At 69.7% G+C, this 111,114-nt stretch carries 110 protein-coding genes and 3 tRNA genes (2 of these 113 only partly in view); 46 read left to right on the top strand and 67 right to left on the bottom strand.

Features of this window, described 5'->3' with window-relative positions; genetic code table 11:
- Positions 1-795: the 3' portion of an acyl-CoA dehydrogenase family protein gene (locus WA675_RS13040; RefSeq protein ID WP_336084504.1), read on the top strand. Its footprint begins 387 nt before the window's first position; the window shows 795 of its 1,182 coding nt (coding positions 388-1,182); its start codon lies beyond the left edge, outside the window; it ends in the stop codon at positions 793-795.
- Positions 796-816: 21 nt separating this feature from the next.
- On the opposite strand, the gene WA675_RS13035 is transcribed toward WA675_RS13040, so the two are convergent.
- The 4 genes from WA675_RS13035 to WA675_RS13020 form a co-directional block, all read right to left on the bottom strand.
- Complete coding sequence (locus WA675_RS13035) at positions 817-1,146, bottom strand: hypothetical protein (protein ID WP_336084503.1); 330 nt, start codon at positions 1,144-1,146, stop codon at positions 817-819.
- Positions 1,147-1,378: 232 nt separating this feature from the next.
- Positions 1,379-2,665: an NtaA/DmoA family FMN-dependent monooxygenase gene (locus WA675_RS13030; RefSeq protein ID WP_336084502.1), complete on the bottom strand. Its 1,287-nt coding sequence runs from the start codon at positions 2,663-2,665 to the stop codon at positions 1,379-1,381.
- Between the two features lie 240 nt (positions 2,666-2,905).
- Positions 2,906-4,105 carry an FAD-dependent oxidoreductase gene (locus tag WA675_RS13025; protein WP_336084501.1) on the bottom strand — a complete coding sequence of 400 codons (1,200 nt, stop codon included), beginning with the start codon at positions 4,103-4,105 and terminating at the stop codon, positions 2,906-2,908.
- Complete coding sequence (locus WA675_RS13020) at positions 4,105-4,752, bottom strand: TetR/AcrR family transcriptional regulator (RefSeq protein ID WP_336084500.1); 648 nt, start codon at positions 4,750-4,752, stop codon at positions 4,105-4,107. Before WA675_RS13020 ends, WA675_RS13025 begins: the two co-directional genes overlap by 1 nt.
- A gap of 192 nt (positions 4,753-4,944) precedes the next feature.
- On the opposite strand from WA675_RS13020, the gene WA675_RS13015 reads away from it, so the two are divergent.
- Positions 4,945-5,733, top strand: coding sequence for a mechanosensitive ion channel family protein (locus WA675_RS13015; RefSeq protein WP_336084499.1), 789 nt, complete (start codon positions 4,945-4,947; stop codon positions 5,731-5,733).
- Between the two features lie 53 nt (positions 5,734-5,786).
- Here the strand turns inward: WA675_RS13015 and WA675_RS13010 are convergent, their stop codons facing one another.
- From WA675_RS13010 to WA675_RS13000, 3 genes are read right to left on the bottom strand one after another with little or no spacing between them, the layout of a single operon-like run.
- Positions 5,787-6,116: a DUF6401 family natural product biosynthesis protein gene (locus tag WA675_RS13010; RefSeq protein ID WP_336084498.1), complete on the bottom strand. Its 330-nt coding sequence runs from the start codon at positions 6,114-6,116 to the stop codon at positions 5,787-5,789.
- 60 nt (positions 6,117-6,176) lie between these two features.
- Positions 6,177-6,596, bottom strand: coding sequence for a DNA-binding protein (locus WA675_RS13005; protein ID WP_336084497.1), 420 nt, complete (start codon positions 6,594-6,596; stop codon positions 6,177-6,179).
- Positions 6,593-6,859 carry a hypothetical protein gene (locus tag WA675_RS13000; protein ID WP_336084496.1) on the bottom strand — a complete coding sequence of 89 codons (267 nt, stop codon included), beginning with the start codon at positions 6,857-6,859 and terminating at the stop codon, positions 6,593-6,595. Before WA675_RS13000 ends, WA675_RS13005 begins: the two co-directional genes overlap by 4 nt.
- Before the next feature lie 135 nt (positions 6,860-6,994).
- On the opposite strand from WA675_RS13000, the gene WA675_RS12995 reads away from it, so the two are divergent.
- Positions 6,995-7,297 (top strand): nucleotidyltransferase family protein, encoded by a 303-nt coding sequence (locus WA675_RS12995; protein WP_336084495.1) that lies wholly within the window; start codon positions 6,995-6,997, stop codon positions 7,295-7,297.
- Between the two features lie 651 nt (positions 7,298-7,948).
- Here the strand turns inward: WA675_RS12995 and WA675_RS12990 are convergent.
- Entirely contained in the window at positions 7,949-9,328 is a 1,380-nt protein-coding gene (locus WA675_RS12990) for a cystathionine beta-synthase (RefSeq protein ID WP_336084494.1), read from the bottom strand.
- Between the two features lie 124 nt (positions 9,329-9,452).
- On the opposite strand from WA675_RS12990, the gene WA675_RS12985 reads away from it, so the two are divergent.
- Together WA675_RS12985 and WA675_RS12980 are read left to right on the top strand one after the other, a co-directional pair.
- The gene (locus WA675_RS12985; RefSeq protein WP_336084493.1) at positions 9,453-10,313 is read left to right on the top strand and encodes an SGNH/GDSL hydrolase family protein; all 861 of its coding nucleotides are present in this window, start codon (positions 9,453-9,455) and stop codon (positions 10,311-10,313) included.
- 58 nt (positions 10,314-10,371) lie between these two features.
- A complete protein-coding gene (locus tag WA675_RS12980; RefSeq protein ID WP_336084492.1) occupies positions 10,372-11,592 on the top strand; it encodes an acetyl-CoA C-acetyltransferase in 1,221 nt (406 codons plus the stop codon).
- 56 nt (positions 11,593-11,648) lie between these two features.
- Here WA675_RS12980 and WA675_RS12975 read toward each other — a convergent pair whose 3' ends face one another.
- Positions 11,649-12,521 carry a Bax inhibitor-1/YccA family protein gene (locus WA675_RS12975; RefSeq protein WP_336084491.1) on the bottom strand — a complete coding sequence of 291 codons (873 nt, stop codon included), beginning with the start codon at positions 12,519-12,521 and terminating at the stop codon, positions 11,649-11,651.
- A 150-nt stretch (positions 12,522-12,671) separates the two neighbouring features.
- Positions 12,672-13,820, bottom strand: coding sequence for a class I SAM-dependent methyltransferase (locus WA675_RS12970; RefSeq protein ID WP_336084490.1), 1,149 nt, complete (start codon positions 13,818-13,820; stop codon positions 12,672-12,674).
- Between the two features lie 401 nt (positions 13,821-14,221).
- Here WA675_RS12970 and WA675_RS12965 point away from each other — a divergent pair, with 401 nt between their 5' ends.
- The 7 genes from WA675_RS12965 (at position 14,222) to WA675_RS12935 (ending at position 19,214) form a co-directional block, all read left to right on the top strand.
- Complete coding sequence (locus WA675_RS12965; RefSeq protein WP_336084489.1) at positions 14,222-14,800, top strand: AMIN-like domain-containing (lipo)protein; 579 nt, start codon at positions 14,222-14,224, stop codon at positions 14,798-14,800.
- 62 nt (positions 14,801-14,862) lie between these two features.
- A complete protein-coding gene (locus WA675_RS12960; RefSeq protein ID WP_336084488.1) occupies positions 14,863-15,270 on the top strand; it encodes a DUF6153 family protein in 408 nt (135 codons plus the stop codon).
- A 65-nt stretch (positions 15,271-15,335) separates the two neighbouring features.
- On the top strand, positions 15,336-15,944 hold the full coding sequence (locus tag WA675_RS12955) for a DUF305 domain-containing protein (protein ID WP_336084487.1): 609 nt from the start codon (positions 15,336-15,338) through the stop codon (positions 15,942-15,944).
- Between the two features lie 136 nt (positions 15,945-16,080).
- Positions 16,081-16,620: a hypothetical protein gene (locus tag WA675_RS12950; protein ID WP_336084486.1), complete on the top strand. Its 540-nt coding sequence runs from the start codon at positions 16,081-16,083 to the stop codon at positions 16,618-16,620.
- A gap of 64 nt (positions 16,621-16,684) precedes the next feature.
- Complete coding sequence (locus WA675_RS12945; protein ID WP_336084485.1) at positions 16,685-17,992, top strand: serine hydrolase domain-containing protein; 1,308 nt, start codon at positions 16,685-16,687, stop codon at positions 17,990-17,992.
- A gap of 95 nt (positions 17,993-18,087) precedes the next feature.
- Positions 18,088-18,825 (top strand): GntR family transcriptional regulator, encoded by a 738-nt coding sequence (locus WA675_RS12940; protein WP_336084484.1) that lies wholly within the window; start codon positions 18,088-18,090, stop codon positions 18,823-18,825.
- Between the two features lie 86 nt (positions 18,826-18,911).
- The gene (locus WA675_RS12935) at positions 18,912-19,214 is read left to right on the top strand and encodes a hypothetical protein (protein ID WP_336084483.1); all 303 of its coding nucleotides are present in this window, start codon (positions 18,912-18,914) and stop codon (positions 19,212-19,214) included.
- Between the two features lie 38 nt (positions 19,215-19,252).
- On the opposite strand, the gene WA675_RS12930 is transcribed toward WA675_RS12935, so the two are convergent.
- The 3 genes from WA675_RS12930 to WA675_RS12920 are packed head-to-tail and all read right to left on the bottom strand — an operon-like array spanning position 19,253 to position 23,006.
- Complete coding sequence (locus tag WA675_RS12930; RefSeq protein WP_336084482.1) at positions 19,253-20,848, bottom strand: GMC oxidoreductase; 1,596 nt, start codon at positions 20,846-20,848, stop codon at positions 19,253-19,255.
- Between the two features lie 35 nt (positions 20,849-20,883).
- Positions 20,884-21,480, bottom strand: coding sequence for a DUF305 domain-containing protein (locus WA675_RS12925; RefSeq protein WP_336084481.1), 597 nt, complete (start codon positions 21,478-21,480; stop codon positions 20,884-20,886).
- Entirely contained in the window at positions 21,477-23,006 is a 1,530-nt protein-coding gene (locus tag WA675_RS12920) for an LVIVD repeat-containing protein (RefSeq protein ID WP_336084480.1), read from the bottom strand. Before WA675_RS12920 ends, WA675_RS12925 begins: the two co-directional genes overlap by 4 nt.
- A gap of 95 nt (positions 23,007-23,101) precedes the next feature.
- Here WA675_RS12920 and WA675_RS12915 point away from each other — a divergent pair, with 95 nt between their 5' ends.
- Entirely contained in the window at positions 23,102-23,689 is a 588-nt protein-coding gene (locus WA675_RS12915; protein ID WP_336084479.1) for a TetR family transcriptional regulator, read from the top strand.
- A gap of 86 nt (positions 23,690-23,775) precedes the next feature.
- Here WA675_RS12915 and WA675_RS12910 read toward each other — a convergent pair whose 3' ends face one another.
- Positions 23,776-24,222: an SRPBCC family protein gene (locus WA675_RS12910; protein WP_336084478.1), complete on the bottom strand. Its 447-nt coding sequence runs from the start codon at positions 24,220-24,222 to the stop codon at positions 23,776-23,778.
- A gap of 151 nt (positions 24,223-24,373) precedes the next feature.
- Between WA675_RS12910 and WA675_RS12905 the strand changes: the two genes are divergently transcribed.
- The 4 genes from WA675_RS12905 (at position 24,374) to WA675_RS12890 (ending at position 28,053) form a co-directional block, all read left to right on the top strand.
- On the top strand, positions 24,374-25,861 hold the full coding sequence (locus WA675_RS12905) for a peptide MFS transporter (protein ID WP_336084477.1): 1,488 nt from the start codon (positions 24,374-24,376) through the stop codon (positions 25,859-25,861).
- Between the two features lie 50 nt (positions 25,862-25,911).
- The gene (locus WA675_RS12900) at positions 25,912-27,423 is read left to right on the top strand and encodes an APC family permease (protein ID WP_336084476.1); all 1,512 of its coding nucleotides are present in this window, start codon (positions 25,912-25,914) and stop codon (positions 27,421-27,423) included.
- Positions 27,424-27,539: 116 nt separating this feature from the next.
- Positions 27,540-27,613: transfer RNA gene (locus WA675_RS12895), tRNA-Leu, on the top strand.
- A gap of 110 nt (positions 27,614-27,723) precedes the next feature.
- Positions 27,724-28,053, top strand: a complete 330-nt coding sequence (locus tag WA675_RS12890) for a hypothetical protein (RefSeq protein ID WP_336084475.1) — start codon at positions 27,724-27,726, stop codon at positions 28,051-28,053.
- A gap of 108 nt (positions 28,054-28,161) precedes the next feature.
- On the opposite strand, the gene WA675_RS12885 is transcribed toward WA675_RS12890, so the two are convergent.
- The 3 genes from WA675_RS12885 to WA675_RS12875 form a co-directional block, all read right to left on the bottom strand.
- The gene (locus tag WA675_RS12885) at positions 28,162-28,371 is read right to left on the bottom strand and encodes a hypothetical protein (RefSeq protein ID WP_336084474.1); all 210 of its coding nucleotides are present in this window, start codon (positions 28,369-28,371) and stop codon (positions 28,162-28,164) included.
- Between the two features lie 36 nt (positions 28,372-28,407).
- A complete protein-coding gene (locus WA675_RS12880) occupies positions 28,408-28,563 on the bottom strand; it encodes a DUF6131 family protein (protein ID WP_336084473.1) in 156 nt (51 codons plus the stop codon).
- Positions 28,564-28,683: 120 nt separating this feature from the next.
- A complete protein-coding gene (locus tag WA675_RS12875) occupies positions 28,684-29,910 on the bottom strand; it encodes an acyl-CoA dehydrogenase family protein (protein ID WP_336084472.1) in 1,227 nt (408 codons plus the stop codon).
- Positions 29,911-30,114: 204 nt separating this feature from the next.
- Between WA675_RS12875 and WA675_RS12870 the strand changes: the two genes are divergently transcribed.
- The gene (locus WA675_RS12870; protein WP_336084471.1) at positions 30,115-30,384 is read left to right on the top strand and encodes a YdeI/OmpD-associated family protein; all 270 of its coding nucleotides are present in this window, start codon (positions 30,115-30,117) and stop codon (positions 30,382-30,384) included.
- A gap of 3 nt (positions 30,385-30,387) precedes the next feature.
- On the opposite strand, the gene WA675_RS12865 is transcribed toward WA675_RS12870, so the two are convergent.
- Together WA675_RS12865 and WA675_RS12860 are read right to left on the bottom strand one after the other, a co-directional pair.
- Positions 30,388-30,957, bottom strand: a complete 570-nt coding sequence (locus tag WA675_RS12865) for a TetR/AcrR family transcriptional regulator (protein ID WP_336084470.1) — start codon at positions 30,955-30,957, stop codon at positions 30,388-30,390.
- 56 nt (positions 30,958-31,013) lie between these two features.
- Positions 31,014-32,228: a cytochrome P450 gene (locus tag WA675_RS12860; RefSeq protein WP_442945616.1), complete on the bottom strand. Its 1,215-nt coding sequence runs from the start codon at positions 32,226-32,228 to the stop codon at positions 31,014-31,016.
- Between the two features lie 101 nt (positions 32,229-32,329).
- Here WA675_RS12860 and WA675_RS12855 point away from each other — a divergent pair, with 101 nt between their 5' ends.
- Positions 32,330-32,545 (top strand): type II toxin-antitoxin system CcdA family antitoxin, encoded by a 216-nt coding sequence (locus tag WA675_RS12855; RefSeq protein WP_336084468.1) that lies wholly within the window; start codon positions 32,330-32,332, stop codon positions 32,543-32,545.
- Positions 32,542-32,970 (top strand): type II toxin-antitoxin system VapC family toxin, encoded by a 429-nt coding sequence (locus WA675_RS12850; RefSeq protein WP_336084467.1) that lies wholly within the window; start codon positions 32,542-32,544, stop codon positions 32,968-32,970. Before WA675_RS12855 ends, WA675_RS12850 begins: the two co-directional genes overlap by 4 nt.
- An 8-nt stretch (positions 32,971-32,978) precedes the next feature.
- On the opposite strand, the gene WA675_RS12845 is transcribed toward WA675_RS12850, so the two are convergent.
- The 9 genes from WA675_RS12845 to WA675_RS12805 all read right to left on the bottom strand — a co-directional run bounded on the left by WA675_RS12845 (position 32,979) and on the right by WA675_RS12805 (position 43,885).
- On the bottom strand, positions 32,979-33,929 hold the full coding sequence (locus WA675_RS12845) for a Ppx/GppA phosphatase family protein (RefSeq protein WP_336084466.1): 951 nt from the start codon (positions 33,927-33,929) through the stop codon (positions 32,979-32,981).
- Positions 33,930-34,153: 224 nt separating this feature from the next.
- The gene (locus WA675_RS12840) at positions 34,154-34,675 is read right to left on the bottom strand and encodes a DUF501 domain-containing protein (RefSeq protein WP_336084465.1); all 522 of its coding nucleotides are present in this window, start codon (positions 34,673-34,675) and stop codon (positions 34,154-34,156) included.
- Positions 34,672-35,256, bottom strand: coding sequence for an FtsB family cell division protein (locus WA675_RS12835; RefSeq protein WP_336084464.1), 585 nt, complete (start codon positions 35,254-35,256; stop codon positions 34,672-34,674). Before WA675_RS12835 ends, WA675_RS12840 begins: the two co-directional genes overlap by 4 nt.
- Before the next feature lie 23 nt (positions 35,257-35,279).
- Complete coding sequence (gene eno, locus WA675_RS12830) at positions 35,280-36,566, bottom strand: phosphopyruvate hydratase (RefSeq protein ID WP_336084463.1); 1,287 nt, start codon at positions 36,564-36,566, stop codon at positions 35,280-35,282.
- A gap of 115 nt (positions 36,567-36,681) precedes the next feature.
- On the bottom strand, positions 36,682-37,398 hold the full coding sequence (locus WA675_RS12825) for a lytic transglycosylase domain-containing protein (protein WP_442945615.1): 717 nt from the start codon (positions 37,396-37,398) through the stop codon (positions 36,682-36,684).
- Positions 37,399-37,450: 52 nt separating this feature from the next.
- Complete coding sequence (locus tag WA675_RS12820; protein ID WP_336084462.1) at positions 37,451-38,416, bottom strand: hypothetical protein; 966 nt, start codon at positions 38,414-38,416, stop codon at positions 37,451-37,453.
- A 380-nt stretch (positions 38,417-38,796) separates the two neighbouring features.
- Positions 38,797-41,445: an ABC transporter ATP-binding protein/permease gene (locus WA675_RS12815; protein ID WP_336084461.1), complete on the bottom strand. Its 2,649-nt coding sequence runs from the start codon at positions 41,443-41,445 to the stop codon at positions 38,797-38,799.
- Positions 41,442-42,380, bottom strand: a complete 939-nt coding sequence (locus tag WA675_RS12810) for an ABC transporter permease (protein ID WP_336084460.1) — start codon at positions 42,378-42,380, stop codon at positions 41,442-41,444. Before WA675_RS12810 ends, WA675_RS12815 begins: the two co-directional genes overlap by 4 nt.
- Complete coding sequence (locus tag WA675_RS12805) at positions 42,377-43,885, bottom strand: ABC transporter substrate-binding protein (RefSeq protein WP_336084459.1); 1,509 nt, start codon at positions 43,883-43,885, stop codon at positions 42,377-42,379. Before WA675_RS12805 ends, WA675_RS12810 begins: the two co-directional genes overlap by 4 nt.
- A 301-nt stretch (positions 43,886-44,186) precedes the next feature.
- Here WA675_RS12805 and WA675_RS12800 point away from each other — a divergent pair, with 301 nt between their 5' ends.
- From WA675_RS12800 to WA675_RS12780, 5 genes are read left to right on the top strand one after another with little or no spacing between them, the layout of a single operon-like run.
- Positions 44,187-45,302 (top strand): TauD/TfdA family dioxygenase, encoded by a 1,116-nt coding sequence (locus WA675_RS12800; RefSeq protein ID WP_336084458.1) that lies wholly within the window; start codon positions 44,187-44,189, stop codon positions 45,300-45,302.
- On the top strand, positions 45,274-46,284 hold the full coding sequence (locus WA675_RS12795) for an ornithine cyclodeaminase family protein (protein WP_336084457.1): 1,011 nt from the start codon (positions 45,274-45,276) through the stop codon (positions 46,282-46,284). The genes WA675_RS12800 and WA675_RS12795 overlap by 29 nt, the downstream gene beginning before the upstream one ends.
- Complete coding sequence (locus tag WA675_RS12790; protein ID WP_336084456.1) at positions 46,275-47,651, top strand: alanine racemase; 1,377 nt, start codon at positions 46,275-46,277, stop codon at positions 47,649-47,651. Before WA675_RS12795 ends, WA675_RS12790 begins: the two co-directional genes overlap by 10 nt.
- 34 nt (positions 47,652-47,685) lie before the next feature.
- Positions 47,686-48,720: a PLP-dependent cysteine synthase family protein gene (locus WA675_RS12785; protein ID WP_336084455.1), complete on the top strand. Its 1,035-nt coding sequence runs from the start codon at positions 47,686-47,688 to the stop codon at positions 48,718-48,720.
- A 43-nt stretch (positions 48,721-48,763) separates the two neighbouring features.
- Positions 48,764-50,164 (top strand): MATE family efflux transporter, encoded by a 1,401-nt coding sequence (locus WA675_RS12780; RefSeq protein WP_336084454.1) that lies wholly within the window; start codon positions 48,764-48,766, stop codon positions 50,162-50,164.
- 176 nt (positions 50,165-50,340) lie between these two features.
- Here the strand turns inward: WA675_RS12780 and WA675_RS12775 are convergent, their stop codons facing one another.
- The 4 genes from WA675_RS12775 to mfd all read right to left on the bottom strand — a co-directional run bounded on the left by WA675_RS12775 (position 50,341) and on the right by mfd (position 55,916).
- Complete coding sequence (locus WA675_RS12775; RefSeq protein WP_336084453.1) at positions 50,341-50,916, bottom strand: TerD family protein; 576 nt, start codon at positions 50,914-50,916, stop codon at positions 50,341-50,343.
- Positions 50,917-50,955: 39 nt separating this feature from the next.
- Complete coding sequence (locus tag WA675_RS12770) at positions 50,956-51,426, bottom strand: hypothetical protein (protein WP_336084452.1); 471 nt, start codon at positions 51,424-51,426, stop codon at positions 50,956-50,958.
- Positions 51,427-51,612: 186 nt separating this feature from the next.
- The gene (locus tag WA675_RS12765) at positions 51,613-52,308 is read right to left on the bottom strand and encodes a MazG family protein (protein ID WP_336084451.1); all 696 of its coding nucleotides are present in this window, start codon (positions 52,306-52,308) and stop codon (positions 51,613-51,615) included.
- Entirely contained in the window at positions 52,305-55,916 is a 3,612-nt protein-coding gene (gene mfd / locus WA675_RS12760; protein ID WP_336084450.1) for a transcription-repair coupling factor, read from the bottom strand. The genes WA675_RS12765 and mfd overlap by 4 nt, the downstream gene beginning before the upstream one ends.
- Before the next feature lie 127 nt (positions 55,917-56,043).
- Between mfd and WA675_RS12755 the strand changes: the two genes are divergently transcribed.
- Complete coding sequence (locus WA675_RS12755; RefSeq protein WP_336084449.1) at positions 56,044-56,667, top strand: TIGR03085 family metal-binding protein; 624 nt, start codon at positions 56,044-56,046, stop codon at positions 56,665-56,667.
- Here WA675_RS12755 and WA675_RS12750 read toward each other — a convergent pair whose 3' ends face one another.
- Positions 56,668-57,315 (bottom strand): TetR/AcrR family transcriptional regulator, encoded by a 648-nt coding sequence (locus tag WA675_RS12750; RefSeq protein WP_336084448.1) that lies wholly within the window; start codon positions 57,313-57,315, stop codon positions 56,668-56,670.
- Positions 57,316-57,485: 170 nt separating this feature from the next.
- Positions 57,486-58,148, bottom strand: a complete 663-nt coding sequence (locus WA675_RS12745) for a TetR/AcrR family transcriptional regulator (RefSeq protein WP_336084447.1) — start codon at positions 58,146-58,148, stop codon at positions 57,486-57,488.
- Positions 58,149-58,318: 170 nt separating this feature from the next.
- Here WA675_RS12745 and WA675_RS12740 point away from each other — a divergent pair.
- From WA675_RS12740 to WA675_RS12715, 6 genes are all read left to right on the top strand, one after another.
- Positions 58,319-58,389: transfer RNA gene (locus WA675_RS12740), tRNA-Gln, on the top strand.
- A gap of 92 nt (positions 58,390-58,481) precedes the next feature.
- The gene (gene glmU / locus WA675_RS12735) at positions 58,482-59,972 is read left to right on the top strand and encodes a bifunctional UDP-N-acetylglucosamine diphosphorylase/glucosamine-1-phosphate N-acetyltransferase GlmU (RefSeq protein ID WP_336084446.1); all 1,491 of its coding nucleotides are present in this window, start codon (positions 58,482-58,484) and stop codon (positions 59,970-59,972) included.
- Entirely contained in the window at positions 59,969-60,949 is a 981-nt protein-coding gene (locus WA675_RS12730) for a ribose-phosphate diphosphokinase (protein WP_336084445.1), read from the top strand. The genes glmU and WA675_RS12730 overlap by 4 nt, the downstream gene beginning before the upstream one ends.
- Positions 60,950-61,046: 97 nt before the next feature.
- On the top strand, positions 61,047-61,541 hold the full coding sequence (locus WA675_RS12725; RefSeq protein WP_336084444.1) for a hypothetical protein: 495 nt from the start codon (positions 61,047-61,049) through the stop codon (positions 61,539-61,541).
- A gap of 13 nt (positions 61,542-61,554) precedes the next feature.
- Positions 61,555-62,196 (top strand): DUF2461 domain-containing protein, encoded by a 642-nt coding sequence (locus WA675_RS12720; RefSeq protein WP_336084443.1) that lies wholly within the window; start codon positions 61,555-61,557, stop codon positions 62,194-62,196.
- Between the two features lie 51 nt (positions 62,197-62,247).
- Positions 62,248-62,589 carry a hypothetical protein gene (locus WA675_RS12715; RefSeq protein WP_336084442.1) on the top strand — a complete coding sequence of 114 codons (342 nt, stop codon included), beginning with the start codon at positions 62,248-62,250 and terminating at the stop codon, positions 62,587-62,589.
- On the opposite strand, the gene egtD is transcribed toward WA675_RS12715, so the two are convergent.
- The 4 genes from egtD to egtA are packed head-to-tail and all read right to left on the bottom strand — an operon-like array spanning position 62,590 to position 67,209.
- Positions 62,590-63,564 (bottom strand): L-histidine N(alpha)-methyltransferase, encoded by a 975-nt coding sequence (egtD, locus tag WA675_RS12710; RefSeq protein WP_336084441.1) that lies wholly within the window; start codon positions 63,562-63,564, stop codon positions 62,590-62,592.
- Positions 63,561-64,574, bottom strand: a complete 1,014-nt coding sequence (locus tag WA675_RS12705; protein WP_442945614.1) for a class II glutamine amidotransferase — start codon at positions 64,572-64,574, stop codon at positions 63,561-63,563. The genes egtD and WA675_RS12705 overlap by 4 nt, the downstream gene beginning before the upstream one ends.
- Positions 64,574-65,866, bottom strand: coding sequence for an ergothioneine biosynthesis protein EgtB (gene egtB / locus WA675_RS12700; RefSeq protein ID WP_336084539.1), 1,293 nt, complete (start codon positions 65,864-65,866; stop codon positions 64,574-64,576). The genes WA675_RS12705 and egtB overlap by 1 nt, the downstream gene beginning before the upstream one ends.
- Before the next feature lie 38 nt (positions 65,867-65,904).
- Complete coding sequence (gene egtA / locus WA675_RS12695; protein WP_336084439.1) at positions 65,905-67,209, bottom strand: ergothioneine biosynthesis glutamate--cysteine ligase EgtA; 1,305 nt, start codon at positions 67,207-67,209, stop codon at positions 65,905-65,907.
- A 123-nt stretch (positions 67,210-67,332) separates the two neighbouring features.
- On the opposite strand from egtA, the gene WA675_RS12690 reads away from it, so the two are divergent.
- On the top strand, positions 67,333-68,511 hold the full coding sequence (locus WA675_RS12690; RefSeq protein WP_336084438.1) for an aminotransferase class V-fold PLP-dependent enzyme: 1,179 nt from the start codon (positions 67,333-67,335) through the stop codon (positions 68,509-68,511).
- On the opposite strand, the gene WA675_RS12685 is transcribed toward WA675_RS12690, so the two are convergent.
- A complete protein-coding gene (locus WA675_RS12685; protein ID WP_336084437.1) occupies positions 68,501-69,064 on the bottom strand; it encodes a TetR/AcrR family transcriptional regulator in 564 nt (187 codons plus the stop codon). The genes WA675_RS12690 and WA675_RS12685 overlap by 11 nt on opposite strands.
- 96 nt (positions 69,065-69,160) lie before the next feature.
- On the opposite strand from WA675_RS12685, the gene WA675_RS12680 reads away from it, so the two are divergent.
- Positions 69,161-69,850 (top strand): lysophospholipid acyltransferase family protein, encoded by a 690-nt coding sequence (locus WA675_RS12680; RefSeq protein ID WP_336084436.1) that lies wholly within the window; start codon positions 69,161-69,163, stop codon positions 69,848-69,850.
- A gap of 82 nt (positions 69,851-69,932) precedes the next feature.
- Positions 69,933-71,576 carry a fatty acyl-AMP ligase gene (locus WA675_RS12675; protein WP_336084435.1) on the top strand — a complete coding sequence of 548 codons (1,644 nt, stop codon included), beginning with the start codon at positions 69,933-69,935 and terminating at the stop codon, positions 71,574-71,576.
- A gap of 41 nt (positions 71,577-71,617) precedes the next feature.
- On the opposite strand, the gene pth is transcribed toward WA675_RS12675, so the two are convergent.
- Positions 71,618-72,196, bottom strand: a complete 579-nt coding sequence (gene pth, locus WA675_RS12670) for an aminoacyl-tRNA hydrolase (RefSeq protein ID WP_336084434.1) — start codon at positions 72,194-72,196, stop codon at positions 71,618-71,620.
- 21 nt (positions 72,197-72,217) lie between these two features.
- The gene (locus tag WA675_RS12665; protein WP_336084433.1) at positions 72,218-72,841 is read right to left on the bottom strand and encodes a 50S ribosomal protein L25/general stress protein Ctc; all 624 of its coding nucleotides are present in this window, start codon (positions 72,839-72,841) and stop codon (positions 72,218-72,220) included.
- Positions 72,842-73,376: 535 nt separating this feature from the next.
- Here WA675_RS12665 and WA675_RS12660 point away from each other — a divergent pair.
- The gene (locus WA675_RS12660) at positions 73,377-75,011 is read left to right on the top strand and encodes a peptide chain release factor 3 (RefSeq protein ID WP_336084432.1); all 1,635 of its coding nucleotides are present in this window, start codon (positions 73,377-73,379) and stop codon (positions 75,009-75,011) included.
- A gap of 28 nt (positions 75,012-75,039) precedes the next feature.
- On the opposite strand, the gene WA675_RS12655 is transcribed toward WA675_RS12660, so the two are convergent.
- Positions 75,040-75,615, bottom strand: a complete 576-nt coding sequence (locus tag WA675_RS12655; RefSeq protein WP_336084538.1) for a nuclear transport factor 2 family protein — start codon at positions 75,613-75,615, stop codon at positions 75,040-75,042.
- A gap of 241 nt (positions 75,616-75,856) precedes the next feature.
- Positions 75,857-76,729, bottom strand: a complete 873-nt coding sequence (locus tag WA675_RS12650; protein WP_336084431.1) for an Abi-alpha family protein — start codon at positions 76,727-76,729, stop codon at positions 75,857-75,859.
- A 285-nt stretch (positions 76,730-77,014) separates the two neighbouring features.
- On the opposite strand from WA675_RS12650, the gene WA675_RS12645 reads away from it, so the two are divergent.
- On the top strand, positions 77,015-78,382 hold the full coding sequence (locus WA675_RS12645) for a hypothetical protein (RefSeq protein WP_336084430.1): 1,368 nt from the start codon (positions 77,015-77,017) through the stop codon (positions 78,380-78,382).
- On the top strand, positions 78,373-79,209 hold the full coding sequence (locus WA675_RS12640) for an Abi-alpha family protein (RefSeq protein WP_336084429.1): 837 nt from the start codon (positions 78,373-78,375) through the stop codon (positions 79,207-79,209). The genes WA675_RS12645 and WA675_RS12640 overlap by 10 nt, the downstream gene beginning before the upstream one ends.
- Here WA675_RS12640 and WA675_RS12635 read toward each other — a convergent pair.
- Together WA675_RS12635 and WA675_RS12630 are read right to left on the bottom strand one after the other, a co-directional pair.
- The gene (locus tag WA675_RS12635) at positions 79,206-80,996 is read right to left on the bottom strand and encodes an ABC-F family ATP-binding cassette domain-containing protein (RefSeq protein ID WP_336084428.1); all 1,791 of its coding nucleotides are present in this window, start codon (positions 80,994-80,996) and stop codon (positions 79,206-79,208) included. The two genes, WA675_RS12640 and WA675_RS12635, sit on opposite strands and share 4 nt — an antisense overlap.
- A gap of 89 nt (positions 80,997-81,085) precedes the next feature.
- The gene (locus WA675_RS12630) at positions 81,086-82,021 is read right to left on the bottom strand and encodes a 4-(cytidine 5'-diphospho)-2-C-methyl-D-erythritol kinase (RefSeq protein WP_336084427.1); all 936 of its coding nucleotides are present in this window, start codon (positions 82,019-82,021) and stop codon (positions 81,086-81,088) included.
- A gap of 137 nt (positions 82,022-82,158) precedes the next feature.
- On the opposite strand from WA675_RS12630, the gene WA675_RS12625 reads away from it, so the two are divergent.
- A complete protein-coding gene (locus WA675_RS12625; RefSeq protein WP_336084426.1) occupies positions 82,159-82,362 on the top strand; it encodes a heavy-metal-associated domain-containing protein in 204 nt (67 codons plus the stop codon).
- Between the two features lie 365 nt (positions 82,363-82,727).
- On the opposite strand, the gene rsmA is transcribed toward WA675_RS12625, so the two are convergent.
- From rsmA to WA675_RS12605, 4 genes are all read right to left on the bottom strand, one after another.
- Positions 82,728-83,609, bottom strand: coding sequence for a 16S rRNA (adenine(1518)-N(6)/adenine(1519)-N(6))-dimethyltransferase RsmA (gene rsmA / locus WA675_RS12620; protein ID WP_336084425.1), 882 nt, complete (start codon positions 83,607-83,609; stop codon positions 82,728-82,730).
- Positions 83,610-83,643: 34 nt separating this feature from the next.
- Positions 83,644-84,798, bottom strand: a complete 1,155-nt coding sequence (locus WA675_RS12615) for a lipase family protein (RefSeq protein WP_336084424.1) — start codon at positions 84,796-84,798, stop codon at positions 83,644-83,646.
- Between the two features lie 94 nt (positions 84,799-84,892).
- A complete protein-coding gene (locus tag WA675_RS12610; protein ID WP_336084423.1) occupies positions 84,893-86,020 on the bottom strand; it encodes a transglycosylase family protein in 1,128 nt (375 codons plus the stop codon).
- Between the two features lie 160 nt (positions 86,021-86,180).
- Positions 86,181-87,035, bottom strand: coding sequence for a TatD family hydrolase (locus WA675_RS12605; RefSeq protein ID WP_336084422.1), 855 nt, complete (start codon positions 87,033-87,035; stop codon positions 86,181-86,183).
- Between the two features lies 1 nt (position 87,036).
- Between WA675_RS12605 and metG the strand changes: the two genes are divergently transcribed.
- Positions 87,037-88,605, top strand: a complete 1,569-nt coding sequence (gene metG, locus WA675_RS12600) for a methionine--tRNA ligase (RefSeq protein ID WP_336084421.1) — start codon at positions 87,037-87,039, stop codon at positions 88,603-88,605.
- A 59-nt stretch (positions 88,606-88,664) separates the two neighbouring features.
- On the opposite strand, the gene WA675_RS12595 is transcribed toward metG, so the two are convergent.
- The 4 genes from WA675_RS12595 to rsmI all read right to left on the bottom strand — a co-directional run bounded on the left by WA675_RS12595 (position 88,665) and on the right by rsmI (position 91,338).
- The gene (locus tag WA675_RS12595; RefSeq protein WP_336084420.1) at positions 88,665-89,417 is read right to left on the bottom strand and encodes an isocitrate lyase/PEP mutase family protein; all 753 of its coding nucleotides are present in this window, start codon (positions 89,415-89,417) and stop codon (positions 88,665-88,667) included.
- Positions 89,418-89,465: 48 nt separating this feature from the next.
- A complete protein-coding gene (locus WA675_RS12590; protein ID WP_336084419.1) occupies positions 89,466-89,810 on the bottom strand; it encodes a hypothetical protein in 345 nt (114 codons plus the stop codon).
- A gap of 84 nt (positions 89,811-89,894) precedes the next feature.
- On the bottom strand, positions 89,895-90,413 hold the full coding sequence (locus tag WA675_RS12585; protein WP_336084418.1) for a helix-turn-helix domain-containing protein: 519 nt from the start codon (positions 90,411-90,413) through the stop codon (positions 89,895-89,897).
- Between the two features lie 43 nt (positions 90,414-90,456).
- Positions 90,457-91,338, bottom strand: coding sequence for a 16S rRNA (cytidine(1402)-2'-O)-methyltransferase (gene rsmI / locus WA675_RS12580; RefSeq protein ID WP_336084417.1), 882 nt, complete (start codon positions 91,336-91,338; stop codon positions 90,457-90,459).
- A 127-nt stretch (positions 91,339-91,465) separates the two neighbouring features.
- On the opposite strand from rsmI, the gene WA675_RS12575 reads away from it, so the two are divergent.
- The 3 genes from WA675_RS12575 to WA675_RS12565 are packed head-to-tail and all read left to right on the top strand — an operon-like array spanning position 91,466 to position 93,636.
- Positions 91,466-93,058, top strand: coding sequence for a dolichyl-phosphate-mannose--protein mannosyltransferase (locus tag WA675_RS12575; protein ID WP_336084537.1), 1,593 nt, complete (start codon positions 91,466-91,468; stop codon positions 93,056-93,058).
- Between the two features lie 33 nt (positions 93,059-93,091).
- A complete protein-coding gene (locus tag WA675_RS12570; RefSeq protein ID WP_336084416.1) occupies positions 93,092-93,379 on the top strand; it encodes a type II toxin-antitoxin system Phd/YefM family antitoxin in 288 nt (95 codons plus the stop codon).
- The gene (locus WA675_RS12565) at positions 93,376-93,636 is read left to right on the top strand and encodes a Txe/YoeB family addiction module toxin (protein WP_336084415.1); all 261 of its coding nucleotides are present in this window, start codon (positions 93,376-93,378) and stop codon (positions 93,634-93,636) included. The genes WA675_RS12570 and WA675_RS12565 overlap by 4 nt, the downstream gene beginning before the upstream one ends.
- Positions 93,637-93,652: 16 nt before the next feature.
- Here the strand turns inward: WA675_RS12565 and WA675_RS12560 are convergent, their stop codons facing one another.
- Entirely contained in the window at positions 93,653-94,012 is a 360-nt protein-coding gene (locus tag WA675_RS12560; protein ID WP_336084414.1) for a GntR family transcriptional regulator, read from the bottom strand.
- A 5-nt stretch (positions 94,013-94,017) separates the two neighbouring features.
- Positions 94,018-95,259 (bottom strand): arginine deiminase, encoded by a 1,242-nt coding sequence (gene arcA / locus WA675_RS12555; RefSeq protein WP_336084413.1) that lies wholly within the window; start codon positions 95,257-95,259, stop codon positions 94,018-94,020.
- Between the two features lie 133 nt (positions 95,260-95,392).
- On the opposite strand from arcA, the gene soxR reads away from it, so the two are divergent.
- The gene (gene soxR / locus WA675_RS12550) at positions 95,393-95,878 is read left to right on the top strand and encodes a redox-sensitive transcriptional activator SoxR (RefSeq protein ID WP_336084412.1); all 486 of its coding nucleotides are present in this window, start codon (positions 95,393-95,395) and stop codon (positions 95,876-95,878) included.
- Positions 95,879-95,881: 3 nt separating this feature from the next.
- Here the strand turns inward: soxR and WA675_RS12545 are convergent, their stop codons facing one another.
- The 7 genes from WA675_RS12545 to WA675_RS12515 form a co-directional block, all read right to left on the bottom strand.
- Positions 95,882-96,472 (bottom strand): hypothetical protein, encoded by a 591-nt coding sequence (locus WA675_RS12545; RefSeq protein ID WP_336084411.1) that lies wholly within the window; start codon positions 96,470-96,472, stop codon positions 95,882-95,884.
- Complete coding sequence (locus tag WA675_RS12540; protein WP_336084410.1) at positions 96,453-97,424, bottom strand: WXG100 family type VII secretion target; 972 nt, start codon at positions 97,422-97,424, stop codon at positions 96,453-96,455. Before WA675_RS12540 ends, WA675_RS12545 begins: the two co-directional genes overlap by 20 nt.
- Positions 97,425-97,511: 87 nt before the next feature.
- The gene (locus WA675_RS12535) at positions 97,512-98,495 is read right to left on the bottom strand and encodes a GAF domain-containing protein (protein ID WP_336084409.1); all 984 of its coding nucleotides are present in this window, start codon (positions 98,493-98,495) and stop codon (positions 97,512-97,514) included.
- An 8-nt stretch (positions 98,496-98,503) separates the two neighbouring features.
- Positions 98,504-100,321 (bottom strand): putative bifunctional diguanylate cyclase/phosphodiesterase, encoded by a 1,818-nt coding sequence (locus tag WA675_RS12530; protein WP_336084536.1) that lies wholly within the window; start codon positions 100,319-100,321, stop codon positions 98,504-98,506.
- A 68-nt stretch (positions 100,322-100,389) separates the two neighbouring features.
- Positions 100,390-102,540, bottom strand: a complete 2,151-nt coding sequence (locus WA675_RS12525) for an Rv1355c family protein (RefSeq protein WP_336084408.1) — start codon at positions 102,538-102,540, stop codon at positions 100,390-100,392.
- Between the two features lie 310 nt (positions 102,541-102,850).
- Positions 102,851-103,291 carry an AraC family transcriptional regulator gene (locus WA675_RS12520; RefSeq protein WP_336084407.1) on the bottom strand — a complete coding sequence of 147 codons (441 nt, stop codon included), beginning with the start codon at positions 103,289-103,291 and terminating at the stop codon, positions 102,851-102,853.
- Positions 103,288-103,731: a GyrI-like domain-containing protein gene (locus WA675_RS12515; RefSeq protein WP_189025953.1), complete on the bottom strand. Its 444-nt coding sequence runs from the start codon at positions 103,729-103,731 to the stop codon at positions 103,288-103,290. Before WA675_RS12515 ends, WA675_RS12520 begins: the two co-directional genes overlap by 4 nt.
- Before the next feature lie 232 nt (positions 103,732-103,963).
- Between WA675_RS12515 and WA675_RS12510 the strand changes: the two genes are divergently transcribed.
- Positions 103,964-106,126, top strand: a complete 2,163-nt coding sequence (locus WA675_RS12510) for a hypothetical protein (RefSeq protein WP_336084406.1) — start codon at positions 103,964-103,966, stop codon at positions 106,124-106,126.
- 39 nt (positions 106,127-106,165) lie between these two features.
- Here the strand turns inward: WA675_RS12510 and WA675_RS12505 are convergent, their stop codons facing one another.
- Positions 106,166-107,065, bottom strand: a complete 900-nt coding sequence (locus tag WA675_RS12505) for an alpha/beta hydrolase (RefSeq protein WP_336084405.1) — start codon at positions 107,063-107,065, stop codon at positions 106,166-106,168.
- 362 nt (positions 107,066-107,427) lie between these two features.
- On the opposite strand from WA675_RS12505, the gene WA675_RS12500 reads away from it, so the two are divergent.
- The gene (locus WA675_RS12500) at positions 107,428-108,915 is read left to right on the top strand and encodes an MDR family MFS transporter (RefSeq protein ID WP_336084404.1); all 1,488 of its coding nucleotides are present in this window, start codon (positions 107,428-107,430) and stop codon (positions 108,913-108,915) included.
- A gap of 51 nt (positions 108,916-108,966) precedes the next feature.
- On the opposite strand, the gene WA675_RS12495 is transcribed toward WA675_RS12500, so the two are convergent.
- The 4 genes from WA675_RS12495 to WA675_RS12480 all read right to left on the bottom strand — a co-directional run.
- Positions 108,967-109,440, bottom strand: a complete 474-nt coding sequence (locus tag WA675_RS12495; protein WP_336084403.1) for a flavodoxin family protein — start codon at positions 109,438-109,440, stop codon at positions 108,967-108,969.
- Between the two features lie 140 nt (positions 109,441-109,580).
- Positions 109,581-109,653, bottom strand: a tRNA-Ala gene (locus WA675_RS12490).
- 97 nt (positions 109,654-109,750) lie between these two features.
- A complete protein-coding gene (sepX, locus tag WA675_RS12485; protein WP_336084402.1) occupies positions 109,751-110,758 on the bottom strand; it encodes a divisome protein SepX/GlpR in 1,008 nt (335 codons plus the stop codon).
- Positions 110,759-110,894: 136 nt separating this feature from the next.
- Positions 110,895-111,114, bottom strand: partial view of a GNAT family N-acetyltransferase gene (locus WA675_RS12480; RefSeq protein ID WP_278261351.1) — the final stretch only. Its footprint extends 431 nt past the window's final position; only the last 220 of its 651 coding nucleotides appear in the window; its start codon lies off the right edge, out of view — the gene reads right to left on this strand; its stop codon occupies positions 110,895-110,897.

Here is a 111,114-nt window from a genome sequence, read left to right as displayed (position 1 = left end):
GGCTGCTTCGGGCTCACCGAACCCGACTTCGGCTCCAACCCCGGCGGCATGCGCACCCGCGCCCGCCGCGACGGCGACGACTGGATCCTCAACGGCTCCAAGATGTGGATCACCAACGGCTCGGTCGCCGATGTGGCCGTGGTGTGGGCCTATGCCGAGGAGCCCGGCGACGACAAGCCGCGGGTGCGCGGCTTCCTGGTCCCCACGGGCACTCCCGGTTTCACCACCCGCGAGCTGCACCGCAAGCTCTCGCTGCGCGCGTCCCTCACCGCCGCACTGGATTTCGACGACGTACGCCTGCCCGCCGACGCCGTACTGCCCGGCTCGCGCGGCCTGAGCGCCCCGCTGGCCTGTCTGAGCGAGGCCCGCTTCGGCATCGTCTTCGGCGCGCTGGGCGCGGCCCGCGACTGCCTGAGCGCCACCATCGACTACACCCGCACCCGCGAGGTGTTCGACAAGCCGCTGGCCGGATACCAGCTCACCCAGGCCAAGCTCGCCGATATGGCGCTGGAGCTGGGCAAGGGTCAGCTGCTCGCGCTGCACCTGGGCCGGTTGAAGGACCGGCACGAGATCACCGGCGAGCAGATCAGCGCGGGCAAGCTCAACAGCACCCGCGAGGCCATCGCCATCGCCCGGGAATGCCGGACCATCCTGGGCGCCAACGGGATCACGCTGGACTACCCGGTGCTGCGGCACGCGAACAATCTGGAGTCGGTGCTCACCTACGAGGGCACCGCCGAGGTGCATCAGCTGGTCATCGGCAAGGCGCTCACCGGCACCGACGCGTTCCGGTAGGCCCGATCCGCGCCGACCGGTTCACCCGCCGACGAGCAGGGACGGGCGCGGCGCCGAGACGGGCGCGGGCCGGATCAGTCCGCCCGCGAAGGCGGTCGCCAGGCCGAGAACCACGACCGTCAGCACGGTCGCGGCGATGGGAACGGTGATCGCTACCGGGATGCCGAATGCCGTCAGCGACGCCGCCGCACCGCAACCCCACACGATCGCGGCGACGAGTCGGCCCAGCAGTGGCGCGTACGACCATCCACGCAATGACCGGCAGACGCCCTTGCGCGCCAAATACCCTGCGGCAGCGGGGATTACCGGAGTGAAGCCGAGCACCTGGATAGCCGGTTCGGTGATGTGCACTACGGGCCCCTTCACTCGCCGGACGTGTTTGCCGAAAGTTGTCTCGAGTCGGTTATACCCGTTCAGAATCCATCGGACACTCCGTTCGCGCAACCCAGCGCGGCGCGCGTTGCCATCGACCTGCCCGCCGCGCCGCGAGCCCGCCCGCTCGCGATCGAGTTCCGCCGGACGCTGTCCGGACGCGCGCCCGCGACCGGATCGCCGCGCGCCGAGGTGCCGTTCCGAACCGCGCTCAGCCGAGGGCGGGCAGTTCGAGATTCTCCCGGTAGGTTCCGCCCAGGTAGTCGGTGTCGAGCAGGTGGCGGCGGCGCAGTTCGGGCAGCAGACCGTTGACGACGAAGTCGCGGGTGCGGTCGTCGATGAGGCCGCCGACGGCGATCACGTCGAGCACATTGGCCCGGTAACGCTCCTCGATGGCGTCGGCTAGCTGTTCGGGGGTGCCCGCGGCAGCCCAGTGGCCGGTGTCCTTCGCGGCGATGACCAGCTCGCGCAGGGTCGCGCCGGACGCGGCGAGCTTGCCGAAGATCTCCACCCGGCCGCGGCGGCGGTGGACCGAATCCAGCTGCGGCAGCAGTGTTTCCGGGATGGGCTTGTCCAGTGGTAGCTCGGTGAGGTCGATCCGACCGCCGAGCATATCGGCCAATTGCCTGCGGCCAGCGTCGAAGTCGGTGGCCTCAGCGGCCTCGCGGACCAGCCTGCGCGCCTCGGCCTCGGTGGCGCCGTAGGTGGCGTGGAAGGAGCTGAAGATCAGCGGAAGACCCTCGGGCCGACCGAGTTCGGCCACCCGGGCACGAACCTTCTTCGTGTAGGTGATCGCGTCCTCGAGGGTCGGCAACGAGGTGAAGACCACTTCGGCGAAGCGGGCGCCGAGTTCGATGCCGCCCGCGGACTGCCCGGCCTGGAACTGCACCGGCCTGCCCTGCGGCAGCGTCGGGATGTTCAGCGGACCGCGTACCGAGAAGTGCTGTCCCGCAAAGTCGATCGGCCGCACGAGCGAGTCGTCGAGGATCGCGCCACCCTTGCCGTCGGGCTGTAGCGCACCGGGCCGCCAGCTGTCGAACAGTGCGTTGACGACCTCCAGCGATTCGGTGGCGCGGGCGTAACGCTCCTCCGGGCTGGGCAGCTCCTGGTCGCTGTAGTTCTCCTCGCCGAGCGAGGAGGTCACCGCGTTCCAAGCGGCCCGGCCGTTGCTGATGTGGTCGAGCGTGCCGAACAGCCTGGCCAGGTTGTAGGGGTGGTGGAAGGTGGTGGTGACAGTGGCGATCAGGCCGACATGGGTGGTGACGGAGCTCAGCGCGGCCAGCTGGATGAGCGGTTCCTGGGCGCCGATCGCGCCCTGCGCCCCGAAACTGAGCAGATCCGCCGCGAACAGCGCGCCGATCTTGTTGTCCTCGGCGATCCGGGCGATCCGCACCGCCTCGTCGAGGGTGGACCGAGCCGGATCCACCGCGGCGGCATAGACATCCCGCGACCCGCTGACGCCCGTGACGGTCTTCAATTTCCGACGTTCGGTGCCCATGACGGCCAGTCCAGCAGCCCGACCGGGTACAGGCCCATGGTTGCGCTCACCGCAATCCGAAAACGGCGCCGAAGAACCGGAGCCTGTGCTACGGGTACCGCATGGAGCGCGCTCGGCGCCTTCGCCTGGCTGAAGGAGCGGATGGTCGCCGCGACCGGCTGATATCCAGACGCTCAGTACCCCCTCCGGAGGCACTGAGCACCCTCGGCCCGGCTTACCTGGTCGGCAGGCTACGCGCGATCATCGGCCGCTTGCCTCCCCGTCGGGCACCGCGGTGCGGGCACCGGATGCCCGCCGCGCGTCCGTCACCGCCGACGCGGCGGCCGCCAGCGCGCTGTTGATCGAGATCTCGCCGCGCATCCCCGGCGCGGCGACCATGTCACCGGCCAGGTAGACGCCGTCGCCCCGGTCGACGGCCGGGCGGTCGCGCCAGGTGGTGCCGGGCAGATCGAGGGCACCGGTGCGGTTCTTGGCGGTGGCGGTGCGCTGGAAGGTAGTGCGGGAGCGCCAGTCCGGGAGCACGGCGTCGGCGAAGAGTTCCAGTCGCTGGTGGGCGCTGTCGCGAGATTCGCCGTCGCGCACCGGCATCTGGAGCTGGAACAGCGATTCCCCTGCCGGGGCGATGGTGTCGTCCTGGGCGGTGTAGCACTCCGAGAAACCGGCTTCGTCCAAGTCGAAGACCACGAACCGGTCGCGGCGGTCCTTGCGCACCCCGATATCGAGCAGCGCGGCGAAACCACCGGTGCCGCGCAGACTCTCGTCCCCGAGCAGACGCCGCGCCGAATCCAGCTCGGTGGCCACGATGACCGGACCGCCGGTGGGCAGGGTGTCCACCCGGGCGCCGGTCTCGACGACCACGCCGAGTTCGTCCGCCCGCGCGATCATCCGGTCCACCACCTGCTGCCAGCCACCACGCACCCAGCGCACGCCCGGCACCGTGATACCCAGCGCGCGCTGGAACAGATCCCACACGAACGCCGCCGACAGCCGTCCGGTGTCGGCGTCGTAGGTGACCACGCTGATCGCGTTGGCGACCTGGGTGGCCGCCAGCTCACCCCACCGCTCGGTGGCCCAGGTGTGGAAATCGACGTCGACCGGCGCCTGCAACCACTTGCGCGATTGCGCGCGCAGCATGCCCACCGACGGCAGCCGCCGGATCCGCCCATCGATCCGGAAGCCGACCTTCGCGGCGTCGGTGGGACCGGGCCAGCCGAGCCCGGCGACGAAGCCGCGCTTCTTCAACCACGTGTAGTGCGGCCCGTCGGCGTAGAACACGTGCGCGCCCTCGTGCGCCACGTGCGGCGGCGGGGTCGCGCGACCGCGCCCGCCCAGGGTCTGATGTGCCTCGAAAAGCTTGACCGGCACGCCGGTTTCGGCGGCGGCGATCGCCGCCGTCAGCCCGGCCAGTCCGCCCCCGATGACGGTGATGTGCGTGTTCATCAGCTGTCCTCTCCCTCGGTGCCCGCCCGGTCGAGCCGGGCGGCGATCAGTTCCGCGGTGGCCCGCAGATAGCGTTCGGTGTCGACATCGGCCGGATGCCCACCGTCGAAGATGTCGCCCATCATCCAGAGATGGGCCAGCGCGCCGACCAGCACGGCGGCAGCGGCTTCCCAATCCTGTTCGCGGGCAGCGGGTCCGGCCATCTCGACCAGGCCGCGGGTGACCGCCGCCATCACCACCGCGTACTCCTGCTCGCGGAAGACCTCGAGCAGCGGTGCGGGAATCGAGTTGTCCCGCAGCAGAATCCGGGTCACGTCGCGGTCGTGGTCGAGGCGGTCCAGGCCGATCCGGCAGAGCGCGAGCAGCATGCCGACGGTGTCGCCGGGCGGAGCGAACGCCGAGAGCGCCTCGGCCAGCGAGAACTCCGGTGACAGGAACAGATCCCACTCGGCCCGGTCGCGCAGGCGCTCGTCCACCGCCCGCACCAGCAGCTCGTCCTTGGACTTGAAGTGCCGGTACAGCGCGCCGGAGCCACCGGAGAGTCCGGCCGCCTGCTCGATCTGGGCGACCGAGGTCTTGGCGAAACCCTGTTCGCCGAACAGCCGCAGAGCTTCGGCCATGATCCGCTCCCGCGTCGTGGGCGCCACGTCACCTCCGTTGTAAGTAACTGCTTACTTACTGTGACTCGAGCCCGCCGGATGCGCAAGACCCCCGCTCTGACCGGAGCCGAGGCAACGGTATAGCCACGCATTGATTCAGCATCGCTATCACGGGTAGATACTCGAACAGGCGCTTCGGCAAATCGGCCGCGGCGGCCGGGAAGAGCGAAAGGAAGTGCTGTGGATACCTCCGTCGTTGCGATCGATTTCCAGCAGGGCTTGACTGACGCGTGGAGTTCGGTCGCGCAATTCGTTCCCAAGGCGGCAGCCTTCGTCGCCATCCTGATCGTCGGCTGGATCATCGCGAAAATCGTGGCGAGAATCGTCGACGCGGTGCTCGAGCGGGTCGGCTTCGATCGGCTCGTCGAACGCGGGCAGATCCGGAATATGATGTCCCGCAGCAAATACGACGCCTCCGATATCATCGCGAAGATCGCCTATTACGCGATTCTGCTGATCGCGTTGCAGATCGGCTTCGGGGTGTTCGGGCCGAATCCGGTCAGTGATCTGCTCACCAGCATCGTGGCCTGGCTGCCCAAGGCCGCGGTGGCGATCGTGATCGTGGTGATCGCGGCGGCCATCGCGCACGCGGTCAGCGACATGATCACCAATGTGCTCGGCGGGCTGTCCTACGGGCCGATGCTGGGCCGGATCGCCGCGGTGTTCATCTGGGGCATCGGCATCATCGCCGCGCTCAACCAGATCGGCGTCGCCACCACGGTGACCACCCCCATCCTGATCGCGGTGCTGGCCACCCTCGGCGGCATCCTGGTCGTCGGCGTGGGCGGTGGCCTGGTGCGGCCGATGGAGCAGCGCTGGAACCGGGTGCTCGGCGGCCTGGAGTCGGAGATGCCCGCCATGAAGGGCCACGCCGAGGCCTACCAGCGTGGCAAGGAGGACGCCACCCGGGCGGGCGAACGGGTCAGCACCACCCAGGAATGGGTCGAGACCCGCGAGACGAATATCTGACCGACTAACGCGATCGGCGCCCCGTCACCGCGACGGGGCGCCGTTTCGCCGTGTCAGAGCCCGGCGTACAAACAGACCGCGGCGACCCGCAACGACAGCCAGTCCGCCTCGCGCCACTCCAGCGGCGGGAAAACCGGATACTCGGTGTGCTCGATCAGCCCCCGCACATACCCGGCGAGCAGGATCGTCACCGGAATCCGCCCGGAATCCTCGACCCCGATATCCAGAATGTCGCGCACCGCCGCCGCATGCTGATCCAGCTCCGCCGAGAGCGCGGGCACCTCCACCGCCGCCGCGACCGCGGGCACCCCGAATTCGCTATTCAACTGCTGCAGATGGCGTCGAGCCGAGAATTCGAGCAACGCGGGACCGGGCGAGAACATTACTGAATGGTATCAATCCCATAGCAACCCGATGACCCCCAGTGGCGAACATCTCGCCCCTCACACGCCCTGGACGACCACCCGCACGTCGACCAACCGGGCGAGATCATCGACATCGGACGTGTACACCGTGACCTCCCCCGGCTGGGCGTTGGCCACCACCGCGAGGACCGCGTCGATCGCATACTTGTGCCCGTGCAGGCCCGCCGACGCCAGCAATCGCCGAGCCGCGCGCGCCTGCTCCTTGCCCAGGTCGGCGACCACCAGCCGGGACAGGACCCAATCCCATCGGTGCTCCGACGTCCGGCCGTCGTGCGCCTCGACCACCGTCATCGGCGATGTCATCACCACAGCGTCGAGTTCGGCGGCCACCGCGATCCGGGCGATCATCGCGCGATCACCGCGCACCGCCTTCGACAGGGCCTCCGAGTCGAGGACGTGCACCCTCGGTACCGCGGTCTGCGGCCGCTTCCTGCTCACGCCGAACGTCGCTGCGCGGGCTTGCGTCGCGCATGTTCGGCATCCACGGCCGCGAGTTCGGCCAGCGCCGCTGCCCGCTCGTCGTCGGTGACCGGCCCGTGTTCGTCCTGTAGCCACTGCGCCAGTTCGAGCAACCGATCCCGCTCCAGCTTGGCCCGCAAGGCCTCGGCGATATAGGCGGACAGTCCGCGCTCACTCGCCTCCGCGCGGATCTCGTCGAGCAGATCCTCGGGGACCGTGACGGTGAGCTTCCTGGTGGCCATACAACCAACCATACTCGCCGTATTACAGGAACGATATCGGTACGGATATGCTTGCCACGGAGTCGGCGCGCTGCACGACTACTGTTCGATCGGTTCGCCCCTTCAAGCAGCCCGCGAACTTGGCATGATGGACGTGTGACGCGCGATGAGCTGCTTCAACGCCTTCCCGCAATCGAGGCGCTGTGCACCGAGTACGGCGTCTCGGAGCTGACCTTGTTCGGGTCGGTAGCCCGAGGCGAGGCCACGCAGACCAGCGACGTCGACCTGCTGTATGTGCGTGGCCCTGACGCAGTCCGCGGCCTCGCCTTCTTCAGGTTCGTCGAAGAACTCGAAAAGCTGCTGGGCACCCACGTCGACCTGGTGCCGAAACAAGGCCTGAACAGACTGATCCGCGATGACGTCCTGGCAGATGCCGAGGTCCTGTATGCCGCCGCGTGAGCGACGCGCCGACGCCCTCTACCTGGCCGACATCGTGATCGCGGCTCGTGATTCGCTGGATCGAAGCCCGCGCGTAGAGATCGCGCTCGGCCGCGCGGTGTTCAAGCGACGCACAGCACTCGGCATGTCGCAGACCGAACTGGCGCCGAGCGCAGACGACCCAGCCCGCCGTGTCCCGGCTGGAGGCCGGTGGAGGGGGCGTGCCGACACTCGCCGTTCTCGACCGCCTCGGGCGCGCGCTGGGCGTGCGGTTCTCCCTCACCGTCGGTGCCGATTCGGACACCGCCGACGAGATCCTCGGACTCACTGCCTGATGTCGACTCGAGACTCCAAGTTGACGTCTGGCCTCACGAGGGTGTTCATCGGGGTGGCTGGAACTCCCACTGCACCGTGCGCATGAACTGATGGACGTATCCGCAGTACACGCATATCGCCCCCACTGCCGTCCTGTTCAGCCAGTCCCAACCCAGGAAAGTCATGCCAGGCGTGTTCATGCTGATATCGCGTCGCTCGAATCGATCCGCACCACACACCACACAGCGCAGGATGATGTGACCGGCGACCAGCACACGGCCACCAGGGACTTTGTTCATATGATCTCGCCCCCGAAATAGACTCCAACGGATCTCAGCGTTCGGTGGCCGCTCGGGTTCAGTGGCCGGTGCTGAGGAAGCCAAGGAGGTCGTGGCGGGTGATGACGCCGACCGGCTTGCCGTCTTCGACGACCATGAGGGCGTCGGTGTCGGAGAGGGCCTTGGTGGCGGTGGAGATGGGTTCGCCGGAGCCGATGAGGGGGAAAGAGGGGCTCATGTGCTGGGCGACGGAGTCGGTGAGGTGGGCGCGGCCTTCGAAGACGGCGGAGAGCAGGTCGCGTTCGGTGACGCTGCCCGCGACCTCACCGGCCATGACCGGGGGTTCGGCGCCGACCACGGGCATCTGGGAGACGCCGTATTCGCGCAGGATCTCGATGGCGTCGCGCAGGGTTTCGGAGGGGTGGGTGTGCACCAGGTCGGGCAGTTCGCCGGACTTGCCGCGCAGCACGTCGCCGACCAGCGGTTCGGGGCCGGTCTCGAGGGGGGTGCGCAGGAAGCCGTAGGAGCTCATCCACTTGTCGTTGAAGATCTTCGACAGGTAGCCGCGGCCACCGTCGGGCAGCAGCACCACGACGACGGCGTCGGGGTCGCGCCGGGCCACCTCGATGGCGGCGACCACGGCCATCCCGCAGGAACCACCGACCAGCAGGCCCTCCTCGCGGGCCAGGCGGCGGGTCATCTCGAAGGAGTCGGCGTCGGAGACGGCGATGATCTCGTCGGGGATGGACGGGTCATAGGCCGAGGGCCAGAAGTCCTCGCCGACGCCCTCGACCAGGTACGGACGGCCGGTGCCGCCGGAGTAGACCGAACCCTCCGGGTCGGCGCCGATGATCTTCACCTTGCCGCCGGAGACCTCCTTGAGGTAGCGGCCGGTGCCGGTGATGGTGCCGCCGGTGCCGACACCGGCGACGAAGTGGGTCACCTTGCCGTCGGTGTCGCGCCAGATCTCCGGACCGGTGGTCTCGTAGTGGCTGTCGGGGCCGCCGGGGTTGGCGTACTGATTGGGCTTCCAGGCGCCGTCGATCTCGCGGACCAGGCGATCGGAGACGTTGTAGTAGCTGTCCGGGTGCTCCGGCGGCACGGCGGTCGGGCAGACCACCACCTCGGCGCCGTAGGCCCGCAGGACATTGCGCTTGTCCTCGCTGACCTTGTCCGGGCAGACGAACACGCACTTGTAGCCACGCTGCTGGGCCACCAGCGCCAGCCCGACACCGGTGTTGCCCGAGGTCGGCTCGACGATCGTGCCACCCGGCTTCAGCAGGCCCTCTTCCTCGGCGGCGTCGATCATCTTGACCGCGATGCGGTCCTTGGAGCTGCCGCCCGGATTGAGGTATTCGATCTTGGCGGCCACCAGCCCCGCGTTGGGCCCGACCACCGAGTTCAGCCGAACCAGGGGGGTGTTGCCGATGAGGTCGACGACGTGATCCGCGATGCGCATACGCCCCATCGTTCCAGAACCCCGGCGCGGGGGCGCGACCTGGTCCGATCGAGTGATCCGGAGCACCGGCGCGCCCCGGCCGCGTGGGCTTGTCCCGGCGCGGATCACCTGATTTCGTTAGGGCATGAGAGTCGGACTGCGCACGGCTGTCGTCACCGGCGCGACCACCGTGCTCGCCGGGTCCGGTGCGGGCACCATCTCCTGGGCCGCCTATCGGTTGCTGATGACGCAGGCCGGTGCCGCGCGGGCGGTGATCGGCCGCGACACCTCCAAGCCGCCGGAGGCCGACGGCGTCTACGCCCCTGGCGCGCCGCGACCCGAACCGTGGCGCACCGGCGTGCCCAGTGACCTGCACCTGATGATCTTCGGCGATTCCACCGCCGCCGGGCTGGGCTGTCTGAGCGCGGCCGACGTGCCGGGGGTGCGGCTGGCGCGCGGGCTGGCCGAGGCGAGCGGGCTGCGGATCCGGTTGAGCACCAAGGCCATCTCGGGTGCCACCTCCAAGGGCCTGGCCGGGCAGGTCGACGCGATGTTCGTCGCCGGGCCGCCGCCGGACGCGGCGGTCATCCTGGTTGGCGCCAACGACATCACCAAGAAGCACTCCATCCGCGCTTCGGCGCGCAGGCTGGCCAGCGCGGTGGCGCGGCTGCGCGCGGCCGACGCGCTGGTGATCGTGGGCACCTGCCCGAATCTGGGCACCGTCACCGCGATCCAGCAGCCGCTGCGCACGGTGGTCGCGAACTGGAGCGTGCGCCTGGCCAAGGCGCAGACGGTGGCGACCACCCTCGCCGACGGGGTCGCGGTGCCGATGGGCTCGCCGCTGGTCGCCTCGGAGTTCCGGGCCCAGCCCGAGATCCTGTTCGCGACCGACGGATTCCATCCCTCCGCGGCGGGCTACGAACTCGCCGCCGCGCAACTGCTTCCGGTCCTGGTCGCGGCGGTACGCGACCGCCCTGGTCTTCCGGTCGCGCACAGCGAGACGTAGATTCGGAATGGACCGGTTAGTACACAGCCGTTCGCCAGCCATGTGAAAAGGAGTCCTCATGCCCGAGGCCGTTATCGTCTCCACCGCCCGCTCCCCGATCGGCCGTGCCGTCAAGGGATCCCTGGCGAGTATGCGTCCGGACGACCTGACCGCGCAGATGGTCCAGGCCGCGCTGGCCAAGGTGCCCGCGCTGGATCCGACGCAGATCGACGACATCATCCTGGGCACCGGCTCGCCCGCCGGTGAGGGTGGCTTCAACCAGGGCCGCATCGTCGCGGTGAAGCTGGGCCTGGACGTGGTGCCCGGCACCACCGTGCACCGCTACTGTGCCTCCTCGCTGCAGTCCACCCGGATGGCCTTCCACGCCATCAAGGCGGGCGAGGGTGACGTGTTCATCTCCGCCGGTGTCGAGACCGTCTCGCGCTACGCGCGCGGCTCGGCCGACAGCTCGCCCGACACCAAGAACCCCGAGTTCGCCGAGGCCGAGGCCCGCACTGCCAAGACCGCCGAGGGCGGCGCGGGCGCGTGGCACGACCCGCGTCAGGACGGCCTGCTGCCCGACGCCTACATCGCGATGGGCCAGACCGCCGAGAACGTCGCCTCGCTGACCGGCATCTCCCGCGAGGACCAGGACCGCTGGGGCGTGCGCTCGCAGAACCGCGCGGAGGAGGCCATCAAGGCCGGTTTCTTCGAGCGCGAGATCAGCCCGGTCACCCTGGCCGACGGCACCGTGGTGAGCAAGGACGACGGCCCGCGCGCCGGTGTCACCTACGAGGCGGTCAGCCAGCTCAAGCCGGTGTTCCGTCCCGACGGCACCGTCACCGCCGGTAACTGCTGCCCGCTCAACGACGGTGCGGCCGCGCTGGTCATCATGAGCGACACCAAGGCCAAGGAGCTGGGCCTGACCCCGCTGGCCCGCATCGTCTCCACCGGTGTGTCCGGCCTGTCGCCGGAGATCATGGGCCTCGGCCCGGTCGAGGCCGTGAAGAAGGCGCTGGCCTTCGCGGGCAAGTCGGTCTCCGACATCGACCTGTTCGAGATCAACGAGGCCTTCGCCGTGCAGGTGCTCGGCTCGGCGCGTGAGCTGAAGATCGACGAGGACAAGCTCAATGTCTCCGGTGGCGCGATCGCGCTGGGTCACCCGTTCGGTATGACCGGTGCCCGCATCACCACCACCCTGCTGAACAACCTGCAGACCTACGACAAGCAGTTCGGCGTGGAGACCATGTGCGTCGGCGGCGGCCAGGGCATGGCGCTGGTCATCGAGCGCCTCAGCTGAGGTAGACCCGAAAAAGCGGCCCACCTCATCGAGGTGGGCCACTTTTCGTTGCCGTATCAGTCGCGCTGGAAGTAGCTCAGCAGGCGCAGGATCTCGATGTAGAGCCAGACCAGGGTGACGGTCAGGCCGAGGGCGACACCCCAGGCGGCCTTCTCCGGCGCCTGGGCGCGGATCAGCTGATCGGCGGCGTCGAAGTCCAGCAGGAAGCTGAACGCGGCGATGGCGATGCAGACCAGGCTGAAGATGATCGCCAGCGCGCCACCGTCGCGCAGGCCGAAGCCGCCGTCGGTGAAGAAGCTCGCGATCAGGTTGCCGACCATCAGCACCAGCACACCGACCATGGCGCCGAGCAGCATGCGGGTGAAGCGCGGGGTGACCCGGATGGCGCCGGTCTTGTAGACCACGAGCATGCCGAAGAACACGCCGAAGGTACCGAGTACCGCCTGGCCGATCAGGGCGCTACCGCCTACGCCGCCGAAGGTCACGTCGGTGAACATCAGCGAGAGGGCACCGAGGAACAGGCCCTCGAACGCCGCGTAGGACAGCACGATGGCCGGGTTGTCCATCTTGCGGCCGAAGGTCGCCACCATGACCAGCACGAAGCCGATCAGGCCGCCACCGATGACGAACAGCGGGGCCAGCGAGGGGTTGGCCGAGGACAGCGCGAACGAGATGATCGCCGTGACGGTCAGCACCGCGAGGGTGATGCCGGTCTTGGTGACCACGTCGTCGATGGTCATCGTGCGGGTGGCGGGGGCCTGCTGGAACTGCTGGCCGTACTGCTGCCCGTATTCGCCGTACTGCTGCTGTCCGTACTGCTGGTTGCCGAACTGGCCTGCGCCGGCTACGCCCGAACCGAAGTTCGCGTAACCGCCGACACCCTCCTGGCGGGGTAAGTTCTTGAACACCGGATTCGATGAGGTACGCACCGTGCGCCTTTCTTGGAGTTTTACGAGTCGCTGTACAGCTCCAACTGCCCTGTTCAACGTGTCGCGATCGGACAAAGTTCCCAGCGGCGCGATTCGTGATCGCGCCACCGCCCGTTCGGACAAATCGGACTCTACCGCGTCGGCGCCGCCCTATCGTTGTACGTCGCGCAGACCACGCACAGACCGCGTCACCGTGAATTTCTGGTTCCGGCCGATCACATCGGTGCGCCCGACCATCCGCTCGACCACGCCGCGATAGTTCAGGTGCGAGTTGTACACCGTCCACAGCTCCCCGCCGGGGCGCAGCACCCGCCCGGTCTCGGCGAACATCTTGATCGCCGAGCCGGTGTGCACGGCGGCGCCCACATGGAACGGCGGATTGCACAGCACCAGGTCGGCGCTGTTGTCGGCGGCCGAGGACATCGCGTCGTCGCGCACCACGGTCACTCGGTCGGCCACGCCATTGGCGGCGGCGGTGGCCCGGGCCGAGGCGACGGCGGCCGCGGACTGATCGGTGCCGACCACCCGGATGTGCGGGCGCGTCTTGGCCAGCGCGACCGCGAGGATGCCGGTGCCGCAGCCCAGGTCGATGGCCTCGCGCGCGTCGGGCTTCATCCGATCCAGGTGCTCGAGCAGGAAGCGGGTCCCGATGTCCAGGCGCGCGCCGGAGAAGGCGGCGCCGTGGGCCACCACGTCACCGTCGATCTCGATGATGTGCTCGCGCACCGGGAACCGGCTCGGCCCGGCCGGGCGCGGCTCGCCGACCACCAGCACCCGCGACTTCTGCCGCCCGCGCCCGGCCCGCACCGTGCCGAAGAACTCACCGAGCACGCCGTTCATGGCCGGAGTCAGGTACTTGTCGCGCCCGCCCGCGAAGACCACCACGTCCTCGGCGGCGTAGCGGGCGATGGCCTCGGCGATCTCGGCCAGGCCGGGCAGCATCCGCGGCAGCCGCAGCAGGACCACGCGCGCGCCCGTGAGCAGCTCGGCGTCCAGGCCGTACGCGGTGTAGCGGTCGGTGAGGCCGAGCGTCTTGGCATTGCCCGCCAGGGCCGCCTCGCCGGTGAGCAGGTCCTGGTGCACGCGCAGGCCGGTGAGATCGTGGCGGGTGGCCGCGCCGAGGGTGAGCGCGCCGTAGGCGTCGCCGATCACCGCAACCTCGCCGCTACCCGCCGCCGCCAGGGCCTGCTCGGCGGTATCGAGGAGCAGGCGGTCGGCGGCGTCGACGGCATAGAGGTTCGGCGCCTCCACGTCGGGAAACCGGCGCAACCGGGTGAATACGTCCTCGACTCTGTCCACCCGACAAGTGTGCTAGATCGTTGCCCCACCGTCACATCCGGCCCTGAAATCGGCCGGTGGGCTTGCTCACAGTGCGGGCGGAGGATGTAATTCGATGAGCACGAACGGGTTCCATCGATTTGCGACGTCCTTGCGGATGGATGCGGATTGCCGAATGTCACGAATCCTGTTGTTCGGCAATGGTTCGGCCGCCGTTCACGATGACACGTCGACGATCCGGACCGGCATTCGGCGAGGTCAGCCGACGGACCGGCCGCGCACGGCCACCCGCCACCCGCCACCACGACCCGCCCCACGCGAGTTCCGCCCCGCCCGGCCGCGCCCAGCAAACTCACCGTAGACCCGGACACACCCCGCCGTCCTCCCCCCACCGGACGGCCCGGCGTGCTTACCATCGGCCCATGCGCAAGGTCGGAGTGTTCGTGCTGGTCGCCGGGATCGCGGCGGCCCTGACCGGTTGCGACACCGAGGACGCCCCCGCCGCGACCCCCGCGGCCACGAGCACCACCAGCACCTTCGTGGAGCGCTCTGGCGAAGTGCCCACCGACAGCACACCCAAGTCCGGCCAGGCCTCCCCCGGCGCCGCGCTGACCGTCACCGATATCCGCGTCGCCGCCGAACAGGGCTTCGACCGGGTGATCTACACCCTCGGTGGCACCGGGACCCCCGGCTGGCAGGTCGCCTACACCGACAGCGCGGTCCAGGACGGCAGCGGGCGACCGGTCGCGGTGACCGGCGAGTCGATCCTCGAGGTCCGCATCCTGGGCTCGGCCTACCCGTTCGACTCGGTGGTGCCGCCGTACGCGGGCCCCGACCCGGTGACCGATCCCGCCGCGCCCGCCGTCACCGGGGTGTACAAGTCGCTGGTCTACGAGGGCGTCACCCAATCGTTCATCGGCCTGGACACGGGGGCCGTGCCGTTCGCGGTGACCGCGCTGGCCGACCCGCCGCGGGTGGTCGTCGATATCGCCACCCGGTAGTCCTACCCCTACCGTGTCGGGGTATTTCCGCACCGTCGACGGCCCTGGTTAGACTGACTGCCGTGAACGAGCGGCGGTCGCACTCGCGGGCTCCTGGCATCGCCAGGGCCCTCGCCGTGCTGGTGCTGCTGGCCGGGATCGTCGCCATGCACTCGGCGGTCTTCGCGACCGCGCACGCCGAGCATCCGACCCCCGCCCACCACAGCGCCGAGGCCGTCACCGACACCGCGCCCACCCCGCCCGCCGACACCGATTGCGGCGCGGGCGGCTGCACCGAGCACGCCGGGATCCACGGCTGCGTCTTCGTGCTCGTCGCGCTCGCGGCGGCACTCACCCTGACGCTGCTCTACCGGCTCGGCGACGGCGCCGCGACCGTGCGTACCGCGCTGCTGATCTGGCGCGGCAGGCGCGAGCGACCACCGCCGTGGACCGTGCTCTCCCTCTCCCAACTGGCGATTCTGCGGATCTGACAGGTCGGCCGCACTCGCGGCCCCCACCTGCCACGACACCACACCGAATCCCCAGGAGGATCCCCATGTCCGTTTTCCGTACCCGCACCCTGGTCCTCGCCGCCACCGCGGCCGCCGCCGCACTGGTCGCCACCGCCTGTGGCGACGACATCGGCGGCAGCACCCCCAGCACGGTCGCGCCGACCACCACCAGCTCGGCCACAGCAGGCGCGCGCACCGATTTCAACGACGCCGATGTCACCTTCCTGCAGATGATGTACCCGCATCACGCGCAGGCCGTCGAGATGGCGCAGCTGGTGCCCAGCCGCACCCAGAACCCGGAGCTGCTGGCACTGGCCACCCAGGTGGAACAGGCCCAGGCCCCGGAGATGGCGCAGATCACCACGCTGCTCACGGCCTTCGGCGAACCGGCGCCGAGCGCGGGCGGCCACGGCGGCCACGACATGCCCGGCATGATGACCGACGCGCAGATGAGCGCGCTCGAGGCCGCCCGCGACGCCGAGTTCGACCGGCAGTGGCTGGAGATGATGATCGACCACCACGAGGGCGCGGTCGACATGGCCAAGACCGAACTCGAGGCGGGCGTGAACCCGGAGTCGCGCCAGCTGGCGACGGCCATCGTGGCTGATCAGGAAGCCGAGATCGCCACCATGCGCGGCATGCTCGGCCAGTGACCCGCCGACGCGGCGCCGGGGCGCGACACCCCGGCGCCGCGTCTCGGTTGCTCATCGAAATGACCCCCGCGCGCTGACGCCACCCGGGTACAGCCAGTACGGTCGAGAGGCACATCCTTGAGGGAGGAGAAGGACCATGCGAGTACTGGAACGAGTGGGCCTCGGCACCGCGCTCGCCGCGACGGCCACCGGCGTCATCCTGATCGGCGCCTGCTCCCAGCAGGTGCCCGGCAACCCGGAGGCGAACGTCACCGAGCTCGCCCAGTACACCTCCGAGGTCGCGGCCTCCTCGGCGGCGGCGTCCTCGTCGAAGGCGGCCCGGATCGAAGCGGCCAACGACACCGCCTGCGACGGCCTGCGCGCGGCCAACAAGAGTTCGGTCACCTCCTTCAACGCCTATATCGACGCCAGCAACAACCGGGCACCCGATACCGACAGCAAGGCCAACGAGGCCGTGACCACCCTGCGCAACAACGCCAAGGACCTCGACCGCAAGATCACCCCCGACGTGATCGCGGAACTGTCGGTGCCGCTGGGCGCCTACCGCGATCAGACCAACACCCTGGCCGACACCCTCGACCGCCGCGCCCCCACCGACGAGCTCAATACGGTGATCGACGCCTTCAACGCGTCCAAGGACGAGGCCATCGAGGTCTGCCAGCCGTACGGCAGCTGATCGCCCGTAACACGAACGTGACCGTTCGCGATAGTGGGGCGTGTACCGCTATCTGAAACATGTTGTGGCGGCAGCGGTTACCACGCTGACGCTCACCTCGGGCGTCCTGCTGCCGATGACCGCCCAGGCCGACCCGGGCGCCGTCGCGCAGTGCGAGGTCAGTTCCGGGCGCACCCCGCAGACGGCCACCGCCGCCGAAGCGGGGCTGGACCCCGACGGTCTCGCCCGGGCGATGGACCTGGCGATCGATCCCACCCGCTTCAATATCCAGCTCTACCGCAACAACTGCCTGATCGCGGGCAGCCCCACCAACCCCGAATCCGGTGGCGTCGCCTGGAATCTGTGGAGCGGCACCAAGAGCGTGGTCGCACTGGTGGCCGGGCTGGCCGTCGACGCGGGCCTGCTGAACATCGACGAGCCGATCGGCACCTACCTGCCCGCCGGTCTCGGTGACGACGCGCACCGCGCGATCACCGTGCGCAATCTGCTCACCGAGTCCTCCGGGATGGAGGTGGCGGTGGCCGCCGAGGGCGCGACCGGGCTGGCCCAGCTCGACCCCAATGTCGTCGCTCAGGCGCTGGCTATGCCGATCGAACGCCCGCAGGGCACCATGTTCCGCTACAGCCAGCGGGCGGTGGACCTGCTGGTCTACGTCATCCAGCAGGCCGTCGGCGAGGACTTCCAGGCCTTCGCCCAGCGCGGACTCTTCGACCCGCTGGGCATTCCGCGCACGGACTACTACTGGGCCCGCGACCGCGCCGGGAACACCTACGGCCACGCGCATCTGGTGCTGCCGCCCGACGATTTCGCCAAACTCGGTCTGCTGGTGGGCAATCGGGGCAGCTGGAACGACCGGCAGGTGATCTCCGCGGACTACATGCGCCAGGCGCTGTCCCCCTCGGCGAGTATGCCCTGCTACGGCTTCCTGTTCGTCATCAACGGCGAACCGTGCCGCCTGGAGTTCCCCGGACTGCCGCTGGACGCGGTGAAGATGTCGGGCATGCTGCGCAACGACAGCTACATCGTGCCCAGCCTCGGCCTGATGCTGAACTGGACCGGCGTGGCCACCCCCGGCTCGTCCTCGACCTACACCCACGATGTGATGCGCGCGCTGGTGACCTCCTTCCGCGACCCGGTGCTGCCGGATCCGGGTGAGTACCGGCCGCGCCCGGATGTGAGCGTCACCGATCCGATGATCGCGCGCCCGGACGCCTTCTTCGGCACCCTGGGCGTGGGCCCGTACGCCTATCCGGGCTGCAATTTCCTGGACTGCCTGGGCGAGACCCCGAAGGCCCCGTTCGCCGACGCGCCGCCGGGATGCCTCATCCTGGGATGTATCGGTACCGATCCGCGCACGCCCGGCATCCGCTGACGGCCCTGGGCCCGCGGCCCCTGGTCGCGTAGTCTGGACCGACCGGACATGACCAGTCGGGACCGGTATGCCGACCAGGGGAAGGAGCCGCCCCCATGCCCGCACCGCTGCGCGACAGCGCGGTGCCCAAGCACGAGCAACTGCGCGCGATCCTGCTGCAGAAATGCACGCGGGAACTCCAGCCGGGCGATCTGATGACCAGCGAGCGCAATCTCATGCAGGACTACGGCGTCAGCCGGATCACGGTGCGTGAGGCGATCGGTCAGCTGGTCAACGAGGGCTATCTGGTGCGGGTGCGCGGCAAGGGCACCTTCGTGGCCCACCGGCCGGTGCAGTCACGGCTGCATCTGGCCTCGTTCACCGAGGAGATGCGCGCGCTCGGGCACCACCCGACCACACTGGTGCTCGTCGCCGAGGAGGACATCGCCCCCGAGGCCACCGCCCGCGCGCTGCGCCTGCCGCAGGGCGCGCGCGCCTATCACGTGCGCAGGTTGCGCCTGGCCGACGAGGACCCGGTCAGCGTGGACGACGCCTGGTTCAATCCCGAACTCGTGCCCGGCCTGATCGCGCACGACCTGACCGGCTCGATCTACCGCACCACCGCCGAGCGCTACGGCAGGCCGATCGAGCGCGCGGTGCAGACTGTCGACGCCCAGGCCGCCGAATCCGGGGTCGCGGAGCTGCTCGGTGTCAAGAAGGGTTCCCCGGTGCTGCATTTCGACCGGGTGTCGTTCAGCGCGGAGGTGCCGATCGAGCACACGCACAGCTGGTACCGGTCGGATCGCTATCGGGTGCAGATGGAAGTGGGGCAGCGCGCGGCCGCGACGACCTAGTCCGACCAGGTCGATTTGGTGTGAAATCCACATATTTCAGTTACCGTCTGGGTGCTATCACAGCGAAGTGCTCGGAGGTATCACCCGTGTCCGTATCCACATCCCTCACCCGCGCGGGCCTGCTGGCCACGCTCGCCGCGGCCACCGTGCTCGCCACCGGCGGCACCGCCAGCGCCATCGGCGGCGCCGACTGGGACCTGCTGCCCTCCGGCTCGGTCGAACTCGGCCCGCCCACCGGCAGCGCGGGCTCCGTCGACGCCGACCTGGGCAGCGGCACCGGCTCCTTCGACGCCGATCTCGGTTCGGGCGCGCCCGCCCCCGGCACCGGGTCCGGCACCGGCTCCGGCCTGCTGCCCTGGTTCCTGCCGATCCCCGGCTCGGCGGGCTGACCGACTCCGGCGCGCCGCTCCCGGCGCGCCGGACCGGCTCAGATGATCGTGCCCACGTCGGTGCGGACCAGATTGTCCAGTGCCCGCTCGGCGACCGCGGCGATGGTCATCGACGGATTACACGCCGCGGTATTGCCCGGCATGAGCGCCCCGTCGAGCACATAGAGCCCCCGCTGCCCGAGCACGCGCCCGTCCAGATCGCACACCGTGCCCATATTCGCCCCACCCAGCGGATGCCAGGTGGACGGGAAGGCGAGATTGGTGTCGAGCAGCGTGGCGCCCGGCCCGGCGATCCGGCGCACCGCCGGGGCGATGTAGCCGTCCTGGATGACCCGGTCACCGTCACCGGGCCAGCGCAGCGTCGCGGTATCGGCGCCCGCGTCGTAGACGAACTCGCCGCGCCCGTCGCTGACGCCGTACCCGACCAGCATGGTCGAGCCCGCGTCCAGCGACAGCGGCGGAATCGAGGCCTGGATGACGGTGAACGCGTGCCGCGGGTCGTCCCAGTTCTTGCTCCCGTAGACCACCGGACCGCCCTGTGCCGCACCGAATCCGGCGGCCGGGTCGTGCCAGACGTAGATCCGGTCGGCATTGGTGCCCCACCCGCGGCCGAGGTCGTCGGGCAGGTCGGTGATCTGTCCCTTGGCCGCCGCGCGCACCAGCAGCCGGGTGGTGTTGAGACTGCCCGCGGCCAGCACCAGCGTGCCGGTGGTGATGATCTTGGTTTCCTGGACGGCGCCGGTGAGGTCGACCCGATCGACGTGCACCACCCAGCGGCCGTCGGCGGCCCGCGCGACCTCGGTGACCTCGTGCAGGGTCTGCACCTCGACCAGTCCGGTCGCCTCGGCGGCGGCCACGTAGGTGACGTCGACGGAGTGCTTGCCGCCGTTGTTCACCCCCATCGCGCCGTCGCCGTTGGTATAGGACGGCGCCATCTCCCCGCGCAGCTCGGCCAGCGCGTAGTTCCAGTCGATGGGCATGGGGATCTTCGCCAGCGGGTAGCCCTCGGCGCGCACCCGGTCCGCGAAAATCCGTGCGGCGGCGTAGTTCTCGGTCTCGATCAGCTCATCGGGCGCGGTGGCCAGACCGAGCATGCGCGCGACGCGCGGGTAGTGCACTCGGTCCATCAGGTCCCAGTCCAGCTCGGCCGGGAAGTGCGCGTCGAACACCTCGCGGGTGGGTTGCAGCGACATCCCCTGATAGATCAGCGAGCCGCCGCCCAGCCCGGCCGCGCACAGCGCGGTCATGCCCTGGCCCGGAACCGCTTCCACCAGACCGGTATACGGCTCGAACAGCATCGGCCGCCCGAACAGCATGGGATCGGACCGGTGCCAGAGAATGCGCTTGTCCGGCTGGGTGGCGTGCGGGAAGGTCTGCGCGTTCGGGCCGGTGGCCCAGCGCTTTCCGCGTTCGAGCAGCAGCACCGGCACCCCGGCCTGGGCCAGCCGCAGCGCGGTGACACCGCCGCCGAAGCCGGAGCCGACCACCACCACGCGGCGGTCCTCGCGGGTGAGCGGAATGCCGCCGGTGCGCGCGGCGATGCCGGGCCGGGCCCCGGCGCGGGGAGCGGCGGCCAGGCCGAGGCCCAGCGCGGCGGCGCCGGTCAGCAGTGACCGGCGGGTGAATGTCGACATGGCACAACAACCTTCATCGGTGAGGGGGTCTTCGATCAGCTCGCGCGCTGGGCGAGCAGCATTCCGAGCAGTCCGGCCTCGCGGCCCTGGCCGGTGAGCATGTCGCGGGCGGCCCGCTTCACCTCGCCGTCGACCAGCAGATCGTCCGCGGCGGTGGCCATGCGCAGCCCGCCGTAGTGGTGGCGCTGCATGAGGCGAAGGAACAGCACCTCGGCCTCGGCACCGCGCGCCGCGGACAGTTCGTCGAGTTCGGCGGTGCTCGCCATCCCCGCGTCGTCGTGCGTGGGCCCGTGGTGGGCGCGCGGCATCCAGGACATGGGTTCGGCATTCGTCACCGGCGCACCGGCCAACCGCAGCCAGCCCAGCAGCATGCCCAGCTCGGTGCGCTGGGCATCGGCGATCTGCCCGGCCAGCGCCAGCACGCCAGGTCCGGCGCCGGGGTCGAGCCGCTGGACCAGCACCAGGGCCTGGCTGTGGTGGGCCACCATGTCCTGGACGAAGCCGATCTCGGTGGCGGTGAGCACCGGGGCTGGCTCGTTCGACGACACCAGCGGCCGCAAAGCGGCACCCATCGTGAGCAGCAGCACCGCCAGCGCGGCCTGCGCCAGCAGCCGGAACGCGCGCGGCGTCATGATCCGGTGGTCGATCGTTGATCGGCCGGTGGCGTGTACACCGCGGGCGCGAGTTCCATGGCGAGGAAACCGTTGTCGGCGCAGGCCGTCCACAGCTGGTTGCCGCGCCATTCCGGCGGCGCGAAACACCAATCGGTGGACAGGTCACCGAAGGCCAGGGTGCCGGTGCGGGAACTGAGCGCCTGGGCGGGATCGAACTGCCCGCTCAGCATCGCCTGGGCCAGTGTCGGCGCCGCGAGCAGTGGCGGGCCGATGATCGAGGCCAGCGCGTGCGGGGAGTTCCACAGCTCGGTGTTCTGGCCCGTCCGCGCGGGTGGGTTGAAGTAGGCGATCTCGTGGATGTCCGCGGGGTCGCGCACGTCGAAGACCCGGATGCCCGAGGAGGTCCAGCTGCACGCGAGCGCGGTGGGGTCGGCCGGGCGGTCGGCGGCGCAGTAGTGCGCGTCGTAGGCGAACAGCGAGCCGCCCGAGGCCGAGGCGACCATGCTGTCCTGGTGCTCGGGCTGGTTGATCGCGAGCTTGATCGAGCGCACCAGCCGCGGCTGACGATCATCGGCGACGTCGATGAGCTTCACCCCACCCGATCCGGCCTCGTCGACGGCGAACACGTGCGGCACGCCGCCGTAGCTGACCGGCACGGCGTGCTGGGTGGCCCAGCCGTCCGTCCACGGCATGTCGGCGAGTTCGTGCACCTGCGGTGATCCGTCCCGGCGCTGCACCGCGCTCACGTCGAGGATCTTCAGCCCGCCCATATTGTTGGCCAGATACATCCGGTTGCCGTCCGGCGCGAAACCGAAACCGTGCATGGACAATCCGGGAATGCCCTGCCAGATCACCCTGGGCTGCGCGGGATCGGTGAGATCCACCGCGCTGAGCAGCCCGGGCGCGACCCCCGAACTCCAGTAGGTGTTCCCGTCCGGCGAGAAGCCGCCCTCGTGCGCGGTGATGGGCAGTGGCAGCGCCAGATCCGAACCGGGGCCCGGGTTGAGCAGGCGCGGGTGCGCGCAGTCGGATACGTCGTAGACCGACAGGAGTCCCGCGCCGGTCAGCGCCGGAACACCCGTGCCCACCAGCAGTTTCCGGGCCGCGTTCACCTTGAGGCTCTCCCAGGTGCCCGCGAGCATGGCCGGTTCGGTGAGGGTCGCGGTGTGCACCGGCGCGGCCGGATCACTGACATCGATCACACGCACCCCCTGGTCCGGACCGAGCAGGTTGCCGGGGAAGAAGGTGCCGATATAGGCGCAGTGGTCGAAGGTCACCGAGGTGATGCCGCCGCCGCGGCCGGGCGAGGAGCCGAGCAGCCGGATATTGCAGTGGTAGCCGTCGCGGCTGCGGCCGCTGTCGCGGTCGGCGGCGGGGACGTCGCCCTGGAGGCCGGGTTCGGGCAGCGAGCCGGGCAGGCAGTCGGCGGTGCCCTGGCGGGGTGGGGCCGCGGCGGTCGGCACGACGGCGGCGAGCGGGATCGTCAGCAGGGCCGCGGCGAGCACGCCCCAGCGGCGGACGGTGCGGAGGTACGAGGAAGTCATGGAGTCGTCCTGTGGATGCGCGGTGCCGGACGCGGCGTGCACCGACCCCATCCAGCGGTAACCGTGTTACCGGTGCGCGACGCTACCATTCACGGGTGAGTAAGGGACCCGATTCGGACGCTTCCGCCAAGATCATCGCGGCGGTCCTGGATCTGCTGGAGTCCGAGGGCTACGAGGCCGTCCAGCTGCGCGCGGTCGCCGCGCGGGCACACGTCTCGCTGGCCAAGATCTACCGGCACTTCCCCACCAGGGACGAGCTCGTCATCGCCGCGCTCGAACAGTGGATGGCGGTGCACACCTACGCCGAGGTGACCGTCCCCGGCCCGGAGGAATCGGTGCGCGATTGCCTGAATCGCTTGCTACGCATCGTCTTCGAGCCCTGGGAACGCAATCCCCGAATGCTCGAGGCCTACCACTACGCGCGCACCGGTCCCGGTGGCGAACGCCTCGACAGCCAGGGCCTGGCCGCGGTGCTGCCCGCCGCGTCGGTCGCGCTGCGCGATCTCGACCCCGGCTACCTGCACGATCTGGGCCTGATCCTGGGCAATATGGTGCTGGCGCTGATCGGCCGCTTCGCCACCGGCTCCCTGCCGAGCACCGAGATCCTGCCCACGCTGGAACGCACCGTCTACCGGCTGACCGCCGACAATGCCGCCGAGGCGGGCCGGGGCACCGCGGGCTGACCCCACCGAAGCCGTTCCAGCACAGCCTTTTCCAGGGTTTGCAGCGCGGATGCCAGATCCGGTTTCGGCCGCGTGCCGCGCGCCGGTCAGGAATCGCGCGCCCGCGCCCTGATCACATTCGCCAGCCGCTCCAGCGATTCCTGATTGCGCGCCGCGAAAACCAGATCCTGGGCCGGTCCCGGCACGAAACGCGCGGGCCCGCGCACCGCCCGCTCGACCATCCGGATGATGGTCTGCCCCGGCACCGCCTCGGTGAGCGTCAGCTCGATCGAGGCCGCGCCGACCGACCACAGCCGCGCCTCCAGTTCGAGCCGGTGCGGCCGGTCGATCGCGCGCACCACCGTGGTGTCGCTGATCAGCACCGGCCACAGCCCGAACCGGTAGTGGATGCGGCTGCCGACAGCGGGCCAGGCCGGGTCCACCTCCCCGATATGCGAGGCCCCGACCACCCAGCTGGCGTAGAGCCAGCCGTCGGCCAGGGCCGCGAAGGCCTGCTCCGGCGGCACCGGCACGGTCACCTCGGCTGTCAGCACGTCTGAATTCCTCGTCCGTCGCGGGAGTCCGGCGTCTCCAGGGTAATTCGTCGCGGCGGCGGGCACCGGGTGAGTTCCGCCCGCGGCACGCCGAATCGCGAAGATGCGGGAAAATTGCTGTACGCCGTTTGGACGTGGGATCGTTTCCCTCATGTCCACGGAAGAAACCCGGCCCGGCGACCAGCCCGGCCCGGTCGGCACGGCTGCCGAACACACCCTGTTCGGGCATCCCATCGGCCTGACCAACCTCTTCGGCGTGGAGCTGTGGGAGCGATTCTCCTTCTACGGCATGCTCACGATCCTGGGCTACTACCTCTACTACTCCAGCACCGACGGCGGCCTCGGCCTGGATCAGGGCACCGCGCTGGGCATCGTCGGCGCCTACGGCGGCCTGGTCTATCTGTCCACCGTGCTCGGCGGCTGGATTGCCGACCGGGTGCTGGGCATGGAGCGCACCGTGTTCTACGGCGGCGTGGTGGTGATGGCCGGGCATATCGCGCTGGCCGTGCTGCCCGGGCTGTCCGGGGTCGGGGTGGGTCTGGTGCTGGTCGCCCTGGGCAGCGGCGCGCTCAAGGCCAACGCGTCCTCGCTGCTGGGCACGCTCTACGCACCCTCGGACGCGCGCGTCGACGGCGGCTTCACACTGTTCTATCTCGGCATCAATATCGGCGCCTTCACCGGCCCGCTGCTGACCGGTCTGCTCCAGCGCGAGTGGGGTTTCCACGCCGGTTTCGGCGCCGCCGCGGTCGGCATGGCCCTTGGCCTGACCCAGTACGTGATCTTCCGCCGCAACCTGGGCACCCACGGTCGCGAGGTGGCCAACCCGATCACCCGCCGGGAGCTGACCCCGGTGCTGATCGCCGTCGCGGTCGCCGCGGTGGCGGTGGTGCTGGCCATCGTGGCCGGGCTGATCACGCTGGACAATCTCTCCGATGTCACCACCGGCGTCATCGTGGTGGCCTCGATCATCTACTTCGCGGTCATGCTGACCAGCGCCAAGGTGACCGGCGTCGAACGCACCCGGGTGCGCGCGTTCATCCCGCTGTTCATCGCCAACGCGGTGTTCTGGTCGCTGTTCCAGCAGATGTTCACCATGCTCGCGGTGTACTCCGACGAGCGCATCGACTGGAACATCTTCGGCTGGGAGGCCCCCGCGAGCTGGATCGGCTCGGTCGAGCCGGTGTGGATCATCGCCCTGTCGCCGCTGTTCGCGCTGATGTGGACCAAGCTGGGCAACCGGGCACCGAGCACCCCGATCAAGTTCGCCCTCGGTGTGATCGGGATGGGCATCGCGTTCTGGCTGTTCGCGCTGCTGTCCGGGTTCGAGGGCAAGACGGTGCCGGTGCTGGCCGTGTTCGCCATTCTGGGCGGCTTCGCGATCTCGGAACTGCTGCTCTCGCCGATCGGGCTGGCCGTCACCACCCACCTCGCGCCGCAGGCGTTCCGGTCGCAGATGATGGCGCTGTACTTCTTCTCGGTCGGTATCGGCACCTCGATGGCGGGCACCCTCGCGCGCTACTACAGCCCCGACAACGAGACCGCGTATTTCGGTATCAGCGGCGCCGCCGCCATCGCGGCGGGCCTGGTCGTCGTGGCCATCGCCCCCTGGATCAAGCGCCACATGCAAGGCGTGCACTGACCCGGCCCGGGTAACCCACGAAGACGTTTCCGCACAGAAGGAGAAGCACCGTGTCGACACCGGAAGCCACCCCAGGGGCGCGCCGACCATCCGGCCGCGGGAGCGGATTGTTCCGCACCAAATCCGTGGAGCAATCCATCCTCGACACCGACGAACCCGATTCGCGGCTGCGCAAGGATCTCACCGCCTGGGACCTCACGATCTTCGGTGTCGCCGTCGTCGTCGGCGCGGGCATCTTCACCCTCACCGCCCGCACCGCGGGCAATGTGGCCGGGCCGTCGGTGTCGCTGGCCTTCGTCTTCGCCGCGATCGCCTGCGGTCTCACCGCAGTCTGTTACGCCGAGTTCGCCTCGACGGTGCCGGTGGCGGGCAGCGCCTACACCTACTCCTACGCCACCTTCGGTGAGCTGGTGGCCTGGATCATCGGCTGGGACCTCATCCTGGAGTTCGCGCTGGCCGCCTCGGTCGTCGCCAAGGGCTGGTCGCAGTATCTGGGCACGGTCTTCGGCTTCGAATCCGCGACCGTGCAGTGGGGTTCGGTGACCTTCGACTGGGGTGCGGTGACGCTGCTGGTCGTGCTCGGCGTGCTGCTGGCCGTCGGCACCAAGGTGTCCTCGCGGGTCTCGGCCATCGCGGTGGCGATCAAGCTCGGCGTCATCGCGCTGGTGCTCGTCCTCGGTGCCACCTACTTCAAGGCGTCCAACCTGAGCCCCTACATCCCGCCGTCGCAGCCCGCCGAGGAGGGCGCCAGCGGGCTGCACCAGTCGCTGTTCTCCTTCGTCACCGGCGCGGGCAACAGCAACTTCGGCTGGTACGGCCTGCTCGCCGCGGCCAGCCTGGTGTTCTTCGCCTTCATCGGCTTCGACGTGGTCGCCACCGCGGCCGAGGAGACCAAGAACCCGCAGAAGGCGGTGCCGCGCGGCATCCTGGGCTCGCTGCTCATCGTCACCGTGCTCTACGTGGCCGTCACCCTGGTGCTCACCGGCATGGTGCCCTACACCGACCTCGCCGGTGACAACGCCACCCTGGCCACCGCCTTCGCCATCCACGGCGTGGACTGGGCCAAGAACGTCATCTCGATCGGCGCGCTGGCGGGCCTGACCACCGTGGTCATGGTGCTGTTCCTCGGCCAGACCCGCGTGCTGTTCGCCATGGCCCGCGACGGCCTGCTGCCGCGCTGGCTGGCCCACACCGGTTCGCGCGGCACGCCGGTGCGCCTGACCGTCATCGTCGGCGTGATCTGCTGCGTGCTGGCCGGTTTCGTCGACTTCGGCACCCTGGAGGAGATGGTGAACATCGGCACCCTGTTCGCCTTCGTGCTGGTCTCGGTGGGCGTCATCGTGCTGCGCCGCACCCGCCCCGACCTGCCCCGCGGCTTCCGCGTCCCCTGGGTTCCGTTCGTCCCGATCCTGGCGGTGCTGTCGTGCCTGTGGCTGATGGTCAACCTCTCGGTCGACACCTGGCTGCGCTTCATCGTCTGGATGATCCTCGGCTTCGTGATCTACTTCGCCTACGGCCGACGCCACTCCATCCTCGGCCGCACCACCCCCACCCCCGACTGACCAGCACCTTCGGACAGCCCCGGCCGCCCGGCGTGCTCCCCCGCGACACGCCGGTCCGACCGAGAAAACCGACACGATTCCGGTACACCCGTACGAGTCGCTAGGCTGTCCCGGACGCCCCTATAGCCCAATTGGCAGAGGCAGCGGACTTAAAATCCGCCAAGTCAGGGTTCGAGTCCCTGTGGGGGCACTCAATCACCGCAGGTCGATGACCTACCGGGCTGCCTGGTGCACAATGTTCGAAAGCCGAAAGGCCAAGGCCTGGAATACGTTCGGCTTTGACATCGAACGGAGTATCACATGGACGGCTCCGCCGCCGGCGCCATCTTCTTCGCGGTGCTGTTCTTCGGCATCACCTTCGGGAGCGTCAGCCTGGCCATCGCCGAGCGGAAGCGCCGCAGTCCCGGCGGCTTCTTCCTGGTGGGTTTCCTCCTGGGCCCGCTCGGCGTCCTGGCAGCAGTGGTGGCAGCGCCCGGCGCACCGGCCCCGCCGCCCGGCATGCGCGCGGTGATCTGCCGTCGGTGCAACGCGCGCCAGAACATCGCCAGAGACCAGGCCGACTACGAGTGCTGGCAGTGCAAACTGGTCAACCCGTCCCCACCCACCAACCCCGCGCGATACCTCACCTGAGCCGAGCTATCGCAGAGATCAGGGCGGGCCCCTTCGCTGGCGAGCCCGAGGTTCGTGGCGGTCTCCCGATCGACGGACCGGGAGACCACGGCAGCCGGGGTTCAGGGACTACTCGCTGGGAGTAGGTAGCTCACAGTTGTCGACCTTCGGGTTGACGCCCAGGTAGTTGAGCGGCCCCGCGACGGTGGTGACGGCCAGGGTGCCCAGGGTGGCGCAGGTCTGGTCGCGGTCGGTGAAATAGCCGCGCTGAGCTGCGGCGACGACGCCGATGAGCAGCCAGACCAGGACGATGAGCGACAGGATGCGGGTGATCGGCATGGTGTCCTCCTCCTCGGTGATGTCGATCGGCGGCGGTCAGTAGTAGTGCCGTCTGCCGCCGACGGGTCGGCCGACCGTGCCCGCGAGGGCGAGGACGACGCCGATCACCAGCAGCACCACTCCGATGGTGCTGAGCAGCGAGATGCCGAAGACGAGGCCTGCGATGAGGAGTATCGCACCGAGAAGAATCATGGAACTCACCTGTTCGGTAACAACTTCCGGGACGCGCCGGACAGCACGCCCCCGTGTGGGGGCGTATGCCCGGTCGCGCCGATCGCAAACAGTTCGCGGAGGGAATTCCGGGTCCGGATCTCAGCCCGCGGTGAGGCCCTTGGCGATATGGGTCACCTGGATCTCATTGCTGCCCGCGTAGATCATCAGCGACTTGGCGTCGCGGGCGAGCTGCTCGACCTTGTACTCGGCCATGTACCCGTTGCCGCCGAAGAGCTGCACGGCCTCCATCGCGACCTCGGTGGCCGCGCGGGAGGAGTAGAGCTTCATGGCCGAGGCCTCGGCGAGGGTCACCTTGTCGCCCGCGGCGGTGCGCTCGATGGCGTTGAACACCATGTTCTGCACATTGATTCGCGCGATCTCCATCTCGGCGAGCTTGAGCTGGATGAGCTGGAATTGCGCGATCTCCTTGCCCCACAGCGTGCGCGACTTGGCGTAATCGACACACAGGCGGTGACATTCGTTGATGATGCCCAGCGCCAACGAGGCGATGCCGATGCGCTCGACGACGAAAGACTCCTTGGCACTGTCCTTTCCGTCGCCCTTGGCGGCGTTCTCGCTCTCACCGAGCAGCCGGTCGGGGGTGATGCGGACGTTCTCGAAGAACAGTTCGCCGGTGGGCGAGGAGTTCATGCCCATCTTCTTGAACGGCGGGCTCTGCACGAAACCGGGCATGCCCTTGTCCAGCACGAAGGCGAGCACCTTGCGGTCGCGGCGGTCGGTGCCGTCCTGTTCGTCGAGCTTGGCGTAGACGATGGTGACGTCGGCGTAGGGGCCGTTGGTGATGAAGGTCTTGCGGCCGTTGAGGATGTAGTCCTCGCCGTCGCGGCGCACATAGGACTTCATGCCGCCGAAGGCGTCGGACCCGGAATCCGGTTCGGTGATGGCCCACGCGCCGACCTTGGCCATGGTGACCAGGTCAGGCAGCCAGCGCTTCTTCTGCGCGAGCGTCCCCCGGCTGCGAATGGTCCCCGCCGCCAGCCCGAGACTCACCCCCATCGAGGCCACCAGCCCCAAACTCACGCCCGCCAGCTCACTGTTGAGCACCACCCCCATGCTCCCCGCCCCACTGAGCCCTCCACCCGACTTCCCCGCCCCACCGTCCCCGGCCTCCTCCCGCGCCAGCGCCTTCTCCAGCCCGTCCCGCGTCATCTCGTCGATCCCGAAGGTGGCGAACATCTTGCGAATGATGTCGAACGGCGGCAGCGCCCCGCTCTCCAGCTGGTCGACATGCGGGGTGATCTCCTTGGCGATGAACCCGCGCACGGCCTCACGGAACATCAGGTCTTCGTCGGACCACTGGTACATCTCTTGACTCCCTGGGGGATCGCCGGAACTTTTCCCTCAAATATAGAACACGTTCTAATTACCCAAGCGCTCTTGCGGCCGGCTCAGAGCATCGAAGAGCCAGCCCTGGGCATGACCGATCGTCGCGGCGGCGCCGGCGAGCCGCCCAGGTTACGCATCGGAGGGAGGTTTCCGCAGGTCCGTAGGGCTATTACCGTGGGGGTTATGAGTAGTCGGCGAGTGCCGGGCGGGGTGGTGCACGAGCTGCCCGCTGATCTGCGGGCGGCATTGAGTGGGAATGCGGTGGCGTTGGCCGCGTGGCGGGATATCACGCCGTTGGCGCGGAACGAGTTCATCTGCTGGGTGGAGGACGCCAAGCAGGCCGCCACGCGGGAGCGGCGGATTCGGCGGACGCAGGAGGAGCTGGAAGAGGGGATGCGGCGGCCGTGTTGCTGGCCGGGGTGTGCGCACCGGGAGCGGACCGGGCGGGCCTGAGTGCTAGGGGTGCGGGGCGCGGGTGAGCACGGGGGCGACGAATTCCTCGAGCATCAGGCGTTCGTCGGCGGCGTCGCGGCCGGGGGTGATCAGCAGCGACACGATGACGCGGGTCAGCCAGCGTGACAGGCGGCCACGTTCGGGGTCGCTCAGGTCCGTTCCGGCGAACATCGAGGCGGCCAGCGACTCGATGACATCGGACTCCTGGCTGATGCTGCCCGCGGGCCCCGCGTCGCCGCGGAACCAGGCGATGAGCAGCGGGTCGGCGCGGACCTGCTCGACCGCGCCGAGCATGGCGGCGATGACACGCTCGGCGGGGTCGTCGATGTCGCGGACCTGCTCGGCGAGCCGGGCGACGATCCGCCGGGTCTCCCGGTGGACGAAGGCGACCCGGACCGCCTGCCGGTTGTCGAAGTAGCGGTACAGGGTGGCGCGCGAGCAACCCGCCGCCTTGGCGATATCGGCCATGCCGACCGTGGTCACACCCTGCTCGGCGAAGAGTTCGGCGGCCGCGTCGAGAATGCGTTCGGCGGCCAGGTCGGCCCGGTCGGTGGCCAGCCAGTCTCCGCTCACACTGCCCCTCCTGCCGGGTCCGGACGCCAGCCGAGCCTACCCACTTCGCTCACCCGTCACGAGCCCGCGTGGAACGGGACCGAGATCGGCCAGCGCACATAGTTCCCGTGCGACCACCGCACCCCGTCGAGGTCGACGGTGAACTCGGGACAGCGGGCCAGCAGTTCCTCCAGCGCGACGCGCGCCTGCATGCGGGCGGCCGCGGCGCCGAGGCAGTGGTGGTGGCCGTGGCTGAAGGTGAGGATGCGCTTGGGGTTACGCCGTACATCGAGTTCGCCTGCGGTGGGGCCGAATTCGCGTTCGTCGCGGTTGGCCGATCCGTAGAGCAGCAGCACGCGGCGCCCGGCGGGGATGGTGGTGTCGTGCAGGGTGATGTCGCTGGTGGTGGTGCGGGCCAGGCCCTGCACCGGTGAGGTCATCCGGAGGAATTCCTCGACGGCGTCGGGGATGAGCGACGGGTCCTCGACGAGCAGCCTGCGCTGGTCCGGGGACGCGCTGAGCAACTGGACGGCGCCGCCCAGGTTGCCGGTGGTGGTGTCGTTACCACCGGTGATCATGGTGAAGGCGAAACCGAGCACGGCGATCAGGCCGTCGTTGTCGCCGTCGGCGCCGAGGCCCGAAGCCAGCAGGTGGGAGATGGTGTCGTCGCCCGGTTCCACGCGGCGGCGGGCGATCAGCTCGGAGAAGTAGCCCACCAGTTCGCCGACGGCGGTGAAGGCGTGCTGGTCACCGGCGGCCAGCCCGGCCCCCGCGACCGCGCCGCCGACGATGTTCTCGGTCCACTCGTCGAACTTGCCGTGATCGCGTTCCGGCACACCGAGATAGTGCGCGACCACCATGGTCGGCAGCGGTTTGAACAGCTCGGCAACGATGTCACCCGAACCCGCGGCCCGCAGCCGCTCGATCCGCTCGACCACGAACCGGCGCACTGCGGGTTCCACCGAATTCACCTGGCGCGGAGTGAATCCCGGGGCGACGCGGCGCCGGAAATCGGTGTGCTCGGGCGGGTCCATGAACACGAACGGCTTGACACCACCGAATCCGGCGGCCACCAGATCGACGTAGTCGACCGTCAATCCTCCTGCCGAGGAGAAGGTTTCGGGATCACGCGCCGCCGCCCATACCTCGGCGTGCCGGGACAACACATAGAAGTCGCGATCGTCCCGCCCGTCCGGCACGACCCGGTGCACGGGGTCGTGGTCCCGCAGCGCGGCGTACATCGGCCAGGGGTCACGCCAGGTCTCCCCGGACCGAAGCTCGAACCTCACCATGCGAGACATTTTAGCGATGAACGACTCGAACATAAGACAAAATACCCAATATGCCTCGCATGACGACTGGATATACACACATCAGTGTGTTCACTGGGCTGATGGCGAGACTCAACGTGTATGTACCCGATGACCTGGCCGAACGCGCCCGGACAGCCGGGGTCAACGTCTCGGCACTCACCCAGGCGGCCATCATCGCCGCGCTCGAGGAGAACGCGACCTCCACCTGGCTGGCCGAACTCACCGACCGGCCGAACGTGCCGCACGACCGAGCACTGTCCGCGATCGACGCGGCACGAGACGAGTTCGACCGATGAGCGAGCCCGAACAGATCGTCGTCGACGCCAGTGCCATGGTCGATCTGCTCGTCGACAACGACCGGACGGCCGCTGTCACCAAACGGATCTCCGCGGCGGTCTTGCACGTCCCCGCCCACTTCGATGTCGAGGTGCTGTCCGCCCTCGGCCGCCTGAATCGGGCCGGGCTACTGACCGACGACCAGGTCGAGACCGCGCTCGGGCGGCTCGCCCGCGCCCCGCTGACCCGCCACCACATCGTGAATCGCACGATGGGCGCGTGGAATCGCCGGGCCGCGATCCGGCTGGCCGACGCACTCTACGTGGAGCTGGCCGAACAACTCGAAATACCGCTGGTCACCACCGACGGTCGCCTGGCCCGCACCTACCCGGGAGCCGATCATGTCGGCGACGAGGCCGCGGGGCCGGACGCGGACTCCGCCTGAGCGCGACGTCAGCGCAGAAGAGACATGGCGATCCCGTCGAGGATGTCGTGTTCGCTGACGACGAGTTCGGAAACTCCGGCGCGGGTGGACAATTCGTCGGCGAGGACCTCGGTGATCACCGCGCCGCCGCCGATCACGTCGACGCGGCCGGGGTGCATCGGGCCGAGGGCGGCGCGCTCGTCGTGGTTCATGCCGATGAGGCGGTCGCAGACGCGGTGGACCTCGGCCAGGCTCAGCCGGGTGAGATGCACGCGCTCGGAATCGTATTCGGGCAGGTCGAGGGCCACGGCGGTGATGGTGGTCATGGTGCCCGCGACGCCGACCCAGGTGTGTACCTGGTCGACCGGCACCTTGGCGAAGGCCTCGTCGAGCTTGGCCTGCGCGAATTCCCGTGCGGCGGTGACCTCGTCGGCGTTCGGCGGGTTGCCGGGCAGGCAGCGTTCGGTGACGCGGACACAGCCGATATCGGCGGAATAGGCGGCCTGGACGCCGTTCTCGTCGCCGACGACGAGTTCGGTGGAGCCGCCACCGAGGTCCACGACCACGAAAGGCCCGGCGTCGGAAGGGAGTTCGCCGACCGCGCCCGCGAAGGACAGGCGGGCCTCTTCGTCACCGGTGATCACCTCGGCGACCGCGCCGGGCACGACCTGGCCGAGTTCGGTGCGGGTCATCTCGAAGAAGTCGTCGCGATTGGCGGCATCGCGAGTCGCGGAGGTGGCGACCATGCGCACGCGGGTGACACCGGTGGCGGTCATGATGTCGACGTAGTCGGCCAGCGCGGCGCGGGTGCGGTCGATCGCCTCGGGGGCGAGGCGGCCGGTGGCGTCGACGCCCTGGCCGAGGCGGACGATGCGCATCTCCCGGTGCACGTCGGTCAGGCCACCGTCGGCACCGACCTCGGCGACCAGCAGACGGATCGAGTTGGTTCCGCAGTCCACTGCGGCGATGCGCTCACCCATGGTTCCTCCTGATCTCCGGCGCTACGCTACGCACCGGTCGCTGCCCGCGATTATGCCCGGTGCGCCGACACACCGGTCCCGACCACTCGACACTCAGCCCACTCATCAGCCCGATCGCACGCCGCCACTCGGCCGTGACCAGCTCACCGCCAGATCACACGCTGGTGCCGCGACATCCGGCCAGACCGTGTGATCGAACATCGCCGCTCGTCGTGACGGGTAGGCTAGGCCGATTCGTCGGCGGTGCGGGAGGCGGGCCAGTCGGCGGGAATGGCGGTGCCGCGGAGTCCGGCGTCGGCGGCCAGGGCCACCGCTTCGTCACCGAAGGGGTTCACGCCCGGCCCCTTGGCGAGCGAGTGCGCGATGAGCACGTGCAGGCACTTCACCCGGTCCGGCATCCCACCACCGGTGAAATCGGTGCCCAGCGACTCGATCTCGTCGCGTTCGGCCAGGTAGGACTCGTGCGCGGCGCGGTAGGCGGCGGCGAGCTCGGGGTCGGCGGCGAGGCGTTCGGTCATCTCGCGCATGACCCCGGCCGATTCCTGACGGCTGGCCTCGGCGGTCAGGCGCGGGTCGGTCAGGTAGTAGAGGGTCGGGAAGGGGGTGCCGTCGGGCAGACGCGGGGCGGTCTTGACGACGGCGGGCAGGCCGTCGGGGGTGCGGTAGGCGACGGCGAGGACACCGCGCGGCTCGCGGCCCAGCTGCTGGGCGATGATCTCGAGGTCGCGCTCGTTCGGTGCGGTCACCGTGGTCCTTCCTGGACGGGTTCGGAGATGCTGCGCCACAGGTCGGTGTACCAGGGGTCGGGCGCCGTGGTTCGGGTACTCATCGGCGGCGGGGCCGGGGCTTCGATGCCGGGGACCTGCACGATATAGGGGGTTTCGCCGGGCATCACCAGGCGCAACCGGTCGCGGGCCTCGGAGCGGATGTAGGCCGGGTCCTCCTGCTGGGCCCGGCGATCGCGCAGGGCGGCCAGGTCGGCGTCGAGCTCGGCGCGCTGCTGGGCCAGCGCGACCGCCTCGGCACGCTGACTGAAGTAGGTGCGCGTCGGCACGGCCAGGGTCAGCGCGAGTCCGCACAGCACGGCCGCCAGGATCACGGCCTTGCCGGTCGAGAGACCGAGAATGGTGTGTTCGCTGCGTTCGAGTTTGCCGCTGGGCTTGCGTTTGGCGCCGGTCGCGGATTCCGGGCGGCGCCGGGTGGTGCGTTTGGCCGCGGTGGGGCGGCCGGGAGCGTCGAGGTGACTGGGGCGGGAGCGCGCCGATCGCGACGTGCGGCGGTCGCCTCGTCCACCCGGACTGGTCCCACGCGCACGTCGCTCGGTCATTCGCTCCCTACCCCGTCATCCGATCAGAATTCGCCGGTGAAACGCGGGAAGGCCACGTCACCCGCGTAGCGTGCCGAGTCGCCGAGGGCGTCCTCGATGCGCAGCAGCTGGTTGTACTTGGCGACGCGCTCGGAGCGAGCGGGGGCGCCGGTCTTGATCTGGCCCGAGCCGACGGCGACCGCGAGGTCGGCGATGGTGGTGTCCTCGGTCTCGCCCGAACGGTGCGACATCATGGTCTTGTAGCCGTTGCGGTGCGCGAGCTCGACGGCGTCGAGGGTCTCGGTGAGGGTGCCGATCTGGTTGACCTTCACCAGCAGCGCGTTGGCCGCGCCCTTGGCGATGCCCTCTTCCAGGCGCTCCGGGTTGGTGACGAACAGGTCGTCACCGACCAGCTGCACCTTGTCGCCGATGGCGTCGGTGAGCGCGACCCAGCCGTCCCAGTCGTCCTCCGAGAGCGGGTCCTCGATGGAGACCAGCGGGTAGCGGGTGAGCAGGTCGGCGTAGAACTCGCCCATCTCGGCGGCGGTGCGGACCTTGCCCTCGAACTTGTAGCCCTCACCGGCGGTGTAGAACTCGGTGGCGGCCACGTCGAGCGCGAGCGCGACATCGGTGCCGAGCTTGTAGCCCGCGCGCTCGATGGCGACGCTGATCAGGTCGAGCGCCTCCACGGTGCCCGCGACGTCGGGGGCGAAGCCACCCTCGTCACCGAGACCGGTGGACAGGCCCTTCTCCTTGAGCACGGCCTTGAGCGAGTGGTACACCTCGGTGCCCCAGCGCAGCGCCTCGCGGAAGGTGGGCGCGCCGATCGGGGCGACCATGAACTCCTGCACGTCCACGCCGGTGTCGGCGTGCGCGCCACCGTTGAGGATGTTCATCATCGGCACGGGCAGCACGTGGGCGTTCGGGCCGCCCAGGTAGCGGAACAGCTCCAGGCCCGAGGACTCGGCCGCGCCGCGCGCGACGGCCAGCGAGACGCCGAGCAGGGCGTTCGCGCCGAGGCGGGACTTGTCGGGGGTGCCGTCCAGGTCGAGCAGGACCTGGTCGACGGTGCGCTGCTCGACGGCGTCGAGGCCGATGATGGCGGGCGCGATCTCGTCGAGGACACCCTCGACGGCCTTGGTGACACCCTTGCCGTTGTAGCGGTCGCCACCGTCACGCAGCTCCACGGCCTCGTGCTCGCCGGTGGACGCGCCGGACGGAACATCCGCCCTGGTCAGGGTGCCGTCGTCGAGGGCGATCTCGACCTCGACAGTGGGATTGCCGCGCGAATCCAGGATCTCGCGCGCTCCGACCTGTTCGATGATGGCCACGAAAACGACTCCTTACGACTGAAGGCACGGTAGGTCTCACGGGATGGGCCGTGCGGGTGCGAGCCTATCGTCTCGACGTGACGCGTAGTAACCGGCACTCCGGGGCCGTGGCGAACTACACGCGGCGTCCGATGCTGTAGGTCGCGGCCCGGTCGCGCACCACGCGCATGTACTTGTTGGACTGGTTGTAGGCGAACAGGGCGCGCTGCCAGCCGTCGGCGGAGGTCAGGTCACCGCCGCGAATGCACAGGTAGCGGGCGGCGGTGAGGGCGGCGTCGTCGATGTTCTGCGGGTCGAGCACGCCGTCGCCGTTGGCGTCGACCGCCCAGCGCTGCCAGGTCTCGGGGATGAACTGCAGCGGGCCGACCGCGCGGTCGTAGGTGGTGTCGCCGTCGAGTTCGCCGCCGTCGGTGTCGCGGATCTCGGCATTGCCCTTGGTGCCGTCGAGCGCCACGCCGATGATCGCCGGGCGCACCGTGCCGTCGGCGCCCACGTCCGAACCGCGGTGGGTGCCGTGCCCGCTCTCCACGCTCGCGATCCCAGCGAGGGTGGTCCAGGCGATGCCGCACTCGGGGCGCGACCTCGCCAGCACCGCCGCCGCGTATCCGTAGGCCTCGAGGGCCACCGGCTCGATGCCGACGGCCCCGGACTGCTCGTCGGCCCAGTCGCGCAACTGGTCGGCCGCGCGGCCCGGCGCGTCCACATCGATCACCGGCAGCGCGGCGCCGGGGCCGGGCGGCATGTCGCCGGGGATCGACGCGAGCGAACTACAGCCCGCGAGCAGCGCGAACACCGCGACAGCGGCGAGGGCGCCTACTTTCTGTACAGTCACTCAACCCATCATCCAGATGCGCGGGCCGCACGGCACCTCTCACAGGTAGTTCTCAGATCGGGCCGAGGCAGACGGTGGAGCCGTCGCCTACGGATTGTTTGCGGGTCATCCGCGCTTCGCCCGGCGAACAGGAGATCTCGAATTCGTCGTAGACCGAGGTGATGGTGCCGTCGGCGCCGGGCGCGTCGCACTCGATCAGCTGGGGCATGGTGGTGCCGCCGTAACCTGTCACGCAGTCACCGGGTTTCGCGTAGCCGAGGTTGCGCTGGTTCGCCGGGCCGAAGCACAGCACCACGACCAGGTCGGTGCGCTCGGTGCTGTTGACGGTCGAGGACGTGGCGTTGCGCAGTCCGCCGCAGGCGTATTCGCCGGGGTCCACGTACTGGGTGCGGACCGAGAGCACGCGGTAGCGGGCGGAATCGTTGTCGCAGGCGACCTTCGCCGTGGCCTGGTCGGTGTAGCAGTCGCCGACCTGTCCGGCCGAGGCGGTGGTGGCGGTCGCGTTCGGCTTGGCGCACACCACCAGTGTCCGTCCGCCCAGCGAGGTCTGGGCGTAGGCGCCGCGCACTTCCGGTTGGTCCTTGCAGGCATTGGTGGTCACCGGGACCTTGGTGTGCAGTTCGACGGCGAGCACGTCGAGCCCGGCCCGCCGGTCACCGCAGGGGAACCGCTCGATCTCCTCCCCCGCCTTCTTCACATCGATGCAGTCCCCCGCCAGCAGGCTGCCCGGGTCGACGGTGTTCTCGCGGGTGGGCTCCAGACACAGCGCGATACTCGCCGATGTGCCCGGGTCGCTGGGCTCGGCCACCGCCCGGGTCGCCTCGGCGTACTTCAGACAGGCCGATTCGACCGGCCATTGAATCGGCTCCCGGCCGACGATGCGATATCCGGCACCTAGTGTCCCGCAGTCCATTTCGACAGGCTGCACGCTGACGCTCACACACTCGCCGACGGCCATCACCGCAGGGTCGGGACGGGTCAGGTAGTAGGCGGTCAGCCCGGCCGCGATGGCGACCACCAGGGCCACCAGCGGCGCGAGCCAGTAGATGAGGCGTGTGGTGGACCGTTCGACCGGTGGGGGCGCGACCGGTGGCGCTGGCTGGTGCCAGCCCGCGAAGGGCGGTGCCGCAGGGGAAATCGGTGGCGGTGGCACAACACCCGGAACCACGGTCTGTCGCTGAGGGCCCGGTGGGCCCGGGATCGGGGGTTGCCGGTGGGCATCGTCGGGGTGCGGTGGCTCGTGCGCCATCGGGCGGAGACTCCTGAAATCGCTTGGGGGACAACCAGACGACATCGGAAGGCCGATCCTTCGCGTTACGCGGAACATCGCCGAACCCGAATGGTGCGAGGTTCGGGACGGGTTCGCCCGCCTTCGCTCGGTGTGGAGGCGACTCGGGGTCAGCCGAGCAAGTCGGCGGTGGCGCGGTGTGCAGGTGCGGCCAGAATGGCTGCTGGAGTGCCGGATTCGACGATGCGGCCGTTGTCGAGGACGACCAGGTCGGTGCAGTGGTGGGCGACGAGGGACATGTCGTGGCTGATCAGGAGGATGGCGGTGGCGTGGTCGGTGCGGAGGCGGTCGAGGAGGGTCATGATCGCGGCGGCGGTGGGGGCGTCGAGGGCGGTGGTGATCTCGTCGCAGATCAGGACGGAGGGGTGAGCGGCCAGGGCTCTGGCCAGGGCTACACGTTGACGTTGGCCGCCGGAGAGTTCGTGTGGGCGGCGGGTCGCGAGGTCGGCGGGGAGGTCGACGTCGGCGAGGAGGGTGGTGACGCGTGTGTCGAGGTCCCCGCGCGGGACCCGGGCGATGCGGCGGAGGGGTCGGGCGAGGGTCTGGTGGACGGTGCGGCGCGGATTCAGCGCGGCCAGGGGGTTCTGCGTGACCAGGTGAATTCCCTTGGTCCCAGGTCTGACTCGCCTCGACCGCCCCACTGGAACCTCAACCCCAGCTACCTCCAGCAGCCCAGTGGCCCCCGGCTGCAACCCCGAGATCACCCGCGCAAGCGTTGTCTTCCCCGCCCCGGACGGCCCCACCAAGCCCACTGCCGCACCGGCCTCCATCGCCAGCCCGACACCATCGAGGATCCGCTGGCCACCCACGACCAACCCGATCTCCTCGGCACGCAACACAACCCCCCGGGACGACTCGGCACCCGACTCGGCCGCGACCGGGCCCGGCCCGCGTCCAGCCACCGCCGCGGATGCTCCGGATACACCGCGCGCGCCGGGCGTGGGCGAGGACCGTGGGCTCGGTGGGTGGACTTCGACCAGGGTGTCGGCGATGGCGTGAACCGTGGTGGTGTCGTGGCCGGAGAGCAGGACGGCGGTGGAGTCCTGGGTGGCCAGGTCGGTGATGAGGCGGGCGATATCGGCGCGGAGGGCGCCGTGCAGCCCGGCGAAGGGTTCATCGAGGATGAGGACCTCGGGGCGGCGGAGGAGGGCGCGGGCCAGGGCGACTCGGCGTTGCTGGCCGCCGGAGAGACGGCCGCAGCGGCGGCGCGGGAACGTGGCGTCGAGTCCGACGCGGTCGAGGACGGCGAGCCGCTCGGCATCGGACGCGTGAGGCGCGGCTTCGGCCAGGACGACGCGTACCCGGAGCAGCGGGTTCAGTTCGGACCCGGGATCCTGGCCCACGTAGGCGACCTTCTCCCGCCGGAAGACCCGCAACGCCCGCTCGTCCAGCGCGAACACCTCGTGCCCGGCCACCAGCACCTTCCCGCCCCGCCGCGTCCCCGCCGGAAGGTGCCCCAGCAATGCCCGCATCGCCGTCGACTTCCCTGCCCCCGACGCCCCCGTCAGCGCGGTGACACTCCCCGCCTCGAGCCGAAACGACAAGGGCGCGAGCAGCACCGCCCCACTCTCGGCCACGACAGTCAGCCCCTCCACCACCGCCGACTCGCCCGCCCCCGACCCTCCGTCGACGGACCCGCGGTCACCGAGTCGCCCTCCCCGCGACACCGAATCACGTTGCCCCACAGCACCGGACGCAGCAGGGGCCCGATCACGCCCGCTCGACTCACCCCGCTCATCAGGCCCTCGATCACGCCGACCAGAACCACCCCGCCCCGCAGACGCCTCATCGGCCGGACTCACTACCGCCGATCCTGGGACGACCCCCTCACGCCCCCCTGTATCGCCACCACCGCGCCCGACCCCGCGAGGCGCGGCGGCACCCCACACCTCATTCGTGACCACCAGATTCACGCCGACCGCGACGATCGCGATGGTGATGCTGGGGGCGAGGACCGACCACGGGTTGAGGAGGATTCCGGGGGCGTTGTCGCGGACCATGATCGCCCAGTTGTCGGCGCCGAGGGCGGGGAGGCCGAGGAAGGCGACGGTGCTGACCAGGTAGACGGCGACGACGAAGCGCAAGCCGAGCTGGGTGGTGAAGACCGCGCGCAGGTTGGGCAGGATCTCGCGGAAGACCAGGTGGAGCAGGGATTCCCCGGCGGCGACGGCGGCTTCGACGTACCCGGACTTCGCGATGGTGGCGGCCGCGGCGGCGAACAGGCGGGCGCAGTACGGGACGCCGAACAGCAGCGAGACGATGACCAGGGCGAAGGCGCCGCCGTCGGGCCATGCGGTGAGCACGAGCAGGATGCCGAGCACGGCGGGCAGCAGGATCACCAGGTCACCGGCGAGTTCGATCACCCGGCCCGCGCGGGGACGCACCGCCGCGACGGCACCGAGCACCGCCGAGAACACCGTCACCAGGGCTGCGATCAGCGCCGAGAGTACGAGGAGCCGCAGACCGCCGGTGAGCAGATGACTCAGCACATCCCGCCCGAGCCGATCGGTGCCGAGGACCGCTCCCCCGCCGGGCCCGGCGAACGGCATCCCGACCGCCTCCTCGGCCCCGTACGGCGCCAGCCACGGCCCCACCACTGCCGCCACCACGACGGCACCGACCAGCACCATCCCCGCGCGGCCCGCCCACCGGGACAGTCGTCCACCACGCGCTGGCCGGGCCAGCCGCTCAGCACTGTCCGACAGCGGCGGTAGGTGACCCGCCACCGCAGCCTGCTCGATCCGAGGTGGGTGGTTCATCGAAGACCTCCGGTGGCCCGGGCGCGGACGAGATCGGCGACGGCCAGCAAAACCATGATGACCAGGGCCGTCAGCGCGACGACCGCGGCCACGGTGGTGGTGTCACGATCGGCGACGGAACCGGCCAGCACCGCGCCGATGCCGGGATAATTGAACAGGGTCTCCACCACCAGCGCACCGCCGAAGAGCATCCCGACGGAGGTCGCGTACCCGGCCACGACGGTGGGAGCGGCGAACGGCAGCAGGTGCCGCCACAGAATGGTCCGGGCCGGAAGCCCTTCCAGCACAGCGCTTTCCACGTGTGGCGCGGTGGCGACATCGAGCAGGGCCGAGCGCACGATGCGGGTGTTCCAGCCGATCTGCGGGATGGCCAGTGCCAGCACCGGCAGGATCAGCATCTCGGGACCGGCGGGGAACCCGGAGCGGCCGGTGATGGTCACGGCGGGCAGCCAGCCGGTGGCCAGCGAGAACACCAGGATCAGCACTGTGCCGCAGACGAATTCGGGCACGGCCACGCCGATCGTGGTGGTGGGTTGCAGGATTCGCGCGCCCAGCGAGCTCGGGCGCAGCGCCCACCAGCAGCCCAGCGCCAGCGACAGCACCACCGTGAGCAGCAGCGCGATACCACCGAGCAGCAGGGTCTGCGGGAACTTGGCGGCGAGCAGGTCGCCGATCTCGGTGCCGCGCGCGGTCCGCCCGAAATCCCCGGTGACGACCCCGCTGATCCAGTGCCAGAACTGCACCGGCAGCGGCCGGTCGAGCCCGAGTTCGTGCTCCTTCGCCGCGATCTCGGCCGGGCTCGCGTCCCGGCCGAGCGCCGCGCGGGCCGCGCTGCCGGGCAGCAGGTCCACCGCGACGAACACGATGGCCAGCAGCGTCACCAGCAGCGCGATCCGGCGCAGCACCGGCAGGGCGAGGGCACGCACGGCGCTCATGCCAGCCAGGCGCGTTCCAGCTGGACGCGGGCGAAGCCGCCGAGGGTGGGCAGGTCGCGCACCGTGGCGGCGGCGATGTCGACGCCGTCGGCCATGCCCCACACCAGGTATCCACCGCGCTCGAATTCGATGCGCTGGATCTCCCGCACGGCCGCGTCGTACTCGGCACCCGAGGCGGCCAGGGCCTTGGCCGTCGCGGCGTCGAATTCGGCGTCGCGGAAGGCTGTTTCGTTGCGGTTGGAGCCGGAGGTCATCAGTTTGTCGGCCAGGAACAGCACCGAATCGTTGGTGCCCCACGACACCGTGTACAGCGGGGCCTTCAGCCAGGTGGTGTCGTAGAAGCCGGCCGATTCCACCACTTGGACATCAAGTTTCACGCCGATCTCGGCGAGCTGGGTGGCGATCACCTTCGCCGATTCGACCTCGCCGGGCACCTCGGCCTTGGTGACGAACGGATAGCCGCGACCGGTGTCGAAATTCGCTTCGCGCAACAGGGTTTTCGCGCGCGCGATATCCCGGTCACGGCGCAGCGCGGTGTCGTAGGCGGGGTCGGCGGTGCCGAGGACATCGGCGGCGACGGTGCCGAAGCCGGAGTGCACCTGGTTCACCAGCGCGGTGCGGTCGACACCGAGCCGCAGCGCGGTGCGCACCGTGGCGTCGGCGAAGGGGCCGTCGGCGGTGCGCATGGCGACGCCGAGCATGGTGTCGTTCGCGCGGCGGATCACCTGGAGGTCACCGCGTCCGGCGGCGGTGCGGCCCGCGATGGCGCCGACATTGGAGGCGAGGTCGAGCTGGCCGCCCAGCGCCGCGTTGCCCAGCGCGGTGACGCTGTCGAACATGGTCACCTCGATGGTGTCGAGCAGCGGCGGGCTGCCGTGCCACTGCTCGTTGCGCACCAGCCGGGCGGTGCCGCCCTGGAAGGACTCGAGCCGGAACGGGCCGGTGCCGATGGCGGCGGTGAAATCGGTGGTGTCCTTCGGCACGGTGAAGGTCATCAACCGCAGCAACTGTGGCAGTTGGGTATTGGGCGCGGGCAGGGTGAAGACCACGCGGTTCGGGCCGTCGGCGGCGATATCGTTCTCGGCCACCGGCATCTTGGACGCGCCGCCCACAGTGCGCAGCCGCCGCATCGACCACACCACGTCCTCGGCGGTCACCGGCGCGCCGTTGTGGAAGCGGGCGCCCTCGGCGAGGGTGAAGCTCCAGCGGCGGTGTTCGGCGTCGGACTCCCAGCGGGTGGCCAGGCGGGGCGCGACGGTGGGGTCGGCGCCGGGGACTGTCAGCGCGTCGTAGACCAGCGAGGCGATGAGGAAATCGCTGTCGTTGCTGAGGTTGGCGTGCGGATCGCGTTCGATCCGGGCGGTGCTGCCCAGCGCGCCGACCCGCAGCGTACCGCCGCGCCGCGCGGGACCGCCCGCGTTGTCCTCGCGGCCGCACGCGGCCACGAGCAGCAGTGCGGTGACGCCGAGTCCGGACCGCAGGAGCTGCCTGCGCGTGACACTCATCGTTTTGCCTCCTCGAACCGCTTGCGCCCGACAACTTTTCACTTCGCGCAAACCAGGCGAGGCTAACCTGAATCCGGCACCGAACGGTGACCTTCGTCTCGACTGCAACCGAACCGTCGCGGGACACGCCACCCCCGCTCTCCACATATCCCAGGTCCTGGGGTACAAGTAGTGTTATATGGATTGGCTATTTCCGATTACTTGCATTAGGTAAGTCTTGCCTAATCAGATGTCAAGCACTACCTTCGCACATCGATTGCCCACTCACCCGCGTTCGACCGATGCGAAGAAGGGAAGGCCGGTGAAAAGCGTTCTCTCCGAACGTCTGACGATTCACCTGCACGACATCGAACATCGCGAGCTGCCGCCCGACGCCGCCACCGCCGTCCGCGCGCTCGCCGCCGATATTCGCCACCGCCTAGGTGATTCACCACACACCAGCACACTGCACGACGCCGCCCTGCTCGACCAGATCGAGCGCCGCGCGAGCGAACTGCCCGACTCCGTGCGCACCGCCGTGCGCCCACCCGCCACCGCGGCGGGGGCGACCGTGCTGCGCGGATTACCGGTCGACGACGCCGAATTCGGCCCGACCCCGGCGCACTGGCAGGCCGCCGCCGAATCGGCCGCCGACCCGGCCCACCCCGGCTCCCTGGAACTCGACATCGCGATGCTGCTGCTGGCGCGCTGCGCCGGGGAACCGTTCGGCTGGCAGGGCCAGCAGAACGGGCGGCTGGTGAACAACATCGTGCCCGCCGCGGGCCACGAGGACGAACAGTCCGGCGCGAGCAGCTCCACCCTGCTCAGCCCGCACACCGAGGACGCCTTCCACGCCCGGCGCGCGAATCTGCTGATGCTGGTGTGCCTGCGCAATCCCGACTCGGTCGCCACCACGGTGTCTTCGGTGCGTCAGGTGGCGCTGTCCGCCGACGACCAGCGCGCGCTGCGCACCCCGACGGTGCCGATCCTCCCGGACGTCTCCTACGGCACCGGCTTCGACGCTCACGCCGCGCCGCTGCCGACCCTGTGGCTCGACGAAACCGGCAGCGACACACTGCGTTACGATCCCGCCTACACCCCGCTCGACGACGCCGGAACGGCGTACCGGGCGGCCTATACCCGGCTCACCGCCGAACTCGCCCGGGTCTGCCATGCCCCCGCGCTGGCGCCCGGCGAGATCCTGCTGGTGGACAACGATGTCGCCGTGCACGGCCGGGTGCCGTTCCGCGCGCGCTACGACGGCACCGACCGCTGGCTCAAACGCGTCAACATCCGGCTGCCCGAACGCCGCCGCCGTCCGCAGGAATCGTCCGAGAATGGGTACGGGCAACACGTGGTCGCGCCGTTCCGGGCGAGCACGGATCGGACAGCAGAGCGGGGCACCACAGATGAACGAGGATCCGTTGAACAACCGTGACCGGAGCGTCCCCCTGCGGGTGCTCTCGCGCAGCGATCTGGCCGAGGTGCCGATCACGCCCGCCGAAGTGGTCCGGGCCGTCGAGGACGCCTATCTCGCCTTCGCGGCGGGCGAATCCGACAATCCCCGCAAACTGAGCGTGGCCGATCCGGGCGGCTCGTCGGTGTCCTACGCCATGCTCGGGCGCGACGGCAGGCGCCGGGTGGTGGCCATGAAGACCTCCTACAAGTTCGACCCCGGCCACGACCGCAGCACCAAGCGCTACTACACCACCATCACCCTCTACGACGACACCACCGGCGCGCCGATCGCGATGATGGACTGCGCCCGCGTGGGCGCCTTACGCACGCCCGCGGTCTCGGCGCTGCTGGTGCGCGAGACCGTGCGGCGCGGCGCCGAGAGCGCGCTGCTCATCGGCACCGGCACGCAGGGCCGCAATGCCCTGCCGCATCTGCTCGCGGCCAATCCGCAGCTGCGCAAGCTGATGGTGTTCGGCACCCATCCCGAGGGGCTGGCCGCGGTGCACACGCACCTCGCCGACGCCGTGCCGCACGCGGTGCTCGAAGTCGTCGACGACCCGTACGCGGCGGCCGGTGGCGCCGATGTGGTGCTGGCGACGGCCGGACCCGGCACCGAGGTCGCGCTCGAATCCGAGCATCTGGCACCGGGTTCGGTGGCGGTGTTGGTGGGTTACGGGCTGGCGCCGTCGACGCTGGTCGAGGCCGACCGGGTGGTCGCCACCAGTGCCGCGCAGATGGCGCTGACCGGCACCGATATGGCCGGACCGGATGGCACGCTGCGTTCGGTCGACGCCGAACTGCCGCAGGTGCTCACCCGCGCCGCCGTGGCCCGCCGCAGCGAAGACGAGAAGATCTTCGTCTACAACAGCGGCCTGGTCTTGACCGATATCGCCGTCGCGCACGCATTGGCGGCCCGTGCCATCGCGGAGGGTAGGGGTACCGAGGTGCCGCTGTGGGACTAGCGGACGCCGTCGGCCGCGCCGGGACGCCCGTCCTCGGGTCGGCGCCCGACGCAACCCCCGCGCACTGCGCCCCGCCGATGCCTGCCCGGCCCGATGCGTTCCAGGACCGGTTGCTCGCCGATCCGGTGCTGCTCGATGACATCGCCGAGGCGGTCCGAGGGCCGTTCCACGTGCTGTTTCCCGTGCGGGTCGCGGAGAACGTCCGCGCGTTCCAGAACGGGTTCGCGGCGGCCGGGGTCGACGGGTTCGTGTACTTCGGGAAGAAGGCGAACAAGGCGGCGGCCGTCGCGCGGGCGTGCGCCGAGACGGGAGCCGGGGTCGATGTGGCCAGTTCCGGCGAGCTGGTGGCGGCGCTGGCGCAGGGGGTGCGCGGCGAGGAGCTGATGGTCACCGGGCCCGCGAAGTCCGGCGAGCTGCTGTGGCTGGCCGCGCGGCACCGGGCCGTGATCGCGGTCGACGCGCTCGATGAGCTCGACCGGCTGCGCGAACTCGGTATCGCGGCGAGGATTCTGCTGCGGGTGCTGCCTGAGGGGTCGTCGTCGCGGTTCGGGTTGAACCGGGACGAACTGGTCACCGCCATCGACCGCATCACGGCACCGATCACCCTGGCGGGCTTCAGTTTCCATCTCGGCGGGTACGACGCCGTCGCTCGCGCCGAACAGGCCATCGCGCTGGTAGAGCACTGCCTGCACGCGCGCACGTGTGGTCATCCCGCCGAGCTGATCTCGATCGGCGGCGGATTCGGCGTCGACTACCTCGATGCCGAGTCGTGGGCGCGTTTCCGGAACACCCTGAGCGACAGCTGGTTCCACTCCCAGCCGCCCGGTGACTACTACCCGTACCATTTCCCGGTGCCGGGTGCCGCCATGCTCGCCGCGATCCTCGAGCACGGTGATCTCGCGGGAAGGTTGCGGCGCAACGGCATCCGTCTCGCCATCGAGCCCGGTCGCGCGCTACTCGATGGTGCGGGCAGCTCGGTATTCCGGGTGCAGGGCGTGAAAAACCGGACGACACAGGACACTCCGTACGACATCCTCACCGTCGACGGCACCAGCCTGAGCCTGTCCGAACAGTGGTTCGACAGCGAATACCTGCCCGATCCGGTGCTGTGGCCCGCGCGCCCCGGCACGCTCACCCCCACCTGCGTCGGCGCCGCCACCTGCCTGGAATCCGACCTGCTGAGCAGGCGCCGCATCCCGCTGACCCGGCGCGCCCGGGTCGGCGATCTGCTCGTCTATCCGAACACCGCCGGGTATCAGATGGACTCCAACGAGTCCCCGTTCCACGACCTGCGGCTGCCGCCCAAGGTGCTGATCCGCGCCGACGGCGACCGCCTGCGCTGGACCCTGGACGACACCGCCCGCTGATCCCCGAGCTCCCACACCGATGGAGGAATTCCCCATGGCTCTCGTCACGCGCGTGACGGACCTGATCGGCCGCACTCCCCTGTTCGAACTCGCCGTCACCGACACCGGCACCCGGCTGCTGCTCAAGCTCGAGCAGTTCAACCCGACCGGCGCCGCCAAGATCCGGATGGCCCGCTCGATGGTGCTCGACGCGGAGCGGCGGGGTTTGCTGCGCGATGGCGGGCATATCATCGAGTCGACGTCCGGCAACACCGGACTTGGCCTGGCGGTGGTCGCGGCCGAACGTGGCTACCGGTTCACCGCCGTGGTCGACAACCACGCCTGTAAGGACAAACTGCGCGCGATGCGGGCCATGGGCACCGACCTGGTATTCGTCGCCGACGACGGTGACGACGAGCTGGCCACCTCGGCACGGGAGGACCTCGCCGAGGCGATGGCCGCCGCCCGCGACGACGCCTACTTCACCGAACAGCACAACAACGACGCCAATGCCGTGGGCTACTACGCGGTGGCCGAGGAGTTGCTGGCCGAGGTGGAGCGGGTCGACATCCTGCTCTCGGCGGTCGGCACCGGCGGCTCGCTGTTCGGCACCGCCACCCGGCTGCGTGACCTGGGCAAACCCGCCCGGGTGATCGGCGTGGAGCCGGTGGGTTCGATCGCCTTCGGCGGCGAGGGCGGCCCGTACTGGCAGTCGGGCACCGGCACCCCACCCGGCGCCACCATCGGCACCGCAGTCGACTACGCGTTGCTCGACGAGGGCGTGAAGGTCAGCGATGTCGACGCCTTCGCCACCGCGCGCGCCGTCGCCAGGACACACGGGCTGCTGATCGGCGGCTCGGCGGGCGGTTCGGTGCACAATGCCTTGACGCGGCTCACGGAATTCCCGGCCGGCTCGACCGTGGTGACCATCGTGTGCGACGGTGGCGAGAAATATCTCGACACCGTCTTCGACGACGAGTGGATGGGCGCCCGCGAGCTGCTCGATCCCGCCGCCGAAGCCGAGGTCACCACGCTGCTGCGCCGCTACTCGCCGCTGCGGCGCCACGACGAATTGATGGAGGTCCGGTGAGCGCGAGCGCGCGCCGCACGACGAACCGCCCCGGAGAGACCGGGTGAGCGGGGGCCGCACCGACAGCAGCGCGCTGGCCAGACTGGCCACGCCGATCGCGCTGACCCAACTGGCCCAGATCGCGGTCTCCACCACCAACCTCGCGCTGATGGGCACCCTGGGTGTGCGCGAGGTGGCCGCGGGTGGTCTGGCCCTGGTGCTGTTCAACCAGATCCGCACCATGTGCGTCGGGTTGATCACCGGCACCGGTAATCAGATCGCGGGCGCGCTGGGCGCGGCCGGGAAGCGCGGGGACTCCGCCGACGACGAGGTGCGGGCCGTGGTGCGCGCCGCGTTCGTCATCGCCACCCTGGCCGGGCTGCTCGGTGGCGCGCTGCTGATCGGGCTGGGCTGGGCGCTGTCGTGGCTGGGCCAGGACGTCGCGGTGCTGGAACTGGCCCGGCCGATGATGATCGCGCTCGCGCCCGGCCTGCTGCCGTGTCTGTGGTTCCAGGTGCTGCGGCAATACACCGTGGGCATGCAGCGGCCGCAGGCATTGCTGCTGGTCACGCTCGGTTCGGTGGCGCTGAACCTGGTGCTCGCGCTGGCCTTCATCCACGGCTGGGCGGGGCTGCCCGCCTGCGGGCTGACCGGGGTCGGCGTCGCCACCTCGCTGGTCTTCCTGATCACCTGCGCGGTGTTCTGGGCGATGGTGCGCCGCGACGAACGGCTCGGACCCACCCTGCCCGTGTCCCCGTTTCCGGTGCGCTGGTCTACCGTGCGCGAGGAACTGCGCCTGGGCACCCCGATCGCGCTGACCTACGGGTCCGAGGCCGGGATGTTCTCGGTGCTGGCCCTGGTCATGGGCAGTTTCGGGCCCGCCGCGCTGGCCGCGCACAATGTGGTCTACCAGATCATCTACATCGTGTTCCAGGTCGCGATCGGCCTCTCGCACGGCGCGTCGATCCTGGTCAGCCACAGTGTGGCGCGCGAGGAGTACGACCACGCCCGCACCGTGGCCTGGCTCGCGCTGCGGCACGCGGCGGTGCTGGCCGCGGTCACCGGACTGGTCTACGTGGTGGCGCCGAACCTGGTCCTCGCCCCGTTCCTCGAACCCGGCGACACCGACACCATCGCCATCGCCCACACCCTGCTGCTGATCGGCATCGTGCTGCAGTTCTTCGACGCCGCCCAGAACATCGGCACCGGCCTGCTGCGCGGCCTCAAGCAGACCTCCGCGGGCTTCCGCCTCTCGCTCATCGGCTACTGGGCCGTCGGCCTACCCGCCGCCCTGCTCCTGGCCTTCCCCCTGCACCTGGGCGCGGCGGGCGTCTGGTGGGGCCTCACCGCCGGTCTCGCGACCACGGCCGTCCTGATGCTGCGCAAGTACTTCGCCCTGCTGGATGAGGCCGCGCTGGTCGCATCGACTCGCATCCCCGCCACGCAGACAATGCGAGCCAGCTGACTACGCTCCCAGCCCCGCACCCGCGACCCCGAGGAGCGGCGGCCACGAAGTGGCCGGTCGCGGCCGGGTCGCCGGTCAGGCGCCGTTGCGTACGCGACGAAGGAGCAAGCAACGGTGCCTGACCGGCGGCCCCTAGGGGCCGCGACTCGAGCGCGCCAGCGCTCCAAAAACACAGCTCAGATATTCACGCCATAGTCGCGGGCGATGCCCGCGAGGCCGGAGGCGTAGCCCTGGCCGATGGCGCGGAACTTCCACTCGTTGTTGTGGCGGTAGAGCTCGCCGAAGACCATGGCGGTCTCGGTGGAGGCGTCCTCGGACAGGTCGTAGCGAGCCAGTTCGACACCGGTGTTGGCGTCGGTGACGCGGATGTAGGCGTTGCGGATCTGGCCGAAGGACTGGCCGCGGGCCTGCGCGTCGTGGATCGAGACCGGGAAGAAGATATTGGTGATCGTGGGCGGGGTGGCGGCCAGATCGACATTGATGATCTCGTCGTCGCCGTCGCCCTCACCGGTCAGGTTGTCGCCGGTGTGCTCGATCGTGCCCTCGGGCGAGCGCAGGTTGTTGTAGAAGACGAAGTGCTGGTCGGAGAGCACCTTCAGGTTCGTCCCGGTCGCCAGCGCGCTGGCGTCCAGGTCGTGGTCGGCGCCGGTGGTGGTGCGCACGTCCCAGCCGAGGCCCACCGCCACCTTGGTGAGATTGTCGGTCTGCTTCGACAGCGAGACATTGCCGCCCTTGGCGAGTGTGACGCTCATGGAAACCCTTCTGTCCAGATGATGTGCTGTTTGACGAACTCAGTCTGCCCAGGACCGCAGTGTCTCGACCCGGCCTTCGAGCGCGCGCAGCTCGGAGTCGTCGAGCACGGTGCGCTGGATCCCGCGATCCACCGCGAAGGCCGACTGGCGGTGATCGTCGATGACCTCGACATCGAGCTGCACCGCGGTGTAATCCTCGGCCGAGGGCATCGTCTCGGCGAGCACCGAGGCGCGCCCCCGCGCGCAGAGCGCGACATTGCCGCCACCGAGGATCAGCAACGCGACCTCCGGCCGTTCCCGCAGCCGCGCCAGCGACCCGCGATCGGACTTGAGACTGATCAGGATGCGGCGGTCACCGGCGCGCACCGGCCACGACACCGGAATGGCATGCGGGGCGGGATCGGTGGTGACCAGCACGGCGATGGTCTCCTGCGGCCAGACCGGCAGGACATCGAGTTCGGGATGATCGGTCGTGTAGTCCTGTTCTGCCGGATCCACTTCAGTAGTCATCTGCCTCACCTCGACGATCGACGGACCTGATACTCCCGCCGCGAACGACGAGCTTCTTCGAGTCTAAAACGCTGCGCCCCTTGCCCGCTGGTGCGCGCGGGATTGTCCGGCAGATCTCAGCAAGGTCTCAGTCACCGGACACGCCGCCCGACCGGCGCGATTCCGGTAGCCGGTCAGTAGCTGAATTCAGCGCGGCCAGTGCGCGCGCCAGTCGTCGGCCGACAGTGGCGCGCGGGTGCCGCGGGCCGTCTCGGCGGCGTCCTCGGCGGCGCGGATGGTGTCGGCGAAGTCGAGGGTGGCCTTGCGCAGGCGTTCCTCGGCGGAGTCGGGGCCACCCAGTTCGACCACCCGCAGGGCGGGCGGGACGAGGTCGTCGGGCAGGCCCGCGCGGGCACTGCGGGAGCGGACCTTCTCGGCCAGGGCCAGCGCGGGCTGGGCCATGGCGATGCCGTCGAGGCAGGACCGGCGCGCCTTCTCCGCGGATTTGCGTTCCTCCCAGGCCTTTTCCTGGGCGGCGATCTTCTCCGCGACCGAGGCGCCCGGGGGCAGGTCGTCGGCGGCGAGGTGCGGGCTGCGGTGCACGAGCTTGCCGACCAGGGCGGCGGCGACATCGTCGACGGTGAACTCGCCAGCGTCCTCGGCGATGCGGGAGTGGAACAGGACTTGCAGCAGCAGATCGCCCAGCTCCTCCTTGATGGTCTCGGCATCTCCGGCCTGGATGGCGTCGAGCAGCTCGTAGGTCTCCTCGAGCAGGTACGGGCGCAGCGAGTCGTGGGTCTGGGTGCGTTCCCAGCCGCCGAAGTGCCACAGCCGGTCCATCACCTCGACCGCACCGGCCAGCCCCGCGGCCACCACGGCGGTGTCGGCCGCCTCCTCGCTCATCGCGCCGACGCCTCGGTGGGCACCGAGAGATCCACCGCGCCTTGGGCTTTGCCGTCCAGCGCGAGCAGCAGATCGGCCACGAACTGCAGCACCGCCACATCGCGGACCCGGTCGGCGCCCACGCTGTCGGTGACCCGGGGCAGCGGCACCTGCACCAGGCCGCTGGCCGCGCGGTAGGTGGCGCTCGGGTAGATCCGCTTGAGCCGGAGCTGCTTGGAATCGGGCAGCGTCAGCGGGGCGAGTTTGAGTGTGGTTCCGGTGACGACGATCTCGGCCACGTCGTAGGAGCGGGCCAGCAGCCGCAGCTTGGCCACCGACACCAGCCTGCCGACCTCCACCGGCAGCGGGCCGTAGCGGTCCACGAGTTCCTCGATGACCGCGGCCAGGGCCGTATCATCCTGCGCGGAGGCGAGTTTGCGGTAGGCCTCGAGGCGCAGCCGGTCGCTGGCGATGTAGTCGGGCGGGATGTGCGCGTCCACCGGGAGGTCGATGCGCACCTCCTTGGTCTCCTCGGTGACGATCGGTTTGCCGTCGGCGGCGGCGCGATAGGCCTCCACCGCCTCGCCGACCAGCCGCACATACAGGTCGAAGCCGACGCCCGCGACATGGCCGGACTGCTCGGCGCCGAGCACATTGCCCGCGCCGCGGATCTCGAGGTCCTTCATGGCCACGGCCATACCGGCGCCGAGATCGGAGTTCTGGGCGATGGTGGCCAGCCGGTCGTAGGCGGTCTCGGTGAGCGGCTTCTCCGGCGGGTACAGGAAGTAGGCGTAGCCACGTTCGCGCGAGCGGCCGACGCGCCCGCGCAGCTGGTGCAGCTGCGACAGGCCCAGTGAGTCGGCGCGTTCGACGATCAGGGTGTTGGCATTGGAGATGTCAAGGCCGGTCTCGATGATGGTGGTACACACCAGCACGTCGAACTCGCGCTGCCAGAAGCCCTGCACGGTGCGCTCGAGCTGGTCCTCGTTCATCTGGCCGTGCGCGACGACCACCCGCGCCTCGGGGACCAGATCGCGAATCCGCTTGGCGGCCTTGTCGATCGAGGACACCCGGTTGTGCACGTAGAACACCTGACCGTCGCGCATGAGCTCGCGGCGGATGGCGGCGGTGACCTGCTTGTCGTTGTAGGCGCCCACATAGGTGAGCACCGGGTGCCGTTCCTCGGGCGGGGTGAGGATGGTCGACATCTCGCGGATGCCCGCCAGGCTCATCTCCAGGGTGCGCGGGATCGGCGTGGCCGACATGGTGAGCACGTCGACGTGCGTGCGCAGCGCCTTGATGTGCTCCTTGTGCTCGACACCGAAGCGCTGTTCCTCGTCGACGATGACCAGGCCCAGGTCCTTCCAGCGCACGCCGGTCTGCAGCAGCCGGTGCGTGCCGACCACGATGTCGACCTCGCCCTCGGCCATCCCGGCCATGATCTCCTTGGACTCCGCCGCGTCGGTGAAACGCGACAGGCCCTTCACCGTCACCGGGAAACCCGCGACGCGCTCGGTGAAGGTCTGCAGGTGCTGCTGGGCCAGCAGCGTGGTGGGCACCAGCACCACCACCTGCTTGCCGTCCTGGACCGCCTTGAAGGCCGCGCGGACCGCGATCTCGGTCTTGCCGTAGCCGACGTCACCGCAGACCACGCGGTCCATCGGGACCGCCTTCTCCATATCGGCCTTCACATCGGTGATGGCGGTCATCTGGTCGACGGTCTCGGTGAACGCGAAGGCGTCCTCCATCTCCTGCTGCCACGGGGTGTCCGGGCCGAAGGCGTGGCCGGGCGCGGCCTGGCGGGCGGCGTAGAGCTGCACCAGCTCGCCCGCGATCTCGCGCACGGCCTTGCGCGCCTTGCGTTTCGTATTCGCCCAGTCGGACCCGCCGAGCTTGGACAGGCTGGGCAGCTCGCCGCCGACATAGCGGGAGAGCTGGTCGAGCGATTCCATCGGCACGAACAGCCGGTCGCCGGGCTGGCCGCGCTTGCTCGGCGCGTACTCGATGACCAGGTACTCCCGGCGCGCGCCGCCGATGGTGCGCTCGATCATCTCCACGAAGCGGCCGATGCCGTGCTGGTCGTGCACCACCATGTCGCCCGCCGACAACGCCAGCGGATCGACCTGGTTGCGGCGCTTGGCGGGCAGCCGTTTGCCCTCGGTGGGCGCGGTGACACGATTGCCGGTGAGGTCGGACTCGGCGACCACCACCAGGCCCGCGTCCTCGAAGATCAGACCGTCGTGCAGCGAACCGCACAGCACGCCGACCACGCCCGCCTCGGGTGCCGCGCCCGCCTCCAGCGGACCGGCGGGCACCTCGGCCTCGCCGAGCCGTTCCAGCACGCGCTGGGCGGTGCCGTGGCCGGTGACCACCACGACGGCGCGTCCGCCGGTGGCCACATGCGCGCGCAGCGAGGCGAAGATGGTGGCGACCAGTTCCTCGGACCCGCGCGCGGTGGGACCGGCTAGCACCGGCAGCGTGACCTCGGCCGGATCACCGGAGCTGAGCGGGCTCAGCGACCACCACGGCAGGCCGAGTTCGTCTGCGCTGGTATGCAATTCGGGCAGGCTGCGGTAACCGGAGGCGGCCAGGTCGAGACCGTGCGCGCCGAGCGGGGCGTCGCCGCCGAAGGAGGCCGCCGTCCACGACGCCTCCAGGAACTCCGCGCCGGTGCGGACCAGGTCGGCGGCGCGGGTGCGGATCTTCTCCGGATCGCACAGCAGCAGGTGGGTGCCCGCGGGCAGGGCCTCGGTGAGCAGGCTGAGCTGGCCCGGCGCGAGCACCGGGAGCAGGGCCTCCATGCCGTCGACCGGGATGCCCTCGGCGATCTTGTCCAGCATCTCCACCAGGGCGGCGTCGGCCGGGTTGTCCGCGGCCACGGCGGCGGCGCGCTCGCGCACCGGCGCGGTGAGCAGCAGTTCCCGGCACGGCGGCGCGACCACGGTCTCGACGGTCTGCTCGCCGAGCGAGCGCTGATCGGCCACCGAGAACGGGCGGATCTCGCTGACCTCGTCGCCCCAGAACTCCACGCGCACCGGATGATCCGCGGTCGGCGGGAACAGGTCCAGGATGCCGCCGCGCACCGCGAACTCGCCGCGCTTGCCGACCATGTCGACCCGCGTGTACGCGAATTCCACCAGGCGGGTGAGCAATTCGTCGAAATCGGACTCGGCGCCCGCGCGCAGCACGATGGGCGCGATATCGCCGAGCCCGGCCGTCATCGGCTGCATGAGCGAGCGCACGGTGGTGACCACCACGCGCAGCGGCGCCGGACACACCGGGTCCTCGGGGTGGGCCAGCCGCCGCAGTACCTCCAGCCTGCGGCCCACGGTGTCGGCGCCGGGTGAGAGGCGTTCGTGCGGCAGCGTCTCCCAGGACGGGAACAGGGCCACCGTCGGGCCGAGGATCTCGGCGAGTTCGAGGGTGAGGTCGTCGGCCTCGCGGCCGGTCGCGGTGACCACGACCAGGGGCTGCCGGTCGGCGACGGTGGCGGCGACGAACGGGCGCACCGCCGAGGGGGCGACCAGTTCCACCCCGGATTTGCCGATCAGGTCGGCGACCGTACGCAGCGCGGCATCACCCCCGGCCGCCTCGACCAGACCGGCGAGCGGAGGACGAAGGGAGGACATGAACGCTCCTGTAATGCGCAGACGGGATGGCCGACGAGTCGTGGAGAAGTCTAGTCACCGGGTCCGACAGGTACCCGGACAGCCCGCCCGACCAGGTGGTCCACCGGCCGCGCGTAGGCTCGCAGGGGTGAGTCTGGCTCAACGCGAACGCCGCGCCCTGGTCGAAACGATGCTCGAGGTGGGCGCGACCGCGCCGACCCTGTGTGGCACCTGGACGGCCCACGATCTGGCCGCCCATCTCGTGGTCCGCGAGCGCAGGCCGGATGCCTCGCTGGGCATCCTGGTCAAGCCGCTGGCTGGCTATCTCGATTCGGTCCAGGACGGGATCGCGCAGCGGCCGTTCACCGAGCTGGCCGAGCTGGTCCGAACGGGTCCGCCGTGGTGGTCGCCGCTCAAGCCGGTGGACGCGGTCGCCAACCTCACCGAGATGTTCGTCCACCACGAGGACCTGCGCCGTGCCCAGCCCGGTTGGGAGCCAAGGGAATTGGCGGACGCCGACCAGGCGCGCCTGTGGAAGACGCTGCGCACCATCGCCCGCACGGCCTACCGCAAGGCGCCCGTCGCGGTGGTGCTGGCGACGCCGCAGGGCGAGCGGATCACCGCGCACAAGGCCGACGGGCCCGAGGTGGTGCTCACCGCGGCGCCGTCGGAACTGGTGCTGCACGCCTTCGGCCGCGACGAGGTGCGGATCGAGGCGTCCGGGTCCGAGGCCGATGTGCGCGCGGTGCTCGCCAGCGACCGCAGCGTCTGATCAGCCGATATAGCGGCGCAGGCGGCGCGCGGCGAACTCGCGGAAGTACGACAGCTTCTCGTGCGGCACCAGCGAGGGCAGCAGGAAGAACCGGGCGCGCTCCATCCGGGCCGCCATCTGGTCCATCGACTCGGTGCCGACGGCCACGATGTGCACGCCCGCGGTGAGCTCCTGCAGCAGCAGGCCGACCACGTCGGCGTCCAGCTCGGCCACCAGGTCGCCCTGGGCGATGGCTCGCTCGGCCAGCACCCGGTAGGTCTCGCCCCAGGTCTTGGCGATGTTGTCGCCCTGCGCGCCGCGATAGTCGCCGATCTGGTGGGTGAGCTTGAGCATCGCCCCGACCATCGGATCGTTCATCGACAGGTCGGCCACCACGTAGGTGATCCCGATGCACGCCTCCAGCGCGGGCACCCGGGAATCGAAGAAGCCCTGACACGAGCCGACCAGGCGCTCGTTGCCCTGGTCGACCACCGCCCGGGCCAGCTCCTCCTTGGAGCCGAAGTGAAAGTACAAGGCGCCCTTGGTCACATTGGACTGCGCGATGATTTCGCTGAGACTCGCGTTGGCGTAGCCCAAACGGAGAAAGACATCGGCAGCGCCAGCAAGGACCGAGTCGCGGGTGATCTCCGCGCGCGCTTGCCTAGCCATCAGATCCGCCTGTCATCCAATTATTCCAGCCATCCTGAAGTAGACCGACATCGAAGAAGTTTGATCGACATACCGCCCGGCAGCACCCAAAAGGATGGGTGAACCGTACCACCAGGCGGCTTCGCGGCAGCCGAATCGTCGATTCACCCAGCGCGGGCGCTATCGCCCGGTTACCCCGCCGCGCGCGGGGTCCCGGTATTCCATTCGGAGCTGAGACCCGGTTCGGCTTCCAAGTGGCTCAATCCGTTCCAGCACAGATTCACCAGATGCGCCGCGACCACTTCCTTGGGCGGGGTGCGCTCGTCGAGCCACCAGGTCGCGGCGGTGGAGACCATGCCGACCAGCGCCTGGGCGTAGAGCGGGGCCAGGCTGGTGTCGAGTTCGCGACGGCCGAAATCCCCGGCCAGGATGTGGGCGACCTGGTTGACAGCCTCGTTGAGCAGGCTGGAATAGCGGCCGTCGGCATTCGGGGCGGGCTGGTCGCGCACCAGGATGCGGAACCCGTCGGTGCGCTCCTCGATATAGGTGAGCAGCGCCAGCGCCACCTGTTCGAGCCGGACCCGGGAGCGGTTCTGGGTCAGCGAGGAGGTGATCATGTCCAGCAGCATCGACATCTCGCGGTCGACGACCACCGCGTAGAGGCCCTCCTTGCCGCCGAAATGCTCGTAGACCACCGGCTTGGAGACCTGCGCGCGCTGGGCGATCTCCTCGATCGAGGTCGCGTCGTACCCGCGCTCGGCGAACAGCGTGCGACCGATCTCGATCAGCTGCTGTCGCCGCTGCGTGCCGGTCATCCGCGGCCGCGGCGCCCGGCCCGGCTCGCTAGCAGACATCTGCCCCCGCCTCTCCGTGTCCCGTCCGATCTGTCCCAGAAGGCTAACAACGTGACGGGACGCCGGGTGCGACAGGCGTGCACAAGATTCGCGGGAGGGCCGGGACGTGTGCGAGGATCACTGCGTGCCGTAGCACAGTGGTGGGCCCGGGTGGCCCACTGGTGTGGCGATCCGCCGTAGTGTAATGGCAGCACCTCTGATTTTGGTTCAGATAGTTCAGGTTCGAGTCCTGGCGGCGGAGCACACACGGACACAGTGACGTATCGTCGGCCCGCACCATCACCGACCGAACCCGCCACAGCACGCTCGCTGGCAGGCAGCCGAGGGAGATCCATGTCACCGCAGACCGCCGTCGTCGTTCTCGCAGCCGGGGCTGGGACGCGAATGCGGTCGAAGACGCCGAAAGTGCTGCACCCCTTGGCCGGGCGCTCGATGCTCTCGCACGCGCTGCACGCCGCGGCCGAGATCGAGCCGACCCACCTGATCACCGTGGTCGGCCACGATCGGGAGAAGGTCGGCGCCGCCGTCGCCGCGGTCGGCAAGGAACTCGACCGCGACATCGTGTGCGCCGTGCAGGACCAGCAGCTGGGCACCGGGCACGCCGTGCAGTGCGCGCTGAGCGCGGTCCCCGCGGACTTCACCGGCGATCTGCTCGTGACCTCCGCCGATGTACCGCTGCTGGACGGGCACACCCTGTCCGCGCTGCTCGACGAGCACCGCAGCTACGCCGACCGGCCCGCCGTCACCGTGCTGACCTTCGTCCCCGACGACGCCAACGGCTACGGCCGGATCGTGCGCGACGCCGACGGCCAGGTCGCCGAGATCGTCGAGCACGCCGACGCCACCCCCGAGCAGGCCAGGATCAACGAGGTGAACTCCGGCGTCTACGCCTTCGACGCCTCGGTGCTGCGGACCATGATCGGGCGGCTGTCCACCGCCAACGCCCAGCACGAGCTCTACCTCACCGATGTGCTGCGGCTGGCGCGCGAGGCCGGTCATCCGGTGCACGGCGCGCGGCTGGTGGACTCGAACAAGGTCACCGGGGTCAACGACCGGGTGCAGCTGTCGCAGGCGGGGGCCACGCTCAACCGCTACATCCTGGAACGGCACATGCGCGCCGGGGTGACCATCATCGATCCGGCCACCACCTGGATCGACGCGAGCGTGCGGATCGACCGCGACGCCGTGCTGCGCCCCGGCACCCAGCTCTTCGGCTCGACCCACATCGGCGAGGACGCCGAGATCGGCCCGGACACCACGCTCACCGACGTGGTCGTCGGCGCGGGCGCCAGCGTGATCCGCACGCACGGCTCCGGTGCCGAGATCGGCGATGGCGCGACCATCGGGCCCTACAGCTACCTACGCCCGGGCACGGTGGTCGGCACCGAGGGCAAGCTGGGCGCCTTCGTCGAGACCAAGAACGCCTCGATCGGGGCCCATTCGAAGGTGCCGCATCTGACCTACGTGGGCGACGCGACGATCGGCGAGTACAGCAACATCGGCGCGTCGAGCGTTTTCGTCAACTACGACGGTGTCGACAAGCATCACACCGTGGTCGGTTCGCACGTGCGGACCGGCAGCGACACCATGTTCATCGCTCCGGTCACCGTGGGTGACGGCGCCTATACCGGAGCGGGTACTGTACTGCGCAGGAGCGTTCCACCAGGGGCACTGGCCGTGTCGGGTGGGCCACAGCGCATCATCGATAACTGGGTGCAGCGTTACCGTCCGGGAACCGCTGCGGCGCGCGCGGCGGCGGAAGCCCTCGCGACAGACGAGACGTCGAACAAGGCAACCGAGCAAAAGGATGGCAACCAGCAGTGACCGCGTTCTCGATCGACAACCAGAAGAACTTGATGCTCTTCGCCGGCCGGTCGCACCCCGAGCTGGCCGAGCAGGTCGCCAAGGAACTGGACGTCGACATCACCCCGCAGACCGCGCGTGACTTCGCCAACGGCGAGATCTTCGTGCGGTTCGAGGAGTCGGTCCGCGGTTCCGACGCCTTCGTGCTGCAGAGCTTCCCGGCCCCGCTGAACCAGTGGCTGATGGAACAGCTCATCATGATCGACGCGCTCAAGCGCGGTTCGGCCAAGCGGATCACCGCCGTGCTGCCGTTCTACCCGTACGCGCGCCAGGACAAGAAGCACCGCGGCCGCGAGCCCATCTCGGCCCGTCTGGTCGCCGATCTGCTCAAGACCGCGGGCGCCGACCGCATCATCACCGTCGACCTGCACACCGATCAGATCCAGGGCTTCTTCGACGGCCCGGTCGATCACATGCACGCGCTGGTGCAGCTCTCGGAGTACATCCGCACCAACTACCCCTCCGACAACCTGGCCGTGGTCTCCCCCGACGCGGGCCGCGTGAAGGTCGCCGAGAAGTGGGCCGACGCGCTGGGCGGCACGCCGCTGGCGTTCATCCACAAGACCCGCGACCCGCTGGTACCCAACCAGGTGAAGTCCAACCGCGTGGTCGGTGACGTGGAGGGCCGCACCTGCGTGCTGATCGACGACATGATCGACACCGGTGGCACCATCGCGGGCGCGGTCAAGGTGCTGAAGGAAGCCGGTGCGGGCGATGTCATCATCGCGGCCACCCACGGCGTCCTGAGCGACCCGGCCGCCGAGCGCCTGGCCAACTGCGGTGCGCGCGAGGTCGTCATCACCAACACCCTGCCGATCAGCGAGGACAAGAAGTTCCCGACGCTGACCGTGCTGTCGATCGCGCCGCTGCTGGCGCGCACCATTCGCGAGGTCTTCGAGAACGGCTCGGTCACCGGGCTGTTCAACGGCAACGCGTGAGTTGAGTTCCATCGAACGGCCCCTGGCATCCGCCGGGGGCCGTTTCGGCTTTCGCGTGGTAGTCATGGAGGTCTACGCGAGACGAGGGGGAGATCTGATGGACCAGGAACCGGAGCGGCCGGTCGAACTGGGGAAGGAACGTGTTCAGGACGCGGCCGAGCCGGTGGTTCCGCCGCCGCCGGTGCGGCCCGATCAGCAGTGGCCCGGGGTGGAGAGCGCGCCCGCGCAGCTGCCGCCCTATCCGCCGCCCGCGCCGCAGCCGATGTTCCCGGCGCCGGGGTATCCGCGCGGGCAGTACGGGGTGCCGCCGCCCACGCCGCCGCAGCCGTTGCCGCCGCGCTACGGCTATATCGACACCACGCCGATCTGGTCGATCCTCAGTTTCTGCTGTGTGGCCGCTTCGTTCCTCGGCGGGGCGCTGCTGTGCGGGGTGCCGATGCTGGTGACGGTGCCGACGGGCGTGGTCCTCGGGATCATCGGGCATACCCAGGACGAGAAGCTGGGTAAATGGGCGGCCACGGCCAACGCGGCGGTCGGTGTGCTGGCCGCCCTGGCCGTAGTCGTGTTCGTGGCCGCGCTCAATGGCGCGTGAGCTGGGAGGTCTGATGGCGTTCACCGGGTTTCCGCTGGCCGGACTCGACTTCTACGAGGATCTCGAGGCCGATAATTCCAAGGCGTTCTGGTCTGCGCGCAAACAGACCTACGACGAGGCGGTGCGCGCGCCGATGATCGCGCTCACCGCCGAGCTCGCGGCCGAGTTCGGCGAGGCCAAGATCTTCCGGCCGTACCGTGACGTCCGGTTCTCCGCCGACAAGTCCCCGTACAAGACCCATCAGGGCGCGGTGGTCGGGGTGGCGCCGGGCGTCGGCTGGTATGTGCAGATCGGGGCGGCCGGGCTGCTGGTCGGGGGTGGTTGTTTCATGCCGTCGCCGCCCGCGCTGGCCACCCTGCGCGCCACCATCGACGACGAGGTGCGCGGCGCCGAGCTCGCGAAGATCCTCGCCGCCACCACGGCAGCGGGCTTCCAGATCGACGGCGAACGACTGAAGACCAAGCCCAAGGGCTATTCCGCCGATCACCCACGTATCGAGCTGCTGCGGCACAAGTCGCTGGTCGCGCGCCGCGAATTCGGCGCACCGGACTGGCTGACCACCCCGGCCGCCGCCAGCGAGATCCGTCGCGCGTGGACCGAACTGCGCCCGCTCGTGGAGTGGTTCGGCGCGATCTTCGAGGGTATCGAGCACTGAGCCACGGCCGTGGTCCGTGACGCGTGCACGGTCGAGGCAGATACTGGACTCATGAGCCGTGAACCGTTGGACATGGACATGGGCGATGACGATCAAGCCGACGACATCGTCGAATACGAGCGGTACGTGGAAGACCCGCCACAGGACTACGTGATCCGCAATCACGAGGCCGACGCCGACGGCTTCCTTGGCATCGACGAGGAGATGTCCCAGGAATGGACCGAGACCAGCGCCGCCCGCGCCGCCCTCGAACAGGACGAACGCCCCGCCGAGGTGGCCGCGGTCCGGGTGGTCGGCGAGGACGGCGTCGACGGCGACCTCTACGACAACGACAATGACAACGACGAGGACCGGATCAGCGGCGAAGACCTCGCCGACGAGCTCGACCTCTGACTACCGTCGCCGTTCGGCCAGGAACAGGGCGAAGCGGCTGTCGGGGTCGGTCCAGGTGTGGGTGGGGGTGAAGCCTGCGGTGGTGAGTTCGGTGCGGAGGGTGTCGGGGTGGAATTTGGCGGAGATCTCGGTGCGCATTTCCTCGCCCTCGGCGAAGTCGACGGTTAGGTCGAGGTCGGGGATGGTGGCGGTCATTGCGGTGGTGGCGCGCAGTCGCATCTCGATCCACTCGTTGGTGGGGTCCCAGATGGCGACATGGGCGAAGTCGTCCGGGACGAAGTCGGCGCGGAGGCGGTGGTTGAGGACGTGCAGGACGTTGCGGTTGAACTCGGCGGTGACGCCCGCGGCGTCGTCGTAGGCGGGGACGAGCACGGCCGGGTCGATGACCAGGCCCGCGCCGAGCAGTAGTAGTTCGCCGGGTTCGAGGACCTCGGTGATGTCCGCCAGGAATTCGGCACGTTCGGCGGGGACCAGGTTGCCGATGGTGCCGCCGAGGAAGGCGATCATGCGGCGGCCGCCACGGGGCAGGTTGTGCAGGGTGTCGGTGAAATCGCTGACCACCCCGTGCACAGCCAGGGTGGGGTACTCGGCGGCGATCTCGGTGGCGGCGCCGCGTAGTGCGGCCGCTGAGACATCCTGCGGGACATAGGTTTTCAGTGACCCACCGGCGGTGAGCGCGTCGAGCAGCAGCCGGGTCTTGGCCGCCGAGCCCGCGCCGAGTTCCACCAGTACCTCGGCCTGGGCGGCGGCCGCGATCTCGCCGACGACGCGTTCGAGCAGGGCGCGTTCGGTGCGGGTCGGGTAGTACTCGGGCAGCTCGGTGATCCGCTCGAACAGTTCACTGCCGCGCGCGTCGTAGAACCACTTGGGCGGCAGCGATTTCGGGGTGGCGGTGAGACCGGCGCGGGCGTCGGCGCGCAGGGCCGCGGCGAGATCGTCGTCGGTGAGGTGGATGTCCAGCAGCGGCGCGGTCATGAACGGACCCTTTCGGTGACGGGGAGTTCGAGATCGGTGATGGTGCAGGCGCCGGGGGCGGCGGCCACGATCTGACGGTCGGCGATCGGCTGCCAGCGCGGGTCGTCGTCGTAGGGTTCCGAGGCGAGCACGGTGAAGTCGTCGGCGACGAGGACCGACAGGGCATGCCAGCAGGTGGTCGCCCAGAGATGGTCGCCGTCGCCGAGCAGCAGGTTCAGGCGGGCCGCCGGTTGGTGGTGGCGGACGGTGGTGACGAGCAGGCGCAGAGCGTCCGCTGGGGAGGTGATCGGGCCGACGGGGTGGATCGTGGTGAGCAGGCCGCGCAGGAGGACCCACAGCGCGGCCGAGTCGGTGAGCGCCTCGGCCTCGAGCAGCACCGCCGCCGAGCCGAACAACGCCGCACCATCATGCCGCACCGGCCGTTTTCCGAGCGTCGGAGCGAGCCTCGCCCCGACGGCGCGGTCCACCATCCCGGCATCATCACCGGTCGGCGGACCGCCACTGCCTACACCTACCGGTGTATCGGCGACGACAGGCGCTCCGGCGCCCGATGCGCCGACGTCCGGCCACTCGGGACCGACGACCGCGTTCAGGTCGGCGAGGACGGCGAGCAGAGTGGGGCGCCAGTCGGGGACGACGCCGTTGTGGCTGAACGCCCAGTGTTCGTCGGTGAAGGGGGCGCAGGCGGCACGTTCGATCGGCATGCCGACGGTGGCCGAGCGGACCGAGGCCAGCACCGAACGGGATTCCAGCTGACCGAGGACCTCGGCGACGGCGGGATCGGTCCAGATGGGCGCGGCATTGCGGTAGCGGGTGACCGCGTCGCGCACGCCGTCGAGGCCCACCTCGGCGCGGCGCCACCAGGCGACACCGAAGCCGTCGGCATTGATGGTGCCGCCGCCGCGCATATCGGCGGGTGCCCAGGACTGGACGAACAGTGAACGTGGTCCGCGCAGCACGAGTTCGCCGACACTGACCGGGGGGCCCACGTAACCGAGATGACGGCACATCAGCGTTCGTCCCCGCGCAGATCCCGGGCCAGCCGGAAACCGGCGAAGATCTGCCTGCGGATCGGGTGGTCCCAGTTGCGGAAGGTGCCGCGGCAGGCGACCTCGTCGGTGCCGAAGGAGCCGCCGCGCAGGATGCGGTAGTCGCCGCCGAAGAACACCTCCGAGTACTCCCGGTACGGGAACGCGCGGAAGCCGGGGTAGGCCTCGAAACCCGTGGCGCACCACTCCCAGACGTCACCGATGAGCTGGTGCACGCCGGTCGCCGAGACACCCGCCGGATAGGCGCCGACCTCGGCCGGTTCCAGATGCCGCTGTCCGAGATTGGCATGGTGCGCGTCCGGGGTGTCCTCGCCCCACGGGTACCGCCGCGAGGCTCCGGTGGCCGGGTCGAAGCGGGCCGCCTTCTCCCATTCGGCCTCGGTCGGCAGCCGTTTGCCCGCCCAGTTCGCGTAGGCCTCGGCCTCGAACCAGCACACGTGCACCACGGGCTGCCGGGGTCGTAGCGGCGCAACCATACCGAAGGCCCGGCGGGACCACTGCCCGTCCTCGTTCGTCCAGAACTGCGGGGCGACCAGGCCCGCCTCCTGCCGGTGCGCCCAGCCGCGTGCCGACCACAGTTCCGGCCGGTCGTAGCCGCCGTCGGCGATGAACGCGAGGTACTGCTCGTTGGTCACCGGCGCCACGTCGATGGCGAAACCGGGGACATACACCGGATGGGCGGGGCGCTCGTTGTCCAGGGCCCACGGATCGGCCGAGGTCCCCATCAGGAATTCGCCCGCGGGAACGACGACTTCGCCGTCGAGCTGGATCCGCGCGGCGGGTGGCGGCGGCGCCGAGAGCACCGGCGCGCCCAGGCGCAGCTGATGGGTGGCGAGCATGGTCTCGTCGTGCTGCTGCTCGTGCTGGGCGACCATACCGAAGGCGAAACCATTGTCCACCAAGGGATTTCCAGCGAGGTCGCTGACATCGAGGACATCCCAGACCTTCTCGCGCACGGTCCCGACATACCCGCGCGCCTGCTCCGGATTCAGCAGCGGCAGGGTGGGGCGATGCACGCGAGCGTGTTTGAACGCGTCGTAGAGCTCGTCGATATCGGCGCGAACGGCCTCGCGGCCACCGACATCGCGGACCAGCCAGAGTTCTTCCTGATTGCCGATATGGGCGAGATCCCAGACCAGCGGGCTCATCAGCGGCGAATGCTGCGCCGTCAGATCGGCGTCGTCGACGGCCTCGGTGAGCAAGGCTGTGCGCTCACGCGCGCGGTGCAGGACCTCGGCGATCCGGGCGCGCATCCGGTCGCGGGCGGAATGGTCGGCGGGGACGGAAACAGTCACGGGGCGATCTCCGAAACGGGAGGGGCGGCAAGGGCGGAACCGTTGTGCGCGGGCTCGAGCGGACTTCGCCCCGCCCGACATCGGCGCGCGGCCATGGCCAATTCCGCCACGGCGGAATCGGATCGGGCGTGGGCGGTGGCGAGTTCGAGCACGTCGACGGCGGCGCGGCGCAGTTGCGGGTCGGCCAGGCCGTGCCGGGCCGCGGTGGACCACTCCCCCGCCACCGGGGCGGCCAGCGCCGTCGCCTCGGCGACCACCGCGGGCGTCGAGAGCAGCGTGTCGAACAGGTGGATGGGCGTGGTCCAGGTGTCGCCGGGCTGGGTGTCGAGATAGCGGACCTCGAGGTGACCCGACGCGCGGACCGGCGGGAACAGGGTGGTGAGGTGGTAGTCGAGATCGGCGCGGCCGGGACGGCGGCCGACCTCGTCGTCGAGGGCGCCGGTGAGCCAGTCGGCGAAGGTGGCGCCCGGCGGCGGCGACCAGTCCGCGTCGCGCTCGGTGCAGCGCACACACAGCAGTGGCACGTCCAGGGCCCAGCGCGCGTAGGCGGTGATCGGGTCGGTCCAGTCGGCCACCGGCGGCCGCACCCGCGACGGATCCAGCCGCAGCCAGGCCCGCATCCGCTGGGAGGCCCACTCGCCCGGTGGGGCGCCGTGCAGGCGCGGTGAGCAGGCGAAGGCCGCGATCAGCGCGGGTCCGAGGGCGTAGAGGGCGGTCCAGCGCGCGCCGACCTCGTGCGGATCGGCGCCCGCGTCCACGCTGACCTGGGTGGCCGCGGTATTGCACATCATGAGCGTGCCGAAGGGACCAACCCCGGCGAAGCGGCGTTCCATCGCCGCGTATCTGGGCAACCGGAGCACGCGCTGAGCAGGGCGGACCGCGTCGGCGGCGGCGGAGAGGATGCCGATCCGCTGCGCGGCGAGCAGGTCCCGCAAACGGGCCGCATCGGCGCGGAGGTGGTGGGTGAGCGCCGCCGGATCGGCGAACGGGGCGCTGGAGAGTTCGATCTGACCACCGGGTTCGATGGTGACCCTGCTGCCACCGGGCAGGGGGGCCGCGGGCGAGGCCGGGGCGAGGGAGACGGGCGCGTGCGGACCGAGCGCGGACGCCATCAGGTCCAGGGCGGGGCGGGAACCGGTGGGGCCGGTGGTGAGCCACTCGAGTTCCGCGCCGATCAGCCCCGGCGGCCCGAGCTTGAAACACACCCCGCCGACATAGGCCTCCGCGGCTGCCCTGGAGGACAATTCGCCCTGGTCAGGAGCAGAATCGGGCCACGAAGTACGGTGCAGTGTGACGGCCATGCCAACCTCCGCGTGCTGTGGTACTGCCGTGGAATCCTGCGTCTGGTCTTTCCAGAGTAGCGACGGGCACCGACAGGAAAAGTGACGAACCGGCGAACGAATCGCCGCGCTAGGGTCGTCGGCATGATCGATCTCGCCGCCCTCAGAGCCGCCACGCCCGGACTCGACACGGGGCAGGTGTTCCTCGACAGCGCGGGCTCCTCGCTGCCGCCCAGGGTTGTCACCGACACCGTGATCGCCCATCTACGGCGGGAAGCCGAGATCGGTGGCTACCGCGCGGCGAACGAGCGTCTGGACGACCTGGCGGCGGTCAAGACCTCGATCGCGACCCTGATCGGCGCGACCCCCGACACCATCGCCCTCAGCGACAGCGCGACCAGGTCGTGGACCGATTTCGCCTATTCGGTGCCGCTCTCGCCCGGCGACCGGATCCTGATCTCGGACGCCGACTACGCCAGCAATGCCATCGCGGCCCTGCAGCTGGCCGGACGCACCGGCGCGCGGGTCGAGCACATTCCCAGCGACGCCACCGGCCGCCTGGACACCACCGCGCTCGCGAACCTGCTCGACGAGCGGGTCCGGCTGGTCTCGCTGCAGCACGCGCCGACCAACGGCGGCCTGGTGAATCCGGTCGCCGAGGCGACCCGGGTCGCCCACGAGGCGGGCGCGCTGGTGTTGCTCGACGCCTGTCAATCGATCGGCCAGCTGCCCCTCGATGTGGCCGAACTCGGTGTCGACGCGCTCTCGGCGACCGGCCGCAAGTGGCTGCGCGGGCCGCGCGGCACCGGATTCCTGTATGTCCGCGCGGAATTGGCGCGGAGCATGGAACCGGCCCGGCTCGACCTGCACAGCGCCCAGTGGGTGAGCCCGGGAGCGTACCGCCTCGCCGAGGACGCGAGCCGCTTCGAGTTCTGGGAATGCGATGTCGCCGCCCGCCTCGGGCTCGGTGCCGCCGTGGACTACCTGCTCGCGCTCGGCCCGGCGGCGGTCTACGGCGCGGTCGCGGAGCGGGCCGCCTACCTGCGCGCGCTGCTGCCGGAGCTGCCCGGGGTGACCGTGCGGGATCTGGGCACCGAGCACAGCGGCATCGTCTCGTTCACCGTCGACGGCCACGATCCGGTGCGCCTGCGCGACCGGCTCGCCGAGCACGCGGTGACCGTGACGGTGAGCCACGCGAGCTCGACCCTGCTGGACATGACCGGTCGCGATCTGGCCGCGGTGGTGCGCGCCTCACCGCACTGCTTCGTCAGCCCCGCCGACCTCGACCGCTTCGTGGCGGCCCTGGCCGAGCTCACCCGGTAACGAAGGCCAGGTGCTCGTCGACGATCCGCGCCGCGAGTTCGCGCGGATCCTCCTCGGGGGCAACGACTTCCAGCGTGTGATTGGCGGCGACGGTGGCCAGGCCGTGGATATTGGTCCACAGCGCCAGCGCGCGGCGCGGGGCCTGCGCACCCGCACCCGCCGCGGCGACCAGCTCGACGATGCGGCGATACAGCGGCTGGGTGGTGCCGCGCAGGTTCTCCCCCGACCCGGCCAGCAGGTCGTGGCGGAACATGAGCGTGAACATCTCCGGCCTTGTCACCGCGAAATCGACGTAGACCAGCGCCATCGCCCGCAGCCGGGCGGGCGGGTCGGCATCGGGGGCCGCCCGCGCGAACCGCGCGATCAGGTCGGCGAACCCCCGGGCGGCGATGGCGGCGAGCAGCGCCGCGTGGGTCGGGAACCAGCGCCGCGGGGCACCGTGCGAGACCCCGGCGGCCCGGGCGATGGCCCGTAGACCGAGCTGGCCGACCCCGTCGCGTTCGAGCAGCTCGACACCGGTATCGATGAGGCGCTCGCGCAGCGGTTCGGGCATACGGGCAATTCTGCACCGCCCGCGGTGGCCTGCGCGGTAGCACCCGTAGACAGTGTCTACTAGGGTTCGATAGACACTGTCTACACCGGAGGAATCATGTGGTACCCGCTGTGCAAGTACGTCCTCATCGGCCCGCTGCTGCGTCTGCTGGGCCGCCCGCGGGTCGAGGGTCTCGAACACATCCCGCGCACCGGACCGGTGATCATCGCCGCCAATCACCTCGCCTTCATCGACTCGCTCTACCTGGCGCTGGTCATCCCCCGCCCGCTCACCTTCCTGGCGAAACAGGAGTACTTCACCCGCCAAGGGCTGCGGGGACGGCTGCAGCGCTGGTTCTTCACCGCCGCCGGTCAGGTGCCGGTGAACCGCACCGGCGGTGACGCGGCCGCCGACGCGCTGGCCGCCGCCACCCGCATCGTCGAATCCGGTGGGGCGTGGGCAATTCACCCCGAGGGCACCCGGTCGGCCGACGGCAGGGTCTATCGTGGACGGACCGGGGCTCTGCGCGTCGCGATGGCGACAGGGGCGCCGGTGGTACCCGTGGTGCTCGACGGGACCGACCGCATGAATCCGCGCGGCCGGAAACTGTTGCGTTCCACCAAGGTGCGCATCACTGTCCAACCGGCGCGACGCTATCCGGCAGCCGAGCATCGCGCCCAGGTCAGAGCGGCAACCGACCAGCTGATGCGGGAGATTGCGGCACAATCGGGTAGACCATATGTGGACCGTTACGCTGCCACCTTCGCCGTCGAGAAACGTGCGGTGGAGGGTGTTCGCCGGGGTTGAGTGGGGTTAACACCGAGGGCGCGGGGCGGGATTTGTTGGGAGCAGGGCCGTAACCGATCGTTGGCGCAAAGGGAGTCCGACGTTGAGCAGGTTCACCGACGAAATGTTTGCCACAGCGTTGACCAGTCCACGCGGACTGGTCACCGGAGAACCGGATGTGCCGGTGCGGCAGACCTGGGGGGAAATCCATCGGATAGCGCGGCGGATGGCCGGTGGGCTCGCGGCCGCCGGGATCGGGCACGGCGACGCGGTGGGCGTGCTGGCCGGGCTGCCCGTCGATATCGCCCCGGTCTGCCAGGCCATCTGGATGCGTGGCGCCTCGATCACCATGCTGCACCAGCCCACCCCGCGCACCGACCTGGCGGTATGGGTGCGCGACACCGAGACTGTGCTGGACATGATCGACGCGAAGGCGGTCGTGCTCGGGGCGCCGTTCGCGGCCGCCGAGCCCGTTCTGCGCGAGCGCGGCATCATCGTGGTCCGGATCGAGGACCTGAACGAGGGCCCCGATACCGACCCGGTGGCCACCGGCGAGAGCGATATCGCCCTGCAGCAGTTGACCTCCGGGTCGACCGGCTCGCCCAAGGCGGTGCGGATCACGCACGGCAACTTCTACGTCAACGCCTACGCCATGTTCAATCGCGTCAAGTTCCAGACCGACGACGATGTGATGATCAGCTGGCTGCCGCTGTTCCACGACATGGGCATGGTCGGATTCCTCAGTGTGCCCATGCAATTCGGCGCCGAAGTGGTGTGCGTGACCCCGCTGGACTTCCTCGCCCGGCCGCTGCTGTGGGCCGAGCTCATCGCCAAGTACCGCGGAACCGTCACGGCCGCACCGAATTTCGCCTACTCGCTGCTGGCGCGGCGGTTGCGGCAGGCCGATCCGGGCACCATGGACCTGTCCAGCGTGCGCTACATGTGGAACGGCGCCGAACCGGTGGACCCCGACACCATGATCGCGCTGGCCGAGGCGGGCAAGGAGTTCGGGCTCAATCCCATGGCGCTGACCCCCGTCTATGGCATGGCCGAGACCACGCTGGCGGTGTCCATCCCCGATCCCGGCCACGGACTCGTGCTCGACGTGATCGACGCGGACCTGCTGGAGGCGGTGGGCAAGGCGGTGCCGGTGGCCGAGGACGGTCACCACGGCACCCCGCGCCGTTTGCCGACGCTGGGCCACCTGGTCGACGATCTGGAGGGCCGGGTGGTCGACGCCGAGCGCCAGCCGCTGCCGGTGCGTTCGGTGGGCGTCATCGAATTGCGCGGCCCCGCGGTGACTTCCGGCTATGTCACCGTCGACGGGTTCCGCCCCGCCCAGGACGCCGACGGCTGGCTCGACACCGGCGACATCGGCTACTTCACCGACGCGGGCCTGATCGTGGTGTGCGGCCGGATGAAGGACGTCATCATCATGGGCGGCCGCAATATCTACCCGACCGATATCGAACGGGCCGCGATGCGGGTGGCCGGTGTGCGCCCCGGCAACGCGGTGGCGGTGCGCCTGGACGCCGGTGAGAAGCGCGAGAGCTTCGCGGTGGTGGTCGAGTCCAACGACTACCAGGAGCCGGACGAGGTGAAGCGCATGGAGCGCGAGATCGTGCACGAGGTATTCGCCGAGGTGGGCGCCCGCCCCCGCACGGTAGCCATCCTGGGCCCCGGCGCCCTCCCGAAGACCTCCTCGGGCAAGCTGCGCCGCGCGGCCACGGCGGTCCACCTGCGCTGAGACGCGTTCGGCGCGTCCGGATCACCGGACGCGCCGAACGGTCAGTGCAAGTTGTTCTGGGCTGCTTCGAGCCCGACTTTGAGCAGCAGCTCCACCGCGTCGGCGGCCTGCTCGACGATCACCGGCACCTCTTTACGCTCCGGCGCCGCGAACGGCTTGAGCACGTAATCGGCCGGATCCTGCCGCCCCGGCGGACGGCCGATACCGATCCGGGTGCGCAGATAATCCTTGGTGGTCAACGCCTGCGAGATCGACCGCAGCCCATTGTGTCCACCCTCGCCGCCGCCCTGCTTGAGCTTGATCGTGCCGAACGGCAGATCGAGTTCGTCGTGCACCACGATCACCTGGCCGACGGGCACCGAGAAGAACTTGGCCAACGCGGCCACCGGGCGCCCGGACAGGTTCATGTAGGTGCGCGGCTTGGCCAGCAGGATCTGGCGGCCGTCCAGGCGCGCCTGCAGCAGGTCGGCGCCGGACTTCTTGTGCTGGGCGAAACGGCCGCCGATGCGCTCGGCGAGCACATCGGCGACCAGGAAGCCCACATTGTGGCGGGTGCGCTCGTACTCGGGACCGGGGTTACCCAGTCCGACCACGAGCGCGGGCCCGGAAGATTCGGTCACGACCGAACCGTAGCAGCGGAATTACTCGGCGGACTCGGCCTCGGCCTCGGCCGACTCGCCCTCGGCGGCGCCTTCGCCCTCTTCGTCCAGCGCGGCGGCGGACGGCGCGGCGATCACGTTGACGATCAGCGCCTCCGCGTCACCGGCGAGGGTGACACCGGCGGGCAGCGCGATGCTGCCCGCGAGGATCTGGGTGCCCGCCTCGACGCCCTCGACCGAGACCTCGATGGACTCGGGCAGCTTCAGCGCGTCGGCCTCGATGGACAGGGTGTTGGCTTCCTGAGTGACCAGGGTGCCCGCGGCGGCGTCACCGGCGACCACGACGTTGACGTCGGTGGTGACGCGCTCGCCACGCTTGACGATCAGCAGGTCGGCGTGCTCGATGTAGCGGCGGATCGGGTGGACGACGACCGACTTGGTCATGGCCAGCTGCGACTTGCCGTCGACGACCAGGCTCAGGATGGCGTTGGTGCCGTGCTCGCGCAGGATGGCGGCGAACTCACGGGCGTTGATCGCCAGGTGCTGCGGCTCGGCGTGGTGGCCGTACAGCACGGCGGGCACGTTGCCGTCGCGACGGGTACGGCGCGCGGCGCCCTTACCGAACTCGGTACGGACGGCGGCTTCGATGACGTTGGCGTCGGACATGGTGAATGCGCTCCTACGGCTCTTCCGGGCTGGTCATGGGCGACCCATCTACCGGGGTCTGGGTCTACTCGTCGGACGAAGAACGAACGAGGACGGCCACAGAGCCGAGCCGCGTCGATCACGGTGAACACCACAGAGGGCCCACCCTCGCCGAGACAACCCGACAACCATACCCCACCGCCCACCACGAGCTGAAACCGCCATCACCCGCCCACCACAAGCCGAAACCCCCATCACCCCCCACCACGACCCGAAACCGCCATGACCGCTCCTCCCGGCCCCGCACCCGCGACCCCGAGGAGCGGCGGCGCGCAGCGCCGGTCGCGGCCGGGTCGCCGGTCAGCGCTCGAAGCGCATGCGCCGCAGGCGCGAGTCTCGAGCGCTGACCGGCGGCCCCTAGGGGCCGCGACTCGAGCGCGCCAGCGCTCCAAAAACACAGCACCGTTCTGGGCTGCGCACAAATGGGCCGACGTGAGCGAACCAACCCGAGCCTCGTACGCTGGAAAAGCTGCCCACCCCTGCGAAAGGCCCACCCGTGTCCGAGTCCGGAGAGAACGTCACCCCCCGCGGATTGCCCGCCGAGGTGGCGCGCCGCCGCACGTTCGCCGTGATCTCGCACCCCGACGCGGGCAAGTCCACGCTCACCGAGGCGCTGGCGCTGCACGCCAGGATGATCTCCGAGGCGGGCGCCATCCACGGTAAGGCCGGACGCAAGTCGACGGTCTCGGACTGGATGGAGATGGAGAAGGCGCGCGGCATCTCGGTGAGCTCGACCGCGCTGCAGTTCAACTACCGGGTCGCCGGGTCCGACGTCGACAATGTGATCAACCTGGTCGACACCCCCGGTCACTCCGACTTCTCCGAGGACACCTACCGCGTGCTGACCGCGGTCGACGCCGCGGTGATGCTGATCGACGCGGCCAAGGGCCTCGAGCCGCAGACGCTGAAGCTGTTCCAGGTGTGCCGCCACCGTGGCATCCCGGTGATCACCGTGATCAACAAGTGGGACCGCCCGGGCCAGGCGCCGCTGGAGTTGCTCGACGAGATCAGCGAGCGGATCGGCCTGACGCCTACCCCGCTGTTCCTGCCGGTCGGCATCGCCGGTGACTTCCGCGGCCTGCTGCGCCGCGGGCCCGAGGGCGCGGCCGACGAGTACATCCATTTCACCCGCACCGCCGGTGGCGCCACCATCGCCCCGGAGGAGTCGCTGACCCCGGCCGAGGCCGAGGCGCGCGAGGGCGAGGCGTGGACGACCGCCGCCGAGGAGAGCGAGCTGCTCTCGGCCACCGGGCAGGACCACGATCAGGAACTGTTCCTGGCCGGGCAGACCTCGCCGGTCATCTACGCCTCGGCGATGCTGAACTTCGGTGTGCGCCAGCTGCTGGAGACCCTGGTCGCGCTGGCGCCCGCGCCGGGTTCGCGCGCGGACGTGGCGGGCAAGGACCGCGTGACGGGTGATCCGTTCAGCGCCGTGGTGTTCAAGGTGCAGGCGGGCATGGACACCGCGCACCGCGACCGGCTGGCCTTCATGCGGATCGTGTCCGGCGAGTTCGAGCGCGGCATGGTGGTGACGCACGCGCAGACCGGCCGCCCGTTCGCCACCAAGTACGCGCTGACCGTGTTCGGTCGCGAGCGCACCACCGTCGACACCGCCTACCCCGGCGATGTGGTCGGTCTGGTGAACGCGACCGCGCTGGCGCCGGGGCACACGCTGTTCGTGGACAAGAAGGTGGAGTTCCCGCCCATCCCGAGCTTCGCGCCCGAGCATTTCGCCACGCTGCGCGCGCAGAGCGCGGGCAAGTACAAGCAGTTCCGCAAGGCCATCGACCAGCTCGATTCCGAGGGCGTGGTGCAGGTGCTGCGCAACGACGCCCGCGGCGATCAGTCGCCGGTGCTGGCGGCGGTCGGCCCGATGCAGTTCGAGGTCGTCACCGCGCGCATGCAGGCCGAGTTCAATGTGGAGACCCAGCTGGACTTCCTGGCCTTCACCCTGGCCCGGCGCACCGACGCGGAATCAGCGCCCGAGCTGGACCGCCAGCGCGGCGTGGAGGTGTTCACCCGCACCGACGGGGCGATCCTGGCGCTGTTCAGCGACAAGTGGCGGCTGCAGTACATCGAGAAGGAACACCCGGATCTCACGCTGGAACCGCTGGTCGCCACGGCCGACTGAGCCCGTGCGGGCTGTCTGGGTCGGGCGTTCAGGCGGCCGGTGAGCCGGGATTGCGCTCGACCGAGGAAATGTGGTTCTCCCCGGCGATCATGCCCCAGCGGCTCGCGGTCAACCGCAGGCTTGGCAGGTCGCTGAGCGAGAGCACCACCTCGTAGGTGCGTTCGTACCCGGTGTGCGCGATGCGCCAGTGGCCGTCCTCGCAGCGGGTGTAGCGATCGGTGTAGAAGGCCGCGCCGCGCAGGCACATGTTGTGCTCGGGGATGATCACGGTGTCGGCCAGGTACCAGGTGCCGGTGGCCTCGTCACCGTCGACATCGATCTCGGGGTGGTCGCAGCGGTGCTCGGTGATCACGTGCGGGCCCAGGGTGTTGCGCAGGAAGGCCAGGAAGGCCTCGCGCGATTCGAACTGCAGGTACTCGCTGTAGGTGGCGGTGGCCTCGGGGATCAGGGTGTCGGCGAACTCGTCCCAGGACTTGGTGTCCAGGGCCCGCAGATAGCGGAACTTGAGCCTGCTGATCGCGACGATGTCGTCGGGGTGATCCGGCGGACGCTCGATCGGCGCGGGCTGCTCCTCGTCGCCCGCCTCGGGCGGCTGCATGGACATCGGTTCCTCCCCCGTCTCCGGCCCGGCGACCAGGGGCTCGTCGGCGCCGGGCAGCAGCGGTCCGGGGTACGCCTGTGCGGGCGGGACGGTGTCGTCCACGCGCACGTCGGCAGATCCGGTCGGCTGCTCCATGACTCCACGATCCCACCGATTCGGGCACGGGTGCCCGATCTGTATCAGATCGCTATCACTGCCGACACCGGAGCGTGATCTGCCGACCGGTAGGCGCGTGCTGTCTGGGCTACCCGATGGTGAAGCAGGTGCGGCAGAAGTCCTCGCCGAACTCCGACAGGCGCAGGCTCTTGCGCACGATCTTGGGTGCGCGGCCCGCCTTCTTGAGGGCCTCCTCGACCACCGGCTGCACTTCCAGCACCATGTAGCGGCTCAGCACGACCGGATCCTCCGAGGTCAGCGTGAGGCCGAGCCGGTTGAGGTTGATCAGGTAGGAGCGCGAGCGGTCGGGGTAGCGCACACCGGCCTGTTCGGGCACCGAGGTGAGGTCGCCCTGGACCAGCTCCGAGCCGATGCCCAGCGGGCGGTTGGTGCGCACGTCGACCGAGGGCTGCGGGCCGTTGAGCGCCATGAAGCGCAGGATGCGGGCCTCGTCGGGCGCGATCTCGTCGAGGATGCGGTCGTAGGCCGGGTGCACGTCCTCGGTGAAGTACACATCCGCCGAGCGGGCCAGCAGCGCGTCACCGCGGCGGCGCAGGTCGTCGGTGGTGGCCGAACGCAGGTATGGACCGACGGTAATGGCCTGCTGGGACGATCCGTTGGGCGTCGGCACATAGCTGACGATCTCGCGCACCGACCCCTCGGTGACGCCGAGCGCGCTGCGCGCGATGGACCGCAGCGCGTTGCCGGTGCGCTCGGCGATATCGGCCGAGGACTCGCCGTCCAGCGCTGCCTGGGCCAGTTCCTTGGTCACCTCGTAGGTGGTGCCGACCGCCCACTGGCTGCCGCGCACCGCGGTTCCGGCGGCCAGGCCGGCGGCGCGGAACACACCCCTGATCAACCGCGCTTCGTTGCTGATCTGTCGCTGCTCGACGTCCGAGCTGCGTTCGACGGCACGGGTACCGGCGCGGGCCAGGTCCTGTCCGGTCCTGTCGTCTGTCACGTCCTACTCCGAAGTCTCGCCAGGTGAACTTCTCGCCCACAGATTATTGCCCGACCACGCCCCAGGCACAGTGCGGACGATACGGCGCCCCCTGCGGCGCCGATTGTCATCTGCCACGAATTGTGGTGACCGTCATTGTTCCGACTCCGCACGGCGAGTACGGCATTCGGGACACGTTCTGTGACTGATGTCTCAGACACTACCCTGTGGCCTGGGGCACGACGAATGGACCTAGTTCCTCACCTCACAGTAGGGTCACCTCGCCGCGGGGGTGCTAATTTTTGGATGCCGGTGAAGGCGGTGGTCACCGGGTATCGGCAGGAGGGTGTCGTGCTGGAGAGTGTGTTCGGGTTACATCCAACCCTGCTGCTGGAAATTCTGACCATTCCTCTTTTCACAGGAGTAATCGGTTACATCACCAACTGGACCGGCATTTTGATGCTGTTCCAGCCGATCAAATTCCACGGCATCAAACTGCCCGGACTGCGCGCGCTGTTCCCGTTCCTGCCCAAGCGGATCCAGGTGTTGCCGCTGCTCAGCTATGACGGGCGGATCGGCTGGCAGGGCATCGTGCCCTCCCGCGCGGACAAGATGGCCTCGATCGCGGTGGACAAGGGGCTGTCCAAGCTGGGCAGTGTGTCCGACTTCTATCGCGAGCTCGATCCGGAGAAGCTGGCCGAACATCTGGCCGAGGTCGCCGACGCGCAGATCCGCGACATCGTCGAGGTGATCCTGCGCCGCGAGCATCCCCAGCTCTGGTACAACCTGCCGGTCCAGGTGCGCGAGATGATCCATCAGCGGGTGCGCTCGCAACTGCCGGAGATCCTGCGCGAGCTCACCGCCGAACTGGGCACCAATATCGACCAGCTGCTGGACGTGAAGCAGATGGTGATCCGCTACTTCCAGGCCCGCCCGCAGCTGCTCAACCAGCTGTTCCAGGTGCTCGGCGCCAAGGAACTGCGGTTCATGCAGAACTTCGGTTTCTACTTCGGCGCACCCTGCGGTCTGCTGCTGGTGCTGGCCCTGCACACCACCGGGCTCTCGCCGCTGATCGTGCTGCCCATCGGCGGCATCATCATCGGCTGGGTGGTCAACTGGGTGGGCATCAACATGATCTTCGCGCCCGCCACCCCGAAGTGGTGGTGCCCGTGGCGGCAGGGTCTGCTGATCAAGCGCCAGCCGGAGATCACCGCGGGCTACGCGGCGCTGGTGTCCACCGAGGTGGTCACCGTGGCCAATATCGGCGACGAACTGCTCAACGGCCCGCGCTCGGACCGCACGCTGCAGATGCTCGAGGACACCCTGCGCCCGGCCGCCGACCGCGCGCTCGGCCCGGCCCGGCCCGCGGTGAAGTTCATGCTGGGCAGCCGCGAATACGATTCGCTGCAGACCACCCTCACCACCGAGGCGATGACGATCGCGCCGATGGCCTTCGCCGACCCGGAGTTCAACGTCCAGCAGGGCAAACAGGTCAACGAGTACATCGCCCGGCAAATGTCCGCCCTGTCCCCGCACGACTTCGTGGACATGCTGCGTTCGGCGATCAAACAGGACGAATGGTTGCTTTTCGTCCATGGCGGCGCGCTGGGGCTGCTCGCCGGATACGCTCACATCCTGGTCTTCGGAACAGGAGTAGCGACGACATGGATGTAGACAAGACCCCGTCCGCAGAGGTGGTGCGGCGGACGGTGGCGGTTCCAGACACCACCGACAACAGCCGCGGCATGCTGCCGATGTCTCCCGTGCGCACGGTGCGCGCGGCGACCGGCGTCGCCAAGGTGGCGTTCACCGCCGCCTCCGGCATGACGCTGTGGACGCTGGACACCGCGCTCGGCGTGACCGTCACGGTGCTGCGCGGCAGCCTCGCGGGCAACCCGCCCGAGGCGGTCCTCGCCGAGGCCGAAACCGAAGTGCGCGAACGGCTCCGGCACGCGCTTGGCCTGCCGACCAGCGCCGAGTACCACCGCGAGGCGATGCCGACGCTGCGCGAGCAGGGCGCCCAGCTGCTGCGCCTGTCGGCCAGCACGCACGCGGCCCAGCCGGACACCCATCCCGCTTATCCCGGGATCCTGGCCGAGATCACCCCCGACGAGGCGCGCATCCTGCGCTTCCTGCACGTCGACGGGCCGCAACCCTCCATCGATGTGCGCACCGGACGCCAGCGCGCCTTCGGCGGCGAGCGCCTGGTCAGCGGGCTGACGATGCTGGGTGAGCACGCGGGCCTGCGGTTTCCGAACCGCGTCCCGCAGTACCTGCCCAATCTGCGCAGGCTCGGGCTCATCGAGTTCACCCGTGATCCGGTCGGCAATCCGAGCCGCTACCAGCTCATCGAGGCCCAGGAACAGGTCCGCGACGCGCTCAAGCGCGGCTTCGGCACCAAGGTGAGCTACCGCAGCATCCTGCTCACCGAGTTCGGCGCCGACTTCGTGCGGACCTGCCTGCCGACCGTCATCTCGGACGGCAGGGAGACCGCCACCTAGGCCTCGGCCAGCTCAGCCAGCTCCATCCAGCGCTCTTCCGCCGCTTCCTTTTCCGCGACGACGTCCTTGAGTTCGGCGCCGAGGGTCACCAGCTTGTCCGGGTCGGTGGCGGCGTCGGCGAGGGCCTGGTGCAGCTTCTGTTCGCGTTCGTCGAGCTTGGCGATACCGCGTTCCAGGCGCGAGAGTTCCTTGCGCGCGGCGCGGCGGTCGGCCGAATCCGTCGAGGCGGCGGGGGCTTTGGCGGCGCCGGGCTTGGCGGCGCTCGCCTGGCTCGCGCGCCGGGTGAGGTACTGGTCGATGCCGCCGGGCAGGTTGGTGAGCTTGCCGTCGCCGAACAGGGCCCAGGTGGTGTCGCAGATGCGCTCGACCAGGTAGCGGTCGTGGCTGATGACCACCAGAGTGCCCGCCCAGTTGTCGAGCAGGTCCTCCAGCTGCTGGAGGGTGTCGATGTCGAGGTCGTTGGTCGGCTCGTCGAGCAGCAGCACGTTGGGCTCGGCCATCAGGATGCGGGTCAGCTGCAGGCGGCGGCGCTCGCCACCGGAGAGGTCGCCGACCGGGGTGCGCTGGCGGGCCGGGGTGAAGCCGAGGCGTTCGGCCAGCTGGCCCGCGGAAATCTCCTTGTCGCCCAGCATGATCCGGTTGGCGATCTGCTGCACGGCCTCGAGCACCCGCATATCGGTGGGCAGGTCGTCGAGTTCCTGGCGCAGCCAGCCGATCTGGACGGTCTGGCCTTGGATGCGCTTGCCCGTCACGGGGTCCACGTCACCGGCCAGCGCGCGCAGCAGCGTGGTCTTGCCGGAGCCGTTGACCCCGACCAGACCCACCCGCTCGCCGGGGGCCAGCCGCCAGGTGAGGTCGCCGACCAGCTCGCGGCCGTCGGGGGTGGCCAGGGTGGCGTCCTCCAGCTCGATCACCACGCGGCCCAGGCGCTTGCGCGCGAAGGCGGCCAGCGAGACCGCGTCGCGCGGCGGCGGCACATCGGCGATCAGCGCCTCGGCGGCCTCCACGCGGTAGCGCGGCTTGGAGGTGCGGGCCTTGGCGCCGCGGCGCAGCCAGGCCAGTTCCTTGCGGGCCAGGTTCTGGCGGCGGGCCTCGGTGGCGTCGGCCTGGCGGGCGCGTTCGGCGCGGGCGAAGATCCAGTCGCCGTAGCCGCCCTCGTAGGTCTCCACCTTGCCGCCGACGACCTCCCAGGTGCGGGTGGCGACGGTGTCGAGGAACCAGCGATCGTGGGTGACGACCACCAGCGCGGTGCGCCGGGCGATCAGGTGCTGGGCCAGCCACTGCACGCCCTCGATGTCGAGGTGGTTGGTTGGCTCGTCGAGCACCAGCAGGTCCAGTTCGCGCACCAGCGCGGCGGCCAGGGCGACGCGGCGGCGCTCGCCACCGGAGAGATTGGTGACCGGGGTGTCCAGGCCCAGATCGGCGATGCCGATGCCGTCGAGCACCGAGCGGATGCGCGCGTCGGCGGCCCATTCGTGCTCGGCGATGTCGGCGGTGGACAGGTCGTCGGAGAGCCCGGCGAGAACGACCGAGCCGATGGTGGCGCCCTCAGGCAGCACGCCACGCTGGGTGACCACCGCCATCCGCAGCCCGCCGACCCGGCTGACCCGGCCGCTGTCGGGTTCCTCCAGCCCGGTCAGCACCTCGAGCAGGGTGGTCTTGCCGCCGCCGTTGAGGCCGACGACGCCGATCCGCTCGCCCGCGTGCACACCGAGCGAGACGTCGTCCAGCAGGGGCTTCACGCCGAAGCTCTTGGAGACCTGTTCGAGGTTGATCAGGTTGGACATGGGGGTAGCTCGCCCGCCTTCCACGTGACTATGGGGCCGTGACGAGCCTACTTGCCCGGTCGGCGGCGGTCGGAGCCGCGCCGCCGGGCTCAGTGCTTGCCGTGCGCCTCGATGTCGAGCACCCGGGCGCCGGGGACCGGGCCGCTGGCCGTGCGCACGCTACGGCAGACGCCCGCCCCGGCGAGTTCGGCGGCCACCGCGACCGCGGCCTGTTCGGTCTCGCACAGGAAGGCACAGGTGGGTCCGGAGCCGGAGACGAGCCCGGCCAGGGCGCCCGCGCCGACCCCGGCGCGCAGGGTGCGGCGCAGGTCCGGTTTCAGCGACAGGGCGGCGGCCTGGAGGTCGTTGCCGAGCAGCGGGGCCAGGGTGTGCGGGTCGCCCGCGGCCAGGGCCTGCATGAGTTTCTGCGGGTCGCCCAGGCGTGGCGGGTCGCCCTCGGCGCGCAGCCGGTCGAGTTCGCGGAAGACCGCGGGGGTGGACAGGCCGTCCTTGGCCAGGGCGAGGACCCAGTGGAAGGTGTTGCGGGAGAGCACCGGAAGCAGGCGCTCGCCGCGGCCGGTGCCCAGCGCGGTGCCGCCGTGCAGGGAGAACGGGACGTCACTGCCGAGTTCGGCGGCGATGGCGGACAGTTCGTCGCGGCCCAGGCCCAGGTCCCAGAGTTCGTTCAGGCCGACCAGCGCGGCGGCGGCGTCGGCACTGCCGCCAGCCATCCCGCCCGCGACGGGGATGCCCTTGGCGATGGCGATCTCCACCAGCGGCGCGCGCCCGGCCAGATGGGCCAGGCGCACCGCGGCCTTCCAGACCAGGTTGGTGCGGTCGGTGGGCACCTCGGCGGCGCCCTCGCCGGAGACGCGCACCGTCAGCGAGGCGGACGGGGCCAGTTCGACATCGTCGGCGAGAGACAGGGCCTGGAACACTGTGGTCAGGTCGTGGTAGCCGTCCGGGCGCAGATCACCGACTCCGAGATGCAGGTTCACCTTCGAAGGGGCGCGCACGACGACCGGGCTGGGCACAACTGACAGCACGATCACCAAGCGTAACCGGTGGCACCGACGAGTTCGCGCGGTGAATCCACGGTCACGGTTGCGCCAGATACCCATGGGGGGTATGTTCGATCGTGTCGGGGACATCCCGAGGACGTCTGAGCGAGAAGGAGTCGGCCATGGCCACCACCACCTACACCGTCACGGGAATGACCTGCGGGCACTGCGCGAGTTCGGTCAAGGAGGAGATCGGCAAGATCGACGGCGTCACCAGCGTCGATGTCGACCTCGCCAGCGGCCTGGTCAAGGTGGACAGCGCCGCTGACCTCGCCCGCACCGATGTCGCCGCCGCCGTAGACGAAGCAGGCTACGAACTGCAGTGACATTTGGCGGCTGGCACCACAGGTTTTCGGCCCCTTGGGCCTCGCCGCCGAGGGGCGATACTCCGGCTTCGCCGTTACGTCTCGCCCCTCGGCGGCGAGGCGGCCGAAAACCTGTGGTGCGAGCGTCCTCGTTCATCGGTGATTCATCTTCTGCCGCCGCGCACCGAATCATCCACAGCGTCATCCACATCCGCTCACAACGGTGATGTGCGCGCATCGTCCGATGTGGCCCGGGCCATCCCCCGGCGACCATGATCAACACCGGACACCGCGAAAACCGGTTGTCCACAATTGCTTTCACAGGCGCCCGGCGTGAACGCCCGGTGTACTGCGGGTTCCGCCACGGAAACCCGGAATTCCGGCGGTCAGGCCTGCGCGGCGAGCCGCACGAAGGCGGCGGTGTCGAGGGTCTCGCCGCGCGCGGTCGGGTCGATGCCCGCGGCCACCAGCCTGCGCTCGGCCTCGGCGGGCGAGCCCGCCCAGCCGGACAGGGCCGCGCGCAGGGTCTTGCGGCGCTGGGCGAAGGCGGCGTCGATCACCTCGAAGACGCGGCGGCGATGCGCGTCGTCCATGGGCCAGGGCGCCTCGGCGTAGCGATCGATGCGGACCAGGCCCGATTCCACCCGGGGCACCGGCCAGAACACCTGGGTGCCCACCGCGCCCGCGCGCTTCACCTTGCCGAAGAAACCGGCCTTGACGCTGGGGACGCCGTACACCCGGTTGCCGGGTTCGGCGGCCAGCCGGTCGGCGACCTCGGCCTGCACCATTACCAGCGAGACCTGGATGCTCGGCAGTTCGGCCAGCAGGTGCAGCAGCACCGGCACGGCCACGTTGTAGGGCAGGTTCGCCACCAGCGCGGTCGGGGTGGCGGGCAGCTGGTCGGCGCGCACGCGCAGGGCGTCGGCCTCGACCACCCGCAGTCGCTCGGCCAGGCCGGGGGCGCGGTCGGCGACGGTCTCGGGCAGGTAGTTGGCGAGCACGGGGTCGATCTCGACGGCGACCACCTGGTCGACCACGTCGAGCAGGGCCAGCGTCAGCGAGCCGAGGCCGGGACCGACCTCGAGGACGGTGTCGGTGGGGCCGACTCCGGCGGCGGCGACGATGCGCCGCACGGTGTTGCCGTCGTGCACGAAGTTCTGCCCGAGCTGCTTGGTCGGCCGCACGCCGAAGCGCTCGGCCAGGGTCCGCACCTCGGCGGGACCGAGCAGGGCGGCGCTACCGCGCGCGGGAATCTCTGGTTCGGACACCGCTAGAACCTACCAACCCGGCCGATCGGCCAGCTCAGCGCTGCGGCGGGGCGGCGTGCACACGCGCGTGGAACTCGTCGATGGCGGTGCGCATCCGCGGGGAGACGGTGCCGTGCTCGCCGGTGCCGGGCACCACCTGCTGGTCGACACCGTTGGCGGCGAACTGGGCGACCAGCGCGCCGTGCAGCGGCGAGGGCACCACCACGTCGGTGACGTTCATGGTCAGCAGGATGGGCGCGTCGTAGCCGCTGGTCGGCAGGGCCATGTAGGTGGCGAGGACCTCGCGCAGCGGGGCGAGCGGCTTGGTCAGCATGTCCGACGGGTTGACGCCCTGGGCGCCGGTGAAGATCTCGTCGATGCACTGGTTCCCGGCGGCGTCGACGAGCGAGCGGCCCAGCGGGGTGAGGTACGAGTCGACGTCGGCCTCCGGGTGGGTGGCGCGCAGCCCGGCCAGGATGCTGACGATGAACGAGGAGGTCGCCCCGGACAGGCCGGGCACCTGCGGCAGCCCCGGCGCGGCCAGCGGCAGCACCTTCTCCACGTCCGAGGCCGCGTCCACGGCCACCGTGCCGCGGAAGTCGAGTTCGGGCGCGTACCAGGACTGCACGTGGGCGGTGCTGAGCGCGGCGTGCCCGCCCTGCGAGACACCGAACACACTCCAGGTACGCGACAGCGCCGGGTCGGCGGCGCGGGCGGCTCGGACCAGGTCGATGGTGGCGGTGGCCTCGCTGCGGACCTCGAGATAGGGGTGCGGACCGGTCTCGAAGCGGCCCAGGCCCAGGTAATCGGGGGCGACGACGGCGTAACCCTGATCGACCAGGCCCTTGATCAGCGCGTCCTCGGCGCCGCGGAAGCGCGGCAGCCGGGCGTCGGGATCGGTCTGGCCACCGCAGCCGGGGCCGGAGCCCGAGGTGCCGTGGTCGTAGGCGATGATCGGCCAGCCGGTGGCCGGGGCCGGGCCCTCGGGTACGAAGACCGCGCCGCTGGCGGGCCGCGAGACCCCGGCCGAGTCGGTCATCCAGTAGTCGAGGATTTTGCCGTTGGCCATGTCGCGCCAGCCCGCGGGCTGATCCTGCACCGCGATGACCTCGCCCGGCGCTTCCCCGGCGGCGGGGGCGAAGCCCGCGACCAGCAGCGTCGCGGCGGACAGTGCGGCGACGACCGTCGCGCGAATCGGGTTCTTCAGCACGGCATCATCTCTCGGCCAGGCGAGCACGGACCTGGGCGAGTGTACAGATCGCGGCGTCGCGCGCCGGGTCAGACGCGGCCGCGGGCGGTGGGTACTAGCTCAATCCGAGGCGGCCGGTGCAGGCAGGCCAGGCGCCCCAGCCCTGGCGGGCGCGGGTGACCTCGGCGATGGCGATCTGTTCCTCGCGGGTGGCCAGGTCGGCGCGGGGGGCGTACTTGAGGCCGCCCTGGCGCTCCCAGGTGCTCTGGTCGAACTGGATGCCGCCGTAGTAGCCGTTGCCGGTGTTGATGGCCCAGTTGCCGGTGGATTCGCAGCGGGCCAGTGCGTCCCAGATGGCGCCGTCGCGGACCTCGGGGACCTCGGTGCCGGGCTTGGCGCCCTTGCGGATTGTCTTGGGCTCGGCGGGGGTGATGACCTTCGAGTTCACCTGCACGCGACCGGCTTCCACGCCGTTGACGATGGTCACCGCGAAGGTGGCCTCGTGCAGGCCGGGGACGCCGGGATTCTCGACGACGGTGCGGCTCATGTTCATGGTGACGTCCTCGATCACCGTCTCGGTGGGCTCGAGCGGCAGCACCTCGGTGCGCTCCTCGGTGCGCTGCCGGGTGACGGTGATCGTCATGCCCTCGCGCAGCGGCGAGTCGGCGGCGGGCTCGGCGAAGTCCTCGGCCTGCAGCGGGACACCGGCGGCGGCGAGGAACTCACCGACCGTCGCGGCGGCCAGGCGCACGTCGACCGGGGCGGCGCCGCCGTCGGCGAGCGCGATGGTGCGCGGGGTGTAGACGCTGAGCGCGGCACCGGCCAGCGGGATCTTCTCCGAGCGGGTCGGCACCACGTGGGTGTCGGCCGGGATCTGCATCTGAGCCAGCGCGTCACCCGCGGTGGTGCCGGTGGTCCAGACCGTGCGCTCCACGCCGTCGACCGAGACGGTGATCTCGCGGCCGCGGTTGAGGGTGATGGTGGCGCCGTCGGCGACCTTGCTGCCCGCGGCCGGGATCACCTCGTCGTGCTCGGAGATCTCGTAGCCCGCGTCGGCCAGCACGGCGCGCACGTCCCCGGACATGGTGGAGAGCTCGGTGCGCTCACCGTCGACGACCAGGGCGACCGTCTTGTGGTTGACGATGGCCAGGGAGGCGCCGACGAGAAGAATCAGCAGCATGGCCGCCACCGCCGCGTACAGCAGCGGCGAGCGAGACGAGTTGATCCGCGCGAAAGCCGACATGGTTACGGAACGATAACGACCAACCCGCCGGTGGACAACACCGAGCGCCCGGATCAGGGGGTACGCGGATCACGATCCGGCATCGTCAGCGCTGGTACGTCACGAGATAGACAAATCTATGTGACGCGTATCACGTTTGCTGTCCAGTCCCCTACCCGGCTCAGCGGATGCGGTAGAGGCGTCGCGCGTTGGCGGTGGTGATCTCGGCCAGCTCCCGCGGGTCCTGCTCGCGCACCTCGGCCAGCGCGCGCACCGTGTAGGGCAGGCAGTACGACTCGTTGGGCGCTCCGCGATACGGGTGCGGGGTGAGATACGGCGCGTCGGTCTCGACCAGGATCTGGTCGTCGGGCACCAGCTTGGCCGCCTCGCGCAGCTCGTGCGCGTTCTTGAAGCTGACCGTGCCGGAGAAGCTGAGCACATAGCCCTCGGCCACGCACGCCTCGGCCATGGTGGCGTCGGAGGAGAAGCAGTGGAAGATCACCGTGTCCGGGGCGCCCTCGTCGAGCAGCACGGTGAGCAGGTCGTGGTCGGCCTCGCGATTGTGGATCATCAGCGGCTTGCGGACCCGTTTGGCCAGCTCGATGTGCCAGCGGAAGCCGTCGATCTGGGTCTCGATATCGGCGCAGCCGTCGAGCTTGCCGGGCCAGTAGTAGTCCAGCCCGGTCTCGCCGACGGCGACCACGCGCGGGTCGGTGGCGAGGTACTCCAGCTCGGCCTTGGCCTTGTCGTCGAGGGCGTTCGCGCGCGTCGGATGCAGGGCGACGGCGGCGTACACGCGCGGATCCCAGTTCGCCGCCCGCACGGCCCACTGCGCGGCGGCGAGGTCGTCGGCGACGGTGACCACCTGCCCGACACCCACCGCGGCGGCCCGATCGACGATCACCGAGGTCGAGGCGGCATCGGTCGCACCGCAGGCGTCGAGATGGGTGTGCGCGTCGATCAGCGGCGCGAGCGGCGGCGGAGGAGGCGGAGCCGGACGATTCGTGTTTGCCACGCGGATTACAGTAGTTGGCATCATGAGCGCATCCGAAGGCGCCGAGGCGCCCGCCTTCTACATCACCACGGCCATCGCATACCCGAACGGTGCGCCGCACATGGGGCACGCGTACGAGTACATCTCGACCGACGCGCTGGCCCGGTTCAAGCGGCTCGACGGGTACGACGTGTTCTTCATGACCGGCACCGACGTGCACGGCCAGAAGATGCAGCAGACCGCAGCCACCGAGGGCGTCCCGGTGCAGGAGCTCGCGGCGCGCAACTCGGATGTGTTCGAGGCGATGGACAAGGCGCTCGACATCTCCTTCGACCGCTTCATCCGCACCACCGACGACGACCACAAGGCCGCCAGCATCGCCATCTGGCAGCGGATGCTCGCCGCGGGCGACATCTACCTGGGCAACTACTCCGGCTGGTACTCGGTGCGCGACGAGGCCTTCTACACCGAGGAGGAGACCACCCTCCTCGACGACGGCACCCGCATCTCCACCGAGACGCAGACCCCGGTCACCTGGACCGAGGAGTCGAACTACTTCTTCAAGCTTTCCGAGTACCAGGACAAGCTGCTCGCCCTCTACGAGGAGCACCCGGAGTTCATCGCGCCCGCGACCCGGCGCAACGAGATCGTCAGCTACGTCAAGGCCGGGCTGAAGGATCTGTCGATCTCCCGGACCACCTTCGACTGGGGCGTGCCGGTGCCGAGCCAGCCCGACCACGTGATGTACGTGTGGGTCGACGCACTCACCAACTATCTGACCGGCGTCGGCTTCCCGAACACCGAGTCCCCGGCCTTCCAGAAGTACTGGCCCGCCAATGTGCACATCATCGGCAAGGACATCACCCGCTTCCACACGGTGTATTGGCCCGCGTTCCTGATGTCGGCCGGGATCGCGCTGCCGGACCGGGTGTTCGTGCACGGGTTCCTGTACAACAAGGGCGAGAAGATGTCGAAGTCGACGGGCAATGTCGTCGACCCGCTCAGCCTGGTGTCCACCTACGGCCTGGACCAGGTGCGGTTCTTCCTGCTGCGCGAGATCTCCTACGGTCAGGACGGCAGCTACAGCAACGACGCCATCGCGGGCCGGATCAACGCCGACCTGGCCAACGAGTTCGGCAATCTGGTGCAGCGCAGCCTGACCATGGTCAACAAGAACTGCGACGCGCAGGTGCCCGCGCCGGGCGCGTTCACCGCCGACGACCAGGCCCTGCTCGACCGCGCGAATGCCCTGCTCGAGCGCTGCCGCGCCGAGTTCGACGTCCAGCAGATGCATCTCGCGCTGGAGGCGATCTGGCTGACGCTGGGTGAGACCAACCGCTACTTCTCCGCCAACGCGCCCTGGGCCCTGCGCAAGTCGGGCACCGAGGAGGACCTGGCGCGGATGGCGACGGTCCTCTACGTCACCCTCGAGGTGGTGCGGATCGTGGCGATCCTGGTGCAGCCGGTGATGCCGGGTTCGGCCGCCAAGATCCTGGACCTGCTCGGCCAGCAGGACCGGACCTTCGCCGATATCGCCACGCCGCTGGTACCCGGGACCGCGCTGCCCGCGCCGGAGCCGGTGTTCCCGCGCTACGTGGAACCGAAGGAATAGCCCCACACGACGACGACGCGCGACGGAATGCCGCGCGCCGTCGCCGTTTCCGGGCTCGCTCAGGCCCAGGCGGCCAGCAGCCGCGACGCCTCCGCGCCCAGCGCCGCTTGCAGCAGCGGCCCGAAGCTGATCCGCGCCACGCCCAGCGCCGCGAAGTGTTCCCTGGCCGGATTCTCCGGCTTGGTCACGACATTCACCGGCAACGGCAGTTCACCGGTGAGCCGCAGCAGTACCTCGTCGCTGTGCCAGCCCACCGGGTACAGCACATCGGCGCCCGCGTCGGCGGCCAGCCGCAGCCGGGCGATGGCCCGGTCGACCCGATCGGCCTCGTCCCCGTCTTGACGCAGGAACAGGTCGGTGCGCGCGTTCACCACCAGGTGCACCCCCGCCGCGTCGGCAGCCGCGCGCAGCCCGCCCACGAACGCCGCATGCTCCTCGGGCGCCCGCAGCCGCTTGCCCTCACCGTGCACGGTGTCCTCGATATTGAGGCCCACCGCCCCCGCCCCGAGCAGCCCCTCGACGATCGCGGCAGGCTCGAGCCCATACCCCGACTCCACATCCACTGATACCGGCACCTCAACCGCCCCGGTCACCTGCGCCACCCGAGCCAACAGCTCCTCGAAACTCATCCCCTCCCCATCACTGCGCCCCACCGAGTCGGCCACCGGGTGGCTCCCCATCGTCAATCCCGAAAACCCTCCCGCCACAGCAACATTCGCCGACCACGCATCCCACACCGTCGGCAGCACCACCGGGTCCCCCGGCCGATGCAGTTCGAGCAGAGTCTTCGCTTTCGCATCCAGAGAGGTCATACCGCGATGATGCCGCACCCAGCGGAATAGCGCCGGGAAAGATCGCCGTCACATGCCCTCGACCAAAACGGCTTCGATCTCGCGGGCGAATCTGGACGCGTTGGCCGCACCGAGCGCGACCACGATCTCAGGGACCGTGACCGGCGGGTTCCTTCGTCGACCAGCCATCTCGATCAGGCTCGACAGCATCACGCTCGGACTCAGATCGAAGACGTCTAGCAGGAAATCGTCCGAGCTGATCGCGTGCAGACCCCACCTAGCGAGCGCGTCTACGGGGAAATGCTTGAGATTGTCGGTAACGATCGCTTCGGCGTTGCCTCGCACGGCGGCCGCGACCACATGCCGGTCCGCGATATCGGGCAGGCCGGTCGCTCCACAGCGGACAAAAGGCATGCCGCGTGGCCAGCGTGAGAAGTAGATCCGATTTCACGATGGGAACGAGAACGCACGCATCCAGCACCACCCGAAATCCGGACATCAGCCCTCCGCGGTTCTCGCGGCCCGTGCCTCCTCGACAGCTTGTAGGTACGCGTCGACCGGGGGGTCGTACAGACCGTCGCCCTCGGCATCACGGACAAGGTCATCGAGTACATCGGTTCGTTCCGCCCGCCGACGTTCCTGGTAATCGAGCACATCGCTGAGCAACAGCCGCCGGTGCCTGCTGCCGGACGGCTTCTCACAAGGAAGCTCCCCCTTTTCCAGCAACTTGATCAGTGTCGGCCGACTGATTCCGAGCAGGTCCGCGGCCTGCTGCGTCGTCAGGCACTGCTCCACCGGCGCGATGGTCACGGCTCGACGCTTACGCATCGCATCGACGACCTGGACAAGTACCTCGTACACCTCTACCGGGAGCGGAATTTGCTGGCCATCGGGGCCGAGCAGGGCGGCAGGCTCGTCGTGCTGCTCCAAAAAGACGGACAGATCCAGCAGTTCACGCAGATCTTCGGGCGGCAGGACCGTGCCCTTCCGCCGAGCTTCCCGATGAATGCCTGTCATGAATACAGGATCAGGCAAATTCGAAAAAATCGCAACCGCATGTTCAGTCGGTAGTGCGGGCGGCGAGGACGGCTTCGTAGAGGTCCTTGCGGGAGGCGCCGCGGCCCGCGGACACTTCGGCGCAGGCGTCTTTGAGGCGCATGCCGCCCGCGACGAGCGTTTCGACCTCGGTGACCAGGTCGGCGGCATCGGCGGTGGGGGGCTGGGCGCCCGCCAGGACCACGGTGATCTCGCCGCGGGCGCCCTCGACCGACCAGGCCGCCAGTTCGGCGAGGGTGCCGCGCACGACTTCCTCGTAGGTCTTGGTGAGTTCGCGGCAGACGGCGGCGCGGCGGTCGGGGCCGAGCACGGCGACGGCGTCGGCCAGGCAGTCGGCCAGCCGGTGTGGGGCCTCGAAGAACACGCAGGCGCGCTGTTCGGAGGTCAAGGTGCGCAACCACTCCCGGCGCTGGCCGCTCTTGCGCGGCGCGAAGCCGTCGAAGCAGAAGCGTTCCACCGGCAGGCCCGACAGCGCCAGCGCGGTGGTCACCGCGGACGGCCCGGGCAGGCAGGTGACCGGCAGCTCGCGGTCCACCGCGGCGGCGACCAGCCGGTAGCCGGGGTCGCTGACCGAGGGCATGCCCGCGTCGGTGACCAGCAGCACGGTCAGCCCGCTCGCGATGTCGTCGAGCAGGGCGGGGATGCGGGCGGTCTCGACGTGGTCGTAGAAGCTGACCACCCGGCCGGTGATCTCCACCCCCAGCGCCTTGGCCAGGGCGCGGGTGCGCCGGGTGTCCTCGGCGGCGACCACGTCGGCCGAGCCGAGCGCGTCGCGCAGGCGCTGGGACGCGTCACCGATATCGCCCATCGGGGTAGCCGCTAGGACCAGCACAGTTGACGTCCCGCCTCTCCGTAGTTCCGCCCGGCTCGATCGGGGTCGATCCATTCTGTCAGGCGTGGGTAACCGGGCCGTCCCGGCCTGTGCGCGGCCACGGGGCGACGGTGTCGAATCGGACTTCGACGGGCGCACCGCCTACGATCGGGGCGTGATCCCGGTGACCGAACCACGCGCGATGTCGCGACCCGTGCCCGGGGTGGTCGCTCCCGGACCCCTGCGCCCGGCCCCGGATTTCGGTCCGCTCGACACCGCGCGCGGCTGGGCGGTCACCCTCACGCTCACCCTGATCGCGGCGATCACCCGTTTCGCGAACCTGAACTACCCCACCGACGCGCGCACCCCCGTCTTCGACGAGAAGCACTACGCGCCGCAGGCCTGGCAGATGGTCACCAACGGCGGCGTGGAGGACAACCCCGCCTACGGCCTGGTGGTGCATCCGCCGGTCGGCAAGCAGTTCATCGCGATCAGCGAGGCGATCTTCGGCTACAACGCCTGGGGCTGGCGCGGCACCGCGGCGCTGGCCGGGACGATCCTGGTGCTGCTGGTGATCCGGATCGTGCGGCGGATGGCCCGCTCGACGCTGATCGGCGCGTTCGCGGGCGTCCTGCTCATCGCCGACGGCCTGACCTTCGTGTCCTCCCGCATCGGCATGCTCGACATCTTCATGGCGCTGCTGGTGACGGCCGCGTTCGGCTGCCTGATCGTCGACCGCGACGAGGTGCGACAGCGGATGGCCGCGGCCGACCTGGCCGGGCGGGTCGGCGTCACCGCCTGGGGACCGCGACTGGGCGTGCGCTGGTGGCGCTTCGGCGCGGGCGTGCTGCTCGGCCTGGCCTGCGGCACCAAGTGGTCGGGCATGTACTTCATCATGTTCTTCGGCCTGATGTGCGTGGCCTTCGACGTGAGCGCCCGGCGCGCCTACGGCGTGCGCAAGCCGTGGCTCGGCACCGCGGTGCGCGATATCGGACCCGCGCTCTACGCGCTGGTCGCCGTCCCGCTGGTCACCTATCTCGCCACCTACTGGGCCTGGTTCGCCAGCGAATCCAGCGTCTACCGCTATTCCGTCGGCAATCCGGCGACCACCAAGGAAGCGATCGGCACCGACGGCTTCTGGTCGCACGTGGCCCCCGACGCCCTGCGCTCGCTCTGGTACTACAGCGCCCGCACCCTGGAATTCCACACCGAACTCACCAATTCCTCGGGCAATCACCACCCCTGGGAATCCAAGCCGTGGACCTGGCCGATGGGCTTGCGCCCGATGCTGTACTACTACGCCGACGGCTCGGTGAGCGGCTGCGGCGAGGCACAATGCGTCAAAGCCATGATGGCCGTCGGCACACCCGCGCTGTGGTGGCTGGCGCTGCCCGCGCTGGGCTGGATGATCTGGCGTTCGGTGGTGCGCCGCGACTGGCGCTACGCGGCCGTGCTGGTGGGCTACGGCGCCGGACTGCTGCCCTGGTTCCTCACCCTGGACCGGCAGATGTACTTCTTCTACGCGGTGGTACTCGCCCCGTTCCTGGTCATGGGCGTGGCCCTGATCCTCGGCGACATCCTCGGCTCGGCCCGGCCCGCGGGCATCCCACGCAGCCCCACCGGCACCTATCTGCCCGCTCCGGTCAACGAGCGCTATGCCCTCGGGCTGCTCATCGCCAGCATCTATCTGGCGCTGGTGATCGCGAACTTCGTGTGGCTGTGGCCGATTCTCACCGCCCAGCCGATCAGCCCGGCCAGCTGGCAGGACCACCTCTGGCTCCCCAGCTGGCGCTGAGCCTTCCGTACAGACTCCCTGTACATTTGTTTCATGAGGCAGATCAGCTACACCGAGGCACGAGCGACTCTGGCCAAGGTGCTCGATACCGCGACCGACGACCTGGAAGAGGTGGTCGTCACCAGGGCCGGTCACGAGCCCGCGGTCGTCGTCTCACTTCGCGAGTACGAAGCGTTGAAGGAGACCGCGCACCTGCTCGGAACCCCGGCCAACGCCCGGCATCTGCAGCGCGGCCTGGAACAGTACGCGGCGGGCGGCTTCGTCCCGCGCGAGCGGCTCGACGTTCCCGAGGACGATTCCGACGCACCCGGTGTCGCGTGAAGCTGGACTTCGCCGAGGACGCCTGGGCCGACTACGAATGGACCGTCGCCAACGACCGGGCAGCCGCCCGCAAGATCAACCGGCTCTTCGACGACATCATCGCCAACGGGCAAGCCGACGGCATGGGCAAGCCGGAGCCGTTGCGACACAACCTTTCCGGCTGGTGGTCGCGCCGGATCACCCAGGAGCATCGGCTCGTCTACCGGGTCGACGGCGACGTGATCCGGGTGCTGTCGTGCCGCCATCGTTACGAATGAGATCCCGAACGGGCGGTCAGACGTCCAGCGCGCGGCGGACGAACTCGACGGCGTCGCGGTCGGACAGGCCGAGACGCCGGATCGTGGCGATGTAGTCGACGGCCGCGCGGCCCGCGATATCGCGGGTGGGGTCGCCGGAGGAGGCGATGAAAGAGCCTTGGCGGCCCCGGGTTTCGAGGACGCCGTCGGCTTCGAGTTCGCGGTAGGCGCGGGCGACGGTATTGGGGGCGATCCCCAGGTCGGCGGCCAGGGCGCGGACGGTGGGGATCTTGGTGCCCGCGGTGAGGGTGCCCGCGCGGACCTGTTCGATCACCGCCATCCGCAACTGCTCGTAGGGCGGCTGGGCCGACTCGGTGGACAGCTCGACGTGGAACACGGCGCTCAGACCTCGTCTCTGGACAGCGGGCAGGACATACAGCGCGGACCACCGCGCCCGGACCCCAGCTCCGAACCGGAGATGGTGAGGACCTCGATCCCGGCGTCGGCCAGGCGCGAATTGGTCATCTCGTTGCGCTCGTAGGCGACCACCACGCCCGGTGCCAGGGCCAGGGTGTTGTTGCCGTCGTCCCATTGTTCCCGTTCCGCGGTGACCCCGTCGCGCCCGGTGTCGATCACCCGCAGCTTCGCGATATTCATGGCGGCCGCCGCCGCGGGCAGGAACGGTTCCGGGCCGCTGATGCTGATCCGCTCCAGATCACCGCGGGCGGCGAAACCGTCCTCGCGGCGGATCGTGAACGCCCGCAGGGTGTCCCGCACGCCGGGGTACATCACCACCGCGTCGGTGTCGACCATGGTGCACACAGTGTCCAGGTGCATGGTGGCGCGGTTCTGCGCTATCGGCACCACCAGCACGGTGTGCGCCAGATCGTCGTCGAAGAGGCTGCGTGCCAGCGCTTCCGCGCCCGCGGGCGAGGTGCGCTCCCCCACCCCGACCGCCACCACGCCCGGCGCTAGCAGCAGCACGTCACCGCCCTCGATCGGCGCGGTATGCGATTCGTAGGCCCGCCGCACCCCGAGGAAGCGCGGGTGGAAGGCGTAGACCAGATCGGTGATCGAGGTCTCCCGGATCCGGGCGGGCAGCGCCAGCGAGGTGATCGCCACCTTGGGCCCGATCCAGAACGAGGAATCGCGGGTGAACAGCAGATTCGGCAGCGGATCGATGACGAAATCGGCACCGTGGTGCATCCGCCGCACCAGCGAGGTGGTGTCGGGGCCGAAGGGCAGCTCGTCGAAGGTCATGCCCGCCATCAGGATGTCGGCGAGCTCGCGGGCCTCGACCTTGCGCAGTTCGGCGGCGAGCTGATCGGCCAGGCCGTGGCCGAGCCGACGCGCGTCGACGGCCGCGGAGATGCCCTGGATGCGCGCGGCGCCGCTCACGGCCAGGGTCTCGGCGAGCAGGTCGGCCAGCAGCAGCACCTCCACCCCGCGTTCGCGCAGCAGCGCGGCGAAGGCGTCGTGCTCGGCCTGGGCCCGCTCGACCCACGGGATGCCGTCGAAGAGCAGCTGGTCGTTATTACTGGGGGTGAGCCTGCGTAGTTCGTCACCGGGCCGGTGCAGCAGCACCGTGCGCAGCGTGCTGACCTCGGAGGTGACGGCCAGGCGCGTGTCGGGGGCGGTTCCCATGCGCAAACGGTAATCCGAACCACGCGGGTCGGCACGGAAGACCCGCAGACCAGCGGCGATCGAGTCCGCCCGTTTTCGTACACGCGACAAAGACCTCAAGTATTGTTGAGGTGAAGTGGGAGGAGAGCAGGAAATGACGACGGCCGATTGGCAAACGAAGGAGCTGACCCCCGGTCAGCTCTCCGATCGTAGTGGAGTTGCAGTGTCCGCGTTGCACTTCTACGAACGCGAAGGTCTCATATCGAGTCGTCGAACCAGCGGCAATCAACGCCGCTACGCTCGGGAAACGCTGCGCCGCGTCGCCTTCATCCGCATCTCCCAGCGTGTCGGCATCCCACTCAGTGAGATCCGCTCGGCCCTGGACCGCCTCCCCGAAGGCCGCACCCCCACCCGCCGCGACTGGGAAACCCTGTCCACCACCTGGCGCGCCGACCTCGACGACCGCATCACCCAACTCACCCGCCTCCGCGACAACCTCACCGGGTGCATCGGCTGCGGATGCCTGTCCCTGGGGTCTTGCAAATTGGTCAACGAACAGGATCATCTCGGCGCCGAAGGGCCCGGTGCGCGGGTGCTGGATGTACAGCTGAACTGCCCGACCCGACTGGTCTGCGAGTGACTGTCACCTGAAGTAGTACCAATAGCCACCGAGATGGACATACCTGGTGTCGATTGTGCTGGTGGGGATTTGGCCATCCGGAAGGTACATGAACCCGCTGGTGGCACCGGGGTAGTACCTCGCCAGAGAGAACTTACAATCCCCACGGGGACCACCGATAATATGGTGGAACTCGTAATTGCCGATCGTTTCACTCTTGTACGGAACGCCGAAACGTCCGCTTTCTAGCGCGTCGCACCGGGCGGCCGCCCGATCCATCTCACCGCGCGTCATCAGCCAACCGATCCGGCCCGGAACATAAAGCCCCGACAGCACGATCGTGGCGATGATGAACACCGGAACCAGCAGCCCCCACCGCCACCACTTCGCGTATTTCTTCACTCCGGCGATAATCACCAAGACCAACCACACCAGCACCGGAACGGCGAGCACGGGAGCGACGAAGAGCACGACCTCATCGTCGTCGAACACCGGCACGCTCGCCCACACACGCCAGGCGCAGCACAGGAAGGTCGCGACAACCGCTACCGACATCACCGCTTTCCATGCGGTCGGCAGCGGTGACCGGACACGGTCAGACACTTCCGTCGTCACGGCGATACTCCTTGCCGTCCCCGTTCACATCCCGGGTTTCACTTTCATTGTTGATGTACCGGTTCGTCGGATCCGTATTCGCCGTGTACTCGCTGACGTGCTTGACCCCACGTTCGTCGACCCAGAGCAGCACCGCCTTGTCGTCGTAGACGCCGTTGCCACCGTTCGCCGCGGTGTTGGTCTCCTTGCGAATCGCGAGCAGATTCTTCTGATCGGCACCCGAATCGAAGGTTCCCCCATTTCTTTCGATCATGGCCTTGTAGTAGTCGTACTTGGCGTCGATTTCCTGCTGCGCGCGCGACGTCTGGCCCGGGGCCTGGATATCGGGGTCCGAGATGTTCTTCGGGCTGGCCAGCAAGGTAGTGGAATCGCCGTCGGGCAGGTTCGAGAACGCCTTCTCGATCGCGGCCTGCACCGAGGACGCCGCCGTGCGCGCGTTGTCCAGGGCCTGCTTCACCGCGGTGGTCGACGCGTCGGCGTCCACCTGCAACGCACCCGCCGCCACCGTGTACGACGAGGCGTCGGGTAACTGCGATAGCAGCGTCTGATGCGTGCTCGCGGAGATCGTGGTCGTGCCATCCGTGCCGACCTCGTACCCCTTGGCCTCCGCCGACTTCACCGCATTCGCGACGGCGGTCTTGGCGGAGTCGAGTGTGCCCGCACCCGCTTGTGCCGCGGCGGCACCGTCCTGCAACGCGGTGATGAATGTCTTTGCCTTGGTGCGGGTCTCGTCGTGACTGGTACGCATGGCCTCCGCCGCGCTGCCGGTCCAGAAATCGCGCCCCGCGTCGACCGCGCGATACATCCGGTCGTCGAAATCGGTGAGCTGCGCCGCCTGCGTCGACCACGTGTTCCCGCGCGTCGACAAGGTCGCAGGCTCCCAGGCCAGCACCTGCGCCACCGTCAGCGCCTGCGCGACCGCCGCGGACTCATCCGCCCCGAGTGTCGTCATGATCCCCACCTCCCGTATCACCCTTCGCGCGCCACGCTAGCACCAGCAGGTTCGAGAGACCGTCGAGACCGGAAGCGGGAGGAGAGGTTACGGGCTCGCGGAGTCGGTCCAGACGCGGAGGAGGCCGTGGCCGGTGGCGGCGGTGGTGATGGTTACCACTTCGGCGTTGGCGCGGATCCAGTCGGATTCGGCGAAGCGGAGGTGCAGGGTGAGGCGGCGGGGGGTGCCGGGGGTGCGGGCGGCCGCGGCGCAGGCGGCGCGGAGGGCGGCGTGGTCGGCGGGGGCGATGGTGGGGCGTTCGACGGCCCAGCGGTCGAGGGGTGGTGGGGGTTCGCCCGCCCATTCGTAGATGACGGCACTGGACAGCAGGATGAAACCGACGCCGACGCCGGTGCGCTGGGAGACCGCGCGCAGCATGAGGACGTCGGGGTCGACGGCGGCCGCGTCGGCGTCGAGTTCGGGGATGGCGTGCATCAGGGCGCTGACGCGGCGCAGGCGCGGGCGGGCGCGGGTGATCATCTGGAAGCGGCGCACGCAGTCGTCGTCGCCTGCCATGTCGACCTCGCCCTGCCAGTGCCCGCCGGGGGCCATGTCGGTGGCCACCGCGAAGTAGTCGACCCGGCCGTCGAAGCGCACCATCCGGCCGAACGCGTCCGGCGGCGTGCGGACCACCTGGACGTCCGCGGGGTCGCGGGCGAAGACTAGTTCTTCCAAACCCGGTCCGTGATAGGCGAGTTCGGACTCGGCCTCCCAGTCCCAGGCCGCCACCCGGCGCCGCGCGCGCACGGGCGCGTCGGCCGGGCCGAGCCAGACCTGCACCCCGTGGATGCCGCCGAAGGCGCAGCGCACCGGTTCGGTGAGCACCAGCGTGTCACCGGCGACGTGCCGCCCGGACTCCCCCGCGCGACCCCGCCGCACCGCGTCGAGCACCAGCCGGGCCGGTCCGGGCCCGAGCACCCGCGACCAGCGCGGAGCCGGAATCCATTGTCTCGCTTGCGCGTCCGTGGCGACCAGGGTGGGTGTGAGATCCTCGGTGAGGGTCTCCACCAGTAACCATCCGTCGGCCGACATCGCCGCCGTCAGCTCGGCGCCACGCCGCGGCCCGCGCGGGGCAGATCGAGGTCGAGCGGGATGCGACCCTCCCGCAGCTGGGCCTCGACATCCTCGGCGGGCATCGGACGGGCGATCAGGAAGCCCTGGGCGCGATAGCAACCCAGGCCGACCAGCGTGCGCGCGGCCATCGGCGTCTCGACGCCCTCGCCGACCACGCCGAGGCCGAAGGACCCGGCCAGGCCGATGATCGACTTCACGATGGCCAGGTCGTCGTTGCTGTCACCGAGGCGCTGCACGAAACCGCGGTCGATCTTCACCGCGTCCACCGGCAGCGCCTTGAGATGCGACAGCGAGCTGTAGCCGGTGCCGAAATCGTCGATGGCGATCTGCACGCCCATGCGCTTGAGGCCGCGAAGGGTGAGCCGCGTGCGCACGAGATCCTGGACGACGACGTGTTCGGTGATCTCCAGGCAGACCGAGCTGCCGTCGATGCCGAACAGCCGCAGGATGTCCTCGATGCGCTCCACGAAATCGGCGCTGACCAGCTGCACCGGCGACACATTGATCCGGATGACGACATTGGCCGCCAGCCCGCGCCTGCGCCAGTCGGCGAATTGCGAACAGGCCGAACGGATCACCCACCGGCCGAGCTCACCGGCCAGATTGGTGGCCTCGGCGACGGAGACGAACGCGCCCGGCGGCAGCAGGCCGCGGGTGGGATGCTGCCAGCGCACCAGCGCCTCGAGCGCCACGATCCGGCCGGTGCGCAGGTCCACCTCGGGCTGATAGTGCAGCACCAGCGAGCCGTCGGAGACCGCGCTGCGCAGGTTCAGCTCCACATCGTCCTGGAGTTCGAACTGCGCGCGCATGGCGTCGGTGAACACCGCGACCCCGTTGCCGCCGCCGGACTTGGCCGACAGCAGCGCGTGATCGGCCCGGCGCAGCACGTCCGATACCGAGGTCTCGCCCGGAATGCCCACCGCCACACCGACACTCACGCCCCGGCTGACCGACTCCTGGCCGACCGAGACCCGGCGCCCGATCAGCTGCTGGATGCGGGTGGCCTCGAGTTCCGCGGCGACCGCGTCCATGGGGGCGGCGGGCACGATGACGAACTCGTCGCCGCCGAGCCGGGCGATCATGTCGCCGGGCTCGAGGTTCTGTTTGAGCCTGCGCGCGAGGGTGCGGATGAAATTGTCGCCCGCGCTGTGGCCGAGGAAGTCGTTGAGGGCCTTGAGCCGGTCGAGATCGAGGAAGAAGGTGGCGACCGGGCCGGGGTTGTCGGGATGCAGCCGGTCTTCCATGTATTCGAGCAGGGCGCGGCGGTTGGCCAGGCCGGTCAGGTCGTCGTGCAGGGCGATGTAGCGCAGCTTCTCCTCGGCCACCACGCGGGCCTGGAGCTGGGCGAACAGCGCCGAGATGGCCTTGAGGACATTGAGCTCGCGTTGCGACCAAGCCCGGTCGCCCATCTTCACGAAGCCGAGCACGCCGGTGGACTCCCCGCGCGAGACCAGCGGCACGCAGGCCATGGCCACCTCGGGGATGCCCGAACCCTGGCGGATCGTCTCCTGGTAGTCGGCACTGTCGTTGCCGGGGCGCACGATCAGCGGCTCGACCGCGAATTCGAGGGCCCGGAACACCGAGTCGGCGTGTTCGAACTCGACCACGCGCAGCGGGTCGGGATCGGGCACGTCCACCCGGCGCGGCCACTCCGCGACCAGCACGGTCGCGCGGCGCGCGCGGTCGGTGTGGCGCAGGTAGCTGAAGTCGACGTCGAAGTGCTCCACCAGAGAGGCGAGAACCCGCTCGCTCGCCGCCACCATGGTCGTGGCGTCGACACCCATCAACTCGGAGGCGACCTGGGTCACCAGTGAGTCGAGCGTTTGCCGAGGCACGTTGTCTCCGATCCGCGCTATCCGTCGTTCCTACTGCCGGGCACCGGCAACCGTCGACTGCGAACGCTCGCAGGCGCGGCGTAGCTCAGACGAAGAACCAATGCCACGTTCTCATCCTCAGGGATTCCCAGCACGTCCAGGAAACGCCTCTGAATGCTCGCAAGTGTATCTGTGAACTCGGGAGAAACGCTGCGCAAATCCTCGGGCCGGTCGGCGTAGAGGAACACCGGCGACACCGGCTGCACCGCCAGCCCCAGCAGTTGGGCCCGCAACCACACCCGTTCCACGGCCGCGCCCGCCCGCGCGTAGTCGGCCAGATCCGGGCTCTCACCGGCCCGTGGACGGAACGACACGGCGATCAGCGCCGAGCTCGCGCGCACCCGGTCGACGGTGAACTCACCCAGCGCGCTGCCCCCGGACCACTCGCGCAGCCGGTCCATCACATCGGTGCGCCTGCCCACCTGGAGCTTGGCCAGTTCGTCGGGGGCGGGGTCGAGGGTGCGCACGTCGATCCCGGTGCGCAGATCCTCGCCGGGCCAGCGCAGTTCGGCGTAGAGCTCGTCGTGCAGCTGCGGGGTGAGGTAGCGGACACGGTCGCTGGAACCCAGCAGCCCGGCGGCCTCGGCCAGCGCGTCCACCGCGGTGATCGCGTGCACGCTCGCCTGCTCGGCCGCGGCGGCCGAGCGCAGGGCGGGCAGGACCGTCGCCGAGAGCACGCGGGGGACGCCGAGGCGGCGATTGGTGTGCCGGGACAGCGCCAGGGGGTAGTCGGCGGCCAGGTCGGGGTCGCGGCCGGGGCGCAGGGGCAGGCGGGCCAGCAGGGGGGCGGCGGGGTCGTCGACGCGCAGTTCCGGCTCGCCCAGCAACCCGTGGGCAGCCGCGGCCACGCGGGCATTGTGCAGCGCGGCGCCGACCGCGACGGCGCTGCCGCGCGAGCGCACGTCCATGGCGGTGGACGCGGCGGGGTCGAGCGCGATCTCGATCAGCTCGGCGTCCCCGCGTAATCGCCACGGCTGGACATTGCCGCCCGAGGGGGCGCGCTGGGCGCAGGCCAGGATCGCCGCGACGGCGTCGCCGGGCGGTTCGTCCTCGGCGGGCTCGGGGCCCGGGTCGACGGTGTCGTCGCCGAGATAACCGGGCTCGGCCAGCGAGTCCAGCGCGGCCTCCAGGTCGACGCGGGTCCGGCCGGAGGACAGCTTGGCGCCGAGCCCGATCCGGCGCACCGCCGCGGTGACGATCGCCGCGCCCAGCTGCACATCACTGCCCAATTGTGGCCAGGTGGTGATGGTTTCGCCGATCTCGGCCAGGCTGGCCGCCATCCGCGCCGACAACCGGCCCGGATCGAGAATGCGCAGCACGTGCGGGGCCTTGGCCTTGGTGTCCAGGCCGCGCAGCTGGGCGCCGGTGGTGCCGCCGAGCAGGCCGTGGAAGGGCTCGCGGCCGGGTTCGAGGTCGTAGCGCTCGACGTCGAACAGGCCGCGGTCGCTGGTCTCCATCAGCAGCGGGATCCGGCGTCTGCGGGCGGCCTCGCGCACCGCGAATTTGATGTCGAGGGAATCGCACTCCTCCACGACCACCGACAGGCCGTCGAGGAACTCGTCGGCGGTGTCGTCGAGCACCCCGGCCTGCCAGATCTCGACCGGCAGATAGGGGTCGAGCTCGGCGATGCGGCGGGCGGTCACCACCGACTTGTTGACGCCCACGTCGAACAACCCGCCCGGCACCCGGTTCAGGTTGGACAGCTCGATGGTGTCGAAATCGGCCAGCCGCAGCAGCCCGCACGAGCCCTCCAGCGCCAGCGCGTAGGCCACCGAATGGCCCACACTCTGCCCGACCACACCGACCCTCAGCGCGGTCAGCCGCTGCTGTTCGTCGCGGGTGAGCTTGTTGCGATTGCGGTCGGAGCGGATGGCCCGGTAGGCGTCAGGGCCGAGCACGGCGACCAGCGCGCGCCGCCACGGGTAGTAGACCCAGCGCTCCTCGTGCGGGTCGATGCCAGGGGGCAGCCCGACCAGGCGGTCCAGCTCGGCGCGCAGGCCCTCGCGCAGGTCGGTGCGCTCGATACCCGCGGTGGCCAGCAGCTGCCGCAGGGTTGCCGCGTCGGTCTGGTCGGCCGGATCGAGGATCAGGGGGCGGTAGGGCGCCACGGAATCGTCGAATCCGGTCATCTACCGGGCCGACCGACGAGCTCCGGTCACCGCGGCCGATCCGGCCCTTCGGTGAATATGCCGCAAACCCGCCCCGTTGCGCGTTGACTCGACAGCCATCGTGTTCCTACTCAAGTGCTCCACGCCCGCGCGCGGTCGGCGTCCTGCCGATGCCGACAGGTGCAGTATCCGTCATCGAACCCGATTCCACCAGGCGAGTGGCTAATTTTCCGGAAACCTTCCAGCCCGGGTGAAATAATCGCAGGTCAAATGGGGTGGGCCGCGCACGACCCGATAAATGGAGACCGAGCGGTTTTAATTCGGCTAACTGTCAGTTATCGACTGTGATCGAAACGAACAGCTCGACGGTGTCAGGGCCGTGCCACACCTCGATCTCCTCGGCGTAGGCGCGCGAGATCTCCGCTGAGGCGGTCGCGTCGTCGACCTGGGCCCACACGTCCTCGACCGGGTCGTGGTAATCGCCGTTGGGCGCGAAACGGGCGTAGATGCCCTTGGGCACCCGCACCATCAGGTCACCCACCGGGACCTCGTCGGGGGTCGCGTACTCGCGGGCGACGAGCGCGTTCCAGTTGCCCGCGGCGTCGGGGACGTAGACGGTGTGCAGCGGCTCGGCGCCCTCGGGGCGGTCGCGCAGCCGGTCCTTGAGGAACTCGATGAGATCGCTGTTGCTCACCTTGAAGCTGGGATGCACGCGCGGCACGGCCAGTCCGCCGTACAGTGCGGCGCCGCGCACCACGATCGAATAGCTCATCGCGGATCGACCGCCAGGTAGAGGTCGATCTTGTACGCGTGCGGGTAGCACTCGAAATCGCCGGTGAAGGTGCGCTTGATCTGGTTGTGCTCCTCGGCGTAGGCGATCTGGGTCCACAGGTCGGTCATCACCTGCGGGAAGTTACCGACCGAGGAGAAGCGCGCGTAGGTGCCGCGCGGCAGGCGGGCGGCGAGATGGCCGCGGGTCACCTGGTCGAGCGAATCGCACTGGTAGCCCACGATCTGGGTGTTGTAGGTGCTCAGCTCACCGGTGTAGTCGGTGTACGCGCTGGCGAGAGGGCCGCCGAGGTCCTGGTGGAGGACCGCCGACCAGGCAGCCTCGAGATCCCGGTCGCGCAGCTCTCCGAGTGCGCGCTTGGGACTGCGGACCGGCAAACCGGCCACCCAGGTCTCGTCCCGCTCGACGATTTCGAACTGCATTGATGACTCTCTCGAAGGGTCGGCTCGGTTGCGCCATGCTATCAACATCGGTCACCGACGGCGGTGACACACCGAGTTGGTCGTCCACCCAACCTAACCCACCTGAGCTGGTCAAACGTCCATCAACACCGGGGGCATTGTTCGATTCCGCTCGATGGCTTAAGCTCCCGCGCTCGTGGGGATACGCGCGGCACTCGCACCGCGAAAAGACGTCGCACTGTGGGCGGCCGGGGTGAGCGCCGCGGTCCTGGCCGGGTATCTGGCTGTGCTGTTGGCCGATCCCCGTCATTTCTACACCGACGACACCGAGGCGCAGTACGCGCCGATGTGGCAGCTGCTCGGCGCCGAACTGCGCGCGGGCCGCTTCCCGGCGATGGTGCCGTGGGAGTGGATGGCGGGCAACTACAGTCTCGAGGAGGCCGGGCTCTACAACCCGCCGCAGCTGCTGGTGTATCTGCTGGCACCCTCCTTCGACAACCTGGCGCTCTACGCGACCGCGGTCAAGCTGGTGTTCTCGGTGATCGCCGCGCTCGGGGTGTTCCGGATCTGCCTGGCCTACGGCGCCCGCGCGCCCTGGGCGGCGGTGGCCGGGGTGGCCTTCCCGTTCAGCGGCTGGTTCCTGTTCTTCGACGAGGCCAGCTGGTTCACCTCGCACACCGGCACCGCCTGGCTGGTGCACGCGTGGGCCTCGGCGGTGCGCTACGCGCGCGGCGAGGCCGGGCCGATCCCGCTGTTCGTGTTCCTGTATCTGGCGCTGACCATCCAATACGCCTTCCCCGCCGTCGAATCCGGGCTGATGATCGCGGCCGTCGCGGCGGGTGAGTATGTGTATCGGCGGCAGTGGGCGCCGGTGCTGCGGCTGCTCGGGGTGGCCGGGCTGGCGGTGTCGGCGTCGATGATCGCGAATCTGCCGATCCTGCTGTCCTCGCAGGTCACCTGGCGCGGTGACGTCTCCTCGATCTACAACGACCCGTTCCTGACCGTGCCGTGGTCGGAATCGCTGAATGCCTCACTGCCCAGCACGGTTCCGGCGTTCACCGCGTGGTGGGGACATGTGCAGCCGCTGCCGATGGTCTACATCGCCTGGTTCCTGATCCCGGCGCTGGCCTTCGTCGACTGGCGCGCCGCCGCGCGGGCCGCGGCGCAGTGGAGCGGGATCGCTCTGTTCGCCCTGGCCGCGCTGCTGTGGACGGCCGGGCCCGGCGCGATCGGGCCGCTGCGCTGGCCCGCGCGGGTGCTGCCCATGCTGGCGATCGCGCTGCTGGTGCTGGTGTGTGTGCTGATCAGCCGGTACGGGGTGTTCACCGGGTCCCGGCGGATGGGCGCGGCCGCGGCGCTGATCGCGGTGCTGTTCCTGCGCTCCTTCTCCGCCGCGCCGAAACTCGTCGAGCGGCATCTGGTCGCGGTGCTGGTGGTCGCGGCGCTGGGCGCGGGTGTGCTGTGGCTGGCGCGGACCCGCGGTGTCACCGCCGCCGCCACGCTCACCCTCCTGGCGACCATTCCCATCGCCTACACCCAGGTGGCGATCGCCCCGCTGACGCCGATGTCCTACGGTTTCCCCGAGCGCCGCTCCGAGATGACCGCCGCGTTCCCCGACTTCGGCGGGCGCACACTGCAATTGGCCGACCGGATCATGCTGCGCGCCGAGGACCGGACCCTCGAGGGCGCCTACGGTTCGATCGCGCTGGGCAGCTACGCCAAGAATCTCGGGCTGAAGTACGTCAACGGGTACACCCCCGTCGGGCACGCCGCCTTCGCCGGGCTGCTGTGCATGGCCTGGGACGGCGGCACCTGCCCCGACGCCTACCGCCGCGCCTTCGCCGTGGAACCGTCCTCGGACACCCCGATCGTCGACCTGATGATGCTGGACCGCGTGGTCCTGCAACGATCCCAATACCCCGACGCGGGCAACCAGCCCGCCCCCACCGGCTGGACCTTCGTCACCTATCCCGGCCACGAGAACCGCATCTGGGTGCTCGAACGCGTCGAACCGCTGCCCCACCCCGGCGATCTCATCGCCCACGAGTCCGGTGTCATCGCCGCACCCATGCCCGAAGGCGGTCTGACCAACACCACCACGGTCTCGTCGGGCACCGGCGGTCGGATCGTCTTCTCCCGCCTCGCCTGGCCCGGCTACACCGCCACCCTGAACAACCGCGACCTCCCGACCCGCGCCGTCGCCGACACCTTCCTCGCCGTCGACATCCCACCCGGCACCCACAACGCCACTCTCACCCTCAGCTGGCGTCCGCCCGGCCTCCCCGTCAGCCTGACCTGCGCCCTGCTGGCCCTGCTCGGCGTCACCGCCCTCCAGTGGTGGTACCGCCGCACCCGTCGCCCAACCCCCACGCACGTCCCCATCGCCCCGGCCCTCCCCGCACCGCCACACAGCTGAGCTCGGCCGCCGCCCGCGCTCATGGCGGACGGCGCGAACTCAGCTGATCGCCGCGGCGAGATGCGGCCAGGCTTCATGCAGGTCCGTTTCGAACTGTCCCCACGTATGTCCGCCGGTGGGCCGGTGCACGTGCACCGCCGGAATCCCCAACTGTCCCAACCGCCCCGCGAACGCCGCCGTGCAGGCACCGGCGATGGTCTCCAGCGGCGGGAACGGCAAGCCCCGGTCGGCGGGCCCCGGCACCCCGGTGGCCGCCGCCAGGAAGACCGTCTTGCCCGCCAGCCGCCCCGCGTTGGCGAACACGTCGTGCTCCCGCCACACCGGCCCGCCCGGCACACCCCACATATTCCCCGGGTTGCCGCCCCCGCGCACCGCCTGCGCGCTGGCCATCGCGATCCCCACCGGATCAGCGGCCCACGGGCACCCGCTCAACGCCGCCACCGCCGAGAACCGTGAGCTGCGAATGGTCAGGTCCAGCGCCGAGGACGCGCTCATCGACACCCCCGCGATGGCATTGCGGCCGCTCGCGCCGAGCGTGCTGTCGATGACACCGGGCAGTTCCTCGGTCAGATAGGTCTCCCAGCGCACCCGGCCGACACCGGGGTCGTCGGAGATCCAGTCGGTGTAGAGCGTGAACGCCCCACCCACCGGCATCACCACATTGACGAACTTGTCGTCGAAGAACCGCCGCACATCGGTGTTGTCCCACCAGGAGATGCCGTCGGCGCCACCGCCCGCGCCGGTGAGCAGGTACAGCGTCGGAGCGCCCGGCCCCGCGGCTTTGATCACCCGGTTCTGGATCACCCGGCCCATCGCCGGGGAGTACACGTCGAGCTGGGCGGCCCGCCCGCCCAGCGGCGCCTCCCCCGCCACGTACGCCCCCGGATCGGCCTGCGCGCCGGAGACAGCCAGTCCCAGCGAGGCAACGATCGCACACACCACAGCAAGCCACCGTCTCGATGCAGTCACCCACCGGGTATACCCCGCGACCTCGGCCGACACACTCCGCCACACGCGCCCCAGCCGAATCGACACCCATCGGTGCAGGGTGACCAGGCTCACTCCGGCTCGTTTCCAGCCGGAAGATACGGCCGCGACCTGGCGATTCCCGTCATGCCGTAGCGGCGGTTACGGGGAAAACCAGGTGATTCGTGTCGGTGGCAGCCGGAATACTGGCCCGCGCCCGATGAGTTGGTCCCTGCGACACCGTCTCTTCTCCTGTGGTGCCGGTCCGCTTCCGCGGTCGACCCGGCATCGGGCCGCCGCCCGCCGTTCCCCCCATTTGCCCGGAGGTATACCCGATGTCAGCCGATCTATCCGCACCTGTGTCGACGGGGCGGACACCGACCGTCATCCGGGTACTGGTGCTCGCGACGTTCGTCGTGATCCTCAACGAGACCATCATGATCAACGCGATCCCGCGGTTGATGAGCGATCTGCACGTCACCGAGGTCGCCGCGCAGTGGGTGTCCACCGCGTTCATGCTCACGATGGCCGCCATCATCCCCACCACCGGCTGGTTCCTGCAGCGCGTCACCACTCGCCAGGCCTACGCGGCCGCGATGGGCGTGTTCATCACCGGCACCGTGCTCTCGGCGCTCGCGCCGACCTTCGCGGTGCTGCTGATCGGCCGGATCATCCAGGCGGGCGGCACCGCGGTGATGATGCCCCTGCTGATGACCACCCTGATGACCGTCGTGGCCGAACACGACCGCGGCCGGGTGATGGGCAATGTCACGCTGGCCATCTCGGTCGCGCCTGCCATGGGCCCGGTCATCTCCGGTCTGATCCTGCAGGTGCACGTCCCGGGCATCGACTCGTGGCGGCTGCTGTTCGTGGTGATGCTGCCGATCGCCGGTGTGGTCACCTGGCTGGGTCTGCGTCAGCTGCGGAATGTCGGTGAGCCGCAGCCGGGCGTGCTCGATCTGCCCAGTGTGGCGCTGGCCGCCCTCGGCTTCGGTGGTCTGGTGTTCGGTCTGAGCAAGTTCCACAGCGACGGCTACGTCACCCCGGCGCTGTACGTGGCCGCGGGCCTCGCCCTGATCGCCGCGTTCGCGCTGCGCCAGGTGCGCCTGCAGCGCACCGGCACCCCGCTGCTGGACCTGCGCGTGCTGCTGATCGGCACCTATGCCAAGGCGCTGGTGCTGATGGCCATCGCGTTCCTGGCGATGATGGGCTCGATGATCCTGCTGCCGCTGTACCTGCAGAACCTGCGGGATCTCTCGCCGCTGCAGACCGGTCTGCTGGTGATGCCGGGTGGTCTGGCGATGGGTCTGCTCGGCCCCACCGTGGGCAAGCTGTTCGACAAGTTCGGCGGCCGCGCGCTGGTGATCCCCGGCTCGATCGGCATCGCGGTGTCGCTGGCCGGTTTCACCCAGATCTCGCTGACCATGCCCTACTGGCAGCTGCTGGTGCTGCACATCCTGCTGATGGTCTCGCTGGCCGCCGCGTTCACCCCGGTGTTCACGCTGGGTCTGGGCGCGCTGCCGATGAACCTGTACTCGCACGGCAGCTCGATGCTGGGCACCCTGCAGCAGGTGGCCGCGGCCTTCGGTACCGCCCTGGTGGTGACGGTGATGTCCTCGCGCAGCACCTCGCTGATCGCCGAGGGCACCGACCCGGCCACCGCCACCCTGGACGGTATGCGCCTGGCCTTCCTGGTCTCGGCGGTGCTGGCACTGGTCGTCATCGCGATGGCGGTGCTGCTGCCGAACCGTTCGGACAACCCGCACGGTGCCCATCCGGCCCCGGCCGACGAACCGGACGCCCCGGAACTCGTCAAGAACTGATCCGCACCACCGAAACCCCCGGTCGCCACTCGCGGCCGGGGGTTTCGGCGTTCAGGAGGTGGCGGTGACGCGGGCGCGCAGTTTTTCGGCGAAGGCGCGGGCGGCCGCCAGGTCCTCGGCGTTCGGGCGCCCCTTGCGGACGCCGCCGACGATCATCAGCGGCGCCCAGGTGTCGTACCCGTAGCAGTCGAAGGTGTCGAGCACCCGGAAGCCCTTCTGCGCGAGCAGCGCCTGGAAGTCACGCTTGTACCGGCGCAGCGGCGTCTCGGGGAACCCGCTGGTGTGGAAGAGGAAGGCCTGCTGTCCCCGCGCCTGCGGCAGGCCCCGGACGAACTCGACCAGCTCGGGGTAGAACTCCATGTACCGCACCCCGGAGGCGAATCCGACGAGGTCGTAGCCGCCCAGCTCGGCCGCGTCGATCTCCCCGGGATCGACGATCCGGGCCCCCAGCACCTCGCCGATCACATCGGCGATCTTCCTGGTGTTGCCGTGGGACACCGACTTACACACGATGACGGTCTTCATGCCTCCAACCTAGCCATGTGACGGTCCCCGCGAAATCATCCGATCGAGCGCCCCCGCTACCCCTTTCGATATCCCACCCCGCGGACCCCCACCCCGACGACGAAGAAGGGCCCGGTCGCGGTGACCGGGCCCTTCTTTTGTGGAGCTAAGGGGAATCGAACCCCTGACCTTCTCGATGCGAACGAGACGCGCTACCAACTGCGCTATAGCCCCGTGCGGCTCTGGCGAACCGTGCTGTGACACTGTATCAGGCGTTGCGCCCGGATACCGAATCGGTACTCTGACCTGCTGTTCTGCGGGGATTCACCAGTTACTCGCCGACCGCGCGACCGAGGTCGGAGACCCGGTGGCGGAGTGCGCGAGACGTGGCCGGATCGAAGGCTTCGAGGTACTCGAACATCGGGTCCTCGTCGTCGGTGTCGAGCAGGGTGGAACGGCGGCGCAGCGCGCGGGCGGTATCGCGATCCATGGTGCGGCGGGTGGTGGCGGCCTCGGGGGTGACCTCGGCCTCCTCGCGCCGGGAGCCGCGGGTGAGGCGGGCCGCGCGCCTGCGGCGGATCTCCTCCTCCACGTGCACCTGCTTGCGCAGGTAGGCCAGGTAGCCGGTGAGCACGGCCGCCGAGAGCCCGCACGCCCACCAGAACATCGAGTTCAGCAGCAGCCCGAAGGCGGCGAACAGGATGACGGCGACGATCAGCCCGAGGACCGCGCGCTGACGGAAGCTGTAGCGGGCGGCGCGCGCGATGGCGTCGGCCTCGGGGTCGTAGCCGCCGCGGCCGCGCCGGGAGGGCACGAAATCGTCGTCGTCCTCGGCGCGGGCGGGTTCGGGGGCCGGTTCGACGTCGTCGAGCCGGGCGGGTGGCGCGGGGGGTATGCGCGCGGCCACGGGGGTCTCGGTGTCGTCCGAAACCGGCTCGGCTGCTTCGTCTTCGGGCACGGGATCGGCGAGATCGGCTGTCTCGCGCGGCTCTTCGGCGGGTCCGTGGGCGGTGTCCGGCGCGGCCGCTTCGAGTTCGCCTACCGCGGTGGGCTTTTCGTCTTCTTGTTCGGTGACGGGCTCATCGGTCGTCATCCGATCCTCCGAATCAGTTCGGTGGGGGCGCTTGCTCAGCACTCGGGGGCGATAGTCGGGATCGGTCTCGTGATCACCCGCGGCCCCGATGCGGATCCGTCGTTCGGCCCCGCCACGGTGCAGCACACGCGTGGCGAGTGCGGCATCGGTGGTGCGGCGGATCCGGGGATGCCGGTCCGCCATGATCGGGAACAGGACGAAGACCCACAGCACCACCAGTCCGATCCACAGGATCGAATTCGGCATCGCGGTCATCACCTCCCGTCCCCGCCTGCGTGTTGTCCGTTCGTGGACGCACCACCGACGTCCGTAGGTTAGTTCGGGCGCACGCACCCGTGTGGCAGGCGCGCCGTGCACACCTGCCACATGAGTAACAGAAATTTCACGGCAGCGCCGCTCTACCCTCCCTGACCAGGCGGTCCGAGACCGTGCCCATGACCTCTTCGACAGTGAGACCGACCAGCATGTGATCGCGCCAGGCACCGTCGACATCGAGGTAGCGCCGCAGCAGGCCCTCCTCCCGGAACCCCACATTGCGCAAGACCGCCTGGCTGGCCAGGTTCTCCGGCCGCACCGTGGCCTCCACCCGATGCAGGCCGACC

The organism is Nocardia sp. SSK8, from assembly GCF_037034205.1.
GTDB lineage: Bacteria > Actinomycetota > Actinomycetes > Mycobacteriales > Mycobacteriaceae > Nocardia.
This window is presented reverse-complemented; position numbering and strand designations above follow the sequence as displayed.

What these genes read in the sequence shown, in the direction of transcription:
- WA675_RS13030 (WP_336084502.1), bottom strand. Translation starts at nt 2,665, where the DNA reads ATGGGCACCGAACGTCGGAAATTGAAGACCGTCACGGGCGTCAGCGGG.
- WA675_RS13025 (WP_336084501.1), bottom strand. Translation starts at nt 4,105, where the DNA reads ATGAACACGCACATCACCGTCATCGGGGGCGGACTGGCCGGGCTGACG.
- WA675_RS13010 (WP_336084498.1), bottom strand. Translation starts at nt 6,116, where the DNA reads ATGTTCTCGCCCGGTCCCGCGTTGCTCGAATTCTCGGCTCGACGCCAT.
- WA675_RS13000 (WP_336084496.1), bottom strand. Translation starts at nt 6,859, where the DNA reads ATGGCCACCAGGAAGCTCACCGTCACGGTCCCCGAGGATCTGCTCGAC.
- WA675_RS12990 (WP_336084494.1), bottom strand. Translation starts at nt 9,328, where the DNA reads ATGCGCATCGCGGATCACGTCGTCGACCTCATCGGCAACACCCCCCTG.
- WA675_RS12985 (WP_336084493.1), top strand. Translation starts at nt 9,453, where the DNA reads ATGAGAGTCGGACTGCGCACGGCTGTCGTCACCGGCGCGACCACCGTG.
- WA675_RS12980 (WP_336084492.1), top strand. Translation starts at nt 10,372, where the DNA reads ATGCCCGAGGCCGTTATCGTCTCCACCGCCCGCTCCCCGATCGGCCGT.
- WA675_RS12965 (WP_336084489.1), top strand. Translation starts at nt 14,222, where the DNA reads ATGCGCAAGGTCGGAGTGTTCGTGCTGGTCGCCGGGATCGCGGCGGCC.
- WA675_RS12955 (WP_336084487.1), top strand. Translation starts at nt 15,336, where the DNA reads ATGTCCGTTTTCCGTACCCGCACCCTGGTCCTCGCCGCCACCGCGGCC.
- WA675_RS12950 (WP_336084486.1), top strand. Translation starts at nt 16,081, where the DNA reads ATGCGAGTACTGGAACGAGTGGGCCTCGGCACCGCGCTCGCCGCGACG.
- WA675_RS12940 (WP_336084484.1), top strand. Translation starts at nt 18,088, where the DNA reads ATGCCCGCACCGCTGCGCGACAGCGCGGTGCCCAAGCACGAGCAACTG.
- WA675_RS12930 (WP_336084482.1), bottom strand. Translation starts at nt 20,848, where the DNA reads ATGTCGACATTCACCCGCCGGTCACTGCTGACCGGCGCCGCCGCGCTG.
- WA675_RS12925 (WP_336084481.1), bottom strand. Translation starts at nt 21,480, where the DNA reads ATGACGCCGCGCGCGTTCCGGCTGCTGGCGCAGGCCGCGCTGGCGGTG.
- WA675_RS12920 (WP_336084480.1), bottom strand. Translation starts at nt 23,006, where the DNA reads ATGACTTCCTCGTACCTCCGCACCGTCCGCCGCTGGGGCGTGCTCGCC.
- WA675_RS12905 (WP_336084477.1), top strand. Translation starts at nt 24,374, where the DNA reads ATGTCCACGGAAGAAACCCGGCCCGGCGACCAGCCCGGCCCGGTCGGC.
- WA675_RS12890 (WP_336084475.1), top strand. Translation starts at nt 27,724, where the DNA reads ATGGACGGCTCCGCCGCCGGCGCCATCTTCTTCGCGGTGCTGTTCTTC.
- WA675_RS12885 (WP_336084474.1), bottom strand. Translation starts at nt 28,371, where the DNA reads ATGCCGATCACCCGCATCCTGTCGCTCATCGTCCTGGTCTGGCTGCTC.
- WA675_RS12880 (WP_336084473.1), bottom strand. Translation starts at nt 28,563, where the DNA reads ATGATTCTTCTCGGTGCGATACTCCTCATCGCAGGCCTCGTCTTCGGC.
- WA675_RS12875 (WP_336084472.1), bottom strand. Translation starts at nt 29,910, where the DNA reads ATGTACCAGTGGTCCGACGAAGACCTGATGTTCCGTGAGGCCGTGCGC.
- WA675_RS12870 (WP_336084471.1), top strand. Translation starts at nt 30,115, where the DNA reads ATGAGTAGTCGGCGAGTGCCGGGCGGGGTGGTGCACGAGCTGCCCGCT.
- WA675_RS12860 (WP_442945616.1), bottom strand. Translation starts at nt 32,228, where the DNA reads ATGGTGAGGTTCGAGCTTCGGTCCGGGGAGACCTGGCGTGACCCCTGG.
- WA675_RS12855 (WP_336084468.1), top strand. Translation starts at nt 32,330, where the DNA reads ATGGCGAGACTCAACGTGTATGTACCCGATGACCTGGCCGAACGCGCC.
- WA675_RS12850 (WP_336084467.1), top strand. Translation starts at nt 32,542, where the DNA reads ATGAGCGAGCCCGAACAGATCGTCGTCGACGCCAGTGCCATGGTCGAT.
- WA675_RS12845 (WP_336084466.1), bottom strand. Translation starts at nt 33,929, where the DNA reads ATGGGTGAGCGCATCGCCGCAGTGGACTGCGGAACCAACTCGATCCGT.
- WA675_RS12835 (WP_336084464.1), bottom strand. Translation starts at nt 35,256, where the DNA reads ATGACCGAGCGACGTGCGCGTGGGACCAGTCCGGGTGGACGAGGCGAC.
- WA675_RS12815 (WP_336084461.1), bottom strand. Translation starts at nt 41,445, where the DNA reads ATGAACCACCCACCTCGGATCGAGCAGGCTGCGGTGGCGGGTCACCTA.
- WA675_RS12810 (WP_336084460.1), bottom strand. Translation starts at nt 42,380, where the DNA reads ATGAGCGCCGTGCGTGCCCTCGCCCTGCCGGTGCTGCGCCGGATCGCG.
- WA675_RS12805 (WP_336084459.1), bottom strand. Translation starts at nt 43,885, where the DNA reads ATGAGTGTCACGCGCAGGCAGCTCCTGCGGTCCGGACTCGGCGTCACC.
- WA675_RS12795 (WP_336084457.1), top strand. Translation starts at nt 45,274, where the DNA reads ATGAACGAGGATCCGTTGAACAACCGTGACCGGAGCGTCCCCCTGCGG.
- WA675_RS12785 (WP_336084455.1), top strand. Translation starts at nt 47,686, where the DNA reads ATGGCTCTCGTCACGCGCGTGACGGACCTGATCGGCCGCACTCCCCTG.
- WA675_RS12775 (WP_336084453.1), bottom strand. Translation starts at nt 50,916, where the DNA reads ATGAGCGTCACACTCGCCAAGGGCGGCAATGTCTCGCTGTCGAAGCAG.
- WA675_RS12770 (WP_336084452.1), bottom strand. Translation starts at nt 51,426, where the DNA reads ATGACTACTGAAGTGGATCCGGCAGAACAGGACTACACGACCGATCAT.
- WA675_RS12765 (WP_336084451.1), bottom strand. Translation starts at nt 52,308, where the DNA reads ATGAGCGAGGAGGCGGCCGACACCGCCGTGGTGGCCGCGGGGCTGGCC.
- mfd (WP_336084450.1), bottom strand. Translation starts at nt 55,916, where the DNA reads ATGTCCTCCCTTCGTCCTCCGCTCGCCGGTCTGGTCGAGGCGGCCGGG.
- WA675_RS12750 (WP_336084448.1), bottom strand. Translation starts at nt 57,315, where the DNA reads ATGGCTAGGCAAGCGCGCGCGGAGATCACCCGCGACTCGGTCCTTGCT.
- WA675_RS12745 (WP_336084447.1), bottom strand. Translation starts at nt 58,148, where the DNA reads ATGTCTGCTAGCGAGCCGGGCCGGGCGCCGCGGCCGCGGATGACCGGC.
- glmU (WP_336084446.1), top strand. Translation starts at nt 58,482, where the DNA reads ATGTCACCGCAGACCGCCGTCGTCGTTCTCGCAGCCGGGGCTGGGACG.
- WA675_RS12725 (WP_336084444.1), top strand. Translation starts at nt 61,047, where the DNA reads ATGGACCAGGAACCGGAGCGGCCGGTCGAACTGGGGAAGGAACGTGTT.
- WA675_RS12720 (WP_336084443.1), top strand. Translation starts at nt 61,555, where the DNA reads ATGGCGTTCACCGGGTTTCCGCTGGCCGGACTCGACTTCTACGAGGAT.
- WA675_RS12715 (WP_336084442.1), top strand. Translation starts at nt 62,248, where the DNA reads ATGAGCCGTGAACCGTTGGACATGGACATGGGCGATGACGATCAAGCC.
- egtD (WP_336084441.1), bottom strand. Translation starts at nt 63,564, where the DNA reads ATGACCGCGCCGCTGCTGGACATCCACCTCACCGACGACGATCTCGCC.
- WA675_RS12705 (WP_442945614.1), bottom strand. Translation starts at nt 64,574, where the DNA reads ATGTGCCGTCATCTCGGTTACGTGGGCCCCCCGGTCAGTGTCGGCGAA.
- egtB (WP_336084539.1), bottom strand. Translation starts at nt 65,866, where the DNA reads ATGCGCGCCCGGATCGCCGAGGTCCTGCACCGCGCGCGTGAGCGCACA.
- egtA (WP_336084439.1), bottom strand. Translation starts at nt 67,209, where the DNA reads ATGGCCGTCACACTGCACCGTACTTCGTGGCCCGATTCTGCTCCTGAC.
- WA675_RS12690 (WP_336084438.1), top strand. Translation starts at nt 67,333, where the DNA reads ATGATCGATCTCGCCGCCCTCAGAGCCGCCACGCCCGGACTCGACACG.
- WA675_RS12685 (WP_336084437.1), bottom strand. Translation starts at nt 69,064, where the DNA reads ATGCCCGAACCGCTGCGCGAGCGCCTCATCGATACCGGTGTCGAGCTG.
- WA675_RS12680 (WP_336084436.1), top strand. Translation starts at nt 69,161, where the DNA reads ATGTGGTACCCGCTGTGCAAGTACGTCCTCATCGGCCCGCTGCTGCGT.
- WA675_RS12665 (WP_336084433.1), bottom strand. Translation starts at nt 72,841, where the DNA reads ATGTCCGACGCCAACGTCATCGAAGCCGCCGTCCGTACCGAGTTCGGT.
- WA675_RS12655 (WP_336084538.1), bottom strand. Translation starts at nt 75,615, where the DNA reads ATGTCCATGCAGCCGCCCGAGGCGGGCGACGAGGAGCAGCCCGCGCCG.
- WA675_RS12645 (WP_336084430.1), top strand. Translation starts at nt 77,015, where the DNA reads ATGCCGGTGAAGGCGGTGGTCACCGGGTATCGGCAGGAGGGTGTCGTG.
- WA675_RS12640 (WP_336084429.1), top strand. Translation starts at nt 78,373, where the DNA reads ATGGATGTAGACAAGACCCCGTCCGCAGAGGTGGTGCGGCGGACGGTG.
- WA675_RS12635 (WP_336084428.1), bottom strand. Translation starts at nt 80,996, where the DNA reads ATGTCCAACCTGATCAACCTCGAACAGGTCTCCAAGAGCTTCGGCGTG.
- WA675_RS12625 (WP_336084426.1), top strand. Translation starts at nt 82,159, where the DNA reads ATGGCCACCACCACCTACACCGTCACGGGAATGACCTGCGGGCACTGC.
- WA675_RS12610 (WP_336084423.1), bottom strand. Translation starts at nt 86,020, where the DNA reads ATGTCGGCTTTCGCGCGGATCAACTCGTCTCGCTCGCCGCTGCTGTAC.
- WA675_RS12605 (WP_336084422.1), bottom strand. Translation starts at nt 87,035, where the DNA reads ATGCCAACTACTGTAATCCGCGTGGCAAACACGAATCGTCCGGCTCCG.
- metG (WP_336084421.1), top strand. Translation starts at nt 87,037, where the DNA reads ATGAGCGCATCCGAAGGCGCCGAGGCGCCCGCCTTCTACATCACCACG.
- WA675_RS12595 (WP_336084420.1), bottom strand. Translation starts at nt 89,417, where the DNA reads ATGACCTCTCTGGATGCGAAAGCGAAGACTCTGCTCGAACTGCATCGG.
- WA675_RS12590 (WP_336084419.1), bottom strand. Translation starts at nt 89,810, where the DNA reads ATGCCTTTTGTCCGCTGTGGAGCGACCGGCCTGCCCGATATCGCGGAC.
- WA675_RS12585 (WP_336084418.1), bottom strand. Translation starts at nt 90,413, where the DNA reads ATGACAGGCATTCATCGGGAAGCTCGGCGGAAGGGCACGGTCCTGCCG.
- rsmI (WP_336084417.1), bottom strand. Translation starts at nt 91,338, where the DNA reads ATGGATCGACCCCGATCGAGCCGGGCGGAACTACGGAGAGGCGGGACG.
- WA675_RS12575 (WP_336084537.1), top strand. Translation starts at nt 91,466, where the DNA reads ATGTCGCGACCCGTGCCCGGGGTGGTCGCTCCCGGACCCCTGCGCCCG.
- WA675_RS12570 (WP_336084416.1), top strand. Translation starts at nt 93,092, where the DNA reads ATGAGGCAGATCAGCTACACCGAGGCACGAGCGACTCTGGCCAAGGTG.
- arcA (WP_336084413.1), bottom strand. Translation starts at nt 95,259, where the DNA reads ATGGGAACCGCCCCCGACACGCGCCTGGCCGTCACCTCCGAGGTCAGC.
- soxR (WP_336084412.1), top strand. Translation starts at nt 95,393, where the DNA reads ATGACGACGGCCGATTGGCAAACGAAGGAGCTGACCCCCGGTCAGCTC.
- WA675_RS12540 (WP_336084410.1), bottom strand. Translation starts at nt 97,424, where the DNA reads ATGACGACACTCGGGGCGGATGAGTCCGCGGCGGTCGCGCAGGCGCTG.
- WA675_RS12535 (WP_336084409.1), bottom strand. Translation starts at nt 98,495, where the DNA reads ATGTCGGCCGACGGATGGTTACTGGTGGAGACCCTCACCGAGGATCTC.
- WA675_RS12530 (WP_336084536.1), bottom strand. Translation starts at nt 100,321, where the DNA reads ATGGGTGTCGACGCCACGACCATGGTGGCGGCGAGCGAGCGGGTTCTC.
- WA675_RS12525 (WP_336084408.1), bottom strand. Translation starts at nt 102,540, where the DNA reads ATGACCGGATTCGACGATTCCGTGGCGCCCTACCGCCCCCTGATCCTC.
- WA675_RS12520 (WP_336084407.1), bottom strand. Translation starts at nt 103,291, where the DNA reads ATGAGCTATTCGATCGTGGTGCGCGGCGCCGCACTGTACGGCGGACTG.
- WA675_RS12515 (WP_189025953.1), bottom strand. Translation starts at nt 103,731, where the DNA reads ATGCAGTTCGAAATCGTCGAGCGGGACGAGACCTGGGTGGCCGGTTTG.
- WA675_RS12500 (WP_336084404.1), top strand. Translation starts at nt 107,428, where the DNA reads ATGTCAGCCGATCTATCCGCACCTGTGTCGACGGGGCGGACACCGACC.
- WA675_RS12495 (WP_336084403.1), bottom strand. Translation starts at nt 109,440, where the DNA reads ATGAAGACCGTCATCGTGTGTAAGTCGGTGTCCCACGGCAACACCAGG.
- sepX (WP_336084402.1), bottom strand. Translation starts at nt 110,758, where the DNA reads ATGCCGAATTCGATCCTGTGGATCGGACTGGTGGTGCTGTGGGTCTTC.